We start from the raw sequence: 110,329 nt of genomic DNA on the forward strand, positions 1-110,329 counted from the left end.
TGGGACGCGCCGCCGTACGCGAGTTGCGCGCGCTCGGCCACACCGGGCTCCGCCTGGGCGGCCGGACCGTCTCCACCCTGCGCGCGGTCGCCGAGGAGGAACCCGCCGGCCACGACGTGACCGTATGGGCGGACGCCGACGCCCCGGACGGCCTGCGCGCCTTCACCGAGGGCTGCGACATCGTCCTCAACTGCGTCGGCCCCACCTACCGGCTGCGTGCCACGGTGGCTGCCGCCGCACTCGATGCCGCGGCGCACTGCGTCGACGTGGCCGGGGACGACCCGGCCGCCGAGGACCTCCGCGCGGCCGGTGACCCGGCCCGCGACGGCCGCACGGTCGTCCTGTCCGCCGGAGCCCTGCCCGGCCTGTCCAGCCTCCTGCCCCGCTGGCTGGCCGGGCAGGGCCTGGACGGCGCCGCCGCGCTGACCGCCCACTGCGGCGGCCTGGAGACCTGCTCGCCGACGGTGGCGCACGACCTCATGCTCTCCCTCACCTCCGGAGGAGCGGACGGCGCGGCCTACGGCGAGGCCCTCGCCGCGGTCCGCGGCGGCCGACGTGTCCCGCGCGCCCTGCGCACGGCCGAGGACACCCGACACCGGTCCTTCCCCGGCCAGGTGGCCCTCCAGCCCTACCTCAGCCAGGAGAGCGAACGCCTCGCCACCGTCCTCGGCCTCGACCGGCTCGACTGGTACAACGTCCACCCCGGCCCCGCCGTACGCGCGCTGCTCAACCAACTGCCGGGACGCCTCGCCGCCGGGGACGAACCGGCGGAGCTGGCGGACCGGTTGATCCTCGCCGCCGACCTCGACCTGGCCGGGCGCAAGCCCTGGTACGTCATGGACTTCGAGCTGTCCGGCACCGCGTCCGGACAGGCGGCCACCGCGGGGCTGACCCTGCGCGCGGCCAGCAGCTACCGGCTCACCGGGGCCGTGGGCGCGCTCGCGGTGGACGCGGTGCTGCGAGGCGGGGTACCGGCGGGCGTGCACTTCGCCTGCGACGTACTCGACCCCGACGCCGTGGTGCGGCACCTGCGCGCCCGGAACGTCGCCGACCTCCGGCCCACCGGAGCGGCGGCCGGTGCCGACCAGGTGGAAGAGGGCGTGCTGTGAACACATCGACGCCCTTCAGGGTGCTGGTCTGCGGCACCAACTTCGGCCGCTTCTACGCCGAGGCGGCCCACCGGCGCCCCGGATACGCGCCGGCCGGCATCCTGAGCCGGGGCTCGGCCGCCTCACGGGCCTGCGCGGAGCGACTCGGCGTCCCGCACTACACGGACGTCGACGACCTCCCGGAAGGCATCGACGCCGCGTGCGTGGCGGTGAGCTCCGCCATCTCGGGCGGGCAGGGCACCGAGCTGGCCCGGGCGCTCATGGACCGGGGCATCCACGTCCTCCAGGAACACCCCGTCCACCTCACCGAGTTGACCGACAACCTCACACACGCACGCCGCCGGGGAGTGCAGTACCGCCTCAACACCCACTACCCGCACGTCGCCCCGGTCCGCGACTTCGTGGACGCCGCCCGCAGGCTCGTCGCACAACAGCGCCCGCTCTTCGTGGACGCCGCCACCCCGGTCCACCTGATGCACCCGCTGGTGGACATCCTCGGGCGGGCGATGGGCACCCTGCGGCCCTGGCGGTTCGCGGACCCGGCGCCGCTGCCCGCCGACATCGGCCCGCAGCCGTTCCGCTCCCTGCACGGCATGCTGGCGGGCGTACCCCTCACCCTGCGCGTGCACCACCAGCTCGACCCCTCCGACCGGGACAACCACGCCCTGCACTGGCACCGGATCTCGATCGGCACGGAAGGCGGAGTCCTCACCCTGGCCGACACCCACGGCCCCGTGCTGTGGAGCCCCCGGCTGCACGTCGGACGGGACGCCGACCGGCGCTTCGTCCTCGACGGACCCGGCACCGGTCGCCTGGGCCTGGGCACCACGGCCGTCGTGGGGACCACCGGCACCTTCCGCACCGTCTTCTCCGACCTGTGGCCGGAAGCGGTCGGCCACGCTCTCGACGGGCTCCGGGCGGCAGTCGAGCAGGGCGGCGACGCCCTTCGCGCGGGGCAGTACGACCTGGCCGTGTGCCGCATCTGGACCGACCTCGCCGCACGGCTCGGGCCGCCCGACATCGTCCGTCCGGCCACCCCGCGGCCGCTCGCGGTCAGCGACGTCTTCCCCGCCCCGGAGCAGGCTCGCGCCGACACGGCTCGCACCGACGCGCACCGTACGGAGGACCGTACGGACACGGATGGCGCCGACACGGACGGGGCCGACACCCACCGCGCCAGCGCCCCTTCGAGTGCCTCGTCCTACACCCCGTCGGCCGAGTTCTTCGACCTCGTCGCCGCCGAGCACACCGCGACCGCGAGCGCACCCGCCGTCGCCGCGCTCCTGGCCGACGCCGACCTGAGCGGCGGCCCGGTGGTCGACATCGGGGCCGGCACCGGCCTGGTGACCGAGGCCGTCGCCCGTGCCCGGCCGGACGCCGAGATCCTGGCCTGCGAACCGGCGGTGGGCATGCGCGCGGTGCTCACCAGCCGGGTCTTCAGCGACCCGGACCTGCGCTCCCGCGTCACCGTCACCGCGGACGCCGCGCCCGACCTGGAGCTCCCGGACCGGGTGAGCGCCGTCCTGCTGTGCGGTGTCCTCGGTCACCTCGACGCCGACGGACGAGCCAGGCTCTGGCGACGGCTGAACCGGCGGCTGGCACCCGGCGCCCTGGTGGTCGTCGAACTCATGCAGTTCGAGGAGCCGTTGACCCTCCCCGAGACCAGGCTCGCCACCGCGACCGCCGGACGGCACCGCTACGAGTGGTCGTTCGGCGGAGCGCCGGACGAGACCGAGGACGGCGTGATGCGGCTGCACTCCACCTGGCGCGTCTACCGCGACGACGCCACCGAGGCACAGCGCGAGGTGCGCGACTCCTACCGGTGGACGCCCTTCGGCCTGAAGGACGTCGCGGCCGAGTCCGGGATGACCGTCCGCACCCTGCCCACCCGCCCCGGAGCACCCCCGCTGGCCGTACTCACCCGGACACCGGACGCCCCGAACACCCCTGCCCCCGTCTCCACCTCCACCCACGGCTGAGGACCACGATGACACCCCCCGAAACCCCGACGGCCGCCCACACCCCCGGCGCCACCCCGCCCCGCGACTTCCCGATCCGGCGCGGCTGCCCCTTCGCCGCCCCCGCGGAGTACGCCGCGCTGCGCACCGACGACCCGGTCGCCCGCGTCACCCTGCCGACCCGGCGGGAAGCCTGGGTGGTGACCCGCTACGACGACGTACGGGAACTGCTCTCCGACCCGCGCGTCAGCGCCGACATCCGCCGCCCGGGCTTCCCCGCTCTCGGAGAGGGCGAGCAGGAGGCCGGGGCCAGGTTCCGTCCCTTCATCCGCACCGACGCCCCCGAGCACACCCGCTACCGGCGCATGCTCCTGCCGGCGTTCACCGTGCGCCGGGTCCGCGCGATGCGGCCCGCCGTACAGGCCCGGGTGGACGAGATCCTGGACGGCATGCTGGCCGCCGGCGGACCGGTGGACTTCGTGAGCGCGTACGCCAACGCCGTCTCCACGTCGGTGATCTGCGAACTGCTCGGCATCCCGCGGCACGACCTGGAGTACTTCCGGGACGTCACCCGGGTCTCCGGCTCCCGCAACAGCACCGCGGAGCAGGTCTCCGAGGCCCTCGGCGGCCTCTTCGGCCTGCTCGCCGGGCTGGTCGCCGCGCGCCGGGAGGAACCCCGCGACGACCTCATCTCCAAGCTCGTCACCGACCACCTGGTCCCCGGCGACGTGACGACGGAGCAGCTGCTGTCCACCCTCGGCATCACCATCAACGCCGGCCGCGAGACCACCACCAGCATGATCGCCCTGAGCACCCTGCTCCTCCTGGACCGGCCGGAGCTGCTGGAGGAACTGCGCGAGGACCCCGCCCTGATGCCCGCGGCCGTCGACGAACTCCTGCGCGTCCTGTCCGTCGCCGACTCCATACCCCTGCGCGTCGCCGCCGAGGACATCGAGCTGTCCGGCCGCACCGTCCCCGCCGACGACGGCGTCATCGCGCTCCTCGCCGGAGCCAACCACGACCCCGAGCAGTTCGACGACCCCGAGCGGGTCGACTTCCGCCGCACGGACAACCACCACGTGGCCTTCGGCTACGGAGTGCACCAGTGCGTCGGCCAGCACCTGGCGCGGCTGGAGCTGGAGGTCGCCCTGGAGACACTCCTGCGCCGCGTTCCGACGCTGCGCCTCGCGGGGGAGCGGGACCAGGTCGTCGTCAAGCACGACTCGGCCACCTTCGGCCTCGAAGAACTGATGGTGACCTGGTGACCGCCGCCTTCCCGCCGAAGTCCGCCGCCCGCGCCGGGCGTGCCGACAGCCCGTGGATCAGACGGTGGAACGAGGGTTCCGCCTCCCGGCTCACGCTGATCTGCCTGCCGCACGCCGGCGGCAGCGCGGGCTTCTACCGCCCCTGGGCGGCGCTGATGCCCCCCGAGGTCGAACTCGTCGCCCTCCAGTACCCGGGCCGCGAGGACCGCTTCGACGACCCGGCGAGCGCCGGCATGGACGAGCTGGTGACCGCGGTGGCGGACGCCGTACTGCCGCTGCTCGACCGGCCCTACGCCCTCTTCGGACACAGCATGGGCTCCGCCGTGGCCTGGGAACTGGCCCACGAGCTGGACCGCCGCCGAGCCCCCGCCCCGCGCCGGCTCTTCGCCTCCGGCCGGGCCGCCCCCGGCACGGCGGTGACCGGGCAACTGCACCGCCAGGACGACGACGTGCTGTGCGCGGAACTGGCCCGGCTCGGCGGCACCAGCCGTGAGGTCCTGGACGACCCGGGGCTGCGCTCCCTGGTCCTCACCGCCGTCCGCCACGACTACCGGATCATCGAGACCCACCGGCCCGAGGCGCGGCCGCCGCTGTCCTGCCCGATCCACGTGCTGACCGGCGACGCCGACCCGGAACTCGGCGAGCGGCGCAGCCGCGCGGGGGCCGCCGGCTGGGCGGACCTCACCAGCGCCCGCACCGAGGTCCGGGTCTTCCCCGGCGACCACTTCTACCTCACCCCGCGCCGCCGCGAGGTGGTCGCCACCGTGCTGCGCAGGATGGACCCCTCGCTGACCACGGACGCCCGGCGCACCTGGCCGAGCACCCCGTGAGGAGACTGTCGTGATCGACTACTACTCGACCTCGGCCGAGTTCTACGAGCTGGTCGCCACCCGGCACACCGCCAGCAGCGGCCCCCCGCTGACCCGCGTCCTGACGGGCCTGGACGTCACGCACGGCCCGGTCCTGGAGATCGGCGCGGGCACCGGACGCGTGACCGAGGTCGTCGCCGCCGCACTGCCCGAGGCGGAGATCCTCGCCGCCGAACCGTCGGCCACCATGCGGGCCATGCTCACCTCCCGGGTCGCCCGCGACCCGGACCTGCGGCGCAGGGTGACGGTGGTCGACGGCGCCGCGCAGGACCTGGTCCTGCCCGAACGGCTCTCCGCCGTCGTCATCTTCGGCGTGGCCGGCCACCTCACCGTCCCCGAACGCGTCGCGCTGTGGAAGCGTCTGGCGGACCGCCTGCCGGACGGCGCGCCCATCGTCGTGGAACTGATGGGGGTCTCCTCGCCCCGCCGCATCCCCCCGGTGATGTCCCTGAGGGAGACCATCGGCCGCCAGACCTACGAGTGGTGGATCGGCGGCGAACCCACCGAGGGCGACGCCATGCGGTTCACCACGACCTGGAAGGTCCTGCGGGACGGCCGCACCGTGCGCGAGGTCGCCGACAGCTACGACTGGCACACCTTCGACGTCGCCCGCCTGGCCCGCGAGGCCGGTATGACCAGCCGCCGCATCACCGAGGCGGGCGGCCGGCCCATCCCCGAAATCGGAGTACTCGTCAAGTGAAGTCACAACCGCATCCCCTGCGCGAGCTGACCGATCCCGTCCGGGGCCGACTGGCCGTCTCCGTCGGCCTCCAGGCCGTCGCGGCCCTGGCCGGAGTGGTGCCGTTCATCGCCGTCTCCGAGATCGCCGGCCGACTCACGACGGGCACCCCCGCCGACGGCGACACCCTGTGGCCGCTGGTCGCGCTGGCCTGTGCCGCGGGGCTTCTCGCCCTGGCCTGCGGCACCGCGGCCGGCGCCCTCGCCCACCTCGCCGACAACGACCTCCAGCTCGCCCTCCGCCGCCGGCTCGCCCGGCACATCGGACGGCTGCCGCTCGGCCGGCTCACCGAGCGGGGCACCGGCGAGGTCAAGCAGGCGGTGCAGGACGACGTGAGCGCACTGCACACGCTGTTCGCCCACACCCTGCTCGACGTCGTAGCCGTGCTCACCGCGCCGGTCCTGGCCCTGGCCTACCTGTTCACCGCCGACTGGCGCCTGGCCCTGGTCAGCCTCGTCCCCCTGCTGCTCGGCGTGTTCCTGTTCAGCCGGGCGATGGCGGGTGCCGCGGCCCAGATGGCCGAGTTCGGCGCCGCGCTCGGGCGGATCTCCACCGCCGCCGTGGAGTTCGCCTCCGGCATCGCCGTCTTCAAGAGCTTCGGCCGCGGCCGCAAGGCCCACGAGCGTTTCGTCGACGCCACCGAGGGCTTCGCCGACTTCTTCTCCCGCTGGGTCCGCACCACCCTGGTCAGTTCCACCGCCGCCGTACTGGTGGTCGCCCCGGCCGTGGTCCTGCTGCTCCTGACCGTGCTGGGCGCCGTGTTCGTCACCCAGGACCGGCTGACCGGCGCCGAACTCGTCCCCTTCCTCCTGCTGGGCCCCGCGGTCGCCGCCCCCATGGGCGTCGTCGGCCCCCGCATCCAGCAGATCCGGGCCGGCCAGGCCGCCGCCGTACGCATCACGGAGCTGCTGCACGCCCCGACCCTCCCCGAGCCCGCCACCCCCGTCCTGCCCGACGGCCACCACGTCTGCCTGCGCGGGGTCACCTTCTCCTACGACGGACGGACCGACGTCCTGCGCGACGTCGACCTCGACCTCGCGCCCGGCACGGTCACCGCGCTGGTCGGACCCTCCGGCTCCGGCAAGTCCACCCTGGCCTCGCTGCTGCCCCGCTTCCACGACGTCACCGCCGGCACGGTGACCCTCGGCGGCGCCGACCTCCGCGACATCCCCGCGACCGAGCTGTACCGCCGGGTCGGCTTCGTCCTCCAGGACGTACGGCTGCTGCGGGCGAGCGTCACCGACAACATCCGCCTGGGCCGCCCCGAAGCCACCGACGAGGAAGTCGAGCGGTGCGCCCGCGCCGCCCGCATCCACGACCGCGTCACGGCACTGCCCGACGGCTACGCGACCGAACTCGGCACGGCCGTCACGCTCTCCGGCGGTGAGGCACAACGCCTCTCCATCGCGAGAGCCCTGCTCGCCGACGCCCCCGTCCTCGTGCTCGACGAGGCGACCGCGTACGCCGACCCGCACTCCGAGGCACTGATCCAGGACGCGCTGTCCGCGCTCGCGGCGGGCCGCACCCTACTCGTCATCGCCCACCGGCTGTCGACCGTCCGCTCCGCCGACCGGATCGTGGTCCTGGAGGACGGACGCGTCACCGAACAGGGCCGCCACGACGACCTCGTCGCCGCGGGCGGCCGCTACGCCACCCTCTGGGAAGCCCAGAGCAGCAGCACGGACCACATCCGAGAAGGAAGTGCACGATGATCCGTCAGCTCTACCGGGTCCTCGGGCCGGAAGGCTCCCGTCCGCTGAACCGGCTGCTCGTCCTCCAGTGCGGCGCGGCCGTCCTCCAGGGTGTGGCCTTCGCCCTCCTGGTGCCCGTCCTGCGTGCCCTGCTCGGCCCCGCTCCCGACGACGTGTGGCCCTGGCTGGCGGCGTTCGCCGGCTGCGCGCTCGCGCACACCGTGCTCCAGGGCGCGGCCGTCAGCGGCGGGTTCACGGTCGGTTCCCGGCTCTCCCGGGTGCTGCACCACCGTATGGCCGACCAGGCACTGCGCCTGCCCCTCGGCTGGTTCGACGCCGGCCGCACGGCCGAGTTCAGCAGGCTCGCCGGACAGAACGTCATCCAGGTGATGAGCACACCGGCCCACCTGCTGCGCCCGTTCATCAGCTCCCTGCTCACCCCGGCGACGCTGGTGGCCGCCACGTTCTTCTTCGACGTCCGCACCGCCCTGGTACTGCTGGTCTGCGCGCCCGTGCTGTTCGCCGTCCAGGCGGCGAGCAGCGCCGTGATGCGCCGGCTCGACCTGGGCCGCGACGCCGCGATCGGCGAGTCCGCCGACCGGGTCCTGGAGTACGCGCGCAACCAGCCGGTACTGAGGGCGTTCGGCCGGACCGCCGAGGGATACGGCGCCCTCGACGACGCCCTGGTGGCCGAGGCGCGCGCCGACCGGCGGCTCATCGCGCGGGGGCTGCCCGGACTGGTCTCGTTCTCCTTCGCCACCCGGCTCGTGTTCGCCCTGCTGCTCGCCCTCGGCGTGTCCTGGCAGCTCGACGGCTCCCTCACCGTGCCCACCCTGCTGGCGCTCCTGGTGCTGCTGGTCCGCCTGATCGACAGCGTGTCGTCGGCCGCCGAGGCCGGTGCCGGGATGCGCATCGCCCGCAACACCCTGGAACGCCTCGGCGCGGTCCTCGACGAACCGCCGTTCCCGCAGCCCGCCGAGCCGCGCACGCCGCGCGACGCGAGCGTGGAGTTCGACCGGGTCGGCTTCCGCTACGACGGCGGCGCCGACCCGGTGACCGGAGCAGCCGCACGCCCGGTCCTGAACGACGTGACCTTCCGCCTGCCCGAGCGCAGCATGACGGCGCTGGTCGGGCCCTCCGGCGCGGGCAAGACCACGATCGCCGGGCTGCTCGCCCGCTTCCGGGACACCACCGAGGGCACCGTCCGCATCGGCGGCGTCGACGTCCGCGAGATCGGCGCCGACGACCTCGCGGCCCACGTGTCCCTCGTCTTCCAGGACGTCTACCTCTTCGACGGCACCATCGAGGAGAACGTCCGCATCGCCGCCCCGCACGCGGACCCCGGCGAACTGGCCGAGGCCGCGGCGCTCTCCGGCCTCGACCGCGTGATCGAGGAGCTGCCCGAGGGCTGGGCCACGAAGGTGGGCGAGGGCGGCGCGCGACTGTCCGGCGGACAGCGGCAGCGCGTGTCCATCGCCCGCGCGCTCCTCAAGGACGCCCCGATCCTCGTCCTCGACGAGGCCACCGCCGCCCTCGACCAGGAGAACGAGGCGCTGTTCGCCCAGGCCGCGCGGGCCCTGGCGGCCCGCAGGACCCTCCTGGTCATCGCACACCGGCTGAGCACCGTCGTGAGCGCCGACCAGATCCTGGTCCTGGAGGACGGCGAGATCACCGAACGCGGCACGCACGACGACCTGGTGGCGGCGGCAGGCACGTACGCCTCCTTCTGGGAACGGCGCGCGCAGGCCCACGGCTGGCGACTGGAGGCGGCCCCGTCATGACCCCCGACCCGACACCCACGACCACCCCGGCCCAGGGACAGAGAGAAGGCACCACACGATGAGCACCGGATCCCGGAACCTCTGGGAGGCATGGGCGAGGTCCGTCCCACCACTCGCGTGCACGAGCACCCGCGAGCCCTGCCACGACCCGGCCGCCACCGCCACCAGCCTCGCCCGGGCGGGCCTCGCGGGCCAGTACGTGGTCTACGAGTCGGAAGGCGGCGTCTGGCACTTCGCGGCGGGCTCCGACGTGAGCGTCACCGCGGACGCCACCGGCATCACCGCGCGGGCCGCCGGGCGCACCTGGACCTCGCGCACGCGGCGGCGGCCGTTGACGGCGTTCGCCGCCGCCCTGGACGCACTGTCGCCCGTGTCCGCTCCGCCCGACGAGAGCGGTGAAGAGCGCCGCTTCTACGGCTGGGCGGCCTTCGAACTCGCCCACCTCCTGCACGCGGACCCCGCGACGGCCGGAGACCAGCCGCTGCTGCACGCCATGGTCCCGTCCGTCGAAGTCACCCTCACCGCCGACTCGACGGTGGTCCGCGCGGTGGACGAGGCATGGGCGCGCAAGGTCGCCGACCTGCTCGCGGAGCCCGGCCGGTCCTCGCGGCCGGCCGAGCAGACCTTCCACGACGAGGCGGCGCGGGACCGCACCGAGGACGTCATCGCCGTCGGCACCGCCGCCTACGGCCGGGCCGTCACCCGTACGGTCCGGGACATCCGCGCCGGACTGCTGGAGAAGGCCGTGGTCTCCCGGCGGGTCCCCCTGCCCGCCGAGGCCCGCCCCGACTTCCCCGCCACCTACCTCGCCGGCCGCCGGGCCAACACACCCGCCCGCTCCTACGTGCTGGACCTCGGCGGATACCGGGCTGCCGGATTCAGCCCCGAGACCGTTCTCGAGGTCGGGGACGACGGGCGGGTCAGCACCCAGCCGCTCGCGGGCACCCGCGCCCTGGGCGCCGACCCGGCGGAGAACGAGCGCCGGCGCGTGGAACTGCTCAGCGACCCCAAGGAGATACACGAACACGCCGTGTCCGTGCGTCTGGCCTGGGACGAGATGGCGGCCGTGTGCCGCCCCGGCTCCGTCGTGGTCGAGGAGTTCATGTCGGTCCGCCCACGAGGATCGGTGCAGCACCTTGCCTCGCGGGTGACGGGCCGGCTCCGGCCGGACGCCGGACCCTGGGACGCCTTCGCCTCCCTGTTCCCCGCCATCACCGCCACCGGAGTCTCCAAACGCGCCGCGCTCCAGGCCCTGGCCCGCCACGAGGAGGGGCCGCGCGGCCTGTACGGCGGGGCGGTCTTCCGGGGGAGCACCGGCGGCGCCCTTGACGCCGCCCTCGTCCTGCGCACCCTGATCGGCGCGGGCGACGAGGCGTGGCTGCGAGCCGGTGCCGGGGTCACCGCCCAGTCCAGCCCGGACCGGGAGACCGAGGAGACCTGCGAGAAACTCCGCAGCGTCGCCCCGTACCTGCGGTTCTCCCTCACCTGACCGGAACGGACCGTGCCCTCCACGGTCCGGCCGGCCCCGGCCGGGGGCCTGGTCCCTGTTCGCCCGGAGCCGCCGGAGGGTACGGGTTGTTCGCAACGGACGACTCGTCAACGCAGGAGGGGACATGGCGGTACTCACGGGCAAGGCGGCTGTGGTCACCGGAGGCTCACGGGGGATCGGGCGGGCAGTCGTGCTGCGACTCGCGCGGGACGGAGCGGAGGTGGTCTTCAACTACGCGCGGAACCGGGAGGCCGCGAACGAGGTGGTGCGGCAGGCCGAGAAGGCCGGCGGCCGGGTCACCGCCCTCCAGCTGGACCTGGCCGAACCCGGTGCGGCCGAGGACCTGCTGTCCACGGCCGAACGCCGGCTCGACGGCCTGGACATCCTGGTCAACAACGCGGCCCTGCACACCGACGTCGTGCCCATCGCGCAGACCACCGAGGCCGATTTCGACCGGGTGATGGCCGTCAACGCGAAATCGGTCTTCCTCACCGTGCGGCACGCCGCACGGCACATGCGCGACGGCGGGCGGATCGTGAACATCTCCACCCTCAACACCGTCTTCCCCGCACCCGGCAACGCCCCCTACGCAGCCAGCAAGGGGGCCATCGAACAGCTGACCCTGGTGGCCTCGCGCGAGCTGGGCGCACGCGGCATCACGGTCAACACCGTGTCGCCCGGTGCCACGGACACCGATCTCCTCAACGCGGCCAACGAGCCGGAGAAGCTGGCGACGGCCATCGCGATGACCTCGCTCGGACGCCTCGGCCGGCCCGAGGACGTGGCGGACGTGATCGCGTTCCTCGCGGGGCCGGACGGGCGATGGCTGACGGGACAGAACATCCGTGCCAACGGAGGTGTCCTCTGACGGGTGCTGCGGAAGGCCGTGGTGGCTGCTGGGGCGTCGTGCGGGACCGAGCACCTGTGCGCCCCACGGGCCCACTCCCCGACGTGGCGCGGTGCGGGCCACGGTCGGATGCATGGGGCATACAGGTGAGGTGTGCGCGGGACGCGGAGACGGCACGGACTGCCCGAACGGGGAGGACGCCGTCGTGGACGGGCCGCGGTGCGAGGAGTGCCAGTACCACTGGGAGCTGGACCAGACCGAACCCGGCCGGCGCGCGGCCCCGGACGACGGGATGACCCGGCCGCTGGGGGAGCCGGGGGAGGCCGGGAGGGAAGTCGCGTAGCTGCGGCTCACGGCCGGAACTGGCCTTCGCCGAGGTCAGGGGCGCAGCAGATCGGTCGAGACGGTCCACAGGCGCTCGGCGGCGTCGGGATCCAGTGCCCACTCCTTGACCCCGTGCGGGTGCCGCGCGAGGTCGGCATCGTTCGGCACCGTGTAGGCCTCTTGCCCGTCGTCGAGGTAGTGGCCCCCGGAGTGGGCGAACTCCGGGGCGACGGCCGCGACGACACTGGTGGCGGCTCCCTGCTCCACCGTTTTGTAGGTGAAGACTCCGGCAGCCTCGGCCGCGTCGAGCGATGCCCGCTGTTCCGGCGTGAAGTTCCGCTGCAGACCCGTCGCGACACCGCCGGGATTGACCGCGTTGGCGACGATGCCGTCGGAGCCCCACCGACGGCTCGCCTCGACGGCGAAGAGGGAGTTCGCCGTCTTCGACTGTGCGTAGGCGGTCTGCGGGTCGTGGCCGCGGCGCTCGAAGTGCGGGTCGTCGAAGTCGATGCCGGCCCGCATGTGCGCCGTCGAACTGACCGAGACGATCCGTGCTCCGTCGCGCTCTGCGGCACCGCGGGCCAGGGCCTGGTGCAGCCCGGTGGCCAGGGCGAAGTGGCCGAGATGGTTCGTCGCGAAGTGCAGCTCCCAGCCCTCGGGTGTCCGTTCGAGCCCGCCGGTGACCACGCCGGCGTTGTTGACGAGCAGGTGGAGCGGGCCGTCCCACGCGTCGACGAACCGGGTGACGCCGGCCCGGTCGGCGAGGTCGAGCCGGACGACGCGGGGCGGGGCCGCTCCGGTCGACCCGGCGATCGTCTCGGCGGCGGAGGCACCCGCGGCCGTGTTCCGCACGGCGAGCGTCACCTCCGCCCCGGCGGCGGTCAGCGCACGAGCCGTCTCGACGCCGAGTCCGGAGGACGCTCCCGTCACGATCGCCCGGACACCGGTGAGGTCGATGCCCTCCAGCACCTCCTCCGCGGTGCTGGAGGCGGTGAACGGCGTGGAGATGAGCGGTCGGGTATCCATGACTCAACTATACGAACTGAACATGATTTGTATAGTGCGTCTCATGCTCGTATGCTCGCCGCATGAGCAGGAGCGACGCCGACCACCCGACCCCGACAGCCGCGGACGCCGACCGTCGGACCACGGTCCTGGAGTCCGCCATGGCGACGTTCGCGCGTTTCGGCTACCGGAAGACGTCGATGGAGGAGGTGGCGCGGGCGGCGCACATCTCCCGGCCGGGCCTCTACTTCCTCTTCTCCTCGAAGGAGATCCTGTTCCGTGCCGCGGTCACCCAGGCCCTGCACCGCGACATCACCGCGGTCGAACGGGCCCTGGCCGACGGTGACCGCCCCCTTCCGGAGCGCCTCGTCGAAGCGTTCGACCACTGGGCGGGCCGCTACGTCGGCCCGCTGGCGCGCGATGTCGCGACGGTGATCGAGGACAATCCCGGCATCCTCGGAGAGGTCGTCGAGGCCCTGCCGCGACGTTTCGAGGAGCTGGTCACGGACGCGATCACCGTCGCGGCAGGGCGGGAGGAGGCCGTCCGGATCGCACAGACGATGATCAGCGCATCGACGGGACTCAAGCACCAGGTCGGGTCGAGGGAGTCGTACCTCGAACGCCTGGCGGTGGCCGTCGCTCTCCTGCTGCGCTGATTCGCTCCGGCGGCACCCGCGTTCCGCACCGGTCGGTGCGGCGCGCCGCCGGTCAGGCGCGGTCGTGGAGGGTGACGTGGTAGCCGTCGGGGTCGGCGAAGGTGAACGTCCGGCCGAACGGGCCGTCGACCGGTGCGGAGACGATGGTGTGACCGTCGGCGACGAGGGCGTCGTGGATGGCCTGGACGCCGGTGCCGTGCAGCCAGATCGCGGCACCGATGCCGGGCCGGGCGACGGAGGCGAGATCGGTGCCGGGTACGACGTCGCGGAGTGCGAACGCGATCGGCTTCGTGTCGAAGACGACCGCGTGCGGAGGCCCGGCCGGTGAGCGGACGAGGCCGAGGTACTGCTCGTAGAACGCCTGTGAGGCGTCGAGGTCGCGTACCTGGAGGGAGACGAAGTCGGGACCGGTGACGGGCATGGTGGTGCTCCTTCTCTTCGTGTCAGATTCCTGACACGACCCACGGTATGTCAGAATGCTGACATGAGTCAAAAGGGTGCCGGCATCGACCTGGACAAATCACTGGGCTACCTGCTCAAAGAGGCTTCGAGTGCCCTGCGCGCGGCCATGGAGGAGGTGCTGCGGCCCCTCGGGATGAGCGTGACGCACTACTCCTGCCTCGAACTGCTGGCTCAACGGCCGGGCTTGTCGAACTCCGAGCTCGCGCGGGGCGCGTTCGTGACCCGCCAGTCGATGAACGTGCTGCTCCAGGCCCTGGAACGGGACGGCTACGTGACCAGGCCCGCGGAGGCACCCGTCGGGAAGGCGCTGCCCGCGCGGCTCACTCCTCGCGGCCGGCGGAGCCTGGAGAAGGCGACCGTGGCGGTCCGTTCCGTGGAGCTCAGAATGCTGGCCGGCATGACCGAGAGCGAGCAGGCGGGCGCGTTCCGGATCCTGCGGAGCATGATCCATTCCCTGCACGGAACGGCCGCCGAGGACTAGGAGTACGAGGGCGGCTTCCGGGGCGGCGCCGCGTCCGAGGCGCCGGACCGTTCCGGGGAGTGGCCGGGCTGCCGGACGCCCAGGTCAGGCGATGAGCAGGCGGAGACCGAGATCTGCCGCGTCGAGGCCCGCGAGGTCGCTGTTGCGCTCGGCCCAGCGGCCGGAGCCGAGGTCGTCGCGGAGGCTGCGCACCGCCCGCCGCTCGGCCTTTGGCCCGACCCTCGTCCACACCGACGCGGCCCGCCGCACACGATCCTCCAGATACGCCTCGGGCCGGCGCCAGTACGCCTCGAACAGACCGTCGGCACAGTCCCACGGAACGGGCACCGGCTCGGCGCGGGCGCCGATCGCGTCGGCCATCCCGGCAAGCGAGGGAAACTCCGCGAGGACGGTGGCGAACTCGGGAAGGTAGTCGCGGGTGAGCCAGAACCGGTCCTGCCATCCGGGCTCGTCGGTGTCGAACGTGAGCACCACCACGCGGCGGGCCACGCGCCGCATCTCGCGCAGCCCCGCCATCGGGTCCCCCCAGTGGTGAACGGTGGAGACGGCCATCGCGACGTCGAAGGAGCCGTCCGCGAACGGCAGTTTCTCCGCGGCCGCGGCCACGCACGGCGCCGCCCCGGCAGGCCGCTGCTCCCGCATGACCGCCGACGGCTCCACCGCGGTCACGTGCCGATCGGTGGGCTCGTAGGAGCCGGTGCCGGCACCGACGTTCAGCACCGTCCGCGCGTCCCCGAGCGCGTCCCAGATCCGCGCGGCGATCCGCGGCTCGGTACGCCGTGTCGCGGTGTAGGCGCCGCCGATCTCGTCGTACAGCCGGGCACCGAGCATCTCCAGTTGCTCCTCCGGTGTCACCTTCAGTCCCTTCGCCCGTACGTCGAGTTCCCGGTCGATGGCCGCCACCATGGCGTCGGCGCGATCACGCCGCTCCAGCAGCAGGCCGCGCAGCCGGCGCAGGTGCGCGACGGCGTCGGCGGACGGGTCGCCGACGAGTTCCGCGACCTCCCGCAGCCCGAAGCCCAGCCGCCGATAGCCGAGCACCTCCCGCAGCCGCTCCACGTCGTCCGCCGAATAGGCCCGGTACCCGGACGCGGTGCGCCCCGACGGCCGAACGAGCCCGATCTCGTCATAGTGATGCAGCGTGCGGACGCTCACGTGGGCCAGCTCGGCCACGCGTCCCACGGTCCAGTGATCCTTCACGGCACCGACTATGCCGCCTGACGCCACGTGAGGGTCCAGCCCTTCTCCCACCGAGCGATCCCGACCAACGGGCGGATAAACCGCATACGACCGATTGTCACTGCTTCGGGGTAAGCCTCCCGTCACCTTGGTGGATGCGGCCGTTCCAGCAGCTAGCTTTCTGAGGGCGGACGGATTCACGCGATCCCTCCGGCTCGTTGCCCACCCCCTCCCGTCTCCCCGTCGGCGCAGCCGTGTGCGCCGGTCGATCGACCCGTCGTGCAAGGAGAAGGCCTCCCGATGTCCGTCGACAGCATCCCGGCAGCTCAGACCCCACCCGAGGCACCGCAGCAGTCCCTGAGTACGGCGGCTGCCCGCAACCTCGCCAGCACCACCAAGTCCGTCCCGCAGATGCAGGAGATCACCTCCCGCTGGCTGCTGCGCATGCTGCCCTGGGTCGAGGCCGCAGGCGGCGCCTACCGGGTCAACCGACGGTTGCGCCACACGCTCGGCGACGGCCGTATCGAGTTCGTCCAGGAGGGCGCCAGGGTCCGGGTGATCCCCGAAGAGCTCACCGAGCTGGCCCTGCTGCGCGGTTTCGCGGACCCGGACGTCCTCACCGCCCTCGCCGGCCGTTGCACGCAGCGGGACTTCGCGGCGGGTGAGGTCCTCGTCGAACGAGGCGGCCCAGCAGACCGCATCCACCTCCTCGCACACGGACGCGTCAGCCGGACCACCGAGGGCAAGTACGGGGGAGAGATCACCACCGCGGTGCTCGCGGACGGCAGCCACTTCGGCGAGAAGGCGCTGTCGGACCCCGACGCCCGCCACGACTCCACCTTCACCGCCGAGACCTCCGGCACCCTCCTCACCCTCACGCGCGCCGACTTCGACGCCGTCCAGGCCTCCGCGCCGCGGCTGCGGGCCCACGTCGACGACTACCGCACGCGCGCACGACAACGGCAGACCAAGCACGGCGAGGCCGAGATCGCCCTGTCGGCCGGTCACGTCGGCGAGGCCGAACTGCCCGGTACCTTCGTCGACTACGAACTGCGGCCGCGCGAGTACGAGCTCTCCGTCGCACAGACCGTCCTGAGGATCCACACCCGGGTCGGCGACCTCTACAACGGGCCGATGAACCAGAGCGAGGAGCAACTCAGGCTCACCGTCGAGGCCCTGCGTGAGCGCCAGGAACACGAACTCGTCAACAACCGCGAGTTCGGGCTGCTGCACAACGCCGACTTCAAGCAGCGCATCCAGCCCCGCACCGGCGCGCCGACCCCGGACGACATGGACGAGCTGCTCTGTCGCCGACGTGGCACCAAGCTCTTCCTCGCCCACCCCAGGACCATCGCCGCCATCGGACGCGGCTTCAACGCCTGCGGCCTCTACCCCGACCACGTCGACCTGGGCGGGCAGTCCGTCCCCGCCTGGCGCGGCGTCCCCATCCTGCCGTGCAACAAGATCCCGATCAGCAAGAAGCAGACCAGCTCCATCATCGCGATGCGCACCGGCGAGAAGAACCAGGGCGTGATCGGCCTGCGGCAGACGGACCTGCCGGACGAGTACGAACCGGGCCTGTCCGTGCGGTTCATGGGCATCAACGAACAGGCGATCATCTCCTACCTCGTCAGCACCTACTACTCCGCCGCGGTGCTCCTGCCCGACGCCCTCGGAGTCATGGAGAACGTTCAGATCGCCCCGGTGTCGCGCTGAAGCCCGGAGCCGCCGACCGGACCGGGCCCGACCCGCCGCACGCGCAACACAACGCCCACCCCGCCGCAGCAAGGAGCCGCCGATGCCCGACTCCGGGACCCTCGGAACACCACCTCCCGAGCAGGGGCCGACGCCGCCCACCACTCTGCCGGACGCCCCCGCACCGGTGACCCCGAGCGCTTCGGCCACACCGGCCGCGTCCGACTTCCTGGCCGCACTGCATCCGCCGGTCACGCTCCCCGGCCCGGCACCGTCCCCCAAGCCCGCCACCGCCCCCGCCGCAGCGGACCCGCTCGACACGGCCACGGGTGGCTCCGCCCTCCAGCGGATCCTGCGCGGGCCGACCGGGCCGGGCACGACCTCGCTCGCCCCGGCCGACAGCTACGGACGGCAACCGGGCCCGGAGGCCCCGGCATCCGCCCCGCCCGCCGCCGGACGAGCCGTCCCCGGCCTCTACCACCACCCCGTCCCGGAACCCGACCCCGTGCGCGTCGAGGAGGTGAGCCGCCGCATCAAGCGCTGGGCCGAGGACGAGGTCCAGCTGTATCCCGAGGAGTGGGAGGGGCAGTTCGACGGCTTCTCGGTCGGCCGCTACATGGTCGCCTGCCACCCCGACGCGCCCACCGTCGACCACCTGATGCTCGCGACCCGGCTGATGGTCGCGGAGAACGCGGTGGACGACTGCTACTGCGAGGACCACGGCGGCTCACCCGTCGGCCTGGGCGGGCGCCTCCTGCTCGCGCACACCGCGATCGACCACTTCCACTCCACCGCCGAGTACACGCCGCTGTGGCAGGAGTCCCTCGCCTCGGACGCCCCGCGCCGGGCGTACGACAGCGCCATGGGCTACTTCGTCCGGGCGGCGAGCCCCTCCCAGTCCGACCGCTACCGGCACGACATGGCCCGGCTGCACCTGGGCTACCTCGCCGAGGGCGCCTGGGCGCAGACCGGACACGTCCCGGAGGTCTGGGAGTACCTGGCGATGCGCCAGTTCAACAACTTCCGCCCCTGCCCCACGATCACCGACACCGTCGGCGGCTACGAACTGCCCGCGGACCTGCACGCCCGCCCGGACATGCAACGGGTCATCGCCCTCGCCGGCAACGCGACGACCATCGTCAACGACCTCTACTCCTACACCAAGGAACTCAACAGCCCCGGCCGCCACCTGAACCTTCCGGTGGTGATCGCCGAGCGCGAGCAGCTCTGCGAACGCGACGCCTACCTCAAGGCCGTCGAGGTCCACAACGAACTCCAGCACTCCTTCGAGGCCGCCGCGGCCGACCTCGCGGAGGCCTGCCCCCTGCCCCCCGTGCTGCGCTTCCTCAAGGGCGTCGCCGCCTGGGTCGACGGCAACCACGACTGGCACCGCACCAACACCTACCGCTACAGCCTGCCCGACTTCTGGTAGAGAACGGACGTATCTGTGACCACTGAGACCACCACCACCGCCACCGCGAAGATCCCGGCCCCGGCGACGCCGTACCAGGAGGACATCGCCCGCTACTGGAACAACGAGGCACGGCCGGTCAACCTCCGCCTCGGTGACGTGGACGGGCTCTATCACCACCACTACGGCATCGGCGCCGTGGACCATGACGCGCTCGGCGACCCGGAGCACAGCGAGTACGAGAAGAAGGTCGTCGCGGAGCTGCACCGGCTGGAGTCGGCGCAGGCCGAGTTCCTCATGGACCACCTTGGCCAGGCCGGTCCCGACGACACCCTCGTCGACGCCGGCTGCGGACGCGGCGGTTCCATGGTCATGGCCCACCGCCGCTTCGGCAGCCGGGTCGAGGGAGTGACCCTGTCCGCCGCCCAGGCCGACTTCGGCAACCGGCGCGCGCGGGAACTGCGTATCGACGACCACGTCCGCTCCCGCGTGTGCAACATGCTCGACACGCCCTTCGACAAGGGCGGCATCACGGCCTCGTGGAACAACGAGTCGACCATGTACGTCGACCTCCACGACCTGTTCGGCGAGCACTCCCGCTTCCTGAAGGTCGGCGGCCGGTACGTGACGATCACCGGCTGCTGGAACCCCCGCTACGGCCAGCCGTCGAAGTGGGTCTCCCAGATCAACGCCCACTTCGAGTGCAACATCCACTCCCGCCGCGAGTACCTGCGCGCCATGGCCGACAACCGGCTCGTGCCGCACACCATCGTCGACCTCACCCCGGACACGCTGCCCTACTGGGAGCTGCGGGCCACGTCCTCGCTGGTCACCGGAATCGAGAAGGCGTTCATCGAGTCCTACCGTGACGGCTCCTTCCAGTACGTCCTGATCGCGGCCGACCGCGTCTGAGCGACGCGGGCCGGCTCCAACGCAACGTCCGCCCCAGCACGATGCGGCCCGTCCACGGCCGCTCGTTACGATCGGGGCATGGCAGCGAGAAGAGCCCCGATCAGCCGCCGGGACCGTCCGGCGAAGCCCGCACTGTCCCGGCGGTGGATCGTCGACACCGCGGTGGCGCTCATGCGTGCGGAGGGGCTGGAGAAGGTCACCATGCGCCGTCTGGCGCAGGAGCTGGACACCGGCCCCGCCTCCCTCTACGTGTACGTGGCGAACACCGCCGAACTGCACGCGGCCGTGCTGGACGCGCTGCTCGGCGAGGTCGACCTCACCGGTGCGGGCGCCGAAGAGGGCTGGCGCGAGCAGCTCCGGGCCGTGCTGACGTCGTACACCCTCGTACTGTTCGCGCACCCGCAGCTCGCCCGGTCGGCCCTGGTCGCCCGGCCCAGCGGGGAGAACTACCTGCGTCTAGTGGAACGGATCCTCGACCTGCTCGCCCGTAGCGGAGCCCCTGGCGCGCAGGTCGCCTGGGGCGTGGACAAGCTCTTGCAGGACGCCACCGCCACCGCCGCCGAGCAGGCGACCCAGGAACACGATCCGAGGTCCCAGGAGGACTGGAGCGCCGCCGTCCGGGCGCTGCGCGACGCGGACGAGGCCACCCATCCCGCGATCGCCTCCCACATGCCCCTGCTCATCGGCGGCTCCTCCCACGACCGCCTGCGCTGGTCGTTCGACGTCCTCGTCAACGGGATCACCCGCACACCCGTCCCCGGCCCGGCAGTATGAACGAACTTGTTCGTTACGAACATGTTCGTTACGCTGAAGGTGTCCGACCGCGCACCCCTGGAGGCCACCATGAGCACCCCCCACCACCCCATCGCGATCATCGGCGGCGGCCTGGGCGGTCTCACCGCCGCCCGGGTCCTGCAGGTGAACGGAATCGAATCCGCCGTCTTCGACCTGGAGTCCGGCCCGGAGGCCCGCACGCAGGGCGGCATGCTCGACATCCACGAGGAGAACGGCCAGGAGGCGATCCGCGCCGCCGGCCTCCACGACGAGTTCCGCAGGATCATCCACGAGGGCGGCCAGGCGATGCGCCTGGTCGGTCCCGACGGCACGGTCCGTGTCGCCACCGAGGACGAGGGCGACGGCGGCCGCCCCGAGGTCGACCGGGGCGACCTGCGCCACCTGCTGCTGAACTCCCTCCCCGACGGCACGGTCCACTGGCGGCGCAAGGCCACCGGCGCCCGAGCACTGGACGACGGCCGGCACGAGGTCACCTTCGCCGACGGCTCGGCCATCACCACCGACCTCCTCATCGGTGCCGACGGCGCCTGGTCCCGCATCCGGCCGCTACTCTCGGGCGCCGAGCCCGCCTACACCGGCATCTCCTTCGTGGAGACCGACCTGCACGAGGCCGACACCCGCCACCCGCGCAGCGCGGCCCTCGTCGGCGGTGGCTTCTTCATCTGCCTCGGCGACCGGCGCGGCTTCCTCGCCCACCGCGAGACCGACGGCAGCCTCCACGTCTACACCGCGCTCAGGGCGGACGAGGACTGGATCGACACCATCGACTTCACCGACCACGGCGCCGCCAAAGCCGCGGTCCTCGCCCACTTCGACGGCTGGGACGAGGACCTGCGCGGCCTGGTCGCCCACGCGGAGACCATCACTCCGCGCCGCATCCACGCCCTGCCCGCCGGGCATCACTGGAAGCGGACCCCCGGCGTCACCCTGCTCGGTGACGCGGCCCACCTGATGTCCCCCTTCGCCGGTGAGGGCGCCAACCTCGCCATGTACGACGGTGCCGAACTCGCCCTCGCCCTCGCCGCTCACCCCGGCGACACCGAGGCCGCGCTCACCCGGTACGAGAAGGGCCTCTTTCCCCGCAGTGAAGCGTCCGCCGTCGAGTCCGCCGAAAGCCTGGACACCATGTTCGGCACGGACGGCCTGGAGCAGATGATCGCGTTCTTCGGCCCCGGCCGCGCAGCGGCGTGACCCGGCACTCACGGATTCCGCTCGCGGACCGGGGGAGCGGCGCTCACTACCCGGCGGAGTCGGACGCGCCCTGCCGCCGCTCGCCGGCGTGCAGGGAGCCGAGCAGGCCCAAGGCGTGGGCCGACGGGCTGCCCGGCTCGGCGTGGTAGATGACCAGTTGCTGCCCCGGAGCGTCACGGACGTCGAAGGACTGGTACGTCAGCGAGAGGGCGCCGACGTCCGGGTGGAGGAGCCGCTTGGCGTCCTGCGTCTTGCCGCGCACGGAGTGCTCCGCCCACAGGCGCCGGAACACGGCGCTGTGCTCGGTGAGCGTGTCCACCAGGCGCCTCAGACGCGGGTGCTCCGGATCGAAGCCGTGTGCCTGGCGCAGGTTGGCGACGACGGCCTGGGCGGCTCGGTCCCACTCCTGGTAGAACTCCCTGCCCGCCGGGTCGAGGAAGATCATGCGGGCCAGGTTGTCCGCGGGCGTGAAGGGCGCGAAGAGTGCGTCGGCCAGGGCGTTGGCGGCCAGGACGTCGAGGGTGCGGCTCATGACGAAGGCGGGGGTGTGGGCGTAGCCGTCCATCAGCTGGCGCAGTGCGGGACCGACCCGTTCGGTCGCGTGCAGCGAGTCCCGGCCGGCCGGTGACACCCCGGCCAGGCGGTGCAGGTGGGCGCGGGCCTCCGGGTCCAGGTGGAGCGCGCGGCCGAGGGCGTCGAGCACCTGCGGAGAGGGGTGACGCTCGCGGCCCTGTTCCAGCCGGGTGTAGTAGTCGGCGTTGACCCCGGCCAGGACGGCGACCTCCTCACGGCGCAGTCCGGCGACCCTGCGCAGGCCGTGGCTCGCCATGTTGACGTCCTGCGGCCGCAGACCGGCGCGGCGCGCGCGCAGGAACTCCCCGAGGTGGTTGTCGTCCATGCCGCCAAGGCTAGGCGGTGCTCCGGTGCGCTGCCTGGGTGTGCCGCACCCAGGCAGCGAACGTCCTGGTGCCCGGTGGGCCGACCTGCGCAGACTCGGCCGGGCAGAGGCCACCGCCCACCGAGGAAGGGAATGTGTGATGACAGCGAACGCGCGGGACCGCCGCAATCGTGAGAACGCCGACGTGGTCGGCATGTGGGTGACCGCGGACGGCCACATCCGGCAGGAGTTGCTGCCGGACGGGCGCTACGACGAGGCCCGGGGGGACCGGCGCAGCGCGTACACGGGCCGCTACACGGTGACCGGCGACCACCTCGACTACGTCGACGACACCGGCTTCACCGCCACCGGAGACCTGCGGGACGGCGTGCTCCACCACGAACACCTCGTGCTGTACCGCGAGGAGAAGCCCTCGGCGTCGTAGGCGTCGGCACGCCGTGACCGGGCGCCGCCGGACCTCACCCGACCCGGACACTCGCGCCCGGGGCCAGCCGACGGTAGCGAGCCGGGACCCCGGGGCCCCGCTCGCCGAGGAAGCCCTCGACCATCGCGGTGCCGACGTCGTTGAGGGCGCCGTCGTGGACGGCGTAGGCATCGTGGGGAGCGACCTCGCGCACGTAGTCGATCAGATCGCCGACCCTGGACCAGGGAGCGTGCACGGGCAGCAGCAGCGTGCCGACCGGAGTGCCGGGGACGGTCAGGGCGTCGCCGGGGTGGAACAGGGACTCGTCCACCAGGAACCCGATGTTGGAGATGCGCGGGACTTCCGGGTGGATGACCGCGTGCCAGGTTCCGTGCACCGTGACGTCGAAGCCCGCGACGCCGAAGGCGTCCCCGTCCCCGGTGGTGGAGACCCGCGCGCCGAGACCGTCCAGCCGCTCGGCGACGGAGGAGTTGGTCCAGATGCGCAGGCCCGGACGTGCCGCGGCCGCCCGGCGCAGCGCCTCCTCCGAGAAGTGGTCGAAGTGCTCGTGCGTCACGAGCACCGCGTCGGCGCCGTCCAAGGCCTCGGGGCCGGTCAGACCGCCCGGGTCGATGACCAGGCGGCGCCCGTCCTTCTCGAGCCGCACACACGCATGACCGAACTTGGTGAGTTCCACGACCGCCATGTCCTTCGTCCTTCCGTCTTCGCCGAGCAGCACTTGCAGCCACTTGTACAACTTAACTACTTGTACAACTTAACTGTACAACCAAGTGCGAGATCTCCGGCTAGGATGGCTCCATGGACGAAGACGCGCTGGCCGAGGAGCTGCGGCGGTCGATCGGTGAGCTGGTCCGGGCGGTGCGAGCCGTGGACACCATGCCGCCCGGCGAAGCGGCCATCCTCGGATTCCTCGACCGCGACGGCCCCCTGACCACGGCCGACCTCGCCCGACTGCGCGGTGTGACACACCAGTCGGCCGCCAAGTCGGTCAAGGACCTCTCCCTCGCCGGCCTGGTCCGCGGGGAGCCGCACCCCGACGACGGCCGCAAGCTCCTGCTGCGCCTCACCGACGCCGGCCGCTCCCGTCTCCGGCGGGAGCGCACCCTGCGCGCGGGCGCCCTCGGCACCGCCATCCGCGAGACCTTCGACCCCGACGAACGACGGCGGCTGAGCGAGTCGGTCGCCCTGCTGTCCCGCCTGACGGCCCGCCTCACCGGCCCCGGAGGCGACGTCCGCCCCGCGGCGGGAGCACGCCAGGAACGGCAGGCGCCGGGCAGCGGGGAGCGAAGCCGATAGGCTGCCGCCTTCGAGAAGTCGATCGGAGTTCACCTGTGAGCCGTACTCGTCTGGGCATCGCGATCCTGACCATGGGCAACCGCCCGGCCGAACTGCAAGCGCTGTTGGCCTCGGTGACCGGTCAGACACGGCCGGCCGCCCGCATCGTGGTGGTCGGCAACGGCTGTGCGCTGCCGGAACTGCCCGCGGGCGTGGACGGGGTGGAGTCGCAGGAGAACCTGGGAGTGTCCGGCGGCCGCAACGTGGCCATCGAGCACCTGCGGGCGTGCGGCGACGTGGACGTCGTGGTCGATCTGGACGACGACGGGCTGCTCGTGGACAGCGGCGTGTTCGCTGAGCTCGCCTCCATGTACGAGGCCGATGAGCGGCTGGGGATCGTGTCGTTCCGGATCGCCGACGAGCACGGCCGCACGCAGCGCCGGCACGTACCGCGGCTGCGGTCGAAGGACCCGATGCGCGGTGGTGAGGTGACGACGTTCCTGGGCGGCGGGCACGCGCTGTCGATGCGGATGCTGGACCGGATCGGCGGCTGGCCGGACGCGTTCTTCTTCACGCACGAGGAGACCGACCTGGCATGGCGGGCCCTGGACGGCGGGTGGCAGGTGGTGTACGAGCCGTCGCTGCTGCTCCAGCACCCCTGGACATCACCCGCCCGGCACGCCGTCTACTACCGGATGACGGCCCGCAACCGGGTGTGGCTGGCCAAACGGCACCTGCCCGCACCCCTGGTCCCCGTCTACCTCGGGGTGTGGACCGGGCTGACGGTGCTGCGGACCCGCTCGTGGGGCGGGCTGCGGGCCTGGGCGGGCGGCTTCGCCGAAGGGGTGCGCGCATCGGGCGGCACGCGTCGACCGATGCGGTGGGCGACAGTGGCCCGGATGACGCGCCTCGGCCGCCCGCCGGTCATCTGACGTTGAGTCCAGGAGGGGGACGTCGGTGATCACTCCCGGCATACCGGTCGGCCATGGATGAGGTCGAAGTCGTCGTCGCCCATTCCGAGCGGGCGACCCTGCGCGTCGGTGACGTGTTCCTGAAGGTGGACACGGACCAGGCGCGTATCGGCATCGAGATCGAGGCGATGTCCCGCGTGCCGGTCCCGACCCCGCAGGTCCTGTGGCACCAGCCGCCCGTGCTCGCGATCACCGCACTGCGAGGGACGACGCTCGGGCGCCTCGGCGGGCCGTCGACCGGGTCGCCGGCGGGGTGGGCCGCGGCGGGCGCCGCCATCCGGAAGCTGCACGACGCGCCGCTGCCGCCCTGGCGGGGCCGGGCCGGCCGGAGCGTCGCCGCGCTGGCGGCGGAACTCGACGACGAGTGCGCCTCGCTCGTCACGAGCGGCCTGCTGCCCGCCGACCTGGTCACCCGCAACCGTCGGGTCGCCGAGGCCGCGCTCCGGCCGTGGACTCCGGCGTTCACGCACGGCGACCTGCAGATCGCACACGTCTTCGTCGACGGCGACGAGGTCACGGGCATCATCGACTGGTCCGAGGCGGGCCAGGGCGACGCCCTGTACGACCTCGCCACATTCACGCTCGGACACGAGGAGCACCTCGGCGACGTCGTCGCCGGCTATGGCGCCGACATCGACCTGGACGTGATCCACGCGTGGTGGTCGTTGCGAAGCCTGCTGGCGGTTCGCTGGCTGAGCGAGCACGGCTTCGACCCCTTCGCGCCGGGCTGCGAGGTCGACGTGCTGAGATCCCGGATGTGAGGCCACCGCCCACGCAGGTGACCTGCGTGCCCGAGGCGTACCGCCGTCGACGGCCGCGGGGTTCACGGCGGCACGGAATGAGACTTTCGGCAGTGGTCGGCCGCCGCCCGAGGTCCGTACCGTCACCTCCGTGGACAGCACACCGACGGACAGCGGCACGGCGACAACGCTCCAGCACACGCTCCTGCGGCGGGCACGTGATCCCGGGACCCTTCTCAACGCGGCCACCGCGGTGGCCGCGGGCCTGAGCGTGACCAACCTGTGGTGGGCGGTTCCGACCGCCATCACCGCGTTCCTCGCGGGACGCCGGCCCGGGCGGACGGCCCCGACCGCGCTCGCCCTGGTCGCGGTTCTCGCGGCCGGTGTGACGGCCCTGTCCGTCGTTCCCGCCTGGCTCCCGCTGGCCGGACGGTTCGTGGCCGTGGTGGTCGCCGCCATGATGCTGCCCTGGTTCGCGGGCCGGTTCTGGTGCCAGTACCGCCAGCTCCTCCGGGCCGGGTGGGAGCACGCCGGTCAACTGCAACGCGAGCAGCAACTGATCGCCGACCAGGCGAGGTTGCGGGAGCGGACGCGCATCGCACAGGACATGCACGACGTGCTCGGCCACGACCTCAGCCTGATCGCCCTGTCGGCCGGCGCGCTCAAACTCGCGCCTGACCTCGCGGAACACCATCAGCGGGCGGCGGCCGACATCCGGGCCAGGGCCGCGGCCGCGGTGGAACGCCTCGGCGAGGTGATCGGTGTCCTGCGGGAGGAGACCGGCGCGACGCCGGTCGAGCCCGACGAACCCGGCCTCACCCGGCTGACCTCCGAGGCGTCCGAGGCGGGCCTCCCCGTGGAACTGCGCGTCGACGGCGAGGCGGACGACCTGCCGCCGGCAGTGGCGCGGGCGGCCCACCGGGTGGTGCAGGAGGCCCTGACCAACGTGGCCAAACACGCGCCGGGCGCGAGGACCACCGTTCACGTGACGCATACGGCGACCCGGACGGACGTCGTCGTGGAGAACGGCCCGCCCCCGTCCGCCGACCGGGTACGCACCCGGCCGGGCATCGGGGGGCTCGGCCTGATCGGCCTCGGGGAACGTGTGCGGCTGACCGGCGGCTCGTTCCGTCACGGACCGCGCGACGGAGGGTACTCGGTCGTCGCCCGCATCCCGCACCACCCCACGGCGCCCCCGCAGGACCTCTCGCCACCCCCGTCCTCGCCGCTCGCGCTCCCCGCCTCCCGCGACGACGCGCTGCCGCAGGAACACCGCCGCGCCCGGCGCAGGGCCGGCCGGACCCTGGTCGCGGCCGCCATGGTGCCCCTGGTGACGGCAGCGCTGCTGAGCGGGGTGCTCGTGGTCTGGGAGACCCGGTCGGCGGCGCAGTCGGTTCTGGACCCGCGTGACTACGCCCGCCTGCACGTGGGGCAAGATCGTTCCGAGGTGCGGCGCCTCCTGCCGGAACGGCAGACCGACTACCGGCCGCCGACCGACGAGCCGACGGGAGAGGACACGACGTGCGAGTACTACGCGATGACGGCCGACCGGTCCGGCGACGCCTACCGGCTCTGCTTCCGGCAGGACACCCTGGTCTCCCTGGGCACGGTCGCCCCGTGAGCGCGCGATGATCCGGGTGCTGATCGCCGACGACGAGCCGATGATCCGTGCCGGAGTGCGCGCGGTCCTCGCCACCGCCGCGGACATCGACGTCGTCGCCGAGGCCGCCGACGGGCACGACGCCGTGGAACTGGTGCGACGCCATCGTCCCGCCGTGGCCGTACTCGACATCCGCATGCCGGGCCTCAACGGCATCGACGCCGCCGCGGAGATCCGCACCGCCGTACCGGGCACCGGCGTCATCATGCTCACGACCTTCGGCGAGGACGACTACATCCTGCGGGCGCTGGGCGGCGGCGCGGCCGGATTCCTGATCAAGTCGGGCGAGCCCGAGGAACTGCTCACCGGAGTCCGTGCGGTGGCCGGGGGCGCCGCCTACCTGTCACCGCGGGTCGCGGCCCGGGTCGTCGCGCACCTCGCCGCCACGGGCGCCGGAACCCTGGCCGGTCGGCGTTCGGCCGCCCGTGACCGGGTCGCGGCCCTCACCGCCCGGGAACGAGACGTACTGGCCCTGCTCGGCGGCGGGCTGTCCAACGGCCAGATCGCCCGGCGACTGCATGTGGTGGAGGGAACGGTCAAGGCCCACGTGAGTTCCCTCCTGGCGAGGCTGGGCGTCGACAACCGGGCCGCCGCCGCGGTCGTGGCCCATGAGGCCGGCATCATCGCGCCGCAGCCTCCCCAGTCGTGAGGCCGCACCCCGGGCCGCGGGCCAGAACGCGAGGAGCACCGCCGCCACGACGGTGCCGCCGAGCGTCGCACCGGCGAGCACATCGTGCGGGTAGTGCACCCCCACCAGCACGCGCAGCAGCGCGGCCGCCCCGGCCAACGGCAGCGTGACCGCGGCGAGCCGGGGCCGCAGGACGGCGAGACCGACGGCCAGTCCGGCGGCCAGGGTGGCGTGGTTGCTCGGGAACGACCAGTCCCCGACGCCCGGGCACTCCGCGACCGCCTCGGCCCCGGCACCGAGCGCACGGCAGGGGCGCTCCTCGTCCACCACCAGTTTCAGCGCCTCACTGCCCGCGTAGGCCACGACGGTGCCGAGGCCGGTCAGCACGGCCCCGGCGACCTCTCGGGCGTCCTTGCGGCGCACTGCCGTCCAGGCCGCCCACAGCAGCAGCGCTCCGAGGATGACGAGCGTGCCCTCGGTGGCGGCTTCCAGCGCGGACCCCGCCCACGACGGCGCGTCCGCCAACGCCCCCGTGACCGACCGGTACGCGGAGGCCGAAGCCCCGCCGGTGACCTCGACGGGGCCGGCCCGGCCCAGCCCGCCGGGGGACAGCCACGCGATCACTCCTGCTCCCGTACCCAGGACGGCCGGCACGCCGAGCCACCGGCCGGCCGGGACCCTCTTTCGCGGTTCTCGTTCCATGAGCGGAAACGTAGGAGCACGCCCACCCGGACACCCGGGCCGAACGGCAACCCCGGGCCCTGACGATCGTCGGGGTTGACAACGCGTCGAGGTCACAGACTCACACGGCACCGGTCGCCAACGGGCCGTCGTCCGCCACGGACTTGTTAGTCTGCGCGCATGTCAGACCTGGGACCCGTCGCGTGGCCGCCGGTACCGATCAGAACCGCGAGACTCGTGCTCCGGGAGCCCGGGGCCGCGGACCGTGCGGCGTTCGTCGAGCTGCTGGCGTCGCCCGAGGTGCACACCTACCTCGGCGGTCCCCGCCCCCGTGCGGAACTGGAGCGTGAGCTGCCCGGGACCCCCGAGCGATGGCCCGGGAGCTTCGTCGTCGACCTCGACGGGGAGATGATCGGCCAGATCCTGCTCAGGCGGACACGGGAGCACCGCTGCCCGGTTGCGGTGGGGAAGGTCGATCTCGGTTACCTGTTCCTGCCGCGGGCGTGGGGAGTCGGGTACGCCGCCGAGGCCTGCGCGGCAGCACTGGACTGGCTCGACGGCGCCCTTCCGGGCGAGCCGGTGGTGCTCAACACGCAGACCGCCAACACCGGCTCGATGCGCCTGGCGGCAAAGCTGGGTTTCGCCGAGGTGGAGCGGTTCCGGGCCTGGGACGCCGAGCAGTGGCTGGGCCTGCGGCCCCCGCTCGCGCAGTCCGTCTGAGCCGGGAGTCGGGGGAAGTTCCGTACTTCGCTCCCACCCGTACAGCGTTGTGTGAAGCTTTGCCTATGACTGATCCGCGTGAAGAAGTCGGGGCGCGACTGCAGACCGATCGTCCGCACTCCGCCCGGGTCTGGAACTACCTGCTGGGAGGCAAGGACAACTATCCCGTCGACAGCGAGGCCGGCGACGTCATCCTGACGACGTTTCCGGAGTTCGCCGCCGTCGCCCGCCTGCAACGGCGGTTCCTGGCACGCGCGGTACGCTTCCTGGCCGGCGAGGCCGGTGTCCGCCAGTTCCTCGACATCGGCACCGGACTGCCCACCGCGGACAACACGCACGAGCTGGCCCAGCGCATCGCGCCCGAGAGCCGCATCGTGTACGTGGACAACGACCCCCTCGTCCTCACGCATGCCCAGGCGCTGCTCACCAGCACGCCGGAGGGTGCCTGCGACTACGTCGACGCCGATGTCAGGGACCCGGAGCGGATCCTGGCCGAAGCCGCCAGAACCCTGGACCTCAGCCGCCCCGTCGCGCTGACCACCCTCGGGATCATGGGGCAGATCTCCGACGCCGAGCGTCCCGCGGAACTGCTGGACACACTGATGGCGGCGCTGCCCCGGGGCAGCTATCTGGCCCTGAGCGACGGCACCGACAACAACGAGGCGCTGAACAGGGCGGTCCAGGTCTACAACGGCCAGTCGGCCAACACCTACCACCTGCGCTCCCCGCAGAAGATCGCCGCCTTCTTCACCGGACTGGACCTGGTGGACCCCGGCGTCGTCGCCACGGCTTCCTGGCGCCCGGACGCGGACAGTCCCGAAGAGCCCACGGCCGACGTGTCCGTCTGCGGAGTCGCGCTCAAGAACTGACGCACCACACCACCGGCCGGCACCTCCGCGGCTCGGAGCCAGGGAGGACGCATGAGCGCGAACGACCCGCACATCCACGTGGAGTCGCAGATACCGGCCGACGACGCCGCGGTCCGCAACGTGCTGGCTTCGGCGTTCGGTCTGGCCGCAGACCTGCCCGGCGCCGTCACGACCGGATGCGGGCTGCGCGTGCCGTACGCGATGACCTCCGCCCGCCCGGACCGCGTCACCTGCCTGGCGTGCCGTGAGCACGCGCGGCGCGAGCTCCTGCGCTTCGCCGACGAGGTCGAACACCTGAGCCGCATGCCGGGATCGGCCATCGGCCCCGACCGGGCGAAGCTCGCCGCGGACAGCCGACGCGACCTCGCCCGGCAGTTCTCCGACGCGGAGGACTGAGCCCGGGGCATCGTCCCGCCCCGCCGCTCGCCCGGACGCGGCCGTCGCGGGGCTGCCTCGCCCCGACGGACCCATGCGTCGGCGCGTTCCCCTGGCCCACCGAAGCACCGGGCTGGTGCCGACGAAGCCGGTGCCCTGGGGCGACGCCACGCTCTTCGTAGTCGACCGGCACGACTCTCAGCCCAGTTGTTCGGCCAGTCCGACGATGATGCCGTCCGGTCCGCGGAGATAGCACAGCAGGTAGCTGTCGCCGAACCGGGCGATCTCGCCGACGAGTTCGGCGCCGTGCGGGCGCAGGCGGGCGATCGTGTCCTCGAGGTCGTCGACGGCGAACATGACACGGTGAGTGCCGAGGACGTTGTGCGGCCTGTTGCGCGGCCCGGTGCTGATCACCGCGGGATTGCGGTACTTCGCCAGTTCGAGCCGGCCGTGACCGTCCGGCGTCCGGACCATCGCGATGTCGCACCGGACCCCCTCGAGCCCGGTGCACCGGTCGGCGAACGAGCCCTCGATCTCCGCCCTGCCCTCCAGCTCCATACCGAGTTCCACGAAGAACGCGACGGCGGCATCGAGGTCCTCGACGACGATGCCGACGTTGTCCATCCGCTGAATCCCCATGTTGGTCTCCTTCTGCATCGGGCGGCCGGTGATGGCCACCGATGTCCCTGGGACGGAGCCGACGGCGCTATCTCGACAGAGGTTTGCGGTGTCGTGCCGGCCGGGGTCACATGTAGATCGTAGAGAGGTAGATCTCGTCCACTCCGGTGATCCCCTGGATCCCGTCCGTGCCGGCCGAGGGGTCGACGTCGAACTCGATGTCGTTGTTGCCCCAGCCGGCCGTCGCGACGGTCGAGACCGTGACGCCGGAGGCCGTCTTCCAGCCGATCTCCCACATCACGAGAACGGCGCCGAACGCGGTGCAGTGGAGGTCGCCGTAGGCCCGGGCGGAGCCGTCCTCGTTGACGCACACGGTGATCGTTCCGTAGCCCTTGCTCACCTCCTTGGTCTCGGTGACGCAGCCGGGCGCCGCCGAGGTGGCGCCCGGCGTGGTGACCGCCGAGGCGGCGGGTGCGGCGGCGACGGACACGCTGCCGAGGAGAACTGCGGAAAGCAGGGCAGAGGCGAGCTTCTTCACGGGATGCCTTTCACCGAACACGGCAGGGTCACCGTGAAGCTAGCGGCGGGCGTTATCGTCGGAATATTCATAGATGCACACGCCAGGTACTGATCGCACCCGCTCGGCCGGCCGAGGGGTTCTTTGTCGCCCCGCGGGGTTCGGTGAGGGCACGCTGCCCGAGGCAGCCTCGGGACCGCTGGGCTCGGGGCCCGCGTGCCGGGCGGTGGATGCCCCAGCCGCGTCGGTGTCACGGCTGCGCGCGTCGCTCCGCGGCGTCGAACGCGGGCGCGAGCGGGGCCAGCGACGTGCGAAGCCGGTCTGCCAGTGAACCGGAGGGCACGAGCAGTCCTCCGGCGGCGGAGCTCCCGGCGCTCTCCGCGCTCCCGGCAGGCCGCAGCCAGCCTTCCAGCGCGATGCGCACCGCCGCGGTCACGCTTGCCGCGAGGACGCGGGCCGTGTGCGCTTCGGTGTTTCCCAGGCGTTCGGCGAGCACCGCCGCGAGCGGCAGCTCGATGCCGGCCGTGGTGTCGAGAAACGCGTCGCGCAGCGCGGTCCGGGTGGTGATCAGCAGCAGCGCCCGCTGTTCACGCTCGCCGGTGTGCGTGTACTGCTCGACCACCGCTTCGGTGACGGCGTCGGCCAGGCGTACTCCTGCGGGCCGGGCCGCGACCGCCGCGGCGATGCGCGCCTCTCGGTCCGCGGTCACGGCGGAGACGATGGCCTGCTCGCGGCTGGCGAAGTAGTTGTTGTAGGTGCGCGGCGAGACCCCGGCCGCCTCGGCGATGTCCTCGACCCGCACCTGGTCCGGCCCGTGCTCCACGGCCAGGCGCAGAGCCGCTTCGCGCAGCGCCTCGCGCGTGGCCTGCTTCTTCCGCTCCCGCAGCCCTGGTGGTGGTGTCGTCACGGTGTCAGCTTTCCACGCGTGACTGCGCGCCCGCAAACTTGCGCGCACGTAAAGTTACACATACGCAAACTTGCGTGCACGCATCTTTCCTGCCAGTCTCGACCCGCCGAGACCGACGGAGAGGACAGCGGCACCATGCGAGCAAGAGGAATGACCTACGACACCGGATTCGTCGTGCACGGCCAGACGTCCCGCGAGCACTTCGACCCCGCGGTGGTCCGGCGCGAACTCGCCATCATCCGCGACGACCTGCACTGCAGCGCGGTCCAGATCACCGGCGGCGACCCGGACCGCCTGGAGCTGGCCGCAGGCGCCGCCGCCGAGCTCGGCCTGGAGGTCTGGTTCTCGCCCTACCCGCTGGAACTGCACCCCGATCCGATCCTCACGCTCTTCCGCGACTGCGCCGAGCGAGCGGAACGGCTCCGGCAGCAGGGGGCCACCGTCGTGTTCGTCGCAGGGGTCGAACTGAGCGTGATGAACCGCGGATTCCTGCCGGGGGACAGCCCCGAGGAGCGGGTCGAGCAACTGATGCGCCGGCCCGAGCGGCGGGCCGAAGCGATGCGCGAGCTCGGCGTGCGCATGAACGCGTTCCTCCGCGAGGCTGCGGCCACGGTCCGCGAGCGCTTCCGGGGCAGACTCACCTACGCGGCCATCCAGTTCGAGCAGATCGACTGGACCCCCTTCGACATGGTGACGTACGAACTGATCCGCTCCGCGGAGGTCGCCGACCGGTTCCGGGACGCGGTGCGCACCTTGGCCCGGGGTCCGAAGCCGCTCGCCGTCACCGGGTTCGGCACCGCCGCCTACCGCGGCGCGGGGGACCGTGGCGGGCGGGTGCTGGAAGTGGTCGAGCACGACCCGGCGACCAGGGCCCCGGTACGGCTGACCGGCGTGTACGAGCGTGACGAGGCCGGCCAGGCCGCGTATCTGAGCGAACTGCTGGAGATCTTCGAAACCGAGGGCGTGGACAGCGCGTTCGTGTTCCTGTTCGCCCTGCCCGGCTACCCGCACCGCCCGGACGGCGACCCCAGGGACGACCTGGACCGGGCCGGCCTGGGCATCGTCAAACTCCTCGAAGGACGCCGGGGGCAGACCTACCCCGACATGGAATGGGAACCCAAGGCCGCCTTCACGGCCGTCGCGCAGCGGTATGGGCGGGGGCACGGGGACCCGGAAAATGCGGTGCGGTCGGCTGAGCAGGGGTGATAGGTAAGCGAGGTGACAGAGAGTCTTGAGTATGCAGCCCTGCTGCGACTGATCGACGAGCGGTCGGCCGCGTTCCGGAGCGCGGTTGCCGCCGGGCCGAGCCTTGACGCGCCGGTTCCCTCCTGCCCCGAGTGGACGTTGTTCGATCTGGTGCGGCACCTGGGTACCGGCCAGCGCTGGTGGGCCGCGATCGTCGCCGCGGGCCCGGCCGAGGCTCCGCCGGCCAAGAGCGCCGCGGAGGTGCCGCGCGAGCTCGAGGCACTGCTGGCCTGGTACTCCGAGTCGAACGAACTGCTGCTGAGTGCGCTGCGCGAGGCCGGCCCGGAGCGCGAGTGCTGGACATGGTGGAGCGCCGGAGTGTCCCCGGCGAATGCCCGGGGCGTCGCACGGCGCCGGGTGCACGAGGTGCTGGTGCACACCTACGACGCCCAACTCGCCGCCGGCGCCGTGCAGCCGATGCCGCCCGACGTCGCGACCGACGGCGTGGCCGAGTTCCTCGACACCTGCAACTCCACCCCGGCCGCCTGGCCGCACGAGGCCGCCACCATCCACTACCACGCCACCGAGGGCCGCTCCTGGCTCCTCGAGCTGGACGGCACCGGCGCCTGGCCCGCACCCCTCACGGACAGCGCCGCGCCCCCCTCGGCCTCGGCCACGGGCACGGCCGAGCAACTGCTCCTCTTCGTCTGGGGCCGCCTCACGCTGAACGACCTGAAGACCGAGGGCGACCAGCAGGTGTTCGAGCGGCTGATCGCCTGGGAACCCGAGGAGTAGCCGGTCAAAACCGCCGGCGGACTGCCGATACGGCCTCGATCAGCGCTGATCCGAGCCGTCGGAGCCGCGCTGATCCGAGCCGTCAGCCCGAGCCGGCGACCAGCGCCTCGCCGAGCGGGGTGCGCCGGTAGAGCACCGACCGTCCGGACCGGGCGCGGACGAGCAGACCCGCGCCTCGCAGGATGGCGAGGTGGTCTCCCACCGCGCCGGGCGCCATCGCGAGGCTCCGGGCGAGGTGACTGGTACTGGCCGGGGCGTCCAGCGCCAACAGCAGCCGGGCTCGGGCCCGGCCGACCAGAGCGGTCAGCGCGTCCGGCGGGGGAACGGTCTCCCGTTCGCCCCACAGGGCGGCGGTGCCGCGGGCGGGGTAGACCAGGGTCCTGGGCCAGGGGTCTTCCGTGTGGGCGGCGATGTGCCCGACGACGGCCGAAGGGATCAGCAGCAGCCCGTCTCCGGCGAGGCGGACCGTTCCGCCCCGGAAGAAGCCGATCTCGATGCCGCCGGCTTGCCAGGCGATGCCCGGGTGCAGGCTCTCGATGGCCGTGGCCCATCCGTGTTCGCCGATCACCCCCACCCGGTGCACGACATCGCGCTCACAGATCGCGCGCAGCTGCGGCCAGTCCGTGGCGAGCAGCTCGTGCCACGCCCGGTCCATCGCCGCGGCGATCCTGGCGACGGCGTCCGTCGAGTCCAGCACTGCGCGTACGCGCGGATCGCGGGCGAACGCGCCGGTCGCAGTGGCGGCGATTTCGTGCCGGGCCGCCTCCAGAGGTGTGGCCCGGATCATGGCCAGGTCGTCTGCCCAGGTCTGGTTGAGGCCGCGCGGGGGCGGAGCGACGAAGTTCGGTCCGGATCGCGGGGTCTGCAGGGCGAGCGCGGCGTTCAGTTCGGTCTCGCGGCGAAGGCGTTCAAAGGCCGGCCGGAGCCGGGCGGCCCAGGCGCGCGGCGGCGGCCGGTCCTGGCCGGCGAGCGAGCGCAGCAGTAGGCAGAGGTCCAGCGCGGGCGACAGTGCGAAGCGGCTGCGCAGCAGGTCCTCGACGGAGACTTCGAAGCGCAGCACTCGGTCATGCTACCGCCGGACGCCGTTTCGATTCGTCCAGCGACGAATCAATGGTGAGGGGCGTGGACGTACGCCGAGGCTGGCGTCATGACCCCAACCGTCGAGCCCGCGCAGGGCAACGCCCGTGCCACCTACCGGGAGGTGCTGGCCGAGCCGCGATTCCGGCTGCTGTTCTCGACCCGCACCGTCGCGATCACTGCGGGAGCGCTGCGGATCACCACGTTCTCGGTGCTCGGTCTTCGCGGCCACGGGCTCCGCCCTGTTGAGCGCGCTGGCCTTCGGCATCGGCTTTCTCCCGCAGTTGTTCGGCTCGCTCCTGCTGGGCTCACTGGCCGACCGACTGCCGCCCCGCGCGCTCATCGCCGGCGGCTACGCCTTGGAGTGCGCCGCCGCCCTGCTGCTCGCCCTGGTGCGGATGCCGATCGCGGCAAGCCTCGCTGTCATGGCGCTGGTCGCCCTCGCCACACCGGTGTTCGGCGGCGCGTCGAGTCGGCTGGTCGCGCAGTGGCTGGAGGGCGACGCCTATGTGCTCGGCCGTTCACTGAACAACGTCGCCTCCTCCGGCGCGCAGTTGTTCGGCCTGGCGCTGGGAGGCGCGGTCGTCGCGGTACTCGGCGCGCACCGGGCGCTCGCGCTGAGCGCCGCCCTCTACCTCGGCTGCGCGCTCGCCGTCCGCATCCGGCTGCCCCGGCTGGAGCCGGCGGTGTCCGGCGGCCCGTCCGGCAGGGCCCGGGGCGACGGCGGGGCCGTCCGGACCAGCGTGCGCGGTGCCGGGCTGCTGCTGCGCGGACGCGCGGTGCGACGGCTGATGCTGGCCCAGTGGCTGCCGCCCGCGTTCGTGGCGGGAGCGGAAGGTCTGATCGTCGCCTATGCGGGAGGACGCCACTTCGCGCCCGGCCGGTACGCGCTGCTGATGGGCTGTCTGCCGGTCGGCATGCTGGTCGGTGACCTGCTGGTGGGCCGACTGCTACGGCCACCCGCCCGGGAGCGGCTGGTGGTCCCGTTGACCGCGCTGACGGGACTGCCGCTGATCGGCTTCGCCACCGAGCCCGGAGTGGGCGTCTCGTCCTGTCTGCTGCTGCTCAGCGGCTTCGGATTCGCCTACGGTCTCGGCCTGCAACGGCCGTTCCTGGACGCCCTGCCGCAGGACGGCCAGGGCCAGGCCTTCGGTCTGCTCGGCTCCGGCAGCATGACGCTTCAGGGCGTCGGGCCGGTCTGCTTCGGCTCGGCGGCCGCAGGCGTCGGAACAGGCGGCGCAATGGCCCTGGCGGGCGGTGCGGCGGTGCTCGCCGCCGGCTGGATCCGCACCTGGCACTCCTGCGCGGCAACTGTCCCGGGCCGGGCCGCCGGACCACATACCGGATCTTGAGAATACGAACAGCCCATGGAAGGTTTGTGCCGCATGATCGATGAATTCGCGAAGAGCAACCTGCACGGAAGACTGCGGCGGGACCGCGAGGCGCTGCTGTGGAAACTCGACGGCCTGTCCGAGTACGACGCCCGCAGACCCCTGACGGCGACCGGGACCAACCTCCTCGGCCTGGTCAAACACGTCGCGACCGTCGAGGCCAGGTACTTCGGCGAGGTCTTCGGCCGCCCCTCCCCGCAACCGCTGTCCCGGTGGCAGGACTCCGACGGCAGCGATCAGTGGGCGGCCGCGGACGAGACCCGCGATCAGATCATCGGGTTCTACCGGCGCACGTGGCAACACTCGGACGCGACGATCAACGAGCTTCCCCTCGACGCCCCCGGCCACGTGCCGTGGTGGCCGGAACCCTGGTCCGACACGAACCTGTTCGCCGTCATCGTCCACGTCCTCGGCGAGTCCGTCCGGCACACCGGGCACGCCGACATCCTGCGCGAGGGCCTCGACGGCCGGACCGGGCTGCGCGCCGAACACGAGGAGCGGATCGACGAGGAAGCCCGCGCCGCCCACCGTGCGCGGATCGAACAGGCCGCCAGGTCGGCCACCACACTCAAGGCCTGACGCCGCAGTGGTCCCGGCGCAACTGACGAGGGCGGTCGGGGCGTCCATGGAGGTGGCGGCTCCACCTCGGTCGAGGGCGTGTGAGGGGCGCGGGCCGGACGGCGTCGATCGAAGGAGGCGTGCCTGACGTGTCGTGGAAATGGGTGATCACGGGTGCGGTCGCGGCGGTGGGGGCCGCGCTTGGTGCGATGCGGGTGAGGAGAGTGCTGGACAACCCCATCCGGCGGGCCGAGAAGGAACTGGACAAGCGGGACCGGACGCTGCGCGAAGAGCACCCCGATACCGTGGAGCTCCGGCACCGGGCGCACTACCTGAGCGAGACCGGGGACCTGGCCGGCGCCGTGGACGTCTCCGAGCAGCTGCTCGCCGAGCGGGTGCGGGCCCTGGGCGAGGACCACCCCCATGTCCTCACCACCCGGCACAACCTGGCCAACCTGCGCGGCAGGGCGGGGGACGCGGCAGGTGCCGCCGAGGCCTTCGAACGGCTGGCGCTCGACATGGAGCGGGTGCACGGAGCCGACTTCATCTACACCGCCTTGTCCCGGCGCGCCGCCGTCCGCTGGCGGGAGGAAGCGGACGGCGGCAGCCGGAGCACCGAGTGACGACAGCCGCCACATCCGTACGCCCGCGCACCGGCGGGCGGCCCGGCACAACCGCCCGGCGTCCGCGATGCCTTGTTCTTCAACCCGCCCTGCCCGCTAGCTGTAGGGCCCCCACTCGCGGTCCAGGGTGTCGTACATGTACCGCGGCAGGCCCTCGATGGCGGTGGTGCGGAACGGGCGTCCGTCGTCGTCGATGCGCACGGTGCCCGTGCGGCCCTGGGAGGACCAGTCCAGCTCCAGGTACCAGCGGCAGTCGCACGAGCCGGCCGTGGCCGTGACCAGCAGGACCTCGGGGTCCTTCGCCGAGACGCGGTAGGGCATGCGCACGGCCGGGATCGGCGTGCCGGAGTCGTTCCCGGCGACCGCGCGGGCGATGGGGCGGTCCTTGTCCAGGTCCACGGCGAAGGACCGGGGAGTGATCGAGCCGCCGCAGCCCTGGTCCATGGCGTAGGCGTTGCCGTCGACCGGAGCCGCACGGCCGGTCACCCGCACGCGCAGAGCCTCCAGTACGACGGCGGTGTCGCTGCGCCCCTGCACCGACAACTGCACGAGCGTCTCCTTGCCGTGCACCGCGTTCTGTGTCGCCGCCCAGAGGGCCGCGTCCTGCGGGGCGGGGGGAGGAGGGACCTGGCTCGGTGGCTTGGCGATGACGTAGTCGTGGCCGCAGCCGAGTTTCCAGGCCTGGGAGTTGACGGACCAGGTGAGCGGCAGCCCGGCAGGCTGTTCGCCGGGGGATGGGGCAGTCGTCGTTCCGTGCGGGCGGGAGGTGCCTGGCTGCGGTTTCGGGGCGACGCGGTCGCGCTGCCGCTCGGAGGCGTCGGCGGTGGGGGAGCTGCTCGGACTGGGTGAGGCGGCCCGAGGCCCGGACGATCTGGCCTTGGCCGTGCCGGACGCCGTCGGGTCGGAGCCGTGTGCGGGACCGTCGGCGGACGCCCGTTGTCTGTCCGGCAGCGCGGACAGCGCTCCGAGCGTGGCGAGTACGGCACAGACGCAGGCCGTCCCCGCCACGAGCGGCCTACGGCGGTACCAGGGGCGGCGCGGGAGCGGGGGCGTGGGGTCCGTTTCGGTGACGGCGTGCACCGACGTGTCCGGCCCGTGGGCCGCGTCGTCCACGACTTCCGGCTCGGCGGCGCCGGGCGCGCCCTGCCCCGCTTCCGCCGTGCGGGGCCGGTGGCGGGCCGCTACGGCCAGCAGCCAACGGCGGTGCAGCTCGAGGCGTTGGCCCGGGGTCGCCCCGCACAGCGCGGCGAAGCGCTCCACGGGGGCGAAGTCGAGCGGCACCGTGTCACCGGCGCAGTAGCGGTGCAGCGTCGAGGTGTTCATGCCCAGACGGCGGGCCAGCGAGCCGTAGCTGCGGTCCGTGTGCTCTTTGAGCTCCCTCAGCAGCGCCGCGAACTCGGCGACCTCGTCGGTGCTGTCGCTGTCGTGCTGTGTCGGCACAGGTATCCCCGTCCTCGTACGGCCCCTGTCCAGCCCGGGACGGCATCCCAGGCATCCCATGTACCTGCACGTCAGACGGGCTGGGATGGTTCCACCGTGTGGGACGCGCCGTCGGCTGTTGCGCCCGCCCCCCGTGTCCGCCGATGCTCTTGGTGCCGCACCGACCAGGCCCGGGGCCGACCAGCAGGCCTCGCCGCGGCATCCACGTTCCACGCTTCCGTACACGGGGGGAACACCCATGTCCCTGCACCTTCCAGCGAGCGCGCTCCGCGCACTCACCGTCGCCGCCTTCGCGGCGGGCGCGATCCTGACGGCACCGGCTGCCGGCGCCACTCCGAAGGCAGCCGAGCCCGCGTCGGCCGCCACGCCCGCGTTCCTGTCGGCGTCCCAGCTGCCGCCGCACCCGGCGTCGTCCTGGACGGCCGGGCCGGTCACCGACGGTTTCCCGGACGAACTCGGCATGTGCGTGAGCACGGAGGGCGTGCCCGGCTACGACTACCGGCACCGCCGGTTCTGGACCGACCTGGACGCCGGCGCCGTGCAGCTGACCGTAGTCGCGGGCACATCCGCCCAGGCCAAGGTGCTGGCACAGCACTACGACGACCTGATCCGCACCTGTGCGGACCGCATCGAGGAGTCCTCGCCCGACGTCGAGGCCGAGGGCCGCAGCTACGGCACGCTGCCGGTCGAGGAGGGCGCCCGCGTCCGGGGCCTGCACACCGAGACGTCCTGGGGCGCCACCGACATCGCTCTGCTGTCGGTCGGGCGGGACGGCAGGACCGTCACCGTCGTGAGGTGGGGACAGATGGGCGACTTCCAGGATGCGCCGGTGGCCGCCTTCAAGAAGACCACGCGCACGGCCGTCGCCAAGCTGTACTGACCGGGCGGCCACCCGAAAGAGCCGGGGCCGTCCTCCCGCCACGGGGGTCGGGAGGACGGCCCCGCAGAGATCTGTCGGTGTACTGCCGGAGACCCGCGGACGCGAAGTGCCCGAAGGGGAATCCAGGCGCAGCACGGCGGCGCCGGCGGTGTGGCCTTCGCCTGGGAGATGCAGCTCCTGGCCACGCCCACCGGAAACGAGACCTGACAACTCCGCCGGGGCGGCCCGCTCGGCCGCCCCGGCGAAGTTGGTTCACCTCAACTGCGGCCGACCGGCGGTAAGTTGCCTACCGGTGTCAGAGGTTGACGGATCAGCCATGCCGGCATGGAGTCCCGGTCAGTCCGGCTGCTTCTCCATGTGGTCCAGGACGCGCTGTGAGAGCCGGCCCAGCGTGTTGAGCTGGTTCGGGGTGAGGGCGTCGACGAAGAGGCGGCGGACGTGCTCGACGTGCAGCGGTGCGGCCTCCTCGATCGCCTCGCAGCCGGCCGGTGTGGCGACGATGAACGCTCCGCGTCCGTCGTCGGGGCACTCCTCCCTGGCCACGAGCCCACGTTTCGCCATCCGTGTCACCTGGTGGGACATCCGGCTCTTCTCCCACTCGACGAGCTTGGCCAGATCCAGGAAGCGCATCCGGCCGTTGCCCCTCTCGGTGAGGCTTACGAGCACGACATAGTCGGCCGCTGACAGCCCGGAGTCGATCTGGACGCGTCGGGACAGCCGCCCGATGAGTTTCTCCTGCATGCGGATGAAGCTGTCCCAGGCGGCTTTCTCTTCCGGGCCGAGCCAGCGCGGCTGTGCGTCCATGACGGCAGTCTAACGAAATCGTTGACAGCTCATCTACCGGCGAGCGCGGGTGGTGCGACCCTCATCGCGGCTGCTCCTGCCGCGGGATAAGTTGATGCGTCAACTGCGTGGGGTTATGGTGGCGTTCTGGCCCCCGGGATTCCGTCGAACCGAGCGGGACGGGACCCGGGCCCCACAAGGAGGACACATGGCGGTCGAAGTGAGCGACGTGCCCGAGGCGAAGCGCTACGAGGCTCGTGTCGACGGGGAATCCAAGGTGGCGGGCGTCGCCGAGTACATCCGTACGGCGGAACTCGTCGCGTTCGTGCACACCGAGGTCGAGGAGGAGTACGAGGGGATGGGAGTCGGGTCCGCGCTGGTCCGAACGGCCCTTGACGAGGCTCGCGCCGCGAACCTCCGGGTGCTGGCCACCTGCCCCTTCTTCGCGGGCTGGATCAGCCGGCATCCCGAGTACCAGGACCTGCTGTACCAGTCCCGCAGCAAGGTCAGTGACTGAGGCTGCCGTGCCACCGGGCAGCCGGCCTTGCCCGCAGGCCGGTGCCGCCGGGGTCGATGTCCTGTCGGCGCGTGAGGTTCCGCTCGGCGGCCCCCGTGCGATACGTAGGCCGCAGCCACGCGGACATCGTGAAGGCTCGCGAGGAGTGGGAGGCCTCCTCCGACCGCCTCGGCGTGATCGAGGACTTCCCGGCGGCCGCCTTCCCGCCCCCGCCCTGCCGAGCGCCGTGATCCGGCCCCGCCGGAGCCCGCCGACCCGCTGACCTCCCCATCGACCTCCGTTACGAAAGGCGCACCATGACCGAGTCCTCCACCCCCGCAGTCGTCGAGCGGGCGGACGCCGATCACCGGTACGAGATCCTGGTCGGCGGCCGACGCGCCGGTCTGACCGCATACCGTGATCTGGGCGTTCAGCGCGTCTTCTTCCACACGGAGATCGACGAGGCCTTCGCCGGCCAGGGGCTGGCCGCGCAACTGGTCCGGCAGGCGCTTGCCGACGTACGTGCATCCGGGATGCGGATCGTTCCGGTCTGCCCCTACGTCGCCAAGTTCCTGAAGCGGCACGACGAGTTCGCGGACATCACCGACCCGGTCACCCCTGAGGTCCTACGGTGGCTGAAGGGGCAGCTCGGCTGAGTGTTCGTCTCCGGAGCGCCCGGGGAAGCCCGACGGCTCTCGTCAGGAGACGGCCTCCAGCGCGGCCCCGGCCGCGGTGTCCGGCGGCGGCACCTCGGCCGTCAGCCGGAACTCGCCCTTGCCCACGCCGAATCCCTGAAGCCCCACGCTTCACAAAGTAGATGCGTCAACTATATTGAAGCGGTCAAGGGTGATCTGGGACAGGCGTGCAGCCTGAGGGGAGAGGACCGGACATGCGGAATCTGACCGTGGCTCAGCAGATGGTGGACATTCTGCGTCAGGCCGGCGTGGAGCGGATCTACGGCGTGGTGGGGGACAGCCTGAACTCGGTGGTCGACGCGGTGCGCCGCACCGACGGCATCGAGTGGGTCCACGTACGGAACGAGGAGGCCGCCGCCTTCGCCGCGGCGGCGGAGGCGCAGCTGACCGGCAGGCTGGCCGTGTGTGCAGGAAGCTGTGGTCCCGGCAACACGCACCTGATCCAAGGGCTGTACGACGCGCACCGCTCCGGCGCGCCCGTGCTGGCCCTCGCCTCGCACATCCCGTCCCACCAGATCGGTACGGGCTTCTTCCAGGAGACGCACCCGGAACGGCTCTTCACCGAGTGCAGCGACTACTGCGAGATGATCGGCACCCCCGAGCAGATGCCGCGGGTTCTGCGCATCGCCATGCAGCGGGCCCTGGGCAACAACGCGGTGTCCGTCCTGGTCATACCGGGCGACGTCGCGCACGCCGAGGCGACCCACCCGACGGGAAGCAGCGACCTGGTCACCGAACGCGGCCGGGTCGTCGCGCCGGACACGCAGGTTCGGGCGCTGGCCGAGAAGCTGAACACGGCCGGCAAGGTGATGCTGTTCTGCGGTGCCGGAGTGAGGGACGCGCACGCCGAGGTCATGGCGCTCGCGGAGAAGGCCGCCGCCCCCGTCGGGCACACCCTGCGGGGCAAGGAGTGGATCCAGTTCGACAACCCGTACGACATCGGCATGAGCGGTCTGCTGGGCTACGGCGCCTGCTACGACGCGATGCACGAGGCCGACCTGGTCGTACTGCTGGGCACCGACTTCCCGTACAACGACTTCCTGCCGCAGGAACGGACGGTGCAGATCGACCACGACGCGGGCCGCCTGGGCCGCCGCACCGTGCTGGAACTCGGGGTTCACGGCGACGTCCGGGAGACGCTGCGGTCCGTGCTTCCACTGGTCGAGGCGAAGCGGGACCGTGCCTTCCTGGACCGGATGCTGCACAAGCATGCCAAGTCCCTGGAGAAGGTGGTTTCCGCCTACACCCGCGACGTCGAGCGGCACACCCCGATCCACCCCGAGTACGCGGCCTCGGTCCTGGACGAACTCGCCGCGGACGACGCGGTATTCACCGTGGACACCGGCATGTCCAATGTCTGGGCGGCACGCTACCTGACCCCCAACGGACGGCGCCGGATGATCGGGTCGTTCCTGCACGGCACGATGGCCAACGCGCTGCCGCACGCCATCGGCGCGCAGTTCGCCCATGCCGGCCGCCAGGTGATCTCGATGTCGGGCGACGGCGGACTGGGCATGCTCATGGGCGAGCTGCTCACCGTGAAGCTGCACGATCTGCCGGTGAAGACCGTCGTCTTCAACAACTCCTCCCTGGGCATGGTCAAGTTGGAGATGCTGGTCGAAGGACTGCCCGAGCACGAGACCGACCACGAGCCGGTGGACTACGCGGCGATCGCCCGCGGCGCGGGCATCGAGGCGATCCGCGTCGAGCGCCCCGAGCATGTTGCCGAGGGGCTCAAGCGGGCGCTCGCCCACGACGGACCGTTCCTGGTCGACCTGGTGACCGATCCCAACGCGCTGTCCATCCCGCCGCACATCTCGGCCGCCCAGGTCAAGGGCTTCGCCTTTGCCGCCGGCCGGACCGTGCTCGACGGCGGGGTCGGCAAGATGCTCGACCTGGCCCGCGCCAACCTGCGAAACGTCCCGCGTCCCTGAGGCCGTCGCCGGGCGGAGGCCTCCTTCAGCTGCCGTTCGCCCCCGACTGCGCCGCCTCCCGGGCCTGGCTGCGGAACTGTTCCACCAGCGCCACATAGCCGCTGCCGCCGTGGCCGGACTCCGCCGCTCGCTGCGCCAGCGCCATGAGGAGCCTTGGCAGCTCGGAGTTGACGCCGAGCGCCTCGCTCTCCTCGACCACCTGCGCCATCGCCGTCAGGTGGGTGTTCACGGTGCCGTCGTCGGCCGGGTAGACGCCGTCGTCGGCCTGCCGCGCGTAGCCCGGGAGCCAGCCTGCCACCATGTCGATCGCGGTCCGTGCCACGGGTAGGTGGGCCGTGGCGGACACACCGGCCGAGCCGAGTATCGCCGCGCCGTTGAGGAAGCCGTCGAGCATGCTCCACATGAGAACGAGCGTGGCCATCTCGTGTGTGGCCGACAGTCCGGGATCGTCACCGAGGTGGAGGCCCGTGCCGAGACTGCCCAGGGCGGACCTGTGGGCGTCGAACAGGGGGCGCGGCCCACTGTAGGCGAGCACGGCGTCAGCCGTGCCGACTGCCTCCGGGACCGCCATGACCCCGCCGTCGAGGTAACCACCGCCGCGGCGGGCCACGTCCTCGGCGAGCTCTCTGGCGCGCGAGGGCGTGCCCGAGGTCAGATTCACCACGACCCGACCGCCGAGCGGTCCGTCGAGGACATCCACCACGGCGTCGTAGTCCGACACGCAGACCACCACGAGCGGGGCGGCCGCGATCGCGGCCGTCGGGGACTGCGCGAGCGTCGCGCCCCGAGCCACGAGGTCGTCGGCCCTGGCGGGCGTGCGGTTCCACACGGTCGTCGGGTGTCCCGCGCGCAGGAACGCCCTGGCGAGGGCGCCGCCCATCAGCCCAAGGCCGAGAACCGTGACAGGTGTGCCGGTGTGCATCATGTGCTCCTTCTCCGGTCGGTGGCACAATCGTCGACGTTCACACCGGTATGAAGGTCAAGGGGGGAATCCGCGTGCTGATCGGGGAGTTGAGCCGGCGGACCGGGGTGAATCCGCACCAACTGCGGTACTACGAGGCTCAGGGCCTGCTGGTGCCCGGCCGCGGCGACAACGGCTACCGCGAGTACGGCGAAGACGCCGTGCTGACCGTGTCCCAGATCAGGAAACTGCTGGACGCGGGGCTGTCGACGCAGGAGATCGGCTACCTCCAACCGTGTGTCACGGGCGAAGACCCCGATCTGAAGCCGTGCCTGGAGACCCTGGACCTGCTCCGGGCGCGCATCACCGCACTGGACGAGCGGATCGACGCTCTCCTCCAGTCCCGCCGGACACTGCGTGAGTACCTGTCGGCCACGGAGCGCCGGGCGTACGGCTAGCTTCCCGCGCCGAACAGCGGCTTCGCCCTGACCCCATGAAATCCGCTCGACCCGCTCCCCTCCTACAAGAGATCTTTGGGTATGGAGTTCCTCTGCTACCACCGCGACCGGCCCGCCTCCCTGTCACTGCGCTACGAGCTGGGGGAAGCGCATTGGTCGTACATGGACCAGTACGCGAAGGAGATGATCGCCCGGGGTCCGACTCTCGCCGACGACGGCGAGACGCTCACGGGAAGCGTGCACATCCTCGACCTGCCCGGTCCCGCCGCTGCCCGCACATTCGCCTTCGACGAGCCGAACTACCAGGCCGGCGCCTACCGGGACGTGCTGCTGCGACGGTGGCGCAACACGCTGGGGCGCACCATGTGGGAGTTCCCCGGCGGCCGGACCGGCGGCAACCGGTACCTGGTGCTCGGCCTGGGCACCGGACCGGCCGCCGACCTCGAAGTGCCGCCGGACCGGAACGAGCTGATCGCCTACGGACCGCTGCTGTCCGACAACGGCGCGACCTGGCTGGGCACCGCGGCGCTGGTCCGAGCACCCGACCCGGACACGGCACGCGCCATCCTGACCCCGGACCGGTACGCCGACATCGAGGTGCACAACTGGCAGTTCGGCGGGCGCCCGTCCTAGGTCATGTCCCTCCCAAGATCGGAAGGCGCTGAGGGCGTCGCCTGACGGTGTCGCCCTCGTCAGGGCGGCGTCAGGCTTCGCGTACGAGAAGGGCGTGCGCGGATTCCCGGAAGCGGGCGACGAGCGGGTTGGCGTCCGCGAGACGAGTGGCGACCACCACCTGGCAGGGTTCCACTCCCTCGACGGGGACGGTGGCGAGGTCGTCGCGGAGTGTGCAGCGCCGGTCGTCGGCCGGCACGAGGGCGACGGCCCGGCCGTCGGCGACGACTTCGAGCTTGTCCTCGAAGGTGTCGACGAGCATGGGACCGAGCGGAGCCGGGCTGCCGTCCGGACGCGGGTCGAGCCGCCAGAACCCGGTCCACAGCGCTGCCATACCGGCGCAGGCCACGAGGGGCTCGTCCGTGAAGTCGTCCGGGGTGACCGACTTCTTGCCGGCGAGACGGTGGAAGGCGGGCACGAGCAGCGCCCGGGGTTCGTCGTAGAGGACGGTCACGTCCAGACCGTCGCCCGGGATCGGCAGCGGCGTGCGCAGGACGAGCGCGTCGACCCGCCCCTCGGGCAGCGCACGGGCTTCGTCCCAGTCCAGGTGAAGGGTGCGGACGTGGGCGTCGGGGTGACGGCGGCGCAGCTCCCGCACCGCGGGGGTGATGACGAGGTCCTCCACGTATCCGATGGTGACCGTGCGCGGCGGCGCGGCGGCGTGTGCGCTGAGCACCGCCTGGTGCGCCGTGTGCAGAAGAACCTGTGCCTGCGGGAGGAAGGCCGCGCCGGCAGCGGTGAGGCGGCTGCCCTGAGTGGTGCGCTCCAGCAGGCGCACACCGAGAGCGTCCTCCAGTCGCTGGATCTGGCGGCTCAGGGAGGGCTGGGCAACGTGGAGCGCGGCGGCCGCCCGCGCGAAATTCAGATGCTCGGCGACGACCGCGAAGTACCGCACCAGTCTCAGATCCAGGTCCGGGCCGGGGTTGCGCACGATCGAGGGCAGGACTTCGTCGGACATACCGGCAGCCTACCCGTTATGCAGATTCTGCATGACGGGGTGCAGAACGGGTCTTGGACACCTGTTTCGGACGGTTGTTGACTCGAACCTGTCCAGCGAGGTTCGACCGCTCGGACGAAAGCCAATAGTCATCGCGACAGATGGAGTGTGTCCGAAATGGGCAAGTACGCAGGCAAGCGTGTGGTGATCACCGGAGGCAGCAGCGGTTTTGGACTGGCCACCGCGCAACTGCTCGTGGACGAAGGGGCACGTGTGCTGATCACCGGCCGGAACCAGACCACTCTGGATGCCGCCCGCGAGCGGCTCGGCGAGAGGGCGATCGCGGTCCGCAGCGACGCCGCGTCGCTGCCCGACATCGAGGCCCTGGCCGACCGGGTGAAGGCCGAGTTCGGCACGGTCGACGCCCTGTTCGCCAACGCCGGAGTCAACGGCTTCGCGCCGTTCGAGGCGACCAGTGAAGCGCTCTTCGACCAACTGCTGGCCATCAATGCCAAGGGCCCCTACTTCACGGTGCAGAAGCTCGCTCCGCTCCTGGCGGAAGGCAGCGGTGTCGTGCTCACCACATCCGTGGCAAACGTGCTGGGACTCCCCGCGCTCAGCGCGTACGCGGCCGGCAAGGCGGCGGTGCGCTCGATGACCCGCAGCCTGGCGCGGGAACTGCTCAGCCGAAAGATCCGGGTCAACGCGGTCAGCCCCGGCCCGATCGACTCCGGAATCCTGGAGAAGTCGATGCCCCGGGAGGCGGCCGAACAGACCAAGGCGCAGATGGCGGCCGACAACCCCATGCTGCGCATGGGCACCCCCACCGAAGTCGCCGGGGCGGTGGTGTTCCTGGCCTTCGACGCCACCTACACCACCGGCGCCGAACTCGCCGTGGACGGCGGCGGCTCCCAGCTCTGACGCTCGGCGCCGGGAAGCGGGGAAACGTCCACGCGTGTACTCGTCATCGGCGCAAGCGGCTCCAAAGGGTGTCGCCGAAGGCCGTGATCACGCAGGCTGAAGCAGGCTGCCTTCCCCTCCTGCCCCGGAGACATGTCCTGGAAGCATGAACCCTGTGGACCGCCTGCCGCACGTCGGCCGCACGCTCGACGAACAGCGAATGCAAGGATGTGACCTGCGTGTTCTCCGTCGTACCAACAATTTTTCAGGCTCTTTCAACACGCATGTCGTAGGCCGCGTATCCCCTGGTGACCACATCGTCTGCGGAAATGGACGGCATCATGGCCCCCTGGCACGGATCGGACACGGACGGCCGTGTCGGTGAGCGGTAGCCCCGTGAAGTGGCTGCGTGGACGGTTCGCGTCGAAGGACGTGGAGCCGACCGCGCTGCGCACCGACCGCGAGGTGCGGGCCGCCTACGATCTCTACGGGGGTGAACTCTTCGGGTTCGCGTTCAAGGCCCTGGACGACCGGCAGCTCGCCGAGGACGTCGTCCAGGAGACCTTCGTCCGGGCCTGGAAATCGTCCCGGGGCTTCGACCCGGCGCAGGGGTCCATGCGGACCTGGCTGTTCGCCATCGCCCGGAACGCGGTGGTGGACGCCATTCGGCGGCGCAAGGTCCGCGAGGGCACGGGCCACTCGTCCTGGGACGCGGTGTCCGAGTCGTCCTCGGCGTTCGACCCCGTTGATCAGCTCCTGGAGCGGATCCAGCTGGGGGAGGCGCTGGAGCGGTTGAGTCCACAGCACAGGGAGGCGGTGGTGGAGGTGTACTTCGGCGGTCGTACCTGCGCCGAACTGGGTGAGGAGCTGGGCGTCCCGGCGTCCACCATGCGCAGCCGGCTGTACTACGGCGTGCGGTCGCTGCGGCTCATCCTCGAGGAGAACGGGTGGCTGGCACCATGAACAAGGCATGCGTCCCGTACCGGCCGCTCCTGACCGAACACCTGCTGCTCGGCACCCCGCTGCCCGAGGAACTCTCCCGGCACGTCGACCAGTGTCCGGACTGCGCGCGCGAGGCCGCCGAGACCGAGGACGTGGCGCGCACACTGCGACGGGCCGACCCGTTCGCCACCCTCGTGGGCGAAGGCGTCCCGGCGGTGCGTCCACGGCCCTCCGGCGATCTCGGCGACCGTATCCGACAGGTCGTGGCCGCCCCGCCGCAGCCCGCCCGCCGGCCCCGCTACCGGCGCCGTATCGCCCTGGCCGTGTCCGCCGTCGTCGTCACGGCGGCCGCTGCGGTCGTCCCGCTCACGCTGGACCGGGACCAGCCGCCGCCCACGACGACGGCGTCCGTGGTGCTCGTCCGTGACGGAGGGATGGTCGAGCGCCCCGGAGGCACCGAGGTGCCGGTGCTGCTGTCCGGGCTCAAGAAGGGCGAGACCTACCGGATGATGACGGTCAACGCCGATGGCAAGCGCATGCCGGGCGGCAGCGTACGGGCCGACTCCGACGCGGAGGTGTCCACCCGCATGATGACGGCCATGCGCCGGGACACCATCACCGCCCTGCTGGTCGAGGACGAATCGGGGCGCGTGGTGACTCACGTCCGTGTGCCGGCGCCGCCGCCCTCGCCGTCCGCGTCCCGGCCGGTCTGACAGCCGGAAACACATATACCAACTGACGCCGCACGCACCGGGCGCTCGGGCGGTCCGCCGTACCCGAAAGGCCCGGCGCTCCGCCCTGCCCGAAAACAACAGCCAACGGACAACGGAGACCCAAGATGACTACTGCACGTCGTGCGACATGGATGCTCATCGCCACGCTGGGAGCGGGGGGCGGCGGCGTCGCGGCCGCTTCCATCGCGCAGGCGAGTCCCGAGCCCGAGGCCCAGACCGTCGCCACGCAGAAGCACCGCCCGATCCCCATCTCGGGCCGCGACCGGATCTACACCGCCGACCAGTCGTCCAACACGGTGTCGGTGATCGACCCGTCGACCAACAAGACGCTGGGCACCATCGCCCTGGGCGACCAGCGCGTCGGCAGCACCTTCAGCCCGCAGTACACCGGTGACTCCGGGGTGCACGGACTGGCCTACGCGCCGGACCGCCATCTGCTGGCCGTGGTGAGCGTCACGAGCAACACGGTGCACATGGTGGACATCAGGACCAACAAGGGCCTCAACACCACCGACGTGGGTCGCGCCGCCCACGAGGGCAGCTTCACCGCCGACGGCAAGGAGTTCTGGGTCGCCAACCGCGGCCGCGACACGATCTCCGTCGTCGACACCGAGCACGGCGGCGTCACCGGCACCGTACGCGTCGGCGACGGGCCCTCGAAGGTGCTCATGAGCCCCGACGGCCGGTACGCGTACGTCAACTTCACCACCAAGGCCGAAGTCGACGTGATCAACGTGCGATCCCACAAGATCGTCAAGCGCATCACCGGGCTCGGTTCCACCTTCTCCTCCGACCAGGCCATCTCCCAGGACGGGAAGCAGATCTGGGTCTCGCACAAGCGCGACGGCAAGATCAGCGTGCTCGACGTCAGGCGCAACGAGGTCGTCACGGTGCTGAACACCGGCCCGGACACCAACCACCCGCAGTTCGTCGACAACCGCAAGGGGAAGTTCGTCTACCTGACGATGGGCGGGCTCGACGAGACCTGGGTCTACAAGCGGACCGACGGCGCCCCGCGGCTCCTCACCAAGATCAAGAACGGTGGTCACGCCCCGCACGGCGCCTGGGGCAGCGGTGACGGTTCCCGTCTCTACATCGGCCTGGAGAAGTCCGACGCGGTGGACGTCATCGACACGGCCACCAACAGGGTGGTCGACACCATCGCCTCCGGCCAGGAACCGCAGGCCATCGTCTACGCCCCCCGGGCCACCAACCGGCCCGGCAGCGCTGCCAACCTCGGCCACCAGGGACTGGGCCGGCAGGCCCACAACGTGCCCACCACGCTGCCCAACGGCGAGCGTGGCGACACCCTGGACCCGGTCAAGGGCCGCGTCCTGGAGGCCACCATCCGGCCCGTGGCCGGACTGGACATGATCCAGCTCCAGGCGCGCGGGCTCAAGGCCGACACGGTCTACCAGGCCTATTCCGTGGCCGACAACGGCAGGAAGACCCCGCTGCGGACCTTCCCGACCGACAAGAACGGCACCACGCCCATGGCGCTGTCCTTCGGCGCCTTCGACGGCAAGAGCATCTCCATCGAGGTCAAGGGCGTGGTGACCCCCGTCCAGAAGGCGGCCTTCGCCTCGCAGGCCGGCGGTCACACCCACGGCGTGAAGACCGCCGACCTCCTGTTCTGCGACTGCTGCTGACCTCAACCCCGATCCCGACCCGAGAGGACGTTGCCATGTCCCGCCGCACTCGACGGCACATCACCCCACTGATCACTGCCGCCGGGGCGGCGGGCGCGGTCCTGCTCTCGGCCACCGCCGCCACGGCCCATGTCCGGGTCATCGGCGACGTCATCCCCGGCAAGCCCGCCACCCTGCAGTTCCGCGTGCCCAGCGAACTGGCGGAGGCCACCACCGTCCGCATCACGGTCGAGGTCCCGAAGGACCTGATGGTCACCTCGGTGCCGAAGCTCGACGGATGGAACCAGGAGACGCTCCCCGGAGCGGGAGGCAAGGGTACGCGGCTGGTCTGGACGGCGGAGCAGGGGCACGAGATCCAGCCCGCCCAGAGCGAGACCTTCCGGGCGAACGTCGGCCCGATTCCGGACCGGTACTCCCTGACCTTCAACACGGAACAGACCTACTCCAACGGCACGGCCGTCGCATGGAACCAGCCCAGGACCGGTGCCGAGGAACCGGAGTTCCCCGCACCGGTCCTCGTCGTGGACCCCGAGGCCGGCCCGCCGCCCGGATCCGCCGGAGGCGCCCAGCAGCCGGGCACCTCCGCATCCGCCCCCGCTCCGTCCGTCGACGCGGCGACACCTCAACCGGCCGCCGCCGAGGACTCCGACTCCGACTCGTCCCTCCCGCTGGTCGCGCTGATCGGAGCGGGAGCCGCGGTGGCCGCAGCCCTCGCCGCCGCCGTACTGCGACGGCGCGGTGCGCGGGACGGCTCGCACTTGTAGCACCCCGGCCCACCAGGACACTCGACCCCGGTCCTGCCCCGACTCCCGTCGTGCCCAACCCCTCCGCCGTCAGCGCCAGTACGTTGCGCTCACGCGGGTTCAGACGTTCCAGGCGTACCTCGGCTGTCGTGACCGCGGCGTGCGCCGGCGTGGGGGCGGTGTGCCGACCGCGCAGTGGACGCCGAGACGGCGGAACACGCCTGTGGCTGACAGCGGTTCACGCCGGTGCGGCTCCCGGCGGCGTAACCACCGCGAGGGCGTCGACACTGCCGCGGCGTTCGAAGCGCAGGGTGAAGCGGACGAGGTCGCCGGGACGCCAGCCGGGCCGTGCCGTCAGAGTCACGTCCACCCCGTGCGGGGACATGGACAGGCTGTCTCCGGCCGAGACGCCGACGGCTTCCAGGGATTCCTTGGACGCGGCACCACTGGGCGTCATGAAGTGCCGGCTGAGACCGGCCTCCCCGCCGGAGTAGGTGACCGCGACCAGCCGGTCGTCGGTGTCACCGGTGTTGGTGACGTCGAAGTACGCGGACGTCTCCGTCGTCTCGCCGAACGGCAGGAAGACCCGGCCGTAGGAGACGTCGATCCGCACCGTGGGCCGCCCGGCCCCGCCCGCACCGGTCCAGACGGTCAGGCCGCCGAGGGCGACGCCGCACGCGACGACGGGGGCGAGGGCGGCCAGCGCGGTGTCGGTCAGCCGGCGCCGGGACAGGCGCCGCCAGAGTCCGCTCGTCGGGCCGGTCATCGGATCCTCCTCCGTGCGGGCGCGGGCTGCCAGGCGCGCAGCCGCAGACTGTTGCCGACCACCAGCAGGGAACTGAGCGACATCGCCGCGGCGGCCGGCATGGGGTTCAGCAGGCCGACCATGGCCGGCGGCACGGTCACCACGTTGTAGCCGAAGGCCCACACCAGGTTCGTCCGGATGGTGCGCAGGGTGTGCCGCGCGAGTTGCACCGCGTCCGCCAGGGCGTCGATGCTGCCGCGGGACAGGGTCACGTCCGCCGCTCCGATGGCCACGTCCGTGCCGCTGCCCATGGCGATGCCGAGGTCGGCGCCGGCGAGTGCGGCGGCGTCGTTCACACCGTCGCCGACGACCGCGACCCGGTAGCCCCGCTCGCGCAGCTCCCGCACCAGACCGGCCTTGTCCTCGGGGCCGCGTCGCGCGTACACGTCGGTGACACCGAGAGCGTCAGCGACGGCCCGTGCGGGCGCCTCGCGGTCCCCGGTGGCGAGCACCGGGCGCACCCCCAGCCGCCGAAGCCGCTCCACGGCCCGGTAGCTGCCGGGCCGTACGACGTCACCGACCTCGATCAGGGCCTGTGCCACCCCGTCCACGCACACCAGTACCGCGGTGTGCGCGGCCCTCTCGGCCGTCGCCAGAGCCTCGGCCAGCGGGCCGGACAGGTCGTCGCCTGGTGCCAGGACCTCCACCCGCCGGTCCTCCACCCGGCCGGACACCCCGCGCCCGGTCAGCGCCCGGAAGTCGCGCACCTCGGGCAGGTCCTCTCCGGACAGCTCCCGGCGCGCGTGTGCCGCGACGGCGCGGCCCAGCGGATGCTCCGAGCCCTGCTCCACCGCCCCGGCCAGCCGCAGTACGGCGTCCGCGTCCAGTCCGCCGGGGACCACCGTCACGCGGGCGACGCTCATGCGCCCGGAGGTGAGGGTGCCGGTCTTGTCCAGTACGACCGCGTCGAGGTGCTGCAGGCCCTCCAGGGACTGCGGACCCTTCACGAGAACGCCGATCTGGGCACCGCGGCCGGTGGCGGCCAGGAGCGCGGTGGGCGTGGCCAGACCGAGGGCGCAGGGGCAGGCGACGACCAGGACGGCGACGCACGCGGTGACGGCCGGCTGCGCGTCGGCTCCCGCCCCCAGCCAGAAGCCCAGCGTGGTCACGGCCAGCGCCAGCACTACCGGAACGAAGAACCCGGCGACCCGGTCCGCCAGCCGCTGCGCCCTCGCCTTGCCGGCCTGGGCGTCGGTCACCAGCCGGGCGATCCGGGCGAGCTGGGTGTCGGCGCCGACGGCGGTCGCCCGCACGAGCAGCAGCCCGCCGGCGTTGACCGCTCCGCCGACCACGGCCGAGCCCGGGCCCACCTCGACCGGCTCGCTCTCGCCGGTGACCAGGGACAGGTCCACGGCGGAACTGCCCTTCACGACCAGCCCGTCGGTGGCCGCCCGTTCACCGGGTCGGACCACGAAGACCTGCCCGACGGTCAGCTCCTCCACGGGGACGAGCCGCTCGGTGCCGTTCACACGGACCGCCACCTCCTTGGCCGTCAGCCGTGCCAGCGAACGGAGCGCCTCACCGGTCCCGCGCCTGGCCCGTGCCTCCAGGCAGCGGCCCGCGAGCACGAACAGCGCGACGCTGACGGTCGCTTCGAGGTAGATCGCCGGGGCGTCGGTGGCCGTGCCGGGCAGGAGGGAGAAGGCCATCTCCATGCCCGGCTCGCCCGCACCGCCCAGGAACAGCGCGTACGTGGACCACGCGAAGGAGGCGACCACACCCAGGGACACCAGCGTGTCCATGGTCGCGGCCGAGTGCCGCAGCCCGCGCAGGGCCCGCACGTGGAACGGCCACGCGCTCCAGAAGACGACGGGAGCGGTGAGGGTGAAGCACAGCCACTGCCAGTTCACGAACTGCAGCGCGGGCACCATCGACACGGCGAGCACGGGCAGCGAGAGCAGGGCGGTGACCACGAGCCGGTGGAGTTCTAGCCGGTCGGCCCCGCCGCCCGGTCCCGCGGTCTCGCCCGCCGCGTCCGCGGGCGGCGCCCCGCCGGGCGGCTCGGGGACCGCGGCGGTGTAACCGGCCCGCTCCACCGCCGCGACGAGTTCCTCGGCGCCGATGTCCGCGGGGTGCTCCACCCGGGCGCGACCGGTGGCAAGGTTGACGCCGGCCGTGACCCCTTCCAGTTTGCCGAGTTTCTTCTCGACGCGGTTCACACAGGCCGCGCAGGTCATGCCGCCGACGATCAGGTCGGTCGTCACCGTGAGGGGGCCGGTGGCACGGGGTTCGGTGTCCATCGGTGCCTCCTCAGCCCATTCCGTCCATGCCCATGTCCATGTCCTGGCCCCCGCCCGCGCCGCCGTCGTCCCCGCCCGCGCCGCCGTTGCCGGGAGCCTCGACGCCGGTGTCCGACGAACCGGACATCCCCGGGGAGACCGGGCCGGCGGCCGACCCGACGGCGTACGACACCGCGAACATCAGCGCCAGCAGCAGGAGGAAGCCGTACAGAACCGGGGGCGGAGCGAGGGATCGGGCAGCCGCGCCCGCCTCCGGGGACTTCGGTCGGGATTGGGCCGTCACGCGTTCTCCAGGTCGCTCGCGGTGCGCGGCGTCGAAGGGATCGGGCCGCGTTTCCTGAGGAGTCGGGGAGCTCGAGGCGGGAGTTCCCCGACGGGCACGTGGCGCGCGTCACAGGGGCCGGGTACGGGCGGCACGCGCGCCGGGCCGCTGCAACGTTTCGCCGCAACGGCGCGTAAACCCGAACGACAAGGAATTCCGAACGGGCCGGGAACCCGGCGCCTCGCCACGACGACCCCTGGTGCGGAGACGGCCGACAGGTCTTCTCGATCGCACGCGACCATGGAGGTTGAACGTGTCCGGACTGTGGCGCCCGGTCAGTGGTGTCGTGCTCACCGCGGGGCTGCTCACCACCGCCTGTGGTGGGGGCGGCGGAGGGAGCGCGTCGCCGGCCGCGCCGGGCACCGGCCCCCGCGTGTCGGTGGAGAACTGCGACGGTGAGAAGGCCACCTTCGACTCGCCCCCCGGCAAGATCGTCACGAGCAACGCCTCGGCGCTGGAAATGCTGCTGCGGCTCGGGGCGGGGCCCAAGGTGATCGGCACCGGATTCCCGCCGGGCGAGGGCACGTTGCCCCCCGAACTCGCCGGCCAGGCGTCCGACGTGCCGGTCCTCGGCCGCACGGTCATCCCCAAGGAGAAGCTGCTCGGTTCGGGCGCGGACGTCTACCTGCAGACGTTCCGGCCCGCGAACGGCACCTCCACCGGGCCCCGGCCCGAGGAGTTCGACGCGGCCGGTATCAAGGTGGTGGAGCTGCTCTCGACCGCCTGTGCCGCCGGCGGACACCCCGGACCCCAGGAGGACCTGTCCGCGGTCATGGGCGACATCGAGCGGCTCGGGACCCTCACCGGGACGTCCGACCGGGCCGACGAGATCGTGGCCCGGATGCGCGAGAAGGTGGACGCGGTGGGGGAGCGGGTGGCGGCCGTGCCCGAGGCGGAACGGCCCACGTACTTCGTCTTCGACTTCGACGCGGGCACCAAGCAGCCCGGCGCGGTGTGCGGCGGGCAGGTGGCCAACGCGGTGATCACCCTCGCCGGGGCCCGCAACGTCTTCCGCGACTGCGACGGCACCTTCGAGCAGACCGGCTGGGAGGACGTCGTCGCCAAGAACCCCGACTGGATCCAGCTGACGGTACGCAACCGGGGCAGCGCCGAAGCGGACGACAGGGCCTTCGACGAGGCCGAGCGGTTCCTCACGTCCTTTCCCGCCACCCGCGGGCTGACCGCCGTCAAGCAGGAGAGACTTCTGCGGATTCGGTCGGAACGGATGACGACCCCGTCGGTCGCCAACGCGGAAACGGTTGAGCAGATCGCCCGCACCTTGTACCCGGACAAGTTCCAGGACGTGCGGTAGATGCGGACGGATCCGTCGTCGTCCGCGGACGCGGCACGAGGGAAGGCGCCACGGGCACCGGAGCCCGGCGACCGGGACACCAGGACCGCTCCCGTCGGCCTGCTGCTCGCCGGCCTCGCCGTGGCGCTGGTGCTGGCGCTCACCGCGGCCGTGTCCTGGGGCTCCTCCGGCGTGCCGTTCACCGGCGTGTGGTCCACGGTGCTGCACCGGCTGACCGGCGGGCAGCCGCGGCCCGGTACCCAGGACCTGATCGTCTGGGAGTTGCGGGTGCCGCGTGCGCTGCTCGCCGCCGTCGTCGGGTCCGGACTCGGCGTCGTCGGCACCGCAGTCCAGGCGCTGGTGCGCAATCCACTGGCCGACCCCTATCTGCTGGGCATCTCCAACGGGGCCTCGCTGGGAGCCGTCGCCGCCATCGTGCTCGGCGCCGGCACCGGCGGACTGCTCGGGCTCGGAGTCTCCGGCGCCGCCTTCCTCGGCGCACTGCTGTCCTTCGCCCTGGTCTGGGCCGTGGCCCGGCGCGGCGGCGCGTTCTCCCCGCTGAGACTCGTGCTGGCCGGGGTGGCGATCGGCCAGTTCCTGTCCGGCTTCACCAGCTACCTGGTCCTTCGGGTGGGCGACGAGCAGCAGACCCAGGGCGTGCTGTTCTGGCTGCTGGGCAGCCTCGGCGGGGCCCAGTGGAGCACCCTCGCCCTGCCGTCCGCCGCGGTGCTCCTCGGTCTGCTCGCCCTCCAGGCACGGGCCAGGGCCCTGAACGCCCTCTTGCTGGGCGACGAGACCGCGGCGGGCCTGGGCGTGGACGTGGCCGCGCTGCGCCGGGAACTGTTCGTCGTGACCAGTGTCCTGACGGGCGTCCTGGTGTCGGTGTCCGGTGCCGTCGGCTTCGTGGGGCTGATGGTGCCGCACCTGTGCCGGCTCGTCGTCGGCGGCGACCACCGCAGGCTGCTGCCGGTCTCCGCGCTGACCGGTGCCGTCCTGCTGGTCGTCGTCGACATCGTCTGCCGTACGGCGCTGCCGTCGTCGGAACTGCCGGTGGGTGTGGTCACCGCCTTCGTCGGTGCTCCCGTGCTGCTGTTCCTGCTGGACCGCCGACTGGAGCGCACCCGATGAGGATTGACGTGGAGGGCCTGCGGGTCGCCTACGACGGCCGTACGGTGGTGTGCGGGGTGGACCTGTTCGCCGCCCCCGGGGAGATCACCGGGCTGATCGGCCCGAACGGCAGCGGCAAGTCGAGTGTGCTGCGCACGGTCTACCGGCATCTGCGTCCCGCGTCCGGTCGGGTCCTGCTGGACGGCACCGACCTGGCGACGCTGTCCCCGGCACGGTCCGCCCGGCATGTCGCCGCGCTGCCCCAGGAACGGGGCGGCGACTTCGAGTTGACCGTGCGGGAGGTGGTGGCGATGGGACGCACCCCGTACAAGCGGGCCTTCGCCGGTGAGGACGACGGGGACCGGCAGATCGTCGCCGATGCCCTGGACCGGGTGGGCATGGCGCGGTTCGGCGCACGCGGGTTCGCGGCCCTGTCGGGCGGGGAACGCCAGCGGGTGCTGCTGGCCCGCACGCTGGCCCAGGACCCGGACGTGCTCGTCCTGGACGAGCCCACCAACCACCTCGACGTACGCCACCAGGTGGAACTGCTGGCCCTGCTGCGGGCCCAGCACCGCACGACACTGGTGTCCCTGCACGACCTGAACGCGGCCGCGTCCGTCTGCGACCGGCTGCATGTGCTGCGCGCCGGTGAGGTCGTCGCCTCCGGCACACCGCTGGAGGTACTCACCCCCGGACTGATCGCGGACGTCTTCGGGGTGCGGGCAGCGGTGATCGAGCACCCTCTGACCGGCGACCCGCTGATCGCGTTCGACCACACGGCCACCGTGGCCTCCGACCCGGTGCCGTAGACGCGGGCCCGGGCGGCCCGACGAGGCCCGCGCGGGGACCCGCACACCACCGCATCGCCCGCGGGCGAGCCAGCGCACGGCGGCACCCCCGACCGAGGTCACTCGGGTGGCGTGTTGGCGGGGTCGCGCAGCTTCCTGTCGGCCTCGGTGCGCGACGCGTCCGTGCGCAGATCCGTGAGCGTGTCCGTCAGCGGCCCCCCGTCGCTGTGGCCGTCCATCTCCTGCCGCCACAAGCGGTGTTCCCGGTTGGCCCAGGTCCGCGAGACCGTCCCCCGCCACATGCCCTCCCGGGCCCCGGGGTCACCGGCCGCCTTCCAGATGTGACCGGCCAGCACCACCACGATCGTCAGGGCGAGCCAGTCGTGCACGAAGGTCGCGCCCATGCGGACGGACAGGGAGGCCAGTTCGGGGAACCAGAGCAGCAGCCCCGTCCCCACCATGACCAGGCCCGCGCCCGCCGTCCAGGAGGCGTACAGCTTCTGGCCGGCGTTGAACTTGCCGGAGGGAATGTTCGAGGTTCCGCTGCGACGGACCGCCGCCCGCAGCCAGCGTCGGTCGTGCGGCGCGAAACGGCCGAGCCGCCGCAGGTCCGAGCGCAGTGCTCGGGACACCATGCCCACCAGCACCGGTACGGGAAGCGCGATTCCGGACCACTCGTGCACGACGGTCACCAGCGGCCGGCGGCCGACGAGCTGGGAGAGGGGCGCGACGTACAGGCACGCGGCCGTGAAGACGCACACCCCGGCCAGGAGCGCGGTGGCGTGATGGGCCCAGCGCGCCGAGGCGGTGAACCGCGGCAGCCGGCCGTCCCGCGACAGGGCCGAACCTTCGGCGGAGTCAGACCGTGGGGGCATCGTGACGTCCGTTCGAGCGTCCCACCCATGCGTCCACGTCGTAGCCACGGCGTTCCCAGTAGCCGGGGATCACCTCGTCGGTGACGTTGATGCCGGACAGCCACTTCGCGGACTTGTAGAAGTACATCGGGGCCACGTAGAGCCGGACCGGGCCGCCGTGGGCGTGGGTGACCGGCTCGTCCTCCATGCTGGTGGCCACCAGCACTTCGGGATGCCGGGCCTGCTCGAGGGTGAGGCTCTCGGTGTAGGCGCCGTCGAAACAGCTGAACCGGATGGCCTTGGCCCCGGGCGACACGCCCACGGCGTCCAGGAGCGTGGACAGGCGCACTCCGGCGAACGGCGTCTTCGGCACCCGCCAGCCGGTCACGCACTGCACGTCCCGAACCAGCCGGGTCTGGGGCAGCGCGGCCAAATCGGACAGCCGGAAGGTCGTTTCCTTGTCCACCATGCCGCCGATCCGGAGACGGTAGGTCGTCTCGTCCATCTCGGGGGTGTCGGACGTGACCGTGTAGTACCGGAAACGGTTCCCCGGCAACAGGTTCGACAGGCCCGTCGGATCCTTCTGCGCCACGGTGTCGATGCCCTTGGCGACCACGTTCTGGATCGGACCCCCGGCCGCGACGCCAAGGGCGCCCAGCCCGAGCATGCCCAGCACGACGCGCCGGCCCACCGGGGCGCCACCGTGGTCGGCCTCGGGGCCCGCGAGTGGGGACGGCACGTTGGAAGGAGAGTTGTTCATGCCTGGTATACGCACGGGCGCGGCACGGTGTTGAATCGCAGCCGCCCCACGGTGCCGGGACAGCCAGGCCCCCCGCCCGCAAGGCGACGTGCCCGAGGCGTCAGTGACTGTCAGTCACCCAGGATGTCGGTCACCTTGAGGTGCTCCACATCGACCTCGGCGACGGTGAGGTCGTCGTTGAGCACCCACGCCGTCTTTGAGTCGGCGCTGAAGCCGATCGCCTGGCGGGGGCCCTTCAGGGCGCCCTTCGGGCCGCTCTTGACGGTGCCGATCACCGAGTTGTCCGCCGTGTTCACGGCGGTCAGGGTGTTGCTCTTCATGTCACCGGAGAGCAGGACCGAGCCGTCCGGGGAGAGCGCGGCGCCGTAGGGCTTCTCACCCACGGGGACCGTAGTGATCGTCTCGCCGGAAGCGGTGTCGACGACGGAGATCTCGGCGGTCTCACTGTTGGCCGCGTACAGGCGGTCGCCGGCGCGGTTGACCGACACCGCGCGCAGACCGTGGAACCCGCCGATCTGCCGCATCGTGCGATCCTTGCTCGTGAGGTCGACGACCGAGACCTCGCCCTTGCCGTAGTTGGTGACGTACAGGGTCTCGCCCGAGTACGAGAGTGCGGTCCCCTGCCGCGGCTCGTGGAAGCCGGTGATGACGTCCGTCGGCCTGTTGCGGGCGAGGTCGACGACCGTGACGGTGTCGGCCGCCGCGTTGTTGGCGTACAGCCACTTGCCGTCCCTGCTCTGCGCGGTGCCGAACACACCGGCCCCGAGGGGGAAACGCCGGGTGACACGGAAGCCGAACACGGAGATGCGGTCCACGACACCGCGCGCGCTGTCGGACACGGTGAAGCTCCTGCTGTCCGGGGCGAACAGGATGTTGCGGGGGCTGACGTACCCCTTGATCTCGGCGATCTTCCGACCGCTGCGCACGTCGATGACGACGAGGTGGTCGGAGTAGGAGTTCGTCGCTACAGCGAGCCTCTCGTCGGGGCTGACCGCGAGGGTGTTGTTGGTGGCGTCGACGGTGGGGTCCCGGTCCTCGGGCTCCGCGGGGTTCTCGACCTCGACCTCGCTGGTGTAGGCGCCGAAGTCCACCACGGTGGTGGTGAACCCCTTCGACGACGACTTCTTCTCCGGCTTCTCCGGCTTCTCCGGGACGACCGCGCCGGCCGTGGTCACCGCCGCACCGGACAGGGCGAGAGCGGCGAGCGCGGTGGTGGCGATCATCGTCCGGTGCATGGTCCTGAGGCGTTTCACCTGGGCTGTCTCCTGGTCTGAATGTCCCCGTCGCGCATGACCGGTGTCCGGGCGCTTGTGGCGACGGAGTCTCCACGGGGAACCGGTTCGCGTGCTCTGTCGGCTCTGCAACCGTTGTCATGAGGGGTACGCCGTCGTGCCACGTTGTGTTGAAGGAGAAGTGGATCAATTCCCGAGGAAGTGTCGTCCCCCCGGGATGCCTTTCGCGATCAAGGCCCTGCTGGAGGACCAGGACATGGAAGCCCTCCACCCGGCCATGACCCCTGACGTAATCGACCACGCTCCCCCTGCTGCGGCAGCGTGGCACATGTCAACGAGATCCCGACGAGGGTTCCGGCACCCAAGGCGCGAGGAGCAACCATGCCCATCAAGTCCGCTGACGTCACCGTGAGTTCCGTCACCGACACCACCCGCCACGTCGTCCAGGAGTTCCTCGCCGCCCGGATGGCCGGGGACGTCGAGCGGCTCGTCGCGCTCTTCGCGGAGGACGTCGACTGGCTACTCGCCGAGAACCCCGCCGTCCCGTGGATCCGGCCGCGCTCCACCGGAGCCGAATGCGCCGCCCAGTTCACGGAGCTGGCCGAGCACACGGTGGCCGAGGATGCCCGGGCCTCCGTCGACACGTTCCTCGTTGACGGCACCGACGCCGTCCTGATGGGGTACCTCTCGGGGACCGTGCGCGCGACGGGGAAGTCCTTCGAGGGCCCGTTCGCGCTGCGCCTCACCGTCGAGGAGGGCCGAATTACCCGGCATCACCTCTACGAGAACAGCGTATCGATCGCCGAGGCGTGCACCCCTTCCTGAGTCCCGCCCCCGAGCGGGTGGCGTGGCGCGGTCGACAAGCCAACGCGCTTCCGGGCCGCCGGAGCGGCCGCGGGCCGGTGACGAGTACGACCGAGTACGACATCGACGAGATGTCCGGCCCCGGGAACTCGTGCCGGTCCCACGGCGACTACTGCACCGAAACCACTCGGTCCGAACCACTCGGTCCGAACCACTCGGTCCGAACCACTCGGGCCCATGAACGACTCGGCCCATGAGTGAGCACGGTGCGCACCACTAGGAGTTCCATGTCGATCAAACGGCCGGCCGCCGCCACCCTGGCCACGGCGGCCCTCTGTCTGCTCACGGCGGCCTGCGGCTCCTCCTCCGGCACGGCGAACGACACCACAGGCAAGGCCGCCGGACAGACAACCGGCTACCCGGTCACGCTCGAGAACTGCGGTCGGAAGCTGACGTTCGAGCAGGCTCCCGAGCGGGTCGTCGTGATGAACGGCGCGTCCGTCGCCGAGGTCTCCACAATGCTCGCCCTCGGCCTCGAGGACAGGATCGTCGCGAACCAGCAGGGCTACGGCAGGTCCGAGGTACCCGGGCGGGCCGACGCGATCAAGAAGCTGCCCACCGGCGGCGTCACGCTCAACGGAGCCGGTGACATCCCCCGCGAGGCCATGCTCGGACTGCGCCCCGACCTCGTCCTGTCCGTCACCTCGTACGGCTACGAGCAGAAGAACGGCTTCGCCACCCGCGAGCAGCTCCAGCAGGTGGGCGCCAACAGCTACATCTCCCCGCAGGGCTGCGAGGACGACCCCTCGAAGATGACCGTCGCCGACAGCTACCAACTGCTGCGCGACATGGGCAGGATCTTCCACGTCGAGGACCGGGCCGAGAAGCTGATCGCCGAGTCCGAGAAGAACATCGCGGACGTCACCGGGAAGGCCGGGACGGACAAGCGCCCGAAGGTCATGGTGCTCTTCGCCGGCCCGACGGGCGAAACCGACTTCAGCCTGGTCCTCGCCCAGGGCATCGTCAACGACATCCTCGCCGAGGCCGGCGCAGCCAACGCCTTCGAAGAGTCCGCCGAGACGCTCTTCGCCAACGTGAGCAAGGAGAAGGCGGCCACCACCGACGTCGACGCCCTCGTAGTGATCGACGCCAGTGGCACCGACGCGGCGGCATACGCCAAGAAACTGCTCAAGGAGTTCCCCCAGTGGCCGGCCGCCAAGACCCGCACGTACGTGACACTGTCCGACTCGATGTACCTCGGCCCCAGCAACGACCTGGCCGTGAAGAAGATCGCCGAGGTACTGCACCCGGACGCCGGCTGAGCCGGCTCACACTTCCCCTGGCGTTCGTCCTCCTGCCCCTCGCCCTGGTCGCCACCATGATCGTGTCGATCGGTGTCGGAGCGGTCAACGTGCCCGTCGGCGACGTGTGGCACATCGTCGTCCACCACGTCACCGGATCCGGTACGGCACCTCCCGATCCCGCCCTCGACCAGATCGTGTGGAACTTCCGCGCTCCCCGCGTGGTTCTGGCGGCGCTGGCCGGCGCGGGCCTGGCCGTGTCCGGTGCCGTACTGCAGAGCGCCGTCGCCAACCCCCTGGCCGACCCCACCGTGCTGGGCTTCTCCTACGGCGCCACACTCGGCGCCGTCCTGGCCATCACCCTGGGCGGTTCGGTGGCGGCCGCCGGTCTCGGCGTCTCGACGGCGGCCTTCCTGGGGGCGATGGTGGCGGGAGCCCTGGTCTTCGCCCTGGGACAGCGACGCGGACGCATGGCCCCGACCCGACTCGTGCTGGCCGGGGTGGCCGTCGGTTACGTCTTCCTTTCGGCGACGAGTTTCGTCCAGCTCCAAGCCTCCCCGGACGAACTGCGCACGGTGCTGTTCTGGACGCTGGGCAGCGTCGCGGGCGCCCAGTGGGACCAGCTCCCCACGGTCGCCGTCGTGGTGATGGCCACGACCGTCCTGCTGACCCTGTTCGGCCGCCGGCTCAACGTCCTGCTGGCCGGCGACGAGTCCGCCACCGCGCTCGGCGTCGACGTCCACCGGCTGCGCCTCGTACTGCTGGTGCTCAGCGCCCTGCTGACCGGCACGGTCATCGCGGTCGCCGGCGGCATCGGCTTCGTCGGCCTGATGATCCCGCACCTGGTCCGGTTGAGCACCGGCGCCGACCACCGCCGCCTGCTGCCCCTGACCGCCCTGCTCGGCGCGGTCCACCTGGTCCTCGTCGACCTTCTCTCCCGCACCCTCGACCGCCCCAACGAGCTGCCCCTGGGCGTCCTCACCGCACTCCTCGGCGCACCCTTCTTCCTCTGGCTGCTGCGCCGCAACAAGGCCATGGACTGACGCATGCACCTCACCGTCGAACGGCTCCACATCACTCTGGACGGCAACCCGATCCTGCGTGACGTGAACCTGAAAGCCCGCACGGGCGACATCGTGGGGCTCGTCGGGCCCAACGGCAGCGGCAAGTCGACCCTGCTGCGCACCGTCTACCGCTCGCTGCGCCCGGCGGGCGGCGCCGTCCGGGTCGGCGACGACGACGTGTGGACGCTGTCCGCCCGCGCCGCCGCCCGTCGCACCGCGGCGGTGCTCCAGGACTCCGGCGGCAACACCACCGGCCTGACCGTCACCGAGATCGTCGCCCTGGGGCGCGCTCCGCACCACGGCCTGCTCGGACGCGACGGAGCCGAGGACCACCGGGCCGTCGAGGAGGCCATCGACCACTGCGGCGTACGGCCCTACGCCGAACGCGACTACGCCTCCCTGTCCGGCGGGGAACGCCAACGCGTCCTGCTGGCGCGGGCACTGGCGCAGGCCCCGCGCCTGCTGGTGCTCGACGAACTCACCAACCACCTCGACATCCGGGCCCGCTTCGAGCTGCTGGCACTGGTCCGCGCCACCGGGATCACCACCCTGGCCGTACTGCACGACCTCGACCTCGCCGCCCGGCTCTGCGACCACCTCGTGGTCCTGCACGAGGGTGCGGTGGTGACCGCGGGCACGGTCCTGGAGGTGCTGACGTCGCAGGTCCTCGCGGAGGTCTTCGGCGTACGGGCGAGCACCCACCGGCACGACGACGGCGTCATCCGCATCACCTACGCCGCCCAGCCCCTCGCCGGTGCCGACGTGCCGTCCCCGCGCGGGTGACCCGCACGTCAGCGGGGAACTCCACCCGGGTGCCCGGCTCCCACCGGTGGGTGCCAGGATGAGTTGTCATGGCTGCCGACGGGGCGTTGCGCGCGTTGCGGGCCGCGGTGTTCGCGGCTGTCTGCGTGGTGCTCGCCGCCCTCGGCCACGTGTTGATGTCCGGCTCCGGACTGCCTTGGTGGGTGCTGCTGTCCGGCCTCTCGGCGGTCGGCGCGGTGGGCTGGTTCTTCGGCGGCCGCGAACGGCGGGGCGCCGCGGTGGCCGCCCTGACCGTGACCGTGCAGGCGGCCCTGCACGTCTGCTTCACTCTCGCGCAGTCCCCGCCCAGGCCGTCCACGGTGGCGGCCGGTGGTACTCAGAGCGTCCAGGAGTGGGCGCGGTACCTGCTGTGCGGCGCCGACCCGACCCCGGCCCAGGCGGCCCGCGCATACGGCATCGCGCAGCGGGCCGGTCTGACCGAGCACCTGCACCACGGGCCCGGTCACACCACTGGAGCCATGTCCCAGCCGGGCACCTCGGACATGTCGGGGCCGGCCGGCCTGCTCCACCTGGGGCACATGACCGGCACCGCGTCCTGGGGCATGCCGGCTGCCCACCTAGTGGCCGCCGTCCTGTGCGGACTGTGGCTGGCACAGGGGGAACGCGCGGCCTTCGCCCTCGTACGCGCCTGTGCCGACCGCGCCTTCGTGCCACTGCGGCTGGTGCTCGTCGTCCTCGTGCCACCGGCGGGCCCGCCCGCCTTCCGGCCCGCCCGGCGGCGGACCCGTTCGCGGCTGCGGCGGCTGCTGCTCGTGCACACCCTCGCCACCCGCGGCCCTCCCCGGGAAACCGCTGTCGTCTGACAGCCGGTTCACCGCCGCGCGTTCGATGCGCTCGGCGGTCCCCGTGCGCGCGTGCGCGAACGGGTCTCCCACCTGTGCGGCGGGCCACGGCCCCCGGGCCCCTCCTCGGCACCGCCGTACGGGATCCTGCCGAGGAAGGACCACGGGACCATGATCCCTGCCCTGCCCGCCGTGACCGACGAGACGGTCACGGCATGGGCGCTCGCCGCCGCCGGCGGCGACAGCGAAGCGGTCGACCGCTTCGTGCGCGCCCTCCAACGTGACGTACTGCGCTATGTGGCGTACCTCGCCGACGACGCCCAGGCCGCCGACGACCTCGCCCAGGACACGTTCCTGCGGGCACTGACGGCGCTGCACCGGTTCGAGGGCCGTTCCTCGGCCCGTGTGTGGCTGCTGTCGATCGCCCGCCGGGCGGTCGCGGACAGCCTCAGAGGAGCCGCCCGCCGGCCGAGGACGGACGGCAGCGCCGACTGGGAGGCCGCGGTCGAGCACGCCCAGCCGGCCGGTCTGCCGGGCTTCGACGACGGGGTCGCCCTGATGCACCTGGTCGAAGCCCTGCCCCGGGACCGGCGTGAGGCATTCCTGCTCACGCAGGTGTACGGCCTGCCGTACGCGGACGCCGCGCAGGTGGCCCGGTGCCCGGTCGGCACCATCCGCTCCCGCGTCGCACGGGCCCGGCTGAACCTGGCCGAGATGATGGCCGAGGAGCCCGACACCACGCTCCGGTACGCACCGGCCGTGGCCTGACATACCGTCATGGTCCGTGCCCGCAGCACCGTCGGGTCACGCGAGCACGGACCGCGGTCGGCCTCCCCGCCCCCTCCGGCCCTCTCACCGCGACGCGGACGCCGCACAACGCACCGCCGGGTCAGGTGATCGGTGTGGAGACGGTGCCGATGCCGTCGACGGTCACCTCGACCCGGTCTCCCGCCGTCAGGTACCAGCTCGGGGTCCGGGCCCGGCCCACTCCGCCGGGGGTGCCGGTGAGGATCAGGTCGCCGGGGTGGAGCGGGATCATGGTCGACACGTACGCGACCAGGTACTCCGGGCTGAACAACAGGTCCGCGACCGGGTGTTCCTGGACCGGGACGCCGTTGACGGTGGTGCGCAGTGTCGCGCGCGCCGGGTCGAACGCGTCGGGGGTGACCAGCACGGGCCCCACGGGCGTGGTACGGGCCCAGATCTTGCCCTGGAGCCACTCGGTGGTGCGGTTCTGCCATCCGCGCATCGAGATGTCGTTGGCCACCGTGAATCCGGCGATGTGCCGCCCCGCCTCCTCCTCCCGCACCCGGTACGCGGTGCGCCCCACGACGACGGCCAGCTCTCCCTCCCAGTCCATCTCCGGGTCCTCCGGCACGGTCGCCACCGGATCGGCGGGGCCGGTCAGGGTGTCGGCGAACTTCGCGAAGAGCGTGGGGTGGGCCGGCAGCTCGCGGCCCATCTCCTTGATGTGTGCCTTGTAGTTGAGTCCCGCGCACACCACGTGGGAGGGATGTGGAACCAGTGTGTGCAGCTCGGTCTCGTCCCGGCGGTGCTGTTGGCCGCCGGTGGCCGTCCGTGCGACCTCCCGCCAGTCCTCGTCGGCCAGCAGGGAGCCGACGTCGGCGTGGCCGGGTATCTCCGTGAACACCTCACCGTCGAGTCGGGCGGCGCTCGTTCCCGTGCGCGTGCGGATCGTGGCCAGTCTCATCCGTGTCCCCTTCCTTCAGGCGCCGACGGCGGTGGTCTCGGGGACGACGAGGTCGAAGAATCCCCAGTGCGAACCTGCGGGCAGGGTGCCCGACAGCATGCGGCCGCACTTCTGCGTCACGATGTGCGAGGAGCCCCGGTGCTGGCTTCCGGCGTGGCTGTCCCGGAAGAAGCGCTGCAGGACACCGTCCCGCATGACCTGCGCGCCCGCGAAGCGGTGCACGAGCTGGCTGATCTCCAGTGCGGTCCGGGTGGCGAGGCTGCAGGCGAGCCGCGACATGGTCTCCTGCTCGTCGTTCAGCTGCGCGCCGGCCGCGAGGGCGGCCTCGTTGTCGCGCCAGGTGTCCCGCAGCAGCGCCTGGGTGCCCCGCACGTGCGAGTAGTGGCGGGCGAACTCGGCGAAGAACTCGTCGCTGGTGACCGGGGACCCCTCGGCGGGGTCCTTGCGCCGGGTCAGCTCGCGCAGTTCGTCGAGCATGCGCCGGCCGACGCCCTGGGACCAGGCCGCCTGGTGCAGCCCGGCCATCAGGGCGGGGCTCGGCCCGTTCGCGGCGCGGCCGCGCGGCGAACGCGGGCCCACGGCGAACACGTACGCGTCGTCGACCAGCAGCTCCTCGGCCCGGTAGTCGAGGCTGGAGGTCGCGCGCAGGCCGAGCATGTCCCAGTTGTCGCTGATACGCAGGGCCGGCCGGGGCACCAGGCAGACCAGCCGTTGTCCCGTTCCCTCGACGGTCACGGCGAGGTTGAGGTGGGTGGCCATGGACACCCCAGGGGCGAACTGCCAGGTGCCGTTCACCCGGTAGCCGCTCCCGACGCGCACCGCACGGCCGGTGAAAGCGGTGGACTGGCCCGCTACCAGAGGGAAGGTGCCCTCGGCGAAGAGAGCGGCCACGGCCTCGTCACCCAGGTAGGTGGCGGCGGTCGCCGTCTCGCTCGCCACGGCGCGAACGAGCCAGCCGAGCGAGGCGTCGGCGTGGGACAGCTTCTCCATGACCCGCATGATCTGGAGCGGGGTCGCCTCCATGCCGCCGAGTGCGGCCGGCGCCATCAGACCGAAGACGCCGCTCGCGCGCAGCGCCTCCTGCACGGCCGGTGTCGGACGCCGCAGGCGCTCGCTGTCCGCGGCCTCGCGCTGGAGCAGCGGGTAGATGTCGTCGAGGACCGTCAGCAACTCGCTGACGCCATCGTCGTGTTCCGCGCGGACCGTCACGGCCGCCTCCCCTCGGGGTCGTCGGATTCCTGGGCCAGCGCACTCCACTGGCCCCGGTAGAAGAGCAGCGGGCTGGTGTCGTCCCGCTGGCCGTGGGACACGACCCGGCCCAGGACCAGGACGTGGTCCCCGCCGTCGTACCCGGCCCACGGCGTGCACTGGAAGTACGCGGGTGAGCCGCCGATCCTCGGTGCGGCCCCGTCCTCGACCCAGGCGACGGGCCGCGACTGCGGCTTGCCCGCGAAGTGCAGGGCGGTGTCGAGCTGGTCGTCCCCCAGGACGTTGACCGCGAAGGGGCGTTCCAGCAGGTACGTGAGCGATCGTGAGGTCCGCTGCATGGAGACCAGCACCAGGGGCGGGTCGAGCGAGACGGAGGTGAAGGAGTTCACGGTGATGCCGTAGTACTCGCCGCCGGACTCGTAGGTGAGGACGACGACGCCCGTGGCGAAGTTGCCGAGGGCGTTGCGCAGTTGACGGGGATCGGCGAGCGACGGTGACGAGGCCGCGTGGTCCGACCCGGGGGTGCCGGCGTCGGCCGCTTTCTCGTAGATCTCGGAGTCCCACATGATGTCGGTCATCTCGACCTCCTTGACTCATGGGTCCGGCCGGTGCGGGGCCGGGGGGAAGTGACGGGCTCGGGTGGACCGGCGGGTGCGGGCGTCCCCGCGCACCCGCCGGCCGGCTTCAGACGGCTTCCTCCGCGGCTTCCTGGTCGGAGACGAAGGTGGTGCCGGTGCCCTCGGGCAGCAGGCGCCGCAGCACCGGGTAGAGGACGAGCGTCAGCGCGAAGGAGACCAGGAACCCGAGGGAGAACACGTCGGTGGCCATCAGGGCGATGCCGACGGCGGCGGACAGCACCAGGGTGATCACTCCGGCCCAGTTCCACCGCTCCACCCGGTGTGTGCTCCGGTCGTAACGGGCGCGTCGTACGAGGTAGTAGTCCGCGATCATCACGCCGCAGATGCCGAGTGTCATGGAACCGAGGTAGGCCAGGTAGTCGGTGAACTTCTCCAGGATTCCAGCGGCGATCATCACCAGGGCGACGATGTTGCCGGCCACCACCATGACCGCGCGCCCGGGTTTGCGGCCGGTGAGCGAGTCGACGAGGTTCACCAGGGAGAGCGAGCCGGAGTAGGCGTTGATGGCCTGCGCCTTGGCCTGGGCGGCGTAGATGGTGATGAACCCCGCCCAGCCCGCGAAGACGACGAAGAAGGCACCCGTGTTCTGCATGACGTAGGTGCTGCCCGCCGCGGCGGCGGCCTCGGGCCCCAGGTCCGTGTTGTGGGCCATGAGGTAGTCGACGACCTCGGGCATGCCGCCGATCACGACGAGCGACCCGAGGACGGTCATCAGGACGTTCTGGGTGAGGGGGCCGGCCGCGGCGAGGATCGTGACGTCGCGGCGCGTGCGGCAGTAGCGGGCGAAGTCCGTCGTGACCAGTGCGATCGTGCCGGCGGTCGCGCCCATGACACCCACGGCGGCCTCGAAGCGCGGCCACACGCCGCCGGGCACCACGCCGCCGTAGCGGAACACCTCCGTCGGGTCGGCGCCCTGGATGACGTAGATGTGCACGATCATGTAGACCGTGACGAGCAGGGTGACGGCCGTCAGCACACCGGACGCGCGCAGGGCGAACTTCAGGCCGAAGACGGCGAGCGTGATCCACGCCAGCGTCATCAGGCCGTAGACGAGGATGCGGATCGGCCAGGAGTCGGGCAGGTCGAACATGAGCAGGGTGCCCTGGTAGAGCAGGGCGGCCTCCACGGCGAGGAAGCCGAGGATCATGAACGCGAAGACGATCGAACCGAGCGCCGACCCCACGAAGCCGAACCCGAAGAACCGGGAGGTGAGCGTGGAGGACATGCCGGTCTCGAACGCCATCCGGCCGAGGGACCGGCCGAGGAAGAGCGCGAAGGCGGCGACGAGCACGCCGACGGTGAGGCCGACGGCGAAGCCGGCCAGGACGACGGTGAAGCCGGCGATGGCGAACACGACGAGCGCGGTCGCGACGCTGACCGGACTGAGGGCGAGTTGGTAGCCGCTCTTCCGGTCCGCCGCGGGGACGCTGACCAGAGCGTGATCCTCCGCCGCTGCCGCCAGGGCCGACTCGGTGGATCTGGGAATTCCGGTGTGTGAGGACACAGTTCCTACCCCTCCAAGAAAGTGACCACGCGCGGTCAGTCCGCGCTGCAGCCCGCGACGGCGACGGCTTCGATCTCCAGGAGGATCCCGGGCTTGGCGAGTGCCGACACCTCGACCAGGGAGCAGGCCGGGAAGTCGCCGGTGAAGAACTCCCGGCGGGCCTTCCAGACCTCGGCGTTGTCCTTCATGTCGGTGACGAAGATCGTCATCTTGACGATGTCGTCCATGGCCGCTCCGGCCGCCTCGACCAGGTCCTTGATCTTCTGGAAGACGGTCCTGGCCTGGGTGTAGGCGGTGTCGCCCACGAGGGTCTCCCCGTCGCGGCCGCGCGCCGTCATGCCGGAGATCATGATCAGGTCGTCCACCCGCAGGCAGTTCGACCACATGCCGTCCGCGGGCTCGCGCACCGCGTCGGAGCAGAAACGTTCCTTCTTCATGGTGGTGATCCTCAGGGTTCTCGCGATGGCGATGGCGATGGCGGTGGCGGTGGCGGTGGTGCTCAGAGGTCGATCCGGTTGTCCCAGGCGGAGGTGCCGCCCCAGTTCACGCAGACGCTCTGGCGCCGCATGAAGCCCTTCCAGGCGTCCGAGCCGGCCGTCCGGCCGCCGCCGGTCTCCTTCTCGCCGCCGAAGGCCGAACCGACGTCGGCGCCGGTGGTGCCCATGTTGATGCGGACGATCCCGCAGTCGCTGCCCCGGGCGGACAGGAACGTCTCGATGTGGGTGAGGTTGGTGCTGTGCATGCCCGAGGCCAGGCCCTGGGCCACACCGTTGTGGATCTCGATGGCCTCGTCGAGGTCCCGGTAGGTGAGGACCGAGACGATCGGCGCGAAGGTCTCCGACCGGGCGATGGCGAAGTGCGGACGCACCCCGGTGACGATGGCCGGCTCGACGTACAGGCCGGGGCGGTCGATCACCTGGCCGCCGTACGCCACCGTGGCGCCCTCGCGCTCGGCGCCGGCGAGGACGTCCTGGTAGTCCCGCACCGCGCGCCGGTCGATCAGGGGGCCGACGACGGTGTCCCGCTCGCGCGGGTCACCGATGGTGATCTGGTCGAAGGCCTTCTTCATCAGCTCGACCAGCTCGCCGGCGATGCTCTCGTGGGCGATCACGCGGCGGGTGCTGGTGCAGCGCTGCCCGGTCGTGCCGACCACGCCGAACGTGAGGGCCTTGGCGGCGAGTTCCAGGTCGGCACTCTCGTCGACGATGCAGCCGTTGTTGCCCGAGCACTCCAGCTGGTACCTGCGGCCGAGGGTCGATCCGACCGTGTCGGCGACCTTGCGGCCCACGCCGGTGGAGCCGGTGAACGAGATCATCGCGACCCGGGTGTCCGCGACGAGCCGCTCGGCGACGGCGTCGTCCTCGGGGAGGAAGAGCGAGAAGACGCCCTCGCAGCCCAGCTCCGCCGCCGCCCGGTTGACCAGCTTCTGCACGGCGATCGCGGTCAGCGGCACCTTCGGGCTCGGCTTCCAGATCACCGTGTTGCCGGCGATCGCGGACAGGAAGCCGTTCTGCGCCCAGACCGCGGCCGGGAAGTTGTACGCGCTGATCAGGCCGACGACTCCCAGCGGCAGCCACTGGTCGTACATGCGGTGCTCGGCACGCTGGGACTGCTGGGTGAAGCCGTACAGCATCCGTGCCTGGCCGGCCGCCAGGGTGGACATGTCGACGGCCTCGCGCAGTTCGCCCTTGGCCTCCATCGTCGACTTGCCGGTGTCGAGCGACACGATCGCGGCGAGGCTGTCGAGGTGCTGCTCGATCAACTGCCCGATGCGGCGCACGAATTCACCGCGCCGGGGCGGCGGCACCATGCGCCACTTCTGCTGGGTCTCGACCGCGGCGCTCACCAGGGCCTCGTAGTCCCGGGCGTCCGAGGCCGCGATCCGGCCGACGGTCTCGCCGTCGGCCGGGCACTGCGCCTCGATGACCGGCCGGTCCTCGACGGGCCCCCAGCCGAGCGAGTCGGCGTAGGTCCCGGAGTGCACGTGGTCCAGGCCGAACTCGGCCAGCACCTTCCCGGTGTCGAACACGGTGCTGTTCGTCTCGCTCATCATCGCCTCATCAACGTCGCGGTTTCGAAGGGGAGTCGGGTACGGGCCGGCGGTTCAGTCCTTGGCAAGGAAGTCGCCGATCGTCTCGTCGGTGTGGTACTCGGGCTTCTCGTAGTAGTGCGGGCCGTCGTAGATCTCGATCAGCCGGCTGCGCTCGTGCGCCAGGGTCGGGCCGTGCGGGTGGTCCTTGGGGTTCATGTAGAAGGAGCCGGGGCGCAGCCTGAGGCCCGAGTCGGTGTACTCGTAGTCGCCGTCGAGGCAGTACATGAACTGGTTCGAGGCATGCGTGTGCCTGGTGGGGATGGTGCCGCCCTTGTCGTAGTCGAGCAGGGCGATGCTGGCGCCGGTCTCGGCGTTCTTGAACAGGAAGTACTGGCGGAAGCCGTAGTCGGGGTAGTCGATCCAGTTGTCCTCGTCGAGGTCCGCCGCGTGGATCAGGACCTCCAGGGACTTCATGGTCTCGGCGTTGATGTCCACTTCTTCACTCCAAACCGGGGCGGCCCGCTGCCACCCACGTGTCGTATTCCTGACGGCTTTCGGACGTGCCGGGGAAGAGCCCGAAGAGGGACCGTCCCCGTTCGATCTGCAGGGCGGCGAACTCCTCGTAGGCGGCGGCGTCGGCGCCCTCGGCGGCCACCTCCGCCACCAGGTGGCGGGGGACGACCACGACGCCGTCGGTGTCGCCCAGCAGGACGTCGCCCGGGTAGACGGCGACGCCGCCGCAGCCGACGGGCTCGTCCAGGGCGACCGGGTGCAGGGCGACGGGGGTGGCCCTCGGGGCGTTGTCCCGGTGGAAGCAGGGCAGGCCGGTCCGGGCGACGGCGGCGGAGTCCCGGTAGCCGCCGTCGGTCACCGCGCCCGACACGCCGCGGCGCTTGAGGCGCGCCGCCATCATGTCGCCCATCGAGGCGGCGGCCGTGGAGCCGAGGGCGTCGATCACCAGCACCGCGCCGGGCGGGCACTCCTCGACCGCCCGCCGGTGCAGGTGGTCGCTGCTCGCGTAACCGGCGAGGGTGTCGAGGTCCTCCCGGGCCGGGATGAAGCGCAGGGTGTAGGCCGGGCCGACCATCGGCCGCTGCCCGGCGGTCAGGGGCCGTACGCCGGCCATGAGGACGTTGCGCAGGCCGCGCCGGAGCAGCATGTTGGCGACCGTGGCCGAGCCGGCGCGCGCCAGTTGGTCCCGTACCGTCCCGGTCAGCGCTTCGGCCGGGTCCGGGTGCGCGGTGCCGGTCACCGGAAGAACTCCAGGGGCGGGCGGTTGCCCCACTGGGTGGTCTCGGAGGCGGTGCCGTTGAACCGGGTCGGGCGGTGGCTCGCGTCCACGACGTCGCCGTCGGTGTAGTGCTCGATGCGGAAGCCGAAGGGGTCCTTCCAGTAGTCGAAGATCTGGCTGCCGAGGAGGTGGCGGCCGACTCCGACGTCGAGGCTGAATCCCTCCTGGACGAGGTAGTCGTGCGACGACATCACCGCGTCCATGTCGGTCACCTCGAAGGCACTGTGGTGGACACCCACCCAGTCCGACTCCAGCAGCAGCATGAAGTGGTGGTCGACGAGCTGCTCGCCGAGGTCCAGCCGGACGAACGTGCCCACGATCGGGCCGTCCTCGCCGGGCGGCACGAAGTGGTCGGAGGGCAGGAAGTTGAACCGTTCGTTCAGCCAGGCCATGGACGCGTCGTGGTCCTTGACGTGGAGCACGAAGTGGCCGAGGCGCGCGATGGTGCAGGGGGCGACGGACTGCCGGACGGAGGTGTGCAGGCGGTTCTTGTCGCGGATGTTGTTCATGGCGAACGGAGCGCGCTCGGGGAGGGGTTCCGCCTTCGCCCGGCCGCAGACCGCGCGGATCTCGATGCCGTCGGGCATGGTCATCACGACTTCGTGACCGCCGCCGGGCTCGGTGGATGCGCGGACCGGGGAGGACCCGGGCAGGGCGGCGAGTTCGGCCAGGTCGTCGTGGCCGGCGACCTCGATGGAGGCGCCGACGAAACGCTGTTTCGGGGCCTTGCGGGTGACATGGATGTGGTGCTGGGTGCCGGTGCCCCGCATGTACAGGGTCCGGTCGTCGCTGCCCTCGACCCTGGTCATGCCGAAGGCGGTCAGGAACTGCTCCATCAGGGCGAGGTCGGGTGCCTCGTAGGTGACTTGGGCGGCGTCGATTGCCGTGGCCACGGTGCCTCCTGTGGTGGGTGGGAGCGGGAGCGGCGCGGGGTCAGCGCTTGAGGATGCTGACGTCGTCGGGGCCGACGAGGTCGGGCACGGTCCAGCCGTCGAGGTCGTACTCGTCCATGGCGCTCTGCGCGAAATCCTTGAGGCGGTCGAGGAGGCCGCTGCCGCGCGCGCCGAACAGGTTGGTCTGGCGCGTCACGTCGTTGCTGCCGATGTAGTTGATCTCGTACAGCTCGTGGCGTGCGCCGAACTCCGTGCCGATGGAGTCCCAGAGCATCTTCATGACCTTGACGCGTTCCTCGGCGTCGATGCCGCCGGTGCCGCGCAGGTAGGTGTCGAGGTAGCCGCGGATCTCGGGGGTGGCGAAGTCCTTGGCATGGGAGTTGAGGTAGATCAGCCCGCTGGCGACGACCTGCTCGATGATGTTCTTGATCTTCGGCATGGCGAGCTGGTTCATCACGCGGTACGCGCCGGCGAACTGCGGGTCGGGCTGGATCATGCCGCCCTTCCACGGCACCGCGCTCTTCGCCATCGCGTCGGACAGTGCCCAGAAGGTGTTGCGCCAGGCGATGACCTCGCCGAGCTGGGACATGACGCCGTGGAACTGACCTGCCCCGGTGACGTCGAGCGCCCGGGCCAGCATGCCGACCAGGAAGTCCATCTTGACGGCGAACCGGGTGCAGCCGTGCAGCGAGGCGCGCTCCAGGTAGCCGGAGTGGATGTTGTACTTGTTGGCCTGCTCAAGGTCGTTGTAGATGAAGGCGTTCTCCCAGGGGACGAACACGTCGTCCAGGACCAGGATCGCGTCGTTCTCGTCCAGCCGGCTGGAGAGCGGGTAGTCGAAGGGGCTGCCCAGCGCCGCCGCCCGGTACTCGTTGGAGGTGCGGCAGAGCAGCTTCACGCCGGGGGCGTTGGTGGGCGTGATGAAGACGGGCGAGAAGGCCGGGTCCTGGACGGCGACCTGGCCGACGTGGCCGACGAAGGTGTGGTGGGTGAGGGCCGAGCCCGTAGCCACCACCTTGGCGCCCTTGACGTAGAACCCGGCGTCGGTCTCCCGGGTGACCCGGATGAAGACGTCCTTGCCGGCGTCGGCGCCGAGCCCGCGGTCGACCGGCGGGTTCATGATGGCGTGGTTGATGTACCAGGTCTTCTCCTGCGCCTTGCGGTACCAGGCGCGCGCGTTGTCCTCGAAGCCGCGGTAGAACTCGGCGTTGGCGCCCAGGGTGCCGAGGAAGCAGCCCTTGTAGTCGGGCGAGCGGCCCATCCAGCCCCAGGCGATCTTCTGCCACTCGGCGATGGCGTCGCGGGAGGCGACCTGCTCCTCCACGGTGCCGGGCGCCCGGTAGAAGCGGTGGGTGAAACCGCCCCACTCGGTGGGCGCGGTGAGGATGTCCTTGCGCGCGGGGTCGTGCAGGGCGTCGTACATGCGGGCGACCATGCGGGCGCTGTTGCGGAAGGCCGGGTGTTCGGCGATGTTCGCCACCCGCTCGCCGTAGATCCACACCTCGCGGCCGTCGTTCAGGCTTTCCAGGTATTCGGCCCCGGTAAAGGGAATGTGCTCGCGGCCCGCCGGGGTGTTCGCCGACTCGTTCATGTTTCCCGCCATCACTGACCGGCCCCTTCTTTTCGTTCACGGAACCGGGCCGAGCCGTCGGTTCGCGCAACCAATACGCGGGCGGCGATCCGGTGCCGGGCCATTTCCCGTACCGATCCGAAGCCGCCTGCGCCGTCGAATTGCCGAGGAGACTGGCACGGCCGTACGGAGAGCGGCAAGGGTTCCCGTGAAGGGTGCCGAGAGGCCGGTGCGGGCGTCCCGGGCGTGGGGCGCCGACCCGGGACTGCCCCGGTACACCTCTCTGAACAGCAGGTTCTTCATGCGTCAGGCAAGCCGGTGACGTACGGATCACCCAACCTCATGTGACGCGCGTCACTCGCTAATCAAGAATTTCCCCAGCCCTTTCGCTCGCATTCCCCTGGCCTTTCCATACGAGGCGCGAAGGGGGGCTGTGCGGTTCCTTGTATGGCCCGGGTCACGACGAGATGGCCCGGCGATGCTCCGCGATGGTGCGGGTCGCCTCGATCCACCGCCTCATCAGCGGGGTGACCTCCGAACCGCGCTGCCACAGGAGGGTGGCCTGCATGGGCGGCAGCCAGCTCGGCGGGTCTAGGAGGGCGACGGAGTCGCTGCGGCCGGCGATGCGTTCGGTCACCGGGGCCACGCCGAGGCCGGCGGCGACGAAGGCGAGCGCGGTCTGGGGCGTGGAGACTTCGAGGACCTCGAACGAAGGGTCCCCTGCCAGGGCCTTCTCGGCCGCGTCCGGCATTCCGGAGAAGGCGGGGATCCGGGCGGGCAGGATCCAGCGCCCCCAGCCCCTGCCGTCGGGATGCGACTCCCCCGAGCGGTACCTGGGGACCGCGAGCTTGATCGGGATGTCCAGGATCGGCCGCCAGTCGCAGCCGTCCGCGACGAACCCGGCGAACTTGTGCGGACCGAAGGGGATGCACCCCATGTCGAGCTCCCCGGCGAGGATCCGCTGGACGACGACGTCGGGCGTCACGTCGGCCAGGCTGACGCGCGCCCCGGGGGCCTGCTCCAGGAACTCCGCCAGCACGTCGGCGATGAGTTCGTTGACGACCATGGGTTCCACGCCGAGGTGGAGGTCGCCGACCGCGCCCTCGCCCATCATCCGCAGCGTCTCGACGACCCGGTTGCGGTCGGCGATCAGACGCTCGCCGGTGGCCAGGAGATGGAGCCCGGCCTGGGTCGGGTGGACGCCTTTCGCCGTTCGTTCCAGCAGGCGCACCCCCAGCTCGCGTTCCAGTTTGGCGATGGCGTGACTGACCGGCGGCTGCGTCATCCCGAGGTTCTTGGCGGCCTGTGAAACGGAACCCGCCCCGACGACGGCTCTGAAGTACTCCAGCTGACGAAAGTCCATGCCAGTGTGCATTTCACGCCCCTCGGGGATTGTCAACGGACCCGATCGCGTCCGCCGCCATACAGGAAACCATGGAACCCTCCATGGAAACGGGTATGGGATGTCCGAGTCACCTGTGCACGATTCTCGGGAAACGACCTCAATCCGGCGTGACCCGCACCACATTCGGTCCGGTGGATTTCCCGGCCCCGTTGCCGGAATCGAATGCCCGTGCAAGTCTTCCCGGTGATTCGGAGCGCCTTGGCGAGGGAGCGCGGAAAGTCGGCCGCTCGGAGGTTCACTGCGGTCCCGCGAGCGAGGCCACCGCTCCCGTGGCCAGGCGGACCGCGCGCCGGGTCACGGCGTCGAAGTCGTCGCCGGACTCCACCGCCGTGGTGGCCGCGTTGACGAAGCCCTGGAGCAGGCGTGCCGTGCGGTGCGGGGCGTCGTCACCGAGATCGGTCAGCGCGGCGATCAGGGGTTCCAGGATCTGTGCGTGCGCCTGTGCCGCGCCCTCTCTGAGCACGACCGCGTCCCGGTCTCCGGCCAGCGCCTGGGCGATGCGGTGCTCCCCGTCCCGTACCAGGATCAGTTGCGCCCGTACGTAGGCCGCCACGGCTTCCTCCGGGGTCCGGGTGTCCGTCATCTCGGCACGGATCCGGGAGGTCCAGCGGGGTGTGGCCTCGCGCACGACCTCGGCCAACAGCTCTCCGCGGTCGGCGAAGTACTTGTAGACGCTGTTGCGGGCCAGTCCGGTACGGGCGGCAACCGCGGCGAAGGTGACGGCCGAGGCGTCGCCCTCCTCCAGGATCTCGCGTGCGGCGGCGACCAGCGCGGCACGCTGCTGGGCCCGGTGGTCGGCGACGGAGGCTGCACGGATCTTGGGCACGTCGTCAGTGTAGGAGGCCGTCGCTCCGGGCGGACGCACCCCCGCTTGGGGACGCCGTGTCGCCATCTTCTATGTTGGGGACACAGTGTCCCCAACATTCTCCCTGGGAAGGCTTCCCCGTGTACTTGGCTCTGCTCGAACTGAAGGCGGCCCGTGGCCGCTTTCTCCTGATGGGTAGCGTCGTGGTCCTCGTTGCCGCGCTCGTCGGCATCGTCAGCGGTTTCACCACCGGACTCGGCGACGACACCATCTCCGCCCTGCGCAGACTCCCCGCCACCCACCTCGCCTTCGACCGCGGGGCCGACTCCGACCAGTTCGCCCGCAGCCTGGTGGGCGAGGCGGAACTGGACGGCTGGCGCGAGCGCGACGGCGTCGAGGCCACCCCGCTCGGCGTCTCCATCGCCCGTGGCACCACGGACCGGAAGGTGGAGGTGGACTTCGCCGCCTTCGGGGTCGACCCCGGTTCCTTCCTCGACCCCGGCGCCGCCTCCGGCACGGCCCTGTCCGCCGGCGAACCGTCCGGCGTCGTCGTCTCGCGGCAGCTGGTGAAGGACGGCGTACGCGTCGGCGACACCCTGACCGTCGACCGCACGGGTCTCGAACTCGAGGTGACCGGCACGACCGGGCGCTCCTCGTACGGGCACGTCCCCGTCGCCTACCTGCCCGTCGAGACCTGGCAGCGCATCCGCTTCGCCACCCCCGGCACCCGGGCCGCCGACGTCGAGCCGCCGCACCAGTACAGCGCGGTCGCCCTCAAGACCGGAGCCGGAGCGGATCTCCCCGGGGCCGACCGAGCCCTGAGCACCAGGACCGTGACCGTCGAGGACGCGTACGCCGCCGCTCCCGGCTACACCGGAGAACGCCTGACCATGACGTCGATCCAGGCGTTCCTCTACGCCATCGCGCCGCTCGTCGTGGGCGCCTTCTTCGCGGTGTGGACCGTGCAGCGCCGCCCCGAACTCGCCCTGCTGCGGGCGATGGGCGCCTCGCGGGCGCGGCTGCTGGGCCACACCCTTGCGCAGGCCGCGATCGTGGTGACGGCGGGTGCGGCGGTCGGAGCGGCGCTGGCCGCGGTGCTGGGCCTGGCGGTCGGCTCCGAGGTCCCCTTCAGCCTTCCCGCCGGCGCACTCGTCGCCACCATGGCGACGGTCGTCCTGGTCGGCCTCGCCGGCACCGCCGTCACGCTGCGCAAGGTGACCACCGTTGACCCGATGACCATGCTTGGAGCCGGCCGATGAGCCTCGACCTTCTCGACGTCACCGTCCGACTGGGCCGCGGCGAGTCCCGCGTCACCGCGCTGAGCGAGCTGACCGTGAGCTTCGCGCCCGCCGCCCTGACCGCGCTGGTCGGCCCCTCCGGGTCGGGCAAGTCCACCCTGCTGGCCGTCGCGGGCGCCCTGCTGCGACCGGACGCGGGCCAGGTGCTGCTCGCGGGCGAGGACATCGCGGGACTGTCCCCCGCCGGGCAGGCCCGGCTGCGCCGGGAGCGGATCGGCTACGTCTTCCAGAGCGGCAACCTCCTCAGCGGCCTCACCGCGCTCGAACAACTGCTGGCGGCGGCGTCCATCGCAGGCCGTTCCCCGCGAGCCGTACGCACCCGCGCCACCGAGCTGCTGTGCGAGGTCGGTCTGGGGCACCGGCTGCGGCACCGGGCCGACCAGATGTCCGGCGGGGAGCGGCAGCGCATCGCCATCGCACGCGCACTGCTGCTCGAACCTGACATCCTGCTCGTCGACGAGCCGACGGCCGCGGTCGACCGGGAACGCGCGGCCGACCTCGTGGACCTGCTCGCCGCGACGACCCGCCGCCACGGCTGCGTGACCGTGGTCGCCACGCACGACCCGGTCGTGGTGGACGCGGCGGACCACGTGGTCGACATGGCCCGGCTGCGCACCGGAGCGGACAGCACGCTCTGACCGCCGGGCAGCGCGCCTGCCTGCCTTCCACCCTGGCTCCGGCCCTGGTGGAACCGGAACCCGGAGCCACTTCAGGCCGGAACAGGCGTCGTCTCAACCACGAACGTGGGCCGGCCCGGTCGGTGGGCTGTGCCGCACCTGGACGGTCGTGTCCGGTCCCGTTCGTCAGCTCGTCGCCCGTGCGGCCTTCTCGATCTCCTCGAGTACGAGTGCGGGCCGGTCTTTGGGGATGTCGTGCGAGCTTCCCTTCGCGGTGACCGGTGTCCGGTCCGGGCCCTGCCGTACGAAGGTCGCGGCGGCGTCCCGCCAGCGCTCGGCGTCTTCGGGCGAGCCGTCGAAGGGGGTCTTCTCCGACACGATGACGGTTGCCGGGACGGTGCCGGGCCAGGTGGCCCGGTGATAGGCCTTGTGCATCGGGACGTAGCTCTCCGCGACGGAGATCAGCTGCCTGTTCCGGGGCTCGGTGGGATCCTTCTTGGCGGCGTCGAGGGCGGGCTGGTTCGCGGCGGCGAGCCGGGCCGTCTCCTCGTCCGTGTACAGCGGCGGCAGGCTTGCGTCGACGAGTACGGCACCGGTCACCAGTCCCGGGTTCTCCTTGGCGAAGTAGGTCGCGATCTCACCTGCCTGTGAGTGGGCCACCAGAAGCACGTTCTCGGTCACACCGAGTTTCTGAAGGCCCGTCCTCAGGTCGCTGACGGCGTCCTCCACTCGCCACGCTCCGGGGACCGGCTCGCTCCGGCCGAGACCGGCCCGGTCATAGGTGATGATCTTGGACCCGGTGGCCGCGTGGAGTTTGGGCACGATGTCCTTCCAGTAGGAAGAGTCCTCACCGCCGCCCGAGTCGAGCACGATGGTCGGACCGTCGCCTTCGGTGACATGGAAGGCGAGCCGGTGACCTCCGTTGTCAATCATGTGAAGCGTCTGTCCGGCCGTCCGTTCCGCCCCCGGGCGCAACGGGGCGGAGGAGGAGGGCGCCGGGTTCCGCCGGTTCGGCTCCTCGTCGTTGCTGCAGGCTGTGAGACCGGCGGCGGTGACCGCGAACAGGACGACGGCCGGAAGTACGCGGTGTGCGGACCGGCGGGGGAGTTGGACACGTGCCATGACTGGTTCCCGAGTGCAGATGCTGCGACGAAGTGCGGACGAGTGACCATGCTCGCCGGAACCCGTCCCCGCAGGGCAGCCGGACACCCCGCCACTCACCGGTGCTGCTGCACCCACTGCCACGATGGGGAAAACCCCACCACGACACCCGTCTCGGCCCGACACACGCAGCCTGCCTCACTGAGGCCGAGACGGTGGACTTCGTGGAGCAGATGCTTCCGCATTCCTGGACGGGCGCCGGAGTGTGGGCCTTCCCGGCGGCGGTGGCTCCCGGCCGCAACTCCTTTCCGCGGCGACGTCAACACCGTCCGACGGCACCTGAAGCCCTACCGCAGCTCACAATCCCGACCACGGCTCCCCCCCCCGCACCTGACCGTCCGCAGGGTCACCGACTGGATCATGCACCGGCCGCCGCCTTCGGCATGGACCCGCAGGCGACCCTCATCTACCTTGCTGATCACATCGACCTAGGACGCCTGCCCGACCAGCACCAGTAGAGGAACTTGCATGCGGCACCTCATCCCCCCTTCGCCGCAGACCCCCAACGCTGGGTCAACCAGGGCATCGTGTGTGACGGGTACCAGGACTTCCGCAAGATGAACCCGTGATGCTTCGGCGCCGCCCGGCAGGTGGGGGAGAGGGTCGTTCGACGGCACTGCCCGCTGCGCGGGGGTTCGACCAAGAGCACCCGTGATCGCCAGGAGCCTTGAGTGCTTGTCCATCCGCCCTTGAGAGATCTGTCCAGCCGTACCTTGCGGTTCGTGACCGGGCAACTGACGGCCAGGCGGCAGGAGATCGGGACGCGTGGCGACGTTTTTGCCTCGCCCGCGTTGCCCGGATCCGAGCACGACCTCACCGCCGCGCGACAACGGGGCGGTATCGGGACGAGACAGCGAGTCGGCCCGCCGGCGTCGGACCAGACCGATGCCCGTTCACGGACGTCACACGAACGTCACACGGACGGTGCCGGGACGTACTCGAACCAGTCGAAGGCGACCGTGCCCTCGGTGGCGTACATACCGATCACACGTCCGGTGAAGCCGCAGGCGACCTCGGTGGAAAGGTAGCGCCCGTCCAGCTCGGCGAGTGGCTCGGTGTGCGGGGCATCAGGGTCGCCGAACCCGAAGGCGATGGTGTCGGGCCCCGTGGTCCCGCCGTCGGTGAGTTCCGGAGACGCGGGAACGAGGCCTGTTGTCCGGATCGTCACGGTGAGGCGCAGCGGCCCGGCCGGGACCGGTCGGCGGGCCACGGTCTGGCGCAGCGGCCCGATCCGGGCGACGACACGGACTTCCCCGCCCCCGGCCTCCACTTCGTAGTGGTGAGCTTCGTCCAGGCGCACGCAGAGACCACCGCGTCCTGTGTCCGGGTCGATCAGAGCGGTGACGCGACAGTCGTGGTGCTGCTGGCGCCGCCCGACAAAGGTGTACCCGGGGCGGTCGAGGGTCGGACCGGTGGAGCTGAGGCGCAGCCACCCAGGCCGCTCGGTGAGTGACCAGGAGTCTTCCCGACGGGTGAACGGCGAGATCCAGTGCGGTGCGAGGGCGGGCCCGTCGAAGTCGTCACGGGTGGACGGGGCCGGAAGGGGGTGCCAGGCACCACCCGGGGCCGCATGGCTCACTGGAACGGGCGCGACGACGGGCCAGCCGTCCTGGTCCCACTCCACCGGGGTCAAGAACGTCTCCCGACCGAGTACGTGCACGTCGGGCGTGAAGCCGCGAGGGCGGACACCGAGCAGCACCATCCACCAACTCCCGTCGGGAGCCTCGACCAGGTCGGCGTGGCCGGTGTTCTGGATGGAGCGGGCGGTCCCGCTGTGGGACAGCAGGGGGTTGGCGGGCGCGCCTTCCCACGGGCCGCGCGGCGAGCGGCTGCGGGCCACGGACACGCTGTGACCGCGTTCCGTGCCGCCCTCCGCGATGAGCAGGTACCACCAGTCGCGGATGCGGTAGAGATGCGGCGCCTCGGGGTACTTGAGGCCGCTGCCCGACCATGTGGCGAAGGGCTTCTCCAGCACCTCGCCACTTATGGGGTCGATCCTGGCCATGTTGATGCCCCCTTCGGGGCCGGAGAAGGCACACCAGCAGGTGCCGTCCTCCTCCCATGCCAGGTCGGGATCGATTCCGGTCAGGTCGATCCACACGGGGTCGCTCCAGGGCCCTTCGGACCGGTCGGCAGAGACGACGAAGTTGCCTCCACCGTCGACGTTGGTGTTGATGACCCAGTAGCGGCCGCCGTGGTGACGGATGGTCGGGGCGTAGAGGCCTCCGGACGCCTTGGCGCCGGGGAGAGGCAGCGGCAGTTGCCCCGGCCGGTCGAGCACGTTGCCGATCTGCTCCCAGTGCACGAGGTCCTTGCTGTGGAAGAGCGGCAGCCCGGGGAAGTACTCGAAGCTGGAGCAGACCAGGTAGTAGTCGTCACCGACCCGGCACACGCTCGGATCGGGATGGAATCCGCTGATCACCGGATTGTCGTATATATGCACGGAAGCGTCTTCCCCTCGAGCAGCCGGGTGCCGAGAGTCTAACCAGCCCACCTGACCCGCTCACAGCAGATGCCGGGCGAGACCCGCAACGGGACGTACCGCACGGTGTTGCCGGGCGTCGGCTCGCAGTTGGTCGATGGCCCGGAACCGGGCCGCGCTGAAGGCGACGACGTCCTGGTGGGACGTGATGAGTCTCCGCTGCGCGTGAAGGCGGCGGCCCTGGGCGATACACCGTGCCCGCTGACCGACGGCGGCAAGCGCGCCGTCTGACTCGCCGTGACAGCCTCCCGCCGGTCCAACGGCGTCAGTGCCGGCACCGCCATCCGCCTCCGCGGGTGACTTCATCTTGGAACTCTCGAAACTTTCGAACGACATGCACGTGATTGCGTGATCCTCTTCCTGTGTAGCGTCTCCCTTCTTGTGTCGGTTCACATGAGAAGTGCCTTGACCAGGAAGACAGTGGCCGCCAAGACCCCTTCCTGTAAAGAAGAGGTTTCCGAAATCATGTCGAAACTGTTGACAGGGCCATGGCGTTTTACGAAAGCTGTGGCCACTGAACGACAGGAAGGCCTCTGTCCACTCGCGTCATGTGGCCGAGTGCGGCGGTCGGTTGTCACGGCGTGGCGACCGGGCGGTCTCCCTGTGGTTCGGGCAAGGCCGCGGACGGCAGAAGCCGCTCGCCCCCCACCAGCCTTCATCGGGAGAACGCATGCAGCAGGACGGCACACACCAGGACCGGATCAAGCAGAACCGCGCCCCCCTCAACGAAGTGAGCCGACGAGGCTTCCTCGGTGGCATCGGCACCCTCGCGCTCGCTACCGGGTCCGGGCTGCTGCTGCCCGGCACCGCCCACGCCGCCACCACCATCACCACCAACCAGACCGGCACCGACGGCATGTACTACTCGTTCTGGACCGACGGCGGTGGCTCCGTCTCCATGACGCTCAACGGTGGAGGCAGCTACAGCACCCAGTGGACCAACTGCGGCAACTTCGTGGCCGGCAAGGGCTGGAGTACCGGCGGACGCAGGACAGTCCGCTACAACGGCTACTTCAACCCGTCGGGCAACGGCTACGGCTGCCTCTACGGCTGGACCTCGAACCCGCTGGTGGAGTACTACATCGTCGACAACTGGGGCAGCTACCGGCCCACCGGCACGTACAAGGGCACCGTCTCCAGTGACGGCGGTACCTACGACATCTACCAGACGACCCGGTACAACGCCCCCTCTGTGGAAGGCACCAAGACCTTCCAGCAGTACTGGAGTGTCCGGCAGTCGAAGGTGACCAGCGGCTCCGGCACCATCACCACCGGCAACCACTTCGATGCCTGGGCGCGCGCCGGCATGAACATGGGCCAGTTCAAGTACTACATGATCATGGCCACCGAGGGCTACCAGAGCAGTGGAAGCTCGAACATCACGGTCAGCGGTTGACCCCTGTCCGGTGAACAACGGGTTGCAGGACCCGTCGATGCGGGACGCCCCTCGTGGCCGGGCGACGTGCCGCGTCGGTCCTGTGAAGCACCCCGGCGATCCTGATTCAGCAAGGCCCATGGTTGGCGCGGAGCGGTGGCGGTGTCTCCGCGCCAGCCATCGAAGGGCGTGGTCAGGAGAAGAGTTGTCAAAGCTCGGTCCACGGCCGGAGATTGCCGCCGGTGTACGCCGTCGGAGTCTCGGTCGCATGGAGGGCGACACCGTCGGCGGACAGGCGCTCCCGCGGGTCCGGTTGCGCGGTCTGAGAGGGCAGGGATCGTTCATGCGGGGAGGACGTCTCCGGGGAAGCCGTGGCACGGATGAACCTCGCAACGCATCATCCCTGCTCGCACACAGGGATCTCCGGCCATGACCTCCGCGGCTTCCTCAGCCGACACAGTCATGATCGCGACGCCGGCCACCGTGTCGGAGGCGACCGGACAAAGGATCGCGATCACCCCCAGTCACGGTCGTACTCATGATGTCCCCTCACTTCTCGATGCGCTCGGCCAACGAGACGATGATTCCCTCTGGCCCGCGGACGTAGGCCATCCGCCACACGCCTTCGTATGCGCCGATACCCCCGCCAGGCCGTAGCCGTCGACGGCGGCATGGTCAACCGCTGCTTGGAGTTCGTGCACCTCGAAGGCGACGTTGGGCAGGCCGAGCTCGTTCGGTCATGCCGATCACCGTGTCCAGAAACTCGCCTTCGACGGCCGTCTTCCGATCGGCCTCCAGGCCGAGCCCGACGAAGAACGCCGTCACGGCGTCGAGGTCGGCGAACGCAATTCCGGGAGATGGTGTGTTCCACCGCCCGTACCTTGGACGTGATCGGCGAGCCCTGGTCGCCACTGATCCTGCGCGACGTGCGGGCATGAAGGCGTCCAAACGCCGACGTGGCAGTGCCGGTAAGCGGGACAGATACCGGACCGGCCACCCCGGCGAGTCGGTCTGCGGTCGCACAGGTGTCCATGTAGGCGGGGTCCCATCGCCACGGACTTCGCCCGGGCTGCGTCAGGGAGGCTAGCGTTCCTGACTGTCACGGCTGATGATCAAGTTGCGATCTGCCAGCTGAGCAGGAGGAGCTGCAATGCACAGAAGCCGCATGTACGCCGTTTTGATCGACGCACCCGTCGCCGAGGCTGCCAAGGCAGCGGACTTCTGGTCGGCAGCTCTCGGTGCTACTGCCCGACCGTTTCCACCGGCACCCGAGTTCACCACACTCCATCAGGCCCTGCCGGGGCTGATCATGGCAGTCCAAGCCGTCGACGACGCACCTCGTATCCACCTGGACATCGAGACCGATGATGTCGAGGCGGAAACCACGCGCTTGATTGCTCTGGGCGCTGAGCAGGTGTCGCAGTGGCAGGAGTGCCGCGTGCTGCGAGTGCCTGGTGGTCATCTGATGTGCGTACTGCCTGTGGAGAGCGATCCGGACACGTTCCGAGCACAGGCCAACATCTGGCCATGACGACCGCCGACGGACTCCGGCTCCCCGGCTCCCCGGGGCAGCTGGGGTCGGCGCCTGTCCGCGCCCGGCGGCGGGCATCAGGGTGGTGCCGCCCCAGGTGATCAGGGTTCCGTCGGCCGCCGCGGTGTGGCCCACGGCTACTGCCTGGACGGGCTCAGGCGGCGGCGCGAGCGAGGGGTCGGCTTCGCAGGCGGCGAGCATCGCCGGGGAGGGCCGTGCGTGTGTTCATACGGCGCCGACGGCCGTGAGCATGACGGCAGTCAACTGCGTTGCGTTGTTGCCCAGTTCATCGAGGTGCTGGTGCGCCACCGCCGCGATGTCCGCGGCGTTGGCCACAGCTGGGCGCCTATAGCTGGCGGCCACCTGCGGGGAAACGTTGTGCTCCAGTACGCCTGCCTGCGCGCTCAGCAGTCACACAGGACCCGGCGTTGGGCGACGGAGGCCGCGATGACGGCGGCGAACTGCTCTGCGCGCCGGCTCACCGGAGCGCCCTGGTCGATGCCGGCTTATCTCAAACACGCCCTAGGTCTGGCGCAGGGGTGTGTCTGGGTCTCTGGTCCGATGGTGTTGGGTCGTTGCATGGCTAGTGTCGGTTCGTATGGGGATTGATGGCACGCTCGATGAGGCCTTGGAACGGTTGTATCGGACTGGGCCGGAGTTCGGCGGCCGGCTGTCCAATCACGGTCCCATGGCGGTGGAGTCCATGGTCAGACGCGGACACGCCGGACAGGTCCACCGCTGGTTGGACCATTACATGAGCCGGTTGGACGATCGGCCTCGAGGCACCCGACCCATCACCGCCGTCGGATGGCACTCGGCGCTTGGGGATCCTCGCCGACTTGGGGACTGGCTCGCGTTCTTCGACCGCGAGGTGACCGAACAGCCCTGGCGCGCGGTGCTGGAGGTGTGGTGGCCACGGCTTGTGCCCGGCATCGCGGCCGGCTCCACCCACGGGGTGATCCGTACCGGCCACGCCGTCCACGCCCTGCTGGCCCACGAGGATGGCCCGCGCCTGGCCGAGCTCGGCCAGGCTCTCGGCTACTGGGCGGCGCGCTGGCAGCGGGTGCCGTCCGCTGTCCCTTCCGGGACAGCTGGTCCGGCGTCCGCCCTTGCGGGCGTTCCGCGCATTGCGGACCAGAGCGCGGACATCAACCACCGGCTGGGCCAGCTCACCGACCTGAGCGGCTGGCCCGCCGCGCTGGCCGCGCTGAGACCCGCCGCGGACGCCGGGCAGGCCCGGGACCTGCTGGCCGGTCTGACGACGGCTGCCGCCGTGCGCTACCTCCCGAACGCGCACGGCTCACCCGTCATGCTGATTCACTCCGCGACCGCGCCCATGGCCGTCCTGCGCACCTTGCCCGCGCTCCCCAGCAGCCAGTGGGTGATGAGTCTGCACGCGGCCTGGGCGGCCGGCGCGGCCGTGACGGCGGCTTACGCCCCCGCCGCACCCCTACCTCGGCAAGCCCTGCCCACCGCTCACCGGTCGGCGGAAGAGACCTTCGCCCTTGCCGTCCGCCACCAGGATGAACACGTCATCAAGCTCGCCGACACCTGCCTTGATGTTCACCGGCGCACAGGCTCCCCCGACGCCCTCGCAGCTGTGACGCGCGCGATCGAGCTGATCGACGAGCCCTGACAGGTGCCCTCCCGGCGGCTGCTGCCGGGCGACCTTGGCGGTATCGATCTCGGTGAGTATGCCGAGCCACATCAGGCGTTCCAGCTGGGCGCGCTGGACCGGTGGGCCGGTGCGGAATACCGAGCGTCCTTCAGCGCTGGTGGTCGGGACCGCTGGCAGGGTGGGTGGTGGGGTCAGGGACAGGGGAGCGGTCGTCCGTATCGATACGGGGCCATTGGGCTGTGGGGCGTCCGCCCTGCGCCTCCCGCAGCGGCGGCCAGTCGGGAGCCCCTCCCAGGGTCCGTGTGGCCTGCCCGAGGCGTGGCCAGCCTGCCGGTGAGTCCTCCCAGTCCTCCTGGCGCCCGAATGCCGTGAGGTCCATGAGCGCGTAGCTGTAGTCCACCGCTTCGGCCCCGCGACGGTTGGTCCAGTACGTCTCGAAGACCCGGTCGCCGTCGCGCAGGTAGCACACCAGGTGGAACAGGCCGGGTTCCCGGCCGACGAGCAGCGCGTCGAGCGAGGGCTGGGCGGAGTACCACGGCATTGTCCAGCCCATGAAGGTGCGGTAGCGCAGGCTCTCCTCGTACGACGTCCGAGCGTCCCCGAAGCCGTAGGCCACATTCCGCCCCTGGCACAGCACGGCGAACGTGATGTCGCGGGAGTGCAGATAGGCGAGCTCGCCCACGTGGCTCATGACCCAGGTGCAGCCCTCGCACTGCTCGGCGGCCGACCGACCGGGCCACCACATGAAGTAGTAGGCGATCATCTGCCGTCGCCCCTCGAACGCGTCCAGGAGCGTCATGGGGCCGTCCGGTCCCAGCAACGGGCTGTCCGCAGCCACCTCGACCATCGGGAGCCTGCGGCGTGCTGCGGCGATCGCGTCGCCTTCACGGGTGTGGGCCTTCTCCCGCGCCCGCAGCGCCTCCAACTGCTGCTGGAAGGTGGCGCGGTCGACGACCGGCGGTTGCGCCTTGCTCAGGTTCTCGGACATCAGCGGCTCCTGGGATTGCCGGTTCGGCTACGGGTCACTCCTCGGCAATGTCATCGAAGGCCGGGATCGCCGTCATGGCCAATCGGACCCGGTCCTATCGTCTCCGAACATGCTGGCGACCGCCGGGTCCGTTGACGATTCGCCGAGTCGACACAGCGGTGTGGCTCGTCCGGCATGGAACGCCGACGCAGGGCGCGTCAGCAGATGGACGAGGTTCCGCCGTCGCGGGCGTCGAGCAGATCGTCCCAGTGCTCGGTGGCCCATTGGCACGCGGCGTCCAGCGGCTCCAGCAGGCTGCGACCCAGCGGTGTGAGCGCGTACTCCACCCGCAGTTTCGGGTCGGCGTGCACCGTGCGTGACACGAACCCGTTCCGCTCCAAGCCGCGGAGCGACTGGGTGAGCGCCTTCGGGGTGACACGGCCCAGCGGCACGCGGAGCTCGGAGTATCTGCGCGGGCCGTCTTCCAGGCAGAGGAGGACCATGGAGGCCCATTTGTCACCGAAGCGGAAAGGCAACAGCGGGGACGGGCAGAGCTCGTCGAACATGTCGGGTGGCAGCGGTGGCCGTGGCGTCATCGAGGGTGTCCTGTCTCCGGTCTTGGTATCCAGATGGTGACCGACCTTCTGGGTATCTTCCGGAGCGTCGGCTCAACGGGAGAAATTCCGGCGACGAGCAGGATCGTGGATTTCGGGGCGGGCGGCCGTCCGCCCCACCCATCCGCGCCCGGCCTCCTCTGACCGGAAGCCGGCCGGCGTGCCGATGTGCACCTCGGCAGAGTATCGGGCATCCAATGAATGCCATCATTTCAACCTGTAACGGTAAGGCAGGACTTTATGCGTGCAGCCCGCTTTCATGAATATGGCGGAGCGGAAAGCCTGGTGATCGAGCGGGTCGACGACCCCCATCCCGGACTCGGTGAGATCCGGGTCCGCGCCGCGGCGGCCAGCGTCAACCCCATCGACTGGAAGCTGCGTGCCGGCTCCCTGCGCCGGCTGATTCCTCTGGAGCTGCCCGCCATTCCCGGACGCGACGCCGCCGGCGTGGTCGACGAAGTCGGTGACGGAGTTGAGGGAGTAAGTATCGGCGACCGTGTTTTCGGGATGGGCGGTGTCAGCGGCTCAACCGCGGAACTGGTCATCCTCTCGGCCTGGGCCCACGTCCCCGGCACGTGGAACGATGAGCAGGCTGCGGGTGCCGGCCTCGCAGCCGTGACGGCGATGCGTGGCCTGAACGCGCTCGGCCCCCTCGCGGGGCGCACCCTTCTCGTCGAGGGCGCTGCCGGGGGCGTGGGCAGCGCGGCAGTCGAGATCGCTGTGGCCCGAGGCGCAGCCGTGATCGGGACAGCCAGTGAACGCAACCACGAGTTCCTCACCTCTCTCGGCGCCGTTCCCACCACCTACGGCCCCGGCCTCGCGCGCCGCCTGTCCGCTCTCGCTCCGAACGGCGTCGACATCGCGCTGGACACTGCGGCCTCCGGATCCCTGGCCGACCTCGTCGCCATCACGGGTGACCCGTCGCACGTTGCGACGGTCGCCGACCATGCGGGCGGGCAGCGCCTGGGCACACACGTGGTCAACGCGGAGAACGACCCCACTCTCCTGTCAGCCGCTGCGGAACTGGGCCGACAGGGCCGTTACACACCTCGTGTCGAACAGATCTACCCTCTGGAGCAGATCGTCGACGCCCACCTGCACGCCGAGCGCGGACGCACGCGCGGAAAGATCGTGATCTCCATCTGAAGCGGGACCCGACGCAGTGCGCCGGCCCGCCAGACGAGTCCGACTCCTGCGCGCCGGCCGTACTGTGGTCGCCGGTGAGCCACTTCGCGTGGCCGGAGGCGAGGAAGGTGATCATCTCGGTGGGCGACGACGAAGCCGGGCAGGACGCAGACCACGCGAACCCCGTGCTCGTTCCGGGTACCAGCGCCCGGTCCAGGCGCGCGGCGCTCGCCGCGCCCGCGTTGTTCACGAGCACGTCCACGCCGCCCACCTGCTCGACGACGCGGTGGGCCGTCGTGAAGCCTGCCCGCAGTTCGGCGAATGGCCGGGCGGCCAACGCCTTCTTTTCTTGAGCGTGCGATCCAGATAGGTTACGGTGAGGTCATGGCAAGGACCCGGGAGTTCGACACGGAGGCGGCGGTGAGCCGCGCGATGGAGCTGTTCTGGACGCGCGGCTACGAGGCCACCTCGGTGCGCGACCTGACCGGGCACCTGGGGATCGGGCAGGGGTCCCTGTATGCCGCGTTCGGCGACAAGGACGGCCTGTACCGGGCGGCGCTGGAGCACTACCGCACCACCCTCGCGGCGGCCGCCCTGCGCAGTCTGGAGGAGGGAGCGGACGCCCGCTCGGCGATCCGCGCGATGCTGGTCGAGCGGGTCCGGATCGCCGTGCAGGACGACGGTCGGGGTTGCCTGGTGGTCAATGCCGCCTGCGAACGCCTGCCGGAGGACGCGGCGATCCGGCGCACCGTGCGCGACATGCAGGACGCCAGCCGGGACGCGCTCGCCGAAGTGCTGCGGGTCGCGGCGGAGCGGGGCGAGATCGCCAAGCGGCACGACCCGTACGCCCTCGCCGCTTTCCTCGTCACCTTCCTCAACGGACTGCTGGTCTCCGCGAAGATCACGCCGGACGTCCGCGCCCTCGAACCCCTTGTGGAGGTCGCGCTGGCCGCCCTCGGCTGATTTTTTCATGCCCGGAATCTGTATCAGACGATCCAGAAAGGCGCCGGTGCCCGCTCGGACGCAGGGGCCGGCGACGCCGCCCCGCTTCAATCGACGACTTCGGAGGACCCATGTCTCGCGCATCCGTCCCGGATACGCCCGCTCTCGGCGGAAGCCGCTGGAACACCTTCCCCGCGGCCGGCACCACCCTGACCGCCCGCGAGTTCTTCACCGCCATCGACCCGTTGCTCCAGGGCATCATCGATGACAACGCCCTCACCACTGCCGACAGCGAGGTGCTGGAGGGCCAGATCCGCGCGACCCTCGCCCTCGGTACCCGGGAGACCTCCCTCCCGCTGTCCATCGGCCCGGACAGCGCCTCGGCAGCACGCGAACTGGGCGCGCGGGCCGAGACGATCGGCCAGGAGCTTGCCTCCTGGGCGACCGAGGCGCTGGAGAGGCTGCTCACCCGTCCGGTACCGCTGCCTGCCGGCCCGCTGATCGTCCGCAGCCACTGCTACGGCCACCTGCTCACCCCTCCCGCAGCCGATCTGCTCCGCGGACGTCGAGGTGGACCGGTCACGATGCAGCTCTACAACGAGTGGCTCCACCAGATCGTCCTGCTGCGCGACGCCCTGCTGCCCTTCACCAACTGGCAGGATGTTCCGCTCCTGATCACCCCGACCGGCCTGCGGCACACCGAACCGGCCCGCGACGCGTTCCTCACCGAACTCCTGGTGCGGCAGATCCGGCACACCAGCGTCGTGGCCTTCGCCCGCAACGTCGTCACCGGCACCTCCGGCCCGGCCGGCTACGGCTTCGAGGCGGCCGGCGGCACCGCCCTGCCCGCCGTCCTCGACCAGCCACCCCTGACCGCACCCCGGCACCTGCTGACCTGGCGCCCCGACCCGGCCGTCGGCGAAGCCGCCACGTATGTCGCCGAGGTACAGGACTACTACGCCGCGCCCCGCACCCTCGTCGAGGACCTACCGGCCGCCACCACCACATCCGGCCCGCTCTCCGCCCGTCCCGTCACCGCGCCGGTCGTCGACGGGACCCGCACCGCCCGCATCGAGGTCACCCACGACGGCACCACCACCCACGTCGACCTCGGCCAGGCCCTACGCGGCCACCGCTTCACCCAGCGTGAGGACCCCGCCGCAGGCGACGCATCCGGCACCGCCGACGCCTGGTCCGCGCTGCGCGCGCCGGGACTGGTGTGGGCACAGGGCGGCGACGTCACCCTGGACGCCACCGGTCAGGACGACCTCGTCGTACTGGCCCTGCTCGGCCGGCTCTACCCGGAGAACCTCACCCTGCGCCCCGCCGGCCGTTCCGCTGCCCGGACAACCGCGGACGGCACCGGACCGAGCCGCCTGGTGACCCTCGTCGACCCCGCGCAAGCCCGCTGACACCCGCACAGCGACGTACACCACGAAGGTTGAAGAAGATGATGTTCGACCATGAAGGAACGCCCGTCCGCACGGGCCGAGCCGCCGTGAACGGAACGAGTCTGCACTACCGCACAGCCGGGTCCGGCCCTGCCCTGGTGCTCCTGCACGGCGTACCCAAGACCGGCTACCACTGGCGCCACCTCGTTCCCGAGCTGACGCCCCACTACACCGTCGTCGTGCCGGACCTGCGCGGTCTCGGCGACTCCGCCCGTCCGTCGGACGGCTACGACTCCGCGACCATGAGCGACGACATCGCCGAGCTGATGAACCACCTCGGACACCGGACATACGCCGTGGCGGGTGAGGACTGGGGAGCGGTGATCGGCTACCAGCTCGCCGCCCGCCACCGCGATCACGTCACCGCTCTCGTGTTCGCCGAGGCACTGTTCCCCGGATTCGGCTTCGAGGACCACACGGCCCTCACCCCAGACAACGTCTCCAGCGGCATGCACCTGTGGCATCTGGGCTTCTACTTCCAGCCCGACATACCCGAGATGCTGATCACCGGGCACGAGCGCGAGCTGATCACCTACATGATCAAGTACGAGCGCAGCCGGCCCGACACCGCCACCCCCGACGCGGTCGACGAATACGTGCGCTGCTACTCCATGCCCGGCGGCATCCGGGCGATGCTCTCCATCTACCGGGCCATGCTCATCGACGCCGAGCAGAACCGGCAGACCGCACAGAAGAAGCTGGACATCCCGGTTCTGGCGCTGGGCGGATCCGCGTTCATCGGCGACCGCACCGAGTCCCAGATGCGACTCGTGGCTCACGACGTCACGGGGCATGTCTTCGACGCCGGTCACGACCTCGCAGAGGAAGTGCCCGACGAGATGACCGACGTCCTTCTGCCGTTCCTGGCCACACACCAGTAACCGCCCCGGCCGCCGACGCCCACGTGTCCGGCGTGAGCAAGGCGTGCATCGCGTGCGGCCCGTAGAACATCCGCAGCCGCCCAGCACCGTCCGGACCCGCGGCAACTACTCGTCGCCGGACCGCTGGTTCGGCCCCAGCGCATGGGCATGCAACTGGAGCCCATCCCTTTCCGCGGGGTTGTGTGTCCGAGCGGGAATCGCAGCCTGCTCACGGCGTCATGGCTCGGGGGCGTGGGTCGTGGCCCGGATCACCGATCGCGCCCATTGCGGCTCGCTGAGCGCGTCGGTGCTGTCGATGAACTGGTCGACGGTTCCGGTCGGCGGCAGAGTTCGAACGGCCGGGTCGGTGATGCGGGCGGTCAGCGCCGCGGCGAAGCGTTCGGCGTGCAGGACCTGGAACGGTCTGCTGTGGTAGGGGCGGGTGGTGGGGTCGACCGGGTCGGTGAGGCCAAGCCGGTTGTGGGCTGCGGCGACGGTCTCGTAGGCGCGGGCCAGATGGTGCTCGCGGGTGTGCCAGTCGGTGGCGGCGAGGGATGCGGTGAGGACGGGCGTGAGGGCGTCGGCCTGAGGGGTGCGGGCGAAGGCGCTGCCGAGCCACTTGCCGTAGGGCGGGTAGCGGCGGTCCATGAGGAGGCAGAGCCGCATCAGGTCGCGCACCAGGCGCCCGGCGACGACGGCGGACCCGAGTTCGTCGCCCACTTCGCCGCACCGGCCGACGAAGGCTTCCTCCCGGGCGATGCGCTGCCACTGGCAGGCGAGCAGGTGGAGCCAGATGTCGTGGGGGTACCACGCCAGATGCGCGCGGGCCGGTGCGAGTCGGCCGAGTCCGTCGTGGAAGACGGCGCCGGCGGTGACCTCGGCGAGCCGCTGCGTGGGGGTGGCCAGCCAGTCCAGTGCGGTGATGTCCTGGCCGGGGTCGAAGCCCAGCTGCTCCGTGAACCAGGTACCCGCGTCGGTGATGTCGACTCGGTGGTGCACCGGCCCGTCGGTCGCCTGCATGATCCGGATGTCCGCCTCGGCGGTGGCGGCGAAGTGCGTGGGGTAGCCGTGGAAGGTCTTCGGCAGCCGGGCGGAGAGCAGCTTCTTGATCGTCGGCCCGTGGCGGGTGACGTCTTGCGGGTGCAACAGCAGCTGAAGCCGAGGTCCCCACTCGTGGTCGGCGGAGCGGGCCGTGTCGAATCCCAATACCTCCGAGCCGCTGCCGAGACGGGCGGCGGAGTGGGCGATGCCGGGGACGGCCTCGTCCAGCAGGGGCCGGACGGCTTCGGAATAGAAGCGGCGGGAGAGCTCCAGTCCCGGGACGAAAGGCGGTGTGGTCATGGTCCAGAGCTTGCCTGACCGGCATGATGTCGGTCGACGCGTTTCTCCCGGGACCGGGTACCGGCCTCGTGGCCGCAAGCCCGACCGGCAGCCACCCGGTGAGGAAGTTCTGAGGGCAGACAGCCACGACCAGTGCGGCCTTCGTGGGCTCCGGATCGCAGCGGATCACTGCCGGTCGGGCTGGGGCAGTACGTACGTGGCGCCGCACGATTCGGCAAGGGCCGGGCCAAAGAGGGCGGCCGGGGTATAGGCGCCGGGTCGCCCCTCGCCGGCCAGTAGCCGCCGGGCGACCTCTGCGGGTACCGCTCCGGTGTACTCCTGTGCGTCGCCCAGGCGCAGCCAGCCCTCCCGGGTCTCGCCGTCTGCCCATGTGACGACGGCGTGCCCCCAGGAGTGCTCGCGCGGCCGCTCCTTCGCCTTGACCTGTATCCCCGCGAGACGGCCCGTGATGAACGACCGCAGCCGCTCCCACCGCATGAGCGTGCTCACGAGGGGCATCACCGACCGGATCACTGGCGAGGACGGGGCTTCGCTCGATGCCGACAGCACATCGCGGGCGCCGCTGGCCCGCTGAGCGGCGAGCAGTTCGCCCAACGGCACACTCGCGGTGGTCACCTGTGAGCCGTCGGGCAGGGTGAGGCGCTGTGCGTCGCTGAAGATCCGGGCGGGCACCACGCGGCCGTCGGTGATCTGACGCCCCTCGAGGCTGCCCAGAAGACTGCCGATCAGGGCTTCGCCGGCGGGGCCCGCTTCCATCGCCATCGAGGGCAGCATGTCGACCCGGACCCGCAGGGGCGCGGGACGGCCCTCGCACAGCTTCACCACGACGCTCTCGGTGGCGGTCACGCCGAACCCGGCGCCGGTGACGAGCGTATGACCCGCCTGGGTGGCCGGGTCGTGCTTCTCGAACACGGCCGAGAGCGCCGCGACATCGTTCGCCAGGTCGATGTAGTGGCTGCCGGCGGTCCGGCAGGCGTCCACGATGCCGGGAGCCGTGGTCGTGAACGGTCCGACCGTGTTGATGACCACGGCGGGACGTTGCCGCCGGATTTCGGCGGCCGTGTCGGCGAGGGAGGCGGACAGCAGGGTTTCGCCGCCGGTCTGCTGTGCTGCGGCCTGCAGGCGGCTGGCGTTCCGGCCGACGAGCACGGCTCCAAGGCCGCGCTCGGTGAGTTGTGCCGCGATGCTGCGCCCGCTGCGGCCGGTGCCACCGAGCACCCAGATGTGCGTGTTCATTCGAAGAGCTCCTGAGGGTAAGGCGATTGGGATGTCAGGTCAGCTGGTCGCGACGATGAGCGTGCCGTCCCGTGGGCCTGCCGTCACGTTCGAGTTCGGTGAGGGCCTTGACGGCCTCTGTCTGGGGCCTGCTCGTCATGGGCGGGTGTGGACTCCAACGCCCCCGGAGACGGTGAGATTGTCGCCGGTGATGTAGCCGGCGGTGTCCGAGGCGAGGAAGGCCACCGCTTCGGCGACGTCGATGGGCGCGCCGACGCGACCGAGCGGGACGTCCTTCGCCCAGGAATCGATCATTTCCGGGGTAACGCCCATCCTGGTGTAAGCGGGCGTGTTGATCAGCCCCGGGCTGACGGCGTTGACGCGGATACGGCGAGGAGCGAGCTCGATCGCCAGGGACCGCATGAGGGGGAGCAGAGCACCCTTGGCGGCTGTCATGGCGGATCCCATCCCTTCGCCGGCACCCACGGTGAACACGACTGACGCGCCTTCGTTGAGGAGCGGGAGCGCCTTTTGAAGCGTGAAGAAGTTGCCCTTGACGTTGATGTCAAACAGGGCGTCGAAGGCGTCTTCGTCGGTTGATTCGATCGGGCCGGGGCGGGAGATTCCCGCGTTGAGGAAGAGCAGGTCGAGAGCGCCGAACTGCTGACGTGCCTGGTCCATCGCCTGATCGATCTCGGGGAGCGACCGTGCGTCGGCCCGGACGATCACGACGTCCTCGGGAAGTCCGGTGTCGGTGAGATTGCCGAGGCCGGTGACCATGACGCGGTAGCCACGGGAGTGGAGCAGTTCAGCGGTCGCCTTGCCGATGCCGCTGGTTCCGCCGGTGATCAAAGCTGCTGGTGCGGACATGATGCGTTCCTATACGTGCTCTGGTTGAGGGAAGTGCGATCGACCGGCGGTCCGGCCCCGTAGGGCCTCGGACGTCTGGAACGACCACTCCGGACAGCGTAAGCCAGTTTGGCAGCGACTGCCAACCTTAATGCGGCTGCCACGTTGGCAGTGGGCTAAGCTGGTGACATGAAGCAGGGAGCCAAGTCAGGGACGGGCGCACCGGCCACGCTGTGGGACCGGACGCGACAACTCGCCTCTCAGGAGATACTCGAGACTGCGCTGCGCCTGTTCACCGAACAGGGCTACGACGAGACGCCCATAGCGCAGATCGCCCGAGAGGCCGGCGTCTCCCAGCGGACCCTCTTCCGCTACTTCGGCACCAAGGAAGACCTCCTCGGCAGCGACCAGCACCGGTTCGCGCAGATCCTGGCAGAAACAGTCGACGCACAGCCCGCCGACGTCGACGTCTGGGGAGCGCTGCGCGCGGGATTCACTGCCGTTCTGGCCCTGCATGACAGCCGTGAACAGGCCCTGCAGCGGTTCCGGCTCCTGCACACCACCGCCTCGCTGCGTGCCGGCTATCTCGAAAAGCAGCTGCGACTCCAGGAAAACCTTCTGCCACTCGTCGAAGCGAGGATGGGTGCTGCTGTCGGCGGCGCGGACCCACGAGCTCGCGCGGTGATCGCGACGGCCTGCGCATGCCTTGACGCGGCGTCGATGACGTGGGTCGCGCGCGACGGCGAGGGCGACATCATTGACCTGTATGACGAGTGCGTCGCGGCAGTGCGCAGCTGACCCGCAGCGACGAACCGGCCCGTGCTCTTCTTCTCCGGGTGAACGGGGGTGGGCGGAGCAGCGCTGAATTCCCCTGGCGGTGCGGGCAGTTCGTAGCGCGCGGTGGACTCCATGGCGCGCTCCGGCGTCGGCAACGTGTGCTCACGGTGGTGCTTCAGTACTGGTCAGCGGGTGCCCCTGACGGCTGCGCCCTGCTTGCGGGGCGGCTGCCAGGGAGGGGATACCCGGCAGGGGCGGACGTGCTTGTGGTCGTGCGCCGTCGTGCGAAGGCTGTCCGAGGGCCCGCGGGCATGGTGTCGTCGAGACCCGGAAGCGGAAGTCGGGGGCGGTGCGGCCGACGAGCGGGTGGGTGTCGCCCAGGTCGTAGCGGTTGAACAGGCCCGTGGTCCGGCGGTAGGCGAGCGTGGTGCCGTCGGTGGTGCGCAGCAGGTCGTGCAAGAGCTTGCGCAGCGCGGGCGCGTTGGGACCGGGCTTCATGATCGCCACCTGCGCGCGTGACCAGTCGAGCACCGCGGCACCGATGGGGTGGTGTTCGCTGGTGTAGGTGTCGAGCAGGCCCTCGGGCGCGGTTCCGCGCACGGTCGCGGCCAGCTTCCAGCCGAGGTTGGCGGCGTCCCCGATGCCGAGGTTCAGGCCTTGGCCGCCGAGGGGCGAGTGAATGTGGGCTGCGTCCGCCAGGATCCCGCCCGAGGGGTCGATACAGTACGAGTACCCGTGCTGGTGCAGCCCTCCGTCACCCGGAGGCGGACGGCTCGATCTCACCCGCGAAGACGATGACCTGGTCGATGAGGCTCCGTCGCAGATGGACGATGTCCGTTCCCGTCAGGCGGGGGCCTCCATCAGGTGTGGTGAAGACCCACTGGTACCGGGCCCATTCGTCAGGCATGTCCACCGCTGAGCAGCGCACCATCGTGCCGGTCCCCGCCGGGTGGCGCCGGATGTCCAGCACGAACCGCTCGACCTCCGCGATTCCTTCGCTGCGGCCCAACGGTCCCCAGAAGACCACGTCTGAGGTGAGGGCCTGGGAGAGCAGGGCAGTCACATAGCTGTCGTCCGAGGCGTTGAACGCGGAGATGAACGTGTCGATCGCGGAGCGTGCGGTTTCTTCCTGCATGCCTCAGTAATACCAGCTGTTTCGCGTGCGCTCGTTCCCCGAGCCGATACCCGATCACGGTGAACCATCCCGGTCACATTACTGGACGGTGGTCGCTGCGAGCACCTGGAGCGCCTGACCCATGCGGCCGATGACCGCGCAGAGCGGTCTCGATGTCGTCGGCCCGGAATGCCCGGATGCAGGCGATGGCTTCCGGGTGCCGCGGCACATGTCGTCCGGTCCCCAGCTCGTACAACTGGGCGCCGATCGACGAGGAGGGCAGCTTGTCTATGGCGGAGCGGCCGTCAGACGATCGGCTACTCCCTTGACCATGAATGCTTCGCCGGCGTCGATGGCCTTGCGCGCGAGGGCCGTTCCCAGGGCGGGCGACGGGGTCTTGCTGCTGCAGCCGATGCAGCAGCGGCAGCCGAAGTGGCGGCGCGGTGCGGCCGTGGTCGCGGGCGGTAAAGGCAAGATCGTCGGCCTCGGCGCGGCCCGTGGGCTGCACGGTCTCTAGGCGCCGGCGCACTCGGCCGAACGGAAGAAGGGACCATCAGCCGGGCCTCGCACGGCCAGTTGCCGCGTTCACCCTCTCCTCATCCGCGGTTCACCGGCCTCGTTGAGACTGACTGGTGGCCGGGCGGGGGGTCGCCATTCGCCAGGGGGAACCGGCCAGCGTCGCCGCGGCCGCCCGATCCCCGCATGGGCACGGGGAGTGAGACGTGGGTGCTGTCGGAACGACGGCCAGACCAGGACCGCCGCGCAGGGTGCGGGCGCCAAGTGGCGGCAGGCGAGCCGTGTCCCTGACCACTGTGATTGCGGTGGTCTGGGCGGTGCTGTCCGCGCTGGTCCTGCCCGCCGGTATTGCGGCGGCGGCTCCGTTGACCAGATCGCAGACGACGGTGTTCACCGAAGGCGAGCGAGAGGCCGGAGCCTCCGCCTCCTACGTGTGCTTCCGGGCCCCCGCGGTGGTCAAGGCCGCCGACGGTACTCTGCTCGCCTTCGCCGAGGGCCGGATTGGCAGCTGCGCTGACACGGCCTCCATCGACATCGTCGTGAAGCGGTACGTCAACGGCGCATGGAGTGCCCTGCAGGTGGTGGCCCGGCACAGCGCCGGGCACATCTACCACAATGTGACGCCGGTGGTCGACGCCGCCTCGGGTCGGGTCGTCGTGCTGTACACCGAGAACTACGACCACATCCACCGCATCGCCAGCGAGGACGACGGCCTGCACTGGACGGCCGCGGACGACGTCTCCGCCGACGTCTGGTCAACTGCCTGGGGAGCCCTGTACGCCGGCCAGATGGCGACAGGTCCCGCGAGCGCCATCCAGCTCACCCACGGACAGCACGCCGGCCGCCTGGTCGCCGGCATGACGGTACGCGTGGCACCGGGGGCCGCGCCGGCCAACCTGGGCGGAGCGCTGATCTACAGCGACGACGGTGGCCTCACCTGGAGGCTCGGCGCCTCCTCACTCGGGGCCGAACCGGCTATCGGAGCACAGGAGCTGAGTCTGTTCGAACGCGGTGACGGCAGCCTCTTCGTGACAGCGCGCAATGAGGAAGGCGACTCCGAGACCAGGGACAGGGCGGTCTACGCGGTCTCTGGTGATCAGGGGCTCAGCTTCAAGTCCGAATTCGCACTCCTCCCGGACATGGACTTGCCCGGCACCGGCATACAGGCGTCGACCCTCGCCCTGCGCGAGATGAACCGCGACGGCTATGACCGGGCCCTGTTCGCCGCCCCGGTCGGCCCGAACCGCGAGGATCTCACCATCCGCTCCTCCTTCGACGGAGGTCTCACCTGGCAGGATGCCGCCGACGGCGCCCTCGTGAAGGACGGGTACTCCGCCTACAGCTCCATGACGGCCCTGGGCGGCGGAACCTTCGGCATCCTCTACGAAGCCGGAACCACCAAGCAGCATCAGGACATCAGGTTCGCCACGTTCACCGAAGCCGACCTGGACCTCCCCGCCGGCGCGGGCGCCCTCACCCTGAACCAGAACACCGGCGCGCTGTCCACCACCAGCCCAGACCAGCTGCACCTGTTCGCACCCACACCCGCCGGTGACCTCGGCCACTGGTTCGAGGAGGCCGACGGCACGGTCAAGCGCGGCACCTGGGGCACGGGCATCGCGGGGAAGACGGTCGCCTTCAACGACGGCGCCCAACAACACGTCCTCGCGCGCGGCACCGACGGCAGCCTCATCCACCGGTTCTGGAGCACGACCGGCCTATCCTCACAGACCTGGCTCGCCGCGGGCACAGTGGCCGGAGCACCCACCGGCTTCGTCGCCTCCGGCCAACAGCACGCGTGGGTCCGCATGACCGACGGACGGCTCCTGCACACCTGGTGGGACGCCGGCACCGCCTCCCTGAAACAGCAGGTCTGGGCCGCCGCGGGCGCCCTCGCCGGTGACCCCGTCGCCGTGCGCTACGGCGAGCAGCAGCACGTCTGGGCCACCGGCACCGACGGCCGGCTCCACCACTGGTGGTGGACGAAGGGCCCGGGCATCCGCCACGAACTCTGGCCGGGATCGGCCAGGGGCGCTGCCACGGCCCTCGTCCACAAGGGCCAGCTGCACGTCTACGCCGCCGACCCGGAAAGCCGGCTCACCCACTGGTGGTGGGACAGCACGGACCAGGTGGTCATGAGTCAGGTCCTGAGCACCCCGACCGCGCTCGCCGGACCGCCCGTCTCATTCGCGCACGGGGGACAGCAGCATGTCTTCGCCCGCACCACGGGCAACACGCTCGCCCACTGGTGGTGGGACCCGACCACAGGCAACAACTACGCCGTGTGGCCCGGCCCGATCTCCTCGGACCCGGTGGCGCAAGTGGTCGGTGACACCCAGCACGTCTTCGGTGCCGCGTCCGACGGAACACTCTCGCACTGGTGGTGGAACTCCGCCGAGGGCACCGAACGGGAAACCTGGGGCGGCAGTATCGCCACCACATCAGCCTGGTGACCGCCTGAGCAGAGGAGACAACCTCACCGCCACGTCAGAACGACTGATCGCCTACACCACCGGGCGCCGTTTGGCCTCACGGTCAAGCGGCGGGGTTGTGAGTGTGCACTTTGGCACGCGGGGCACCGGTCCTCGCCGCTCTTCCTTGGTCCCTGTACAGGGATCGCGTCACAAAGGGAGAATCCGATGACCGACTCCGGCCTCAAGGACTGGTACCTGCGCTACTGACCCGGTCAGGCCCGGCCGACGCAGAGCCGCTGCGCAAGCGGGGTGTCCCGCCCCTCCAGGCGGGACATCCCGCTCTACTCAGCACCCTCGCCGATCCGCGACGGGGTCCAGAGTCCGAGCCGAACTCAGTCGACCCTGAACTTGTCTGCGAGCTGGAATTCGAACTCTTCGGGCAGGTCGTAGTGGAAGACCTCGGGGGCGTCTCGCTCGACGTGGGCGTTCCAGTAGAGGTCGGCGATCACGTCCGGCTCCGAGTTCGGTCGACCGCTTCCGATCCTCGCGCCCAGGGCGACGTGCGCGACGTGCACCCCGCGGTCGGCGAGTGACTCGTTCAGTGCGAGGAACCAGTTGCGCATGGCAGCGTTCGCGACGTTCGCGTTGGCCACCTGTGGGACGACCATCGGGCCCGATCCGGCACCGCTCGTGCCGATAATGGTGCCGACACCGCGGTCGATCATGCCGGGGAGCACCTGGCGAACAGCGGCGACCGCGCCGAAGAAGTTGGTCTCGAGCTCGGGCAGGGCCGCTTCGACAGTGAGATCGACCGCAGAGACGAGTGGCCGGTCCGCCAGGTCCGACAATGTCGGGGCAGGCGAGTACTCCAGGACGTCAATGGATCCGAAGTGCTCTGCTGCGGCCGCGAGTGCCTTCGCGAGGCTCGGGCGGTCAGTGACATCGGCCGCGAAAGCGGCAGCCGACACCCCTGCGTTACGGAACCTGTCGACCATGGTGGCGAGTTGTGCTTCACGTCGCGCCACGAGCGCAACATTGAAGCCGCCCTTCTCAGCGAACTTCGCTCCGATGGCGAACCCGAGTTGCGGACCCGCCCCCACGATTGCAATGGTCGACACAGCTCGTCCTCCAACAGCAGATTTGCATGTCCAGGCGCCGGCTGTCGCGATGGCGGGCCCAGGCCCGGCTCACCGACCAGCCGATACTCGACCTCGTGGTCGAGCTCCTGCTGATCCATAGTGCCACGGCGTTCTCCGTTCCCTGGAGGCCAGCCACTACCGGCTCGTGGTGCTCGGACAGACCCGCCGGGGCAGTACTGACGGCGACGAGCGCGTGGCTCGAACTGCACACCCACACGCTCGCCGAGGCGTCGGACGGTGGCGCCTCGGTGTGGTCGGCGCAACGCCGGGAGGCGTACGCCAACGACCTCGGTGCCGCCACCAGTCCGGTCGAGGTCACGGCCCGCTCGAACCGGTCCAAGTCGGACCAGGACCCGGGACATCACCGTCATACCGCTACTTCTCATGCCTGCACGTTGGCCGAAGCAACTCGCGGCCCAGCGAGGCCTGTGCGAAACGCTCGCGCAGGCCGTTCCGCTCCGCGTCGTCGAGCAGCACGCACAGTTGGGCAACGGCCTGTGCGGCGTTCAACCGGGCTGTCGGGCCGGCCTGCAGCATGCTCCGCAGCCCGGTGGCGGGGGCCGCGTCGTCCAGCAGAGCGTGGATGCGGCTCGTGAGCTTCCGGCCGATAGCCGCCGTCTCCGCTGCCTGCGGGCCCGCCTCCCGCAGTACCCAGAGCGCCGTGACCAGCCGGGAACCGGAGCCCATGTCGGCATCATGGGGCAGGATGCCGTGGCGTCCTGCCTCCCCTACCTCCGCGACGGCGCGGTCGTAGTCCTCAGCCGCCGACATCGCGGCCTCGGACAGATCAGCAGCACGGCGGATCAGTCGTGTCTGCACCCCGAGGACCCGGGGCAGGGCTCGTAGGTTCCCACCGATCAGCCCGACGGCGATGAGTGACGTTCCGAACAGGAGGAAGACGTCCGCACGGCCGAGGTCATCACCGGTGGCCAGGTCTTCCAGATTCCCCCTCTCCGGCCCCTTGGTGAGCATGAACCCCGTCTCCCAGCCGTAGCCGCTGCTGTCGGAATACTGCGGCGCTTTGAGGAGGTCGGACCGGCCGGGATCGCACTGGTAGGAGGCTTCCCTCACCCGATTCTGATACGGGTCGTCCCAACGGACCCTGCACGATCCATCGGGCTCCTCATCGAGGACCGTCAGGTCGATCTGCCTCGCTTCAGGCAGGTCTTGTCCGGCCGCGTACAGCCCCACCGCACAGGCGAAGAGCACGAAACCCAGCGTCAGCACCCACCGGAAAAAGGGCACATGGCTCATCCCGCTCCCCTCCCGTAAGGCTCACCAGCATCCCCTGAACCCGGCGGAGGCGCGAGGGGTGCCCCCAGCAGCGCTCAGGCGTGCAGCGCTGCCGAAACTCGGCAGGTGTTGCGCTTCGGCCCATCCGGGCCTTGCCCCCGATCTCCGTGTGGTGGAGGGTGAGTACGCCCCGAAAATCGCCCGGCTGGTGGCAAACCGGATCAAGATGATCAAGCGCCAGATGTTCGGCCGCGCTGGTTTCGAACTCCTCCGCAAGCGAGTTCTCCTCGCTCCGTAAATTGATTGCTGGACCTGGCCCGGACTCTACGATCGAGGAGTGACGATCGAGTACGAATGGCGGGGCGACTTCGACAACACCGCCCTCAACGCGCTGCATGCTGACGGTTTCGGCCACCCGGTCACTCGGACTGACTGGCGAGAACGACTTGAGCGCCACAGCCTCGGATGGGTCTGCGCTTGCGAAGACGGCTCGCTGATCGGCTTCGTCAACGTGGCCTGGGACGGCGGAGTTCACGCCTTCGTCCTGGACACGGTGGTCGCCGAGCATCGCAAGCGGAGCGGTGTTGGGGGCGCGCTGGTCGCAACTGCTGCTCACGAAGCTCGTGCCGCGAAGTGCGAGTGGCTCCACGTGGACTTCGAGGAGCACCTTCGTTCGTTCTACTTCGATGCCTGCGGCTTCAAGGAGACGACAGCCGGACTCGTCGCCCTGTAGCTCCCCTGACCCAATCTCCATCCAGTGCTGTGACCGCATAGGTTCGTCGGGCCAGCAGTTGGAGTAGTTGTAGGGGCGGCAGGCGTCCGTGTCGACTGCTATAGCTCTTGGTGGCCAAGCCCTGTGCGCATTACGCAGACTGACCGATGCGGCTACGATCCACGGCGTGGGACATAACGGGTGGAGAGCACTGATCGGCGCGGTGGGGGCGAGTGCCTTGTGCTGGGGGCGTCGGCGGTCTGGTGCTGTGATCGCGTAGGTTCGCCAGGTTGATCAGGCCGCGGCTATGAGGGGACGTCCGCGCCAGCGGACTTCCTTCTCGCTTCGGATGCGGGTGCGTTCCTTGCGTTCAGCGGCTAGGACGCCGGGGTGAAGGACGTTGGCGTTGAGCCATCGCAGGTAGGCGTGTGGTTGGGGTAGTTCGATCGTCCTGGGTCGCCAGGCTGGCCGCGCCACCCGCAGTGGCATGGGCTTCGACTACATCCACTCCGCCGTCGACGACCACAGCCGCCTCGCCCACAGCAATAGCCACGGCGATGAGAAGGCCGCCACCGGACGGCTCGACCAGTAGGCCCTCGGCGTACAAAAGGGGAGAAGGGTGCTCCGGCCGCACTTGTTCTGCGGCCGGAGCACCCTTGCCGTTCACCGAGTCCCAGCGACAACTGCCTACTTGCATGCTGCGGTCGCATTCCGAGGGCACTCGTGCGTGTCCGCTCCTCGTAGAGGGTCACGGACACGGCGGGACGGGTCAGCAGGTGGCGTTCAGCCCGGCCCAGTCCGCGCGGTCGTTGTAGCCGCCGTCACCGGCGTCGTCGACCACCAGGGCGAGGACACGGACGCCGGTCAGGTCGATGTCGGCCTCGCGGGTGGCGTCACGGGTGAGGACGCCGCTATCGAACAGCACCTTGCCGTCACCGACCACCTGGAAGGTCGACGTGCCGCCTTCGGGGCCGACGTTGCGTACCGCGTCGTCGATCCCGACGGTGGTGGTCAGTCGGGTGCACCGGTCGCCCAGGTAGTAGCGGATCGTCGAGGGGGAGGCGACTCCGATGCCGGTCTGGTGCGTCTGGCCGAGCAGACTGATCGGCGTCCAGCCGCCGACGCTGCTGTCGACGGTTGGAGTCATCCATCCGCTCGTCGCGCTGATCCAGTGGTGGTGGGACAGGGCAATGTCGCCGCGCGGTGGTGCCGGCGCGACCACGAGCGTCGTGAGCGTTTCCTGCCTCTGTTGTCCCTTGCCGATGACGGCGTAGGAGGTGGTCGCGGACAGTGTCGGGCTGCCCGGAGTGGCGGTGTCGGACAGGGTGATCGTGGAAGTGAAGGTTGCCGATCGTCCCGGCATCAGCACCTTCGGCGTCCCACCGGCCGGGTGTGACGTCCACCCCGCGGGCACCGTCAGTTCGACACGTGGAGTGAATACGGGCTGGGTGCTGTCATTGCGGACGATGACCTCGACCTGGGCTCGGTCACCGCCGGCGACTACCGGGGCAGTTCCGGCCGGCACGGCGTCGTTTCCGACCCGTGTTACCTGGGGCAGACCGGCGACGACATGCGGAGCACCGGGCTTTCCGGCGGCCCGCGAGACGCGGAACAGGGCCGCACCGTGGGCCGGGACAGCGGCGCTGATGGTGCCGGAGCTCTCTGTGACCTGGTCGGTCCAGGCGTTCTTGAGGGTGAGCCGCTTCCCGGTCAGGCCGACCGAGGACGCCTTCGTGGTCAGGGTCGCCGGGCTGTCACCGCGATTGAGCAGCACCACCGCACGGTCGCCGTTGGCCAGCCGTTTCACCCAGGTTTCCTGCGTGCCGGCAGGGCCGACGCGCACGGCCTGTACGCCGGCGCTGTCCTGGTTGATGGCGAGCACGTCGCGGTCCGCGAGGGTGGCGAGCGAGGTTTTGCTGAGCTTGCGAAGGTCGCTGCCGATCACCAGCGGCGCAGCCGCGACCGACCACAGTGTCATCTGGGTGCGGAATTCCTCGTCACTCATTCCGAGTTCAGGGCCCAGGTAGTCCGGATCGTTGAAGTGCCCCGGTCCGGCCGCCTCGGGATGCCGCGCGTTCGCGTCATAGTTGCGCAGCACGTCCTTGAACTTGATCTCACCGACGAAGCCGACGTCCGTGTACGTCCGCCACGACTGGGCGATCGCCGGTGCGTAGGACCAGGAGTATGTCGACTGCTGCTCCTCGGGGTAGTTGCCCCAGTCCGGAGACGTCACGGGGTTGCAGAGGTTGAAGAGCATGGGGCGCCCGCCGGCGTTGCTCCGCAGCGCCTCGGCGAACTCGGTGTAGACGGTCTTCGGGTCCAGATCGGCGGCGATGCCGCAGAGGTAGTCCACCTTGACGGCGTCGAACTCCCAAGCGGCGAACTGATCGGCGTCGCGTTGGTAGTGACCGTGGCTGCCGAGGCCGCACTTGCCGGGGATGTAGGGGCCGGCGTCCGTGTAGATGCCCGCCTTGAGGCCCTTGGCGTGGATGTAGTCGACCAGTGGCTTGAGCCCGTCGGGGAACTGGTCGGGGTTCGGTACCAGATCGCCCGCCGAGTTGCGCGGGGTCGGGGCGGCCCAGTTGCCGTCGATCCAGACGTACTTGTACCCGGCATCGCTCAGACCGCTGCTGACCAGGAAGTCGGCGGTCGACTCGATCTCCGCAGCGGTCGGGTCGCCCCCCAGCGCGTAGTAGGTGTTCCAACCCATGTACGGCGTCGGGCTCAGGAGCTGTTCAGCCGTCGGCTCCTTGCCGGCGGCGCCGGCCGGGGGAGCGGCGTGGGCGGGCGCCTGCATGGCCAGCAATGTGGTC

At 71.1% G+C, this 110,329-nt stretch carries 108 protein-coding genes and 5 pseudogenes (2 of these 113 only partly in view); 68 read left to right on the forward strand and 45 right to left on the reverse strand.

Annotated features, from left to right (window positions below; translation table 11 throughout):
* The 10 genes from ACH4D3_RS12680 to ACH4D3_RS12725 all read left to right on the forward strand — a co-directional run.
* On the forward strand, window positions 1-1,109 hold the 3' portion of the coding sequence (locus ACH4D3_RS12680) for a saccharopine dehydrogenase NADP-binding domain-containing protein (RefSeq protein ID WP_398321106.1). It extends 43 nt beyond the left edge of the window; 1,109 of the gene's 1,152 nt are visible here — the last part of the coding sequence; its start codon lies beyond the left edge, outside the window; its stop codon occupies window positions 1,107-1,109.
* Entirely contained in the window at window positions 1,106-3,088 is a 1,983-nt protein-coding gene (locus ACH4D3_RS12685) for a Gfo/Idh/MocA family oxidoreductase (protein ID WP_398320404.1), read from the forward strand. The genes ACH4D3_RS12680 and ACH4D3_RS12685 overlap by 4 nt, the downstream gene beginning before the upstream one ends.
* An 8-nt stretch (window positions 3,089-3,096) precedes the next feature.
* Window positions 3,097-4,332 (forward strand): cytochrome P450, encoded by a 1,236-nt coding sequence (locus tag ACH4D3_RS12690; protein WP_398320407.1) that lies wholly within the window; start codon window positions 3,097-3,099, stop codon window positions 4,330-4,332.
* The gene (locus tag ACH4D3_RS12695; RefSeq protein WP_398320410.1) at window positions 4,329-5,162 is read left to right on the forward strand and encodes a thioesterase II family protein; all 834 of its coding nucleotides are present in this window, start codon (window positions 4,329-4,331) and stop codon (window positions 5,160-5,162) included. The genes ACH4D3_RS12690 and ACH4D3_RS12695 overlap by 4 nt, the downstream gene beginning before the upstream one ends.
* A 10-nt stretch (window positions 5,163-5,172) precedes the next feature.
* Window positions 5,173-5,901 carry a class I SAM-dependent methyltransferase gene (locus ACH4D3_RS12700; protein ID WP_398320413.1) on the forward strand — a complete coding sequence of 243 codons (729 nt, stop codon included), beginning with the start codon at window positions 5,173-5,175 and terminating at the stop codon, window positions 5,899-5,901.
* Window positions 5,898-7,652: an ABC transporter ATP-binding protein gene (locus ACH4D3_RS12705; protein ID WP_398320416.1), complete on the forward strand. Its 1,755-nt coding sequence runs from the start codon at window positions 5,898-5,900 to the stop codon at window positions 7,650-7,652. Before ACH4D3_RS12700 ends, ACH4D3_RS12705 begins: the two co-directional genes overlap by 4 nt.
* Window positions 7,649-9,412 carry an ABC transporter ATP-binding protein gene (locus ACH4D3_RS12710; RefSeq protein ID WP_398320419.1) on the forward strand — a complete coding sequence of 588 codons (1,764 nt, stop codon included), beginning with the start codon at window positions 7,649-7,651 and terminating at the stop codon, window positions 9,410-9,412. Before ACH4D3_RS12705 ends, ACH4D3_RS12710 begins: the two co-directional genes overlap by 4 nt.
* A gap of 58 nt (window positions 9,413-9,470) precedes the next feature.
* Window positions 9,471-10,901 (forward strand): salicylate synthase, encoded by a 1,431-nt coding sequence (locus tag ACH4D3_RS12715; protein WP_398320422.1) that lies wholly within the window; start codon window positions 9,471-9,473, stop codon window positions 10,899-10,901.
* Between the two features lie 124 nt (window positions 10,902-11,025).
* Window positions 11,026-11,769, forward strand: coding sequence for an SDR family oxidoreductase (locus ACH4D3_RS12720; protein WP_398320425.1), 744 nt, complete (start codon window positions 11,026-11,028; stop codon window positions 11,767-11,769).
* A gap of 112 nt (window positions 11,770-11,881) precedes the next feature.
* Window positions 11,882-12,091 (forward strand): hypothetical protein, encoded by a 210-nt coding sequence (locus ACH4D3_RS12725; RefSeq protein ID WP_398320428.1) that lies wholly within the window; start codon window positions 11,882-11,884, stop codon window positions 12,089-12,091.
* A gap of 35 nt (window positions 12,092-12,126) precedes the next feature.
* Here the strand turns inward: ACH4D3_RS12725 and ACH4D3_RS12730 are convergent, their stop codons facing one another.
* Complete coding sequence (locus ACH4D3_RS12730; protein WP_398320431.1) at window positions 12,127-13,098, reverse strand: SDR family NAD(P)-dependent oxidoreductase; 972 nt, start codon at window positions 13,096-13,098, stop codon at window positions 12,127-12,129.
* 62 nt (window positions 13,099-13,160) lie between these two features.
* On the opposite strand from ACH4D3_RS12730, the gene ACH4D3_RS12735 reads away from it, so the two are divergent.
* A complete protein-coding gene (locus ACH4D3_RS12735; RefSeq protein WP_398320434.1) occupies window positions 13,161-13,733 on the forward strand; it encodes a TetR family transcriptional regulator in 573 nt (190 codons plus the stop codon).
* 52 nt (window positions 13,734-13,785) lie between these two features.
* Here the strand turns inward: ACH4D3_RS12735 and ACH4D3_RS12740 are convergent, their stop codons facing one another.
* Window positions 13,786-14,154: a VOC family protein gene (locus ACH4D3_RS12740; protein ID WP_398320437.1), complete on the reverse strand. Its 369-nt coding sequence runs from the start codon at window positions 14,152-14,154 to the stop codon at window positions 13,786-13,788.
* Between the two features lie 63 nt (window positions 14,155-14,217).
* Between ACH4D3_RS12740 and ACH4D3_RS12745 the strand changes: the two genes are divergently transcribed.
* Entirely contained in the window at window positions 14,218-14,676 is a 459-nt protein-coding gene (locus ACH4D3_RS12745) for a MarR family winged helix-turn-helix transcriptional regulator (protein ID WP_398320440.1), read from the forward strand.
* A gap of 84 nt (window positions 14,677-14,760) precedes the next feature.
* Here the strand turns inward: ACH4D3_RS12745 and ACH4D3_RS12750 are convergent, their stop codons facing one another.
* Entirely contained in the window at window positions 14,761-15,858 is a 1,098-nt protein-coding gene (locus tag ACH4D3_RS12750; RefSeq protein WP_398321109.1) for a methyltransferase domain-containing protein, read from the reverse strand.
* 297 nt (window positions 15,859-16,155) lie between these two features.
* On the opposite strand from ACH4D3_RS12750, the gene ACH4D3_RS12755 reads away from it, so the two are divergent.
* The 5 genes from ACH4D3_RS12755 to ACH4D3_RS12775 all read left to right on the forward strand — a co-directional run bounded on the left by ACH4D3_RS12755 (window position 16,156) and on the right by ACH4D3_RS12775 (window position 21,859).
* The gene (locus ACH4D3_RS12755; protein ID WP_398320443.1) at window positions 16,156-17,571 is read left to right on the forward strand and encodes a family 2B encapsulin nanocompartment shell protein; all 1,416 of its coding nucleotides are present in this window, start codon (window positions 16,156-16,158) and stop codon (window positions 17,569-17,571) included.
* A gap of 82 nt (window positions 17,572-17,653) precedes the next feature.
* Window positions 17,654-18,982, forward strand: a complete 1,329-nt coding sequence (locus tag ACH4D3_RS12760; RefSeq protein WP_398320446.1) for a family 2 encapsulin nanocompartment cargo protein terpene cyclase — start codon at window positions 17,654-17,656, stop codon at window positions 18,980-18,982.
* Between the two features lie 15 nt (window positions 18,983-18,997).
* Window positions 18,998-19,873, forward strand: coding sequence for a geranyl diphosphate 2-C-methyltransferase (locus ACH4D3_RS12765; protein WP_398320449.1), 876 nt, complete (start codon window positions 18,998-19,000; stop codon window positions 19,871-19,873).
* Window positions 19,874-19,951: 78 nt separating this feature from the next.
* Entirely contained in the window at window positions 19,952-20,647 is a 696-nt protein-coding gene (locus ACH4D3_RS12770) for a TetR/AcrR family transcriptional regulator (protein ID WP_398320452.1), read from the forward strand.
* 21 nt (window positions 20,648-20,668) lie between these two features.
* Entirely contained in the window at window positions 20,669-21,859 is a 1,191-nt protein-coding gene (locus tag ACH4D3_RS12775) for an FAD-dependent oxidoreductase (protein WP_398320455.1), read from the forward strand.
* Between the two features lie 46 nt (window positions 21,860-21,905).
* Here the strand turns inward: ACH4D3_RS12775 and ACH4D3_RS12780 are convergent, their stop codons facing one another.
* A complete protein-coding gene (locus ACH4D3_RS12780) occupies window positions 21,906-22,757 on the reverse strand; it encodes a helix-turn-helix transcriptional regulator (RefSeq protein ID WP_398320458.1) in 852 nt (283 codons plus the stop codon).
* 139 nt (window positions 22,758-22,896) lie between these two features.
* Between ACH4D3_RS12780 and ACH4D3_RS12785 the strand changes: the two genes are divergently transcribed.
* Entirely contained in the window at window positions 22,897-23,181 is a 285-nt protein-coding gene (locus ACH4D3_RS12785) for an Atu4866 domain-containing protein (RefSeq protein ID WP_356857724.1), read from the forward strand.
* Window positions 23,182-23,215: 34 nt separating this feature from the next.
* Here ACH4D3_RS12785 and ACH4D3_RS12790 read toward each other — a convergent pair whose 3' ends face one another.
* Window positions 23,216-23,866, reverse strand: coding sequence for an MBL fold metallo-hydrolase (locus ACH4D3_RS12790; RefSeq protein WP_398320462.1), 651 nt, complete (start codon window positions 23,864-23,866; stop codon window positions 23,216-23,218).
* 113 nt (window positions 23,867-23,979) lie between these two features.
* Between ACH4D3_RS12790 and ACH4D3_RS12795 the strand changes: the two are divergent.
* The 5 genes and pseudogenes from ACH4D3_RS12795 to ACH4D3_RS12815 all read left to right on the forward strand — a co-directional run.
* Window positions 23,980-24,399: pseudogene (locus tag ACH4D3_RS12795) on the forward strand (MarR family winged helix-turn-helix transcriptional regulator); the annotation flags it as partial.
* Window positions 24,400-24,512: 113 nt separating this feature from the next.
* Window positions 24,513-25,388 carry a glycosyltransferase family 2 protein gene (locus ACH4D3_RS12800; protein WP_398320465.1) on the forward strand — a complete coding sequence of 292 codons (876 nt, stop codon included), beginning with the start codon at window positions 24,513-24,515 and terminating at the stop codon, window positions 25,386-25,388.
* Between the two features lie 53 nt (window positions 25,389-25,441).
* Window positions 25,442-26,188: a phosphotransferase family protein gene (locus ACH4D3_RS12805; RefSeq protein WP_398320468.1), complete on the forward strand. Its 747-nt coding sequence runs from the start codon at window positions 25,442-25,444 to the stop codon at window positions 26,186-26,188.
* 130 nt (window positions 26,189-26,318) lie between these two features.
* Window positions 26,319-27,788 carry a sensor histidine kinase gene (locus ACH4D3_RS12810; protein WP_398320471.1) on the forward strand — a complete coding sequence of 490 codons (1,470 nt, stop codon included), beginning with the start codon at window positions 26,319-26,321 and terminating at the stop codon, window positions 27,786-27,788.
* A 7-nt stretch (window positions 27,789-27,795) separates the two neighbouring features.
* The gene (locus ACH4D3_RS12815; protein WP_398320474.1) at window positions 27,796-28,476 is read left to right on the forward strand and encodes a response regulator; all 681 of its coding nucleotides are present in this window, start codon (window positions 27,796-27,798) and stop codon (window positions 28,474-28,476) included.
* Window positions 28,477-28,509: 33 nt separating this feature from the next.
* Here the strand turns inward: ACH4D3_RS12815 and ACH4D3_RS12820 are convergent.
* A pseudogene (locus tag ACH4D3_RS12820) lies at window positions 28,510-29,157 on the reverse strand (phosphatase PAP2 family protein); the annotation flags it as partial.
* 159 nt (window positions 29,158-29,316) lie between these two features.
* Here ACH4D3_RS12820 and ACH4D3_RS12825 point away from each other — a divergent pair.
* The 3 genes from ACH4D3_RS12825 to ACH4D3_RS12835 all read left to right on the forward strand — a co-directional run bounded on the left by ACH4D3_RS12825 (window position 29,317) and on the right by ACH4D3_RS12835 (window position 31,121).
* On the forward strand, window positions 29,317-29,856 hold the full coding sequence (locus tag ACH4D3_RS12825; RefSeq protein ID WP_398320477.1) for a GNAT family N-acetyltransferase: 540 nt from the start codon (window positions 29,317-29,319) through the stop codon (window positions 29,854-29,856).
* Between the two features lie 65 nt (window positions 29,857-29,921).
* Window positions 29,922-30,725 carry an SAM-dependent methyltransferase gene (locus ACH4D3_RS12830; protein WP_398320480.1) on the forward strand — a complete coding sequence of 268 codons (804 nt, stop codon included), beginning with the start codon at window positions 29,922-29,924 and terminating at the stop codon, window positions 30,723-30,725.
* 51 nt (window positions 30,726-30,776) lie between these two features.
* The gene (locus tag ACH4D3_RS12835; protein ID WP_398320483.1) at window positions 30,777-31,121 is read left to right on the forward strand and encodes a hypothetical protein; all 345 of its coding nucleotides are present in this window, start codon (window positions 30,777-30,779) and stop codon (window positions 31,119-31,121) included.
* Window positions 31,122-31,298: 177 nt separating this feature from the next.
* Here the strand turns inward: ACH4D3_RS12835 and ACH4D3_RS12840 are convergent, their stop codons facing one another.
* From ACH4D3_RS12840 to ACH4D3_RS12850, 3 genes are all read right to left on the reverse strand, one after another.
* Window positions 31,299-31,739, reverse strand: coding sequence for a VOC family protein (locus tag ACH4D3_RS12840; protein WP_398320486.1), 441 nt, complete (start codon window positions 31,737-31,739; stop codon window positions 31,299-31,301).
* 106 nt (window positions 31,740-31,845) lie between these two features.
* A complete protein-coding gene (locus tag ACH4D3_RS12845; protein ID WP_398320489.1) occupies window positions 31,846-32,208 on the reverse strand; it encodes a hypothetical protein in 363 nt (120 codons plus the stop codon).
* Window positions 32,209-32,485: 277 nt separating this feature from the next.
* Window positions 32,486-33,142 (reverse strand): TetR/AcrR family transcriptional regulator, encoded by a 657-nt coding sequence (locus ACH4D3_RS12850; protein WP_398320492.1) that lies wholly within the window; start codon window positions 33,140-33,142, stop codon window positions 32,486-32,488.
* A gap of 150 nt (window positions 33,143-33,292) precedes the next feature.
* Between ACH4D3_RS12850 and ACH4D3_RS12855 the strand changes: the two genes are divergently transcribed.
* Both ACH4D3_RS12855 and ACH4D3_RS12860 read left to right on the forward strand, forming a co-directional pair.
* Window positions 33,293-34,348 (forward strand): hypothetical protein, encoded by a 1,056-nt coding sequence (locus ACH4D3_RS12855; RefSeq protein WP_398321112.1) that lies wholly within the window; start codon window positions 33,293-33,295, stop codon window positions 34,346-34,348.
* A gap of 12 nt (window positions 34,349-34,360) precedes the next feature.
* The gene (locus ACH4D3_RS12860; RefSeq protein WP_398320494.1) at window positions 34,361-35,122 is read left to right on the forward strand and encodes a maleylpyruvate isomerase family mycothiol-dependent enzyme; all 762 of its coding nucleotides are present in this window, start codon (window positions 34,361-34,363) and stop codon (window positions 35,120-35,122) included.
* Window positions 35,123-35,204: 82 nt separating this feature from the next.
* Here the strand turns inward: ACH4D3_RS12860 and ACH4D3_RS12865 are convergent, their stop codons facing one another.
* Window positions 35,205-36,182 (reverse strand): winged helix-turn-helix domain-containing protein, encoded by a 978-nt coding sequence (locus ACH4D3_RS12865; protein WP_398320497.1) that lies wholly within the window; start codon window positions 36,180-36,182, stop codon window positions 35,205-35,207.
* Window positions 36,183-36,269: 87 nt separating this feature from the next.
* On the opposite strand from ACH4D3_RS12865, the pseudogene ACH4D3_RS12870 reads away from it, so the two are divergent.
* From ACH4D3_RS12870 to ACH4D3_RS12880, 3 genes and pseudogenes are all read left to right on the forward strand, one after another.
* A pseudogene (locus ACH4D3_RS12870) lies at window positions 36,270-37,551 on the forward strand (MFS transporter).
* 33 nt (window positions 37,552-37,584) lie between these two features.
* Window positions 37,585-38,169 (forward strand): DinB family protein, encoded by a 585-nt coding sequence (locus ACH4D3_RS12875; protein ID WP_398320500.1) that lies wholly within the window; start codon window positions 37,585-37,587, stop codon window positions 38,167-38,169.
* A 119-nt stretch (window positions 38,170-38,288) separates the two neighbouring features.
* On the forward strand, window positions 38,289-38,771 hold the full coding sequence (locus tag ACH4D3_RS12880; protein ID WP_398320503.1) for a tetratricopeptide repeat protein: 483 nt from the start codon (window positions 38,289-38,291) through the stop codon (window positions 38,769-38,771).
* 96 nt (window positions 38,772-38,867) lie between these two features.
* On the opposite strand, the gene ACH4D3_RS12885 is transcribed toward ACH4D3_RS12880, so the two are convergent.
* Window positions 38,868-40,271 carry a helix-turn-helix domain-containing protein gene (locus ACH4D3_RS12885; RefSeq protein ID WP_398320506.1) on the reverse strand — a complete coding sequence of 468 codons (1,404 nt, stop codon included), beginning with the start codon at window positions 40,269-40,271 and terminating at the stop codon, window positions 38,868-38,870.
* Window positions 40,272-40,449: 178 nt separating this feature from the next.
* Here ACH4D3_RS12885 and ACH4D3_RS12890 point away from each other — a divergent pair, with 178 nt between their 5' ends.
* Window positions 40,450-41,091 (forward strand): hypothetical protein, encoded by a 642-nt coding sequence (locus tag ACH4D3_RS12890; protein ID WP_398320509.1) that lies wholly within the window; start codon window positions 40,450-40,452, stop codon window positions 41,089-41,091.
* A 336-nt stretch (window positions 41,092-41,427) separates the two neighbouring features.
* On the opposite strand, the gene ACH4D3_RS12895 is transcribed toward ACH4D3_RS12890, so the two are convergent.
* The gene (locus ACH4D3_RS12895) at window positions 41,428-41,895 is read right to left on the reverse strand and encodes a MarR family winged helix-turn-helix transcriptional regulator (protein WP_398320512.1); all 468 of its coding nucleotides are present in this window, start codon (window positions 41,893-41,895) and stop codon (window positions 41,428-41,430) included.
* 187 nt (window positions 41,896-42,082) lie between these two features.
* Here ACH4D3_RS12895 and ACH4D3_RS12900 point away from each other — a divergent pair, with 187 nt between their 5' ends.
* From ACH4D3_RS12900 to ACH4D3_RS12915, 4 genes are all read left to right on the forward strand, one after another.
* The gene (locus ACH4D3_RS12900; RefSeq protein ID WP_398320515.1) at window positions 42,083-42,391 is read left to right on the forward strand and encodes a GNAT family N-acetyltransferase; all 309 of its coding nucleotides are present in this window, start codon (window positions 42,083-42,085) and stop codon (window positions 42,389-42,391) included.
* 95 nt (window positions 42,392-42,486) lie between these two features.
* Window positions 42,487-42,621 carry a hypothetical protein gene (locus ACH4D3_RS12905; protein ID WP_398320518.1) on the forward strand — a complete coding sequence of 45 codons (135 nt, stop codon included), beginning with the start codon at window positions 42,487-42,489 and terminating at the stop codon, window positions 42,619-42,621.
* A 66-nt stretch (window positions 42,622-42,687) separates the two neighbouring features.
* The gene (locus ACH4D3_RS12910; RefSeq protein WP_398320521.1) at window positions 42,688-43,026 is read left to right on the forward strand and encodes a GNAT family N-acetyltransferase; all 339 of its coding nucleotides are present in this window, start codon (window positions 42,688-42,690) and stop codon (window positions 43,024-43,026) included.
* 233 nt (window positions 43,027-43,259) lie between these two features.
* Window positions 43,260-44,999, forward strand: coding sequence for a pyruvate dehydrogenase (locus ACH4D3_RS12915; RefSeq protein WP_398320524.1), 1,740 nt, complete (start codon window positions 43,260-43,262; stop codon window positions 44,997-44,999).
* Window positions 45,000-45,024: 25 nt separating this feature from the next.
* Here the strand turns inward: ACH4D3_RS12915 and ACH4D3_RS12920 are convergent, their stop codons facing one another.
* Window positions 45,025-45,924 carry an NAD(P)-dependent oxidoreductase gene (locus ACH4D3_RS12920; RefSeq protein ID WP_398320527.1) on the reverse strand — a complete coding sequence of 300 codons (900 nt, stop codon included), beginning with the start codon at window positions 45,922-45,924 and terminating at the stop codon, window positions 45,025-45,027.
* A 71-nt stretch (window positions 45,925-45,995) separates the two neighbouring features.
* Here ACH4D3_RS12920 and ACH4D3_RS12925 point away from each other — a divergent pair, with 71 nt between their 5' ends.
* Both ACH4D3_RS12925 and ACH4D3_RS12930 read left to right on the forward strand, forming a co-directional pair.
* Window positions 45,996-46,358: a MerR family transcriptional regulator gene (locus ACH4D3_RS12925; RefSeq protein ID WP_398321115.1), complete on the forward strand. Its 363-nt coding sequence runs from the start codon at window positions 45,996-45,998 to the stop codon at window positions 46,356-46,358.
* A gap of 81 nt (window positions 46,359-46,439) precedes the next feature.
* Entirely contained in the window at window positions 46,440-46,991 is a 552-nt protein-coding gene (locus ACH4D3_RS12930) for a YciI family protein (RefSeq protein WP_398320530.1), read from the forward strand.
* A 70-nt stretch (window positions 46,992-47,061) separates the two neighbouring features.
* Here the strand turns inward: ACH4D3_RS12930 and ACH4D3_RS12935 are convergent, their stop codons facing one another.
* A complete protein-coding gene (locus ACH4D3_RS12935) occupies window positions 47,062-47,988 on the reverse strand; it encodes a LysR family transcriptional regulator (protein ID WP_398320533.1) in 927 nt (308 codons plus the stop codon).
* A 156-nt stretch (window positions 47,989-48,144) separates the two neighbouring features.
* On the opposite strand from ACH4D3_RS12935, the gene ACH4D3_RS12940 reads away from it, so the two are divergent.
* The 5 genes from ACH4D3_RS12940 (at window position 48,145) to ACH4D3_RS12960 (ending at window position 52,956) form a co-directional block, all read left to right on the forward strand.
* The gene (locus ACH4D3_RS12940; RefSeq protein ID WP_398320536.1) at window positions 48,145-48,888 is read left to right on the forward strand and encodes an SDR family oxidoreductase; all 744 of its coding nucleotides are present in this window, start codon (window positions 48,145-48,147) and stop codon (window positions 48,886-48,888) included.
* Window positions 48,889-49,248: 360 nt separating this feature from the next.
* Complete coding sequence (locus ACH4D3_RS12945) at window positions 49,249-49,830, forward strand: sigma-70 family RNA polymerase sigma factor (RefSeq protein WP_398320539.1); 582 nt, start codon at window positions 49,249-49,251, stop codon at window positions 49,828-49,830.
* Window positions 49,815-50,522, forward strand: coding sequence for a hypothetical protein (locus ACH4D3_RS12950; protein WP_398320542.1), 708 nt, complete (start codon window positions 49,815-49,817; stop codon window positions 50,520-50,522). The genes ACH4D3_RS12945 and ACH4D3_RS12950 overlap by 16 nt, the downstream gene beginning before the upstream one ends.
* A 125-nt stretch (window positions 50,523-50,647) precedes the next feature.
* Entirely contained in the window at window positions 50,648-52,192 is a 1,545-nt protein-coding gene (locus ACH4D3_RS12955) for a beta-propeller fold lactonase family protein (protein ID WP_398320545.1), read from the forward strand.
* A 35-nt stretch (window positions 52,193-52,227) separates the two neighbouring features.
* Window positions 52,228-52,956: a DUF1775 domain-containing protein gene (locus tag ACH4D3_RS12960; RefSeq protein ID WP_398320548.1), complete on the forward strand. Its 729-nt coding sequence runs from the start codon at window positions 52,228-52,230 to the stop codon at window positions 52,954-52,956.
* Window positions 52,957-53,173: 217 nt separating this feature from the next.
* Here ACH4D3_RS12960 and ACH4D3_RS12965 read toward each other — a convergent pair whose 3' ends face one another.
* Genes ACH4D3_RS12965 through ACH4D3_RS12975 form a run of 3 tightly spaced genes read right to left on the reverse strand, consistent with a single transcriptional unit; the run spans window position 53,174 to window position 56,263 of the window.
* Window positions 53,174-53,701 carry a copper chaperone PCu(A)C gene (locus ACH4D3_RS12965; protein WP_398320551.1) on the reverse strand — a complete coding sequence of 176 codons (528 nt, stop codon included), beginning with the start codon at window positions 53,699-53,701 and terminating at the stop codon, window positions 53,174-53,176.
* Window positions 53,698-55,980, reverse strand: coding sequence for a heavy metal translocating P-type ATPase (locus ACH4D3_RS12970; RefSeq protein WP_398320554.1), 2,283 nt, complete (start codon window positions 55,978-55,980; stop codon window positions 53,698-53,700). The genes ACH4D3_RS12965 and ACH4D3_RS12970 overlap by 4 nt, the downstream gene beginning before the upstream one ends.
* A gap of 10 nt (window positions 55,981-55,990) precedes the next feature.
* Entirely contained in the window at window positions 55,991-56,263 is a 273-nt protein-coding gene (locus ACH4D3_RS12975) for a hypothetical protein (protein ID WP_398320557.1), read from the reverse strand.
* 292 nt (window positions 56,264-56,555) lie between these two features.
* On the opposite strand from ACH4D3_RS12975, the gene ACH4D3_RS12980 reads away from it, so the two are divergent.
* From ACH4D3_RS12980 to ACH4D3_RS12990, 3 genes are read left to right on the forward strand one after another with little or no spacing between them, the layout of a single operon-like run.
* A complete protein-coding gene (locus tag ACH4D3_RS12980; protein WP_398320560.1) occupies window positions 56,556-57,614 on the forward strand; it encodes an ABC transporter substrate-binding protein in 1,059 nt (352 codons plus the stop codon).
* Window positions 57,615-58,721, forward strand: coding sequence for a FecCD family ABC transporter permease (locus ACH4D3_RS12985; RefSeq protein WP_398320563.1), 1,107 nt, complete (start codon window positions 57,615-57,617; stop codon window positions 58,719-58,721). It abuts the gene before it with no gap.
* Window positions 58,718-59,509 carry an ABC transporter ATP-binding protein gene (locus ACH4D3_RS12990; protein WP_398320566.1) on the forward strand — a complete coding sequence of 264 codons (792 nt, stop codon included), beginning with the start codon at window positions 58,718-58,720 and terminating at the stop codon, window positions 59,507-59,509. The genes ACH4D3_RS12985 and ACH4D3_RS12990 overlap by 4 nt, the downstream gene beginning before the upstream one ends.
* Window positions 59,510-59,607: 98 nt before the next feature.
* On the opposite strand, the gene ACH4D3_RS12995 is transcribed toward ACH4D3_RS12990, so the two are convergent.
* The 3 genes from ACH4D3_RS12995 to ACH4D3_RS13005 all read right to left on the reverse strand — a co-directional run bounded on the left by ACH4D3_RS12995 (window position 59,608) and on the right by ACH4D3_RS13005 (window position 62,355).
* The gene (locus tag ACH4D3_RS12995) at window positions 59,608-60,363 is read right to left on the reverse strand and encodes a cytochrome b/b6 domain-containing protein (protein ID WP_398320569.1); all 756 of its coding nucleotides are present in this window, start codon (window positions 60,361-60,363) and stop codon (window positions 59,608-59,610) included.
* Window positions 60,347-61,102: a molybdopterin-dependent oxidoreductase gene (locus ACH4D3_RS13000; RefSeq protein ID WP_398320572.1), complete on the reverse strand. Its 756-nt coding sequence runs from the start codon at window positions 61,100-61,102 to the stop codon at window positions 60,347-60,349. The genes ACH4D3_RS12995 and ACH4D3_RS13000 overlap by 17 nt, the downstream gene beginning before the upstream one ends.
* 110 nt (window positions 61,103-61,212) lie before the next feature.
* A complete protein-coding gene (locus tag ACH4D3_RS13005) occupies window positions 61,213-62,355 on the reverse strand; it encodes a YncE family protein (protein ID WP_398320575.1) in 1,143 nt (380 codons plus the stop codon).
* Between the two features lie 360 nt (window positions 62,356-62,715).
* Between ACH4D3_RS13005 and ACH4D3_RS13010 the strand changes: the two genes are divergently transcribed.
* From ACH4D3_RS13010 to ACH4D3_RS13035, 6 genes are all read left to right on the forward strand, one after another.
* Window positions 62,716-63,159, forward strand: coding sequence for a nuclear transport factor 2 family protein (locus ACH4D3_RS13010; RefSeq protein ID WP_398320578.1), 444 nt, complete (start codon window positions 62,716-62,718; stop codon window positions 63,157-63,159).
* Window positions 63,160-63,425: 266 nt separating this feature from the next.
* A complete protein-coding gene (locus ACH4D3_RS13015) occupies window positions 63,426-64,460 on the forward strand; it encodes an ABC transporter substrate-binding protein (protein ID WP_398320581.1) in 1,035 nt (344 codons plus the stop codon).
* Window positions 64,461-64,516: 56 nt separating this feature from the next.
* Window positions 64,517-65,482 carry a FecCD family ABC transporter permease gene (locus ACH4D3_RS13020; RefSeq protein WP_398320584.1) on the forward strand — a complete coding sequence of 322 codons (966 nt, stop codon included), beginning with the start codon at window positions 64,517-64,519 and terminating at the stop codon, window positions 65,480-65,482.
* A 3-nt stretch (window positions 65,483-65,485) separates the two neighbouring features.
* Window positions 65,486-66,286, forward strand: a complete 801-nt coding sequence (locus ACH4D3_RS13025) for an ABC transporter ATP-binding protein (RefSeq protein WP_398320587.1) — start codon at window positions 65,486-65,488, stop codon at window positions 66,284-66,286.
* Between the two features lie 68 nt (window positions 66,287-66,354).
* Entirely contained in the window at window positions 66,355-67,128 is a 774-nt protein-coding gene (locus tag ACH4D3_RS13030; protein ID WP_398320590.1) for a hypothetical protein, read from the forward strand.
* A gap of 150 nt (window positions 67,129-67,278) precedes the next feature.
* On the forward strand, window positions 67,279-67,875 hold the full coding sequence (locus ACH4D3_RS13035; protein WP_398320593.1) for a sigma-70 family RNA polymerase sigma factor: 597 nt from the start codon (window positions 67,279-67,281) through the stop codon (window positions 67,873-67,875).
* A gap of 121 nt (window positions 67,876-67,996) precedes the next feature.
* On the opposite strand, the gene ACH4D3_RS13040 is transcribed toward ACH4D3_RS13035, so the two are convergent.
* From ACH4D3_RS13040 to ACH4D3_RS13095, 12 genes are all read right to left on the reverse strand, one after another.
* Window positions 67,997-68,818: a fumarylacetoacetate hydrolase family protein gene (locus ACH4D3_RS13040; protein WP_398320596.1), complete on the reverse strand. Its 822-nt coding sequence runs from the start codon at window positions 68,816-68,818 to the stop codon at window positions 67,997-67,999.
* 15 nt (window positions 68,819-68,833) lie between these two features.
* Entirely contained in the window at window positions 68,834-70,027 is a 1,194-nt protein-coding gene (locus tag ACH4D3_RS13045; protein ID WP_398320599.1) for an acyl-CoA dehydrogenase family protein, read from the reverse strand.
* Window positions 70,024-70,605 carry a flavin reductase family protein gene (locus ACH4D3_RS13050; RefSeq protein ID WP_398320602.1) on the reverse strand — a complete coding sequence of 194 codons (582 nt, stop codon included), beginning with the start codon at window positions 70,603-70,605 and terminating at the stop codon, window positions 70,024-70,026. The genes ACH4D3_RS13045 and ACH4D3_RS13050 overlap by 4 nt, the downstream gene beginning before the upstream one ends.
* A gap of 106 nt (window positions 70,606-70,711) precedes the next feature.
* A complete protein-coding gene (locus tag ACH4D3_RS13055) occupies window positions 70,712-72,169 on the reverse strand; it encodes a purine-cytosine permease family protein (protein WP_398320605.1) in 1,458 nt (485 codons plus the stop codon).
* Between the two features lie 35 nt (window positions 72,170-72,204).
* Window positions 72,205-72,606 (reverse strand): RidA family protein, encoded by a 402-nt coding sequence (locus ACH4D3_RS13060; protein ID WP_398320608.1) that lies wholly within the window; start codon window positions 72,604-72,606, stop codon window positions 72,205-72,207.
* Window positions 72,607-72,668: 62 nt separating this feature from the next.
* Window positions 72,669-74,219: an aldehyde dehydrogenase family protein gene (locus ACH4D3_RS13065; RefSeq protein ID WP_398320611.1), complete on the reverse strand. Its 1,551-nt coding sequence runs from the start codon at window positions 74,217-74,219 to the stop codon at window positions 72,669-72,671.
* A 54-nt stretch (window positions 74,220-74,273) separates the two neighbouring features.
* Window positions 74,274-74,696, reverse strand: a complete 423-nt coding sequence (locus ACH4D3_RS13070) for a cupin domain-containing protein (RefSeq protein ID WP_398320614.1) — start codon at window positions 74,694-74,696, stop codon at window positions 74,274-74,276.
* A gap of 4 nt (window positions 74,697-74,700) precedes the next feature.
* Complete coding sequence (locus ACH4D3_RS13075) at window positions 74,701-75,453, reverse strand: dimethylmenaquinone methyltransferase (protein ID WP_398320617.1); 753 nt, start codon at window positions 75,451-75,453, stop codon at window positions 74,701-74,703.
* Complete coding sequence (locus tag ACH4D3_RS13080; RefSeq protein WP_398320620.1) at window positions 75,450-76,385, reverse strand: VOC family protein; 936 nt, start codon at window positions 76,383-76,385, stop codon at window positions 75,450-75,452. The genes ACH4D3_RS13075 and ACH4D3_RS13080 overlap by 4 nt, the downstream gene beginning before the upstream one ends.
* A 40-nt stretch (window positions 76,386-76,425) precedes the next feature.
* The gene (locus ACH4D3_RS13085) at window positions 76,426-77,988 is read right to left on the reverse strand and encodes a 4-hydroxyphenylacetate 3-hydroxylase N-terminal domain-containing protein (protein ID WP_398320623.1); all 1,563 of its coding nucleotides are present in this window, start codon (window positions 77,986-77,988) and stop codon (window positions 76,426-76,428) included.
* Window positions 77,989-78,412: 424 nt separating this feature from the next.
* Window positions 78,413-79,318, reverse strand: a complete 906-nt coding sequence (locus ACH4D3_RS13090; protein ID WP_398320626.1) for a LysR family transcriptional regulator — start codon at window positions 79,316-79,318, stop codon at window positions 78,413-78,415.
* 277 nt (window positions 79,319-79,595) lie between these two features.
* Window positions 79,596-80,186 carry a TetR/AcrR family transcriptional regulator gene (locus ACH4D3_RS13095; RefSeq protein ID WP_398320629.1) on the reverse strand — a complete coding sequence of 197 codons (591 nt, stop codon included), beginning with the start codon at window positions 80,184-80,186 and terminating at the stop codon, window positions 79,596-79,598.
* A gap of 119 nt (window positions 80,187-80,305) precedes the next feature.
* Between ACH4D3_RS13095 and ACH4D3_RS13100 the strand changes: the two genes are divergently transcribed.
* Window positions 80,306-81,424 carry an ABC transporter permease gene (locus tag ACH4D3_RS13100; protein ID WP_398320632.1) on the forward strand — a complete coding sequence of 373 codons (1,119 nt, stop codon included), beginning with the start codon at window positions 80,306-80,308 and terminating at the stop codon, window positions 81,422-81,424.
* Window positions 81,421-82,101: an ABC transporter ATP-binding protein gene (locus ACH4D3_RS13105; protein ID WP_398320635.1), complete on the forward strand. Its 681-nt coding sequence runs from the start codon at window positions 81,421-81,423 to the stop codon at window positions 82,099-82,101. The genes ACH4D3_RS13100 and ACH4D3_RS13105 overlap by 4 nt, the downstream gene beginning before the upstream one ends.
* 165 nt (window positions 82,102-82,266) lie before the next feature.
* On the opposite strand, the gene ACH4D3_RS13110 is transcribed toward ACH4D3_RS13105, so the two are convergent.
* Together ACH4D3_RS13110 and ACH4D3_RS13115 are read right to left on the reverse strand one after the other, a co-directional pair.
* On the reverse strand, window positions 82,267-83,013 hold the full coding sequence (locus ACH4D3_RS13110) for an alpha/beta fold hydrolase (protein WP_398320638.1): 747 nt from the start codon (window positions 83,011-83,013) through the stop codon (window positions 82,267-82,269).
* Between the two features lie 1,141 nt (window positions 83,014-84,154).
* Window positions 84,155-85,684, reverse strand: coding sequence for a glycoside hydrolase family 43 protein (locus ACH4D3_RS13115; protein WP_398320641.1), 1,530 nt, complete (start codon window positions 85,682-85,684; stop codon window positions 84,155-84,157).
* A gap of 69 nt (window positions 85,685-85,753) precedes the next feature.
* On the opposite strand from ACH4D3_RS13115, the gene ACH4D3_RS13120 reads away from it, so the two are divergent.
* From ACH4D3_RS13120 to ACH4D3_RS13130, 3 genes are all read left to right on the forward strand, one after another.
* The gene (locus ACH4D3_RS13120; protein WP_398320644.1) at window positions 85,754-85,954 is read left to right on the forward strand and encodes a hypothetical protein; all 201 of its coding nucleotides are present in this window, start codon (window positions 85,754-85,756) and stop codon (window positions 85,952-85,954) included.
* A gap of 439 nt (window positions 85,955-86,393) precedes the next feature.
* The gene (locus tag ACH4D3_RS13125) at window positions 86,394-87,119 is read left to right on the forward strand and encodes a glycoside hydrolase family 11 protein (RefSeq protein ID WP_398320647.1); all 726 of its coding nucleotides are present in this window, start codon (window positions 86,394-86,396) and stop codon (window positions 87,117-87,119) included.
* Between the two features lie 1,129 nt (window positions 87,120-88,248).
* Window positions 88,249-88,629 carry a VOC family protein gene (locus tag ACH4D3_RS13130; protein WP_398320650.1) on the forward strand — a complete coding sequence of 127 codons (381 nt, stop codon included), beginning with the start codon at window positions 88,249-88,251 and terminating at the stop codon, window positions 88,627-88,629.
* A 225-nt stretch (window positions 88,630-88,854) separates the two neighbouring features.
* On the opposite strand, the gene ACH4D3_RS13135 is transcribed toward ACH4D3_RS13130, so the two are convergent.
* Window positions 88,855-88,992 carry a hypothetical protein gene (locus tag ACH4D3_RS13135; RefSeq protein ID WP_398320653.1) on the reverse strand — a complete coding sequence of 46 codons (138 nt, stop codon included), beginning with the start codon at window positions 88,990-88,992 and terminating at the stop codon, window positions 88,855-88,857.
* 391 nt (window positions 88,993-89,383) lie between these two features.
* Between ACH4D3_RS13135 and ACH4D3_RS13140 the strand changes: the two genes are divergently transcribed.
* Window positions 89,384-90,265 carry a hypothetical protein gene (locus ACH4D3_RS13140; protein ID WP_398320656.1) on the forward strand — a complete coding sequence of 294 codons (882 nt, stop codon included), beginning with the start codon at window positions 89,384-89,386 and terminating at the stop codon, window positions 90,263-90,265.
* Between the two features lie 130 nt (window positions 90,266-90,395).
* Here ACH4D3_RS13140 and ACH4D3_RS13145 read toward each other — a convergent pair whose 3' ends face one another.
* Window positions 90,396-91,235: a DUF899 family protein gene (locus ACH4D3_RS13145; RefSeq protein WP_398320659.1), complete on the reverse strand. Its 840-nt coding sequence runs from the start codon at window positions 91,233-91,235 to the stop codon at window positions 90,396-90,398.
* A 197-nt stretch (window positions 91,236-91,432) separates the two neighbouring features.
* Window positions 91,433-91,810, reverse strand: a complete 378-nt coding sequence (locus ACH4D3_RS13150; protein ID WP_398320662.1) for a winged helix-turn-helix transcriptional regulator — start codon at window positions 91,808-91,810, stop codon at window positions 91,433-91,435.
* Between the two features lie 258 nt (window positions 91,811-92,068).
* On the opposite strand from ACH4D3_RS13150, the gene ACH4D3_RS13155 reads away from it, so the two are divergent.
* The 5 genes from ACH4D3_RS13155 to ACH4D3_RS13175 all read left to right on the forward strand — a co-directional run bounded on the left by ACH4D3_RS13155 (window position 92,069) and on the right by ACH4D3_RS13175 (window position 96,227).
* Window positions 92,069-92,974: an NADP-dependent oxidoreductase gene (locus ACH4D3_RS13155; protein WP_398320665.1), complete on the forward strand. Its 906-nt coding sequence runs from the start codon at window positions 92,069-92,071 to the stop codon at window positions 92,972-92,974.
* A 74-nt stretch (window positions 92,975-93,048) separates the two neighbouring features.
* Complete coding sequence (locus tag ACH4D3_RS13160; RefSeq protein ID WP_398320668.1) at window positions 93,049-93,306, forward strand: hypothetical protein; 258 nt, start codon at window positions 93,049-93,051, stop codon at window positions 93,304-93,306.
* Between the two features lie 31 nt (window positions 93,307-93,337).
* On the forward strand, window positions 93,338-93,916 hold the full coding sequence (locus tag ACH4D3_RS13165; RefSeq protein WP_398320671.1) for a TetR/AcrR family transcriptional regulator: 579 nt from the start codon (window positions 93,338-93,340) through the stop codon (window positions 93,914-93,916).
* A gap of 110 nt (window positions 93,917-94,026) precedes the next feature.
* Window positions 94,027-95,307, forward strand: a complete 1,281-nt coding sequence (locus ACH4D3_RS13170; protein ID WP_398320674.1) for a hypothetical protein — start codon at window positions 94,027-94,029, stop codon at window positions 95,305-95,307.
* 38 nt (window positions 95,308-95,345) lie between these two features.
* Entirely contained in the window at window positions 95,346-96,227 is an 882-nt protein-coding gene (locus ACH4D3_RS13175) for an alpha/beta fold hydrolase (protein ID WP_398320677.1), read from the forward strand.
* A 216-nt stretch (window positions 96,228-96,443) separates the two neighbouring features.
* Here the strand turns inward: ACH4D3_RS13175 and ACH4D3_RS13180 are convergent, their stop codons facing one another.
* The 3 genes from ACH4D3_RS13180 to ACH4D3_RS13190 form a co-directional block, all read right to left on the reverse strand.
* The gene (locus ACH4D3_RS13180) at window positions 96,444-97,547 is read right to left on the reverse strand and encodes a DUF4037 domain-containing protein (protein ID WP_398320680.1); all 1,104 of its coding nucleotides are present in this window, start codon (window positions 97,545-97,547) and stop codon (window positions 96,444-96,446) included.
* Window positions 97,548-97,712: 165 nt separating this feature from the next.
* Complete coding sequence (locus ACH4D3_RS13185) at window positions 97,713-98,783, reverse strand: saccharopine dehydrogenase NADP-binding domain-containing protein (RefSeq protein WP_398320683.1); 1,071 nt, start codon at window positions 98,781-98,783, stop codon at window positions 97,713-97,715.
* A 135-nt stretch (window positions 98,784-98,918) separates the two neighbouring features.
* Window positions 98,919-99,632, reverse strand: coding sequence for an SDR family NAD(P)-dependent oxidoreductase (locus ACH4D3_RS13190; protein WP_398320686.1), 714 nt, complete (start codon window positions 99,630-99,632; stop codon window positions 98,919-98,921).
* A gap of 168 nt (window positions 99,633-99,800) precedes the next feature.
* Between ACH4D3_RS13190 and ACH4D3_RS13195 the strand changes: the two genes are divergently transcribed.
* On the forward strand, window positions 99,801-100,409 hold the full coding sequence (locus tag ACH4D3_RS13195; RefSeq protein WP_398320689.1) for a TetR/AcrR family transcriptional regulator: 609 nt from the start codon (window positions 99,801-99,803) through the stop codon (window positions 100,407-100,409).
* 297 nt (window positions 100,410-100,706) lie between these two features.
* On the opposite strand, the pseudogene ACH4D3_RS13200 reads toward ACH4D3_RS13195, so the two are convergent.
* Window positions 100,707-101,090 (reverse strand): annotated as a pseudogene (locus ACH4D3_RS13200) (FAD-dependent monooxygenase); the annotation flags it as partial.
* A 52-nt stretch (window positions 101,091-101,142) separates the two neighbouring features.
* Entirely contained in the window at window positions 101,143-101,523 is a 381-nt protein-coding gene (locus ACH4D3_RS13205; protein ID WP_398320692.1) for a nuclear transport factor 2 family protein, read from the reverse strand.
* Between the two features lie 130 nt (window positions 101,524-101,653).
* On the opposite strand from ACH4D3_RS13205, the gene ACH4D3_RS13210 reads away from it, so the two are divergent.
* Both ACH4D3_RS13210 and ACH4D3_RS13215 read left to right on the forward strand, forming a co-directional pair.
* Window positions 101,654-102,019, forward strand: a complete 366-nt coding sequence (locus ACH4D3_RS13210) for a hypothetical protein (protein WP_398320695.1) — start codon at window positions 101,654-101,656, stop codon at window positions 102,017-102,019.
* Between the two features lie 280 nt (window positions 102,020-102,299).
* Window positions 102,300-104,471, forward strand: a complete 2,172-nt coding sequence (locus ACH4D3_RS13215; protein ID WP_398320697.1) for an exo-alpha-sialidase — start codon at window positions 102,300-102,302, stop codon at window positions 104,469-104,471.
* Window positions 104,472-104,824: 353 nt separating this feature from the next.
* Here the strand turns inward: ACH4D3_RS13215 and ACH4D3_RS13220 are convergent, their stop codons facing one another.
* Both ACH4D3_RS13220 and ACH4D3_RS13225 read right to left on the reverse strand, forming a co-directional pair.
* Complete coding sequence (locus ACH4D3_RS13220; protein ID WP_398320700.1) at window positions 104,825-105,550, reverse strand: SDR family NAD(P)-dependent oxidoreductase; 726 nt, start codon at window positions 105,548-105,550, stop codon at window positions 104,825-104,827.
* A gap of 396 nt (window positions 105,551-105,946) precedes the next feature.
* Window positions 105,947-106,825, reverse strand: a complete 879-nt coding sequence (locus tag ACH4D3_RS13225; protein WP_398320703.1) for a hypothetical protein — start codon at window positions 106,823-106,825, stop codon at window positions 105,947-105,949.
* Between the two features lie 316 nt (window positions 106,826-107,141).
* Here ACH4D3_RS13225 and ACH4D3_RS13230 point away from each other — a divergent pair, with 316 nt between their 5' ends.
* Both ACH4D3_RS13230 and ACH4D3_RS13235 read left to right on the forward strand, forming a co-directional pair.
* Complete coding sequence (locus ACH4D3_RS13230) at window positions 107,142-107,537, forward strand: GNAT family N-acetyltransferase (RefSeq protein ID WP_398320706.1); 396 nt, start codon at window positions 107,142-107,144, stop codon at window positions 107,535-107,537.
* A 415-nt stretch (window positions 107,538-107,952) separates the two neighbouring features.
* Window positions 107,953-108,090, forward strand: a pseudogene (locus ACH4D3_RS13235) (IS481 family transposase); the annotation flags it as partial.
* A gap of 195 nt (window positions 108,091-108,285) precedes the next feature.
* Here the strand turns inward: ACH4D3_RS13235 and ACH4D3_RS13240 are convergent.
* Window positions 108,286-110,329, reverse strand: the 3' portion of a protein-coding gene (locus ACH4D3_RS13240; RefSeq protein WP_398320709.1) for an NPCBM/NEW2 domain-containing protein. Its footprint extends 35 nt past the window's final position; only the last 2,044 of its 2,079 coding nucleotides appear in the window; its start codon lies beyond the right edge, outside the window — the gene reads right to left on this strand; the stop codon is at window positions 108,286-108,288.

It is taken from the genome of Streptomyces sp. NPDC018026, assembly GCF_044327745.1.
GTDB classification, from domain to species: domain Bacteria; phylum Actinomycetota; class Actinomycetes; order Streptomycetales; family Streptomycetaceae; genus Streptomyces; species Streptomyces rubrogriseus.

What these genes read in the sequence shown, in the direction of transcription:
- ACH4D3_RS12690 (WP_398320407.1), top strand. Translation starts at nt 3,097, where the DNA reads ATGACACCCCCCGAAACCCCGACGGCCGCCCACACCCCCGGCGCCACC.
- ACH4D3_RS12710 (WP_398320419.1), top strand. Translation starts at nt 7,649, where the DNA reads ATGATCCGTCAGCTCTACCGGGTCCTCGGGCCGGAAGGCTCCCGTCCG.
- ACH4D3_RS12715 (WP_398320422.1), top strand. Translation starts at nt 9,471, where the DNA reads ATGAGCACCGGATCCCGGAACCTCTGGGAGGCATGGGCGAGGTCCGTC.
- ACH4D3_RS12720 (WP_398320425.1), top strand. Translation starts at nt 11,026, where the DNA reads ATGGCGGTACTCACGGGCAAGGCGGCTGTGGTCACCGGAGGCTCACGG.
- ACH4D3_RS12725 (WP_398320428.1), top strand. Translation starts at nt 11,882, where the DNA reads ATGGGGCATACAGGTGAGGTGTGCGCGGGACGCGGAGACGGCACGGAC.
- ACH4D3_RS12730 (WP_398320431.1), bottom strand. Translation starts at nt 13,098, where the DNA reads ATGGATACCCGACCGCTCATCTCCACGCCGTTCACCGCCTCCAGCACC.
- ACH4D3_RS12735 (WP_398320434.1), top strand. Translation starts at nt 13,161, where the DNA reads ATGAGCAGGAGCGACGCCGACCACCCGACCCCGACAGCCGCGGACGCC.
- ACH4D3_RS12740 (WP_398320437.1), bottom strand. Translation starts at nt 14,154, where the DNA reads ATGCCCGTCACCGGTCCCGACTTCGTCTCCCTCCAGGTACGCGACCTC.
- ACH4D3_RS12745 (WP_398320440.1), top strand. Translation starts at nt 14,218, where the DNA reads ATGAGTCAAAAGGGTGCCGGCATCGACCTGGACAAATCACTGGGCTAC.
- ACH4D3_RS12755 (WP_398320443.1), top strand. Translation starts at nt 16,156, where the DNA reads ATGTCCGTCGACAGCATCCCGGCAGCTCAGACCCCACCCGAGGCACCG.
- ACH4D3_RS12760 (WP_398320446.1), top strand. Translation starts at nt 17,654, where the DNA reads ATGCCCGACTCCGGGACCCTCGGAACACCACCTCCCGAGCAGGGGCCG.
- ACH4D3_RS12770 (WP_398320452.1), top strand. Translation starts at nt 19,952, where the DNA reads ATGGCAGCGAGAAGAGCCCCGATCAGCCGCCGGGACCGTCCGGCGAAG.
- ACH4D3_RS12775 (WP_398320455.1), top strand. Translation starts at nt 20,669, where the DNA reads ATGTTCGTTACGCTGAAGGTGTCCGACCGCGCACCCCTGGAGGCCACC.
- ACH4D3_RS12780 (WP_398320458.1), bottom strand. Translation starts at nt 22,757, where the DNA reads ATGGACGACAACCACCTCGGGGAGTTCCTGCGCGCGCGCCGCGCCGGT.
- ACH4D3_RS12785 (WP_356857724.1), top strand. Translation starts at nt 22,897, where the DNA reads ATGACAGCGAACGCGCGGGACCGCCGCAATCGTGAGAACGCCGACGTG.
- ACH4D3_RS12790 (WP_398320462.1), bottom strand. Translation starts at nt 23,866, where the DNA reads ATGGCGGTCGTGGAACTCACCAAGTTCGGTCATGCGTGTGTGCGGCTC.
- ACH4D3_RS12805 (WP_398320468.1), top strand. Translation starts at nt 25,442, where the DNA reads ATGGATGAGGTCGAAGTCGTCGTCGCCCATTCCGAGCGGGCGACCCTG.
- ACH4D3_RS12815 (WP_398320474.1), top strand. Translation starts at nt 27,796, where the DNA reads ATGATCCGGGTGCTGATCGCCGACGACGAGCCGATGATCCGTGCCGGA.
- ACH4D3_RS12825 (WP_398320477.1), top strand. Translation starts at nt 29,317, where the DNA reads ATGTCAGACCTGGGACCCGTCGCGTGGCCGCCGGTACCGATCAGAACC.
- ACH4D3_RS12830 (WP_398320480.1), top strand. Translation starts at nt 29,922, where the DNA reads ATGACTGATCCGCGTGAAGAAGTCGGGGCGCGACTGCAGACCGATCGT.
- ACH4D3_RS12835 (WP_398320483.1), top strand. Translation starts at nt 30,777, where the DNA reads ATGAGCGCGAACGACCCGCACATCCACGTGGAGTCGCAGATACCGGCC.
- ACH4D3_RS12840 (WP_398320486.1), bottom strand. Translation starts at nt 31,739, where the DNA reads ATGGGGATTCAGCGGATGGACAACGTCGGCATCGTCGTCGAGGACCTC.
- ACH4D3_RS12855 (WP_398321112.1), top strand. Translation starts at nt 33,293, where the DNA reads ATGACCTACGACACCGGATTCGTCGTGCACGGCCAGACGTCCCGCGAG.
- ACH4D3_RS12875 (WP_398320500.1), top strand. Translation starts at nt 37,585, where the DNA reads ATGATCGATGAATTCGCGAAGAGCAACCTGCACGGAAGACTGCGGCGG.
- ACH4D3_RS12885 (WP_398320506.1), bottom strand. Translation starts at nt 40,271, where the DNA reads ATGGGATGCCTGGGATGCCGTCCCGGGCTGGACAGGGGCCGTACGAGG.
- ACH4D3_RS12890 (WP_398320509.1), top strand. Translation starts at nt 40,450, where the DNA reads ATGTCCCTGCACCTTCCAGCGAGCGCGCTCCGCGCACTCACCGTCGCC.
- ACH4D3_RS12895 (WP_398320512.1), bottom strand. Translation starts at nt 41,895, where the DNA reads ATGGACGCACAGCCGCGCTGGCTCGGCCCGGAAGAGAAAGCCGCCTGG.
- ACH4D3_RS12900 (WP_398320515.1), top strand. Translation starts at nt 42,083, where the DNA reads ATGGCGGTCGAAGTGAGCGACGTGCCCGAGGCGAAGCGCTACGAGGCT.
- ACH4D3_RS12910 (WP_398320521.1), top strand. Translation starts at nt 42,688, where the DNA reads ATGACCGAGTCCTCCACCCCCGCAGTCGTCGAGCGGGCGGACGCCGAT.
- ACH4D3_RS12915 (WP_398320524.1), top strand. Translation starts at nt 43,260, where the DNA reads ATGCGGAATCTGACCGTGGCTCAGCAGATGGTGGACATTCTGCGTCAG.
- ACH4D3_RS12920 (WP_398320527.1), bottom strand. Translation starts at nt 45,924, where the DNA reads ATGATGCACACCGGCACACCTGTCACGGTTCTCGGCCTTGGGCTGATG.
- ACH4D3_RS12930 (WP_398320530.1), top strand. Translation starts at nt 46,440, where the DNA reads ATGGAGTTCCTCTGCTACCACCGCGACCGGCCCGCCTCCCTGTCACTG.
- ACH4D3_RS12935 (WP_398320533.1), bottom strand. Translation starts at nt 47,988, where the DNA reads ATGTCCGACGAAGTCCTGCCCTCGATCGTGCGCAACCCCGGCCCGGAC.
- ACH4D3_RS12940 (WP_398320536.1), top strand. Translation starts at nt 48,145, where the DNA reads ATGGGCAAGTACGCAGGCAAGCGTGTGGTGATCACCGGAGGCAGCAGC.
- ACH4D3_RS12955 (WP_398320545.1), top strand. Translation starts at nt 50,648, where the DNA reads ATGACTACTGCACGTCGTGCGACATGGATGCTCATCGCCACGCTGGGA.
- ACH4D3_RS12960 (WP_398320548.1), top strand. Translation starts at nt 52,228, where the DNA reads ATGTCCCGCCGCACTCGACGGCACATCACCCCACTGATCACTGCCGCC.
- ACH4D3_RS12965 (WP_398320551.1), bottom strand. Translation starts at nt 53,701, where the DNA reads ATGACCGGCCCGACGAGCGGACTCTGGCGGCGCCTGTCCCGGCGCCGG.
- ACH4D3_RS12970 (WP_398320554.1), bottom strand. Translation starts at nt 55,980, where the DNA reads ATGGACACCGAACCCCGTGCCACCGGCCCCCTCACGGTGACGACCGAC.
- ACH4D3_RS12985 (WP_398320563.1), top strand. Translation starts at nt 57,615, where the DNA reads ATGCGGACGGATCCGTCGTCGTCCGCGGACGCGGCACGAGGGAAGGCG.
- ACH4D3_RS12990 (WP_398320566.1), top strand. Translation starts at nt 58,718, where the DNA reads ATGAGGATTGACGTGGAGGGCCTGCGGGTCGCCTACGACGGCCGTACG.
- ACH4D3_RS12995 (WP_398320569.1), bottom strand. Translation starts at nt 60,363, where the DNA reads ATGCCCCCACGGTCTGACTCCGCCGAAGGTTCGGCCCTGTCGCGGGAC.
- ACH4D3_RS13000 (WP_398320572.1), bottom strand. Translation starts at nt 61,102, where the DNA reads ATGAACAACTCTCCTTCCAACGTGCCGTCCCCACTCGCGGGCCCCGAG.
- ACH4D3_RS13010 (WP_398320578.1), top strand. Translation starts at nt 62,716, where the DNA reads ATGCCCATCAAGTCCGCTGACGTCACCGTGAGTTCCGTCACCGACACC.
- ACH4D3_RS13015 (WP_398320581.1), top strand. Translation starts at nt 63,426, where the DNA reads ATGTCGATCAAACGGCCGGCCGCCGCCACCCTGGCCACGGCGGCCCTC.
- ACH4D3_RS13020 (WP_398320584.1), top strand. Translation starts at nt 64,517, where the DNA reads ATGATCGTGTCGATCGGTGTCGGAGCGGTCAACGTGCCCGTCGGCGAC.
- ACH4D3_RS13025 (WP_398320587.1), top strand. Translation starts at nt 65,486, where the DNA reads ATGCACCTCACCGTCGAACGGCTCCACATCACTCTGGACGGCAACCCG.
- ACH4D3_RS13030 (WP_398320590.1), top strand. Translation starts at nt 66,355, where the DNA reads ATGGCTGCCGACGGGGCGTTGCGCGCGTTGCGGGCCGCGGTGTTCGCG.
- ACH4D3_RS13035 (WP_398320593.1), top strand. Translation starts at nt 67,279, where the DNA reads ATGATCCCTGCCCTGCCCGCCGTGACCGACGAGACGGTCACGGCATGG.
- ACH4D3_RS13040 (WP_398320596.1), bottom strand. Translation starts at nt 68,818, where the DNA reads ATGAGACTGGCCACGATCCGCACGCGCACGGGAACGAGCGCCGCCCGA.
- ACH4D3_RS13050 (WP_398320602.1), bottom strand. Translation starts at nt 70,605, where the DNA reads ATGACCGACATCATGTGGGACTCCGAGATCTACGAGAAAGCGGCCGAC.
- ACH4D3_RS13060 (WP_398320608.1), bottom strand. Translation starts at nt 72,606, where the DNA reads ATGAAGAAGGAACGTTTCTGCTCCGACGCGGTGCGCGAGCCCGCGGAC.
- ACH4D3_RS13065 (WP_398320611.1), bottom strand. Translation starts at nt 74,219, where the DNA reads ATGAGCGAGACGAACAGCACCGTGTTCGACACCGGGAAGGTGCTGGCC.
- ACH4D3_RS13085 (WP_398320623.1), bottom strand. Translation starts at nt 77,988, where the DNA reads ATGGCGGGAAACATGAACGAGTCGGCGAACACCCCGGCGGGCCGCGAG.
- ACH4D3_RS13090 (WP_398320626.1), bottom strand. Translation starts at nt 79,318, where the DNA reads ATGGACTTTCGTCAGCTGGAGTACTTCAGAGCCGTCGTCGGGGCGGGT.
- ACH4D3_RS13105 (WP_398320635.1), top strand. Translation starts at nt 81,421, where the DNA reads ATGAGCCTCGACCTTCTCGACGTCACCGTCCGACTGGGCCGCGGCGAG.
- ACH4D3_RS13110 (WP_398320638.1), bottom strand. Translation starts at nt 83,013, where the DNA reads ATGATTGACAACGGAGGTCACCGGCTCGCCTTCCATGTCACCGAAGGC.
- ACH4D3_RS13120 (WP_398320644.1), top strand. Translation starts at nt 85,754, where the DNA reads ATGCCGGGCGAGACCCGCAACGGGACGTACCGCACGGTGTTGCCGGGC.
- ACH4D3_RS13125 (WP_398320647.1), top strand. Translation starts at nt 86,394, where the DNA reads ATGCAGCAGGACGGCACACACCAGGACCGGATCAAGCAGAACCGCGCC.
- ACH4D3_RS13130 (WP_398320650.1), top strand. Translation starts at nt 88,249, where the DNA reads ATGCACAGAAGCCGCATGTACGCCGTTTTGATCGACGCACCCGTCGCC.
- ACH4D3_RS13140 (WP_398320656.1), top strand. Translation starts at nt 89,384, where the DNA reads ATGAGCCGGTTGGACGATCGGCCTCGAGGCACCCGACCCATCACCGCC.
- ACH4D3_RS13145 (WP_398320659.1), bottom strand. Translation starts at nt 91,235, where the DNA reads ATGTCCGAGAACCTGAGCAAGGCGCAACCGCCGGTCGTCGACCGCGCC.
- ACH4D3_RS13150 (WP_398320662.1), bottom strand. Translation starts at nt 91,810, where the DNA reads ATGACGCCACGGCCACCGCTGCCACCCGACATGTTCGACGAGCTCTGC.
- ACH4D3_RS13155 (WP_398320665.1), top strand. Translation starts at nt 92,069, where the DNA reads ATGCGTGCAGCCCGCTTTCATGAATATGGCGGAGCGGAAAGCCTGGTG.
- ACH4D3_RS13165 (WP_398320671.1), top strand. Translation starts at nt 93,338, where the DNA reads ATGGCAAGGACCCGGGAGTTCGACACGGAGGCGGCGGTGAGCCGCGCG.
- ACH4D3_RS13170 (WP_398320674.1), top strand. Translation starts at nt 94,027, where the DNA reads ATGTCTCGCGCATCCGTCCCGGATACGCCCGCTCTCGGCGGAAGCCGC.
- ACH4D3_RS13175 (WP_398320677.1), top strand. Translation starts at nt 95,346, where the DNA reads ATGATGTTCGACCATGAAGGAACGCCCGTCCGCACGGGCCGAGCCGCC.
- ACH4D3_RS13180 (WP_398320680.1), bottom strand. Translation starts at nt 97,547, where the DNA reads ATGACCACACCGCCTTTCGTCCCGGGACTGGAGCTCTCCCGCCGCTTC.
- ACH4D3_RS13185 (WP_398320683.1), bottom strand. Translation starts at nt 98,783, where the DNA reads ATGAACACGCACATCTGGGTGCTCGGTGGCACCGGCCGCAGCGGGCGC.
- ACH4D3_RS13190 (WP_398320686.1), bottom strand. Translation starts at nt 99,632, where the DNA reads ATGTCCGCACCAGCAGCTTTGATCACCGGCGGAACCAGCGGCATCGGC.
- ACH4D3_RS13195 (WP_398320689.1), top strand. Translation starts at nt 99,801, where the DNA reads ATGAAGCAGGGAGCCAAGTCAGGGACGGGCGCACCGGCCACGCTGTGG.
- ACH4D3_RS13205 (WP_398320692.1), bottom strand. Translation starts at nt 101,523, where the DNA reads ATGCAGGAAGAAACCGCACGCTCCGCGATCGACACGTTCATCTCCGCG.
- ACH4D3_RS13210 (WP_398320695.1), top strand. Translation starts at nt 101,654, where the DNA reads ATGACCGCGCAGAGCGGTCTCGATGTCGTCGGCCCGGAATGCCCGGAT.
- ACH4D3_RS13225 (WP_398320703.1), bottom strand. Translation starts at nt 106,825, where the DNA reads ATGAGCCATGTGCCCTTTTTCCGGTGGGTGCTGACGCTGGGTTTCGTG.